Below are 113,464 nucleotides of genomic sequence, written 5' to 3'. Positions count from 1 at the left end.
TCGCCCGCCTGCCAGAGCCCGAAGACCGCGCCGCCCGGGTCGGCGCCGACCGCCACGGTCCCGGCGGTGCCGACCGGCACGGGATACATGATCATCTGACCGCCCTCCTCGCGGATCCGGCGACTGAGGGCAGCGGCGTCGGGGGTCGCGAAGTAGACGTTCCAGACGGTCGGCATACGCCCGTCGCGCTTGGGCGTGAGAGCGGCGACCAGCTTGCCGGCGCTGTAGGCGTCGGCATACCGGCTGCGGATCCCGCCGCCGGGGAGTTCTTCGCCGCCCCGGTCGACGAACGTCCACCCGAAGAGCTCCCCGTAGAAGCGCTTGCCCGCCTCGACATCGGGGAGCGACGCGTCCACCCAGCACGGTGCGCCCTCTGTGAATGCGGCCATGGACCCGATTCCTTCCGTGTGGCGCCCGTCACACTCAAGTTAACGGTGCCTCACGCGTGGCGCAGGGAATCAAATTGAACATTTGATTACTTAAGCGGCACTGGTTTTGTTGAGTTTTCCACGGAAGTTATCCACAGGCTGTTGATAACACTATTGCCCCACCCGGGCTGCACCCCATTTGCAGTCGGTCGAATCGCGCGCCGATCACCCCTCGGTAAGCTGACGGCATGACAGGACAAGTACGCACCGTCGATGGCCGGGTGGCCGGACGACGCGGCCAGGCGACGCGTCAGAAGCTCCTCGACTGTCTCAGCGAGATGCTCAGCACCTCTCCCTACCGGGACGTCAAGGTCATCGACGTGGCCCGGAAGGCGGGCACTTCGCCCGCGACGTTCTACCAATACTTCCCGGACGTCGAGGGTGCCGTCCTCGAAATCGCGGACGAAATGGCCAAGGAAGGCGCGGGGTTGACGGAACTGGTCGCCGGCCGCTCCTGGGTCGGCAAGGCCGGCGCGCAGACCGCCGAGGATCTCGTCGAGGGCTTCCTGGACTTCTGGCGGCGCCACGACGCGATCCTGCGCGTGGTGGACCTCGGCGCGGCGGAGGGCGACAAGCGGTTCTACAAGATCCGCATGAAGATCCTGAACTCGGTCACCAACTCCCTCGCGGACGCGGTGAAGGATCTGCAGTCCAAGGGCAAGGTCGACAAGGATGTCAGCCCCGCTGCGATCGCCGGCGCACTGGTGGCGATGCTGGCGGCGGTCGCCTCGCACCAGAAGGGCTTTACGACGTGGGGTGTGAAGCAGTCTGAACTGAAGCCGAATCTAGCGCTGTTGGTGCATCTGGGCATCACGGGCAAGAAGCCGGCGAAGTAGCGCCCCGAGCGTCGCCCCCCAAATCCTGTCATGCCGACGGCGGTTCACCATCCGGTGACCGCCGTCGACGCTCTTGTGGCCCCTCGCGCGGACAGTGCCGGCCGTCAGCGGCATCCCTCAGCGCCGGACGAGGCGGAACAGGCGGATCTCGCGCTCGACCCGGGACTGGTACGTCTCGTACGGGGGCCAGAACCGCAGTGCCGCCTGCCAGGCCGCCGCCCGTTCCTCGCCCGCGAGCAGCTGTGCGCGGACCGCGACGGTGCTGCCCTTCCAGCTGATCCCGGCATCCGGATGGGCGAGCAGGTTCGTCGTCCAGGCGGGGTGGTCGGTGCGGCCGAAGTTGGAGCCGATCAGCAGCCAGGTGTCCCCCTCCTCGGGTATGCAGGCCAGGGGTGTGGTGCGGGGCAGGCCCGTCCTCGCGCCGCGGGCCATGAGGACCACACCGGGCAGCATCAGGGCGCTGAGCAGCACCTTTCCCCGCGTCAGACGGTGGACCGCACGGTCCATGGAGGGGATCAGATGCGGGGCCACCTTCGCGAATGTGCGGGTCGAGGAGATCCTCCGGACCAGCCGGCGGCCGGGCGCCATCACGCCACCCCCTCCGGCGCGAAGAGCCCGGCACGCTCCGCCGCCCTGTCGCGCAGGCGGTGCACCGGGCCGAACAGGAGCTCGTCGGCCGCGGCCCTTTTGACGTACAGGTGCGCCTCGTGCTCCCACGTGAAGCCGATGCCGCCGTGCAGCTGGACGGCCTCCCCGGCCACCGCGCGCAGCGTCTCCAGCCCGGCCGCCAGGGCGAGCGGCCCCGCGGCCCGGTCCCAGGCCGCGTAGTACGCCGCCGAGCGGGCCGCCTGGAGGTGTACGTACAGGTCCGCGAGCCGATGCTTGACCGCCTGGAAGGAGCCGATCGCGCGGCCGAACTGCTCCCGCGTCCTGGCGTACTCCACCGTCCGCTCCAGCGCACTGTCGGCAGCGCCGACCGACTCGGCCGCCAGCAGGACGGCCACGCCGGTCCCGGCGGCCGCCAGTGCGCCCGGCACCGCGTCGCCTTCGTCCGTGCCGAGCAACTGCGCCGCGGCGTCCCGCAGCTCGATACGGGCCTGGGGCCGCGTCTCGTCCAGGGAGGTCTGCCGTGTCCGGATCAGCCCGCCCGCATCCGGCCGCACCAGGAACAGCAGCGTGCGGCTGCGTGCGAAGCCGCCGGTGTGGGCCGCGACCAGCAGCAGGCCGGCGCTGTGGCCGTCGAGTACCTGGCCGGCCTCTCCGTACAGCAGCCAGCCGCTCCCCTCGGTGGGCCTCGCCTGTACGCCGCCGGCACGGCCACCCCCCGCCCACGCTCCCTCCCCGGGATCACCGGTCAGTCCGAGCGCCTGCGCGATGCTGCCGCCCGCCACGGCGAGCGCGCAGGTCAGCGAGCCCTCCGCGATACGCGGCAGCAGGTCGGCGCGCTGCCGGGGGCTGCCGAGTGCGGTGATCAGCGGCGCCGCGAGCCCGGCGGTGACGAGCAGCGGGGACGGCAGCAGCGCCCGCCCGGTCTCCTCGCAGGCGAGGGCGAGTTCGGTGAGGGTGCAGCCCGCTCCCCCGTACTCCTGGGGCAGGGCCAGGCCGGGCAGGCCCAGCTGTCCGGACAGCCGGGCCCACAGCGAGGTGTCGTACCCGGCCTCGGACCGGACCGCGGTCCTGAGGCCGGCGGATCCCGAGCGTTTGGCCAGCAGTTCGCGCAGGGTGCGGCGGATCTCGACCTGCTCCGCGGTGAAGGCGGCATCCATCGGGCGGGCTCCTCTCCAGAGACCCTGAACTGACGGAGCGTCATATTAGGCCGGTCGGCTGTGGATGCACAGAGGTGCGGGATCGGCGGACCTCGCCCGGAGCCGTCGCCGCGGCCCGGCAGCCGTCGGCCTCCTGGATGCGCCAGCAGCCCTACCGGGGCTCGATCTGATGTACCGTCAGATCCATGCCTTCCACTTCGCGCAAGGTCGCCGTCGTCGGCATATCCCTCTCCGACTGCGGCCGCGTCGACGGCCCCACCCCTTACGCCCTGCAGGCCCAGGCCGCCCGCCGGGCACTCGCCGACTCCGGCCTCGACCGCTCCCTCGTCGACGGCCTCGGCTCGGCCGGGCTCGGCACGCTCGCACCGGTCGAGGCCGCCGAGTATCTCGGCCTGAAGCCGCGCTGGGTGGACTCCACCGCCGTCGGCGGCGCCACCTGGGAGGTGATGGCCGCCCACGCCGCCGACGCGATCGCCGCCGGGCACGCGAACGCCGTCCTCCTCGTCTACGGATCGACGGCCCGCGCCGACATCAGAGCCGGGCGCCGCACCGCCAACCTGTCGTTCGGCGCCCGAGGGCCGCTGCAGTTCGAGGCGCCGTACGGGCACACCCTCGTCGCCAAGTACGCGATGGCAGCACGCCGCCATATGCACCAGTACGGCACCACCCTGGAGCAGCTCGCCGAAGTCGCCGTCCAGGCGCGGGCGAACGCCGCCGCCAACCCGGACGCGATGTTCCGCGACCCGATCACCGTCGACGACGTACTCGACGGACCGGTGATCGCGGACCCGTTCACCAAGCTGCACTGCTGCATCCGCAGCGACGGCGGCTGCGCGGTGCTGCTCGCGGCCGAGGAGTACGTACCGGACACCGCGAAGCCCCCGGCGTGGATCCTCGGCACGGGTGAGTACGTGTCCCACACCACGATGTCGGAGTGGGACGACTTCACGGTGTCCCCGGCCGCGGTCGGCGGGCGGCTGGCGTTCGAGCGGGCGGGGGTGCGCCCGGACGAGATCGACATCGCCGAGATCTACGACGCCTTCACCTACATGACCCTGGTGACCCTCGAGGACCTGGGGTTCTGCGGGAAGGGCGAAGGCGGTGCCTTCGTGGAGAAGGGGCGGATCGGGCGGGGCGGCGATCTTCCGGTGAATACCGACGGCGGGGGTCTGTCCGCCTGCCATCCGGGGATGCGGGGGCTGTTCCTGCTGGTCGAGGCGGTGCGCCAGCTGCGCGGCGAGGCGGGCGGGCATCAGGTGCGGGTCGCGGACGGCGGGCCACCGCGGCTGGCTGTCGCCTCCGGCACGGGCGGCTGGTTCTGCTCGTCGGGGACGGTGGTACTGGGCCGGGACTGACCCCTGCCGCTACGCGGCGTCGTCCGGGAGCAGGCGCTCGACCAGCTCCTCGATCAGGTCACCCGCCTGGCTCCCCGGGAACACATCGGGCAGCGTGAGGCGCTCCACGACCAGCCAGTTCGCCGCCAGGTAGATCATCCTGACCGCGTCGGCGTCACCCGGCAGACCGGCCTCGAGATGGGCGGTCACATTGTTCTCGACGTCCTCTTTGACGCGTTCGGTGAGCAGCGCGCGCAGTTCGGGGCGGCGGGTGGCCTCCAGGCGCAGTTCGAGCAGTGCGAGATAGCCGGTGCCGAACGCCGAGACCCGATCGACCACCTCCCGGACCAATTGCGCGGTCCTGGAGCGGGTGGCCGGGCCGGTGAGCATGGCCTCCATCGTGGCGTCATCCGGGCGCAGGCGTTCGTAGATGCGGGCGCCGGCCTGGTTGAGCAGGTCGTCGCGGCTGGCGAAGTAGTTGGACGCCGTGCCCTTGGGGACCTGCGCCTCGGCGTCGACACCCCGGAACGTCAGACCGCGTGCACCGTCCCGGGCGAGCAGTTCGATCGCGGCGTCCACGAGTGCCGCGCGCCGCGCCAGGTTCTGCCTCATCCGTACTCCTCATCACCGCCCCATGACCACTGCGAGTGTAGTGGTGCCCTGTCCGGGTTGTTGAATGCCCCCATGAACCCCACACATCCCACGGACCACGACGCGAGCGACCCGCAGGGGTCCTTCCGCGCGCTCCTGCGCACCCAGCGGGTCTGGGACATCTCCCTGCCCTCCTTCGACCCGGCCGCCGCACCCGGCGCGCCCCTGCCGCTGTTCCACCGGTGGTTCGCCGAGGCCGTGGCGGCCGGGCAGAGCGAGCCGCACACGATGACGCTGGCCACCGTGGACGAGCACGGGCGACCCGACGTCCGGACGCTGATGCTGCACGACGCGGACGACGAGGGCTGGCACTTCGCCTCGCACTCCACCAGCACCAAGGGCCGCCAGCTGGCCGCCCGGCCCGAGGCCGCGCTCGGCTTCTACTGGGCGGCGCAGGGCCGCCAGATCCGGCTGCGGGGCCCGGTGGTCACCGCCGCGTCCACGCAGAGCCAGGCCGATCTCCATGCCCGCTCGACCGGGGCGCTGGCCGCGGCACTGACCGGGCGGCAGTCCGATGTGCTGGGCTCGCTCGAGGAATTGGCGCGCGTTTCACAGGCCGCCTGGGAGCGGGCCGAGAGCGAGCCGGACGCGCCCGTGCCGACCTGGACGCTGTACGTGCTCCAGCCGCGCGAGGTCGAGTTCTTCCAGGGCGATGCGCGCCGGCAGCACGTACGGCTGCGCTACCGCCGGGACGGGGAAGGCGTCTGGGAGGGCGAACTGCTCTGGCCATGAGGCCGCGCCGGACGGAAGACGGGCACGGTGACCCCGTCGCTCTCGGCGCGGAAGGCGACCTCCAGCTCCATGCCGATGGCCAGTTGCCCGGCCCCGCACCCGACGACCTCGGTCATCATCCGCGTTCCCTCGGCGAGGTCCACGACCGCGGCGGCGTACGGGACGCGGTCGCCGAAGGGCGGCAGGTCGTTGCGGTGCACGACGGACCAGGTGTAGAGCGTGGCGCGGCCGCTCGCCCGCTCCCAGCCGACGTCCTCGCTCCAGCAGTGCGGGCAGAACTCGCGGGGATAGTGATGCGGCCGCAGGCAGGTGGCGCAGCGCCGGATCAGCAGCACGCCCTCGGCCGCGGCGTCCCAGAAGGGGCGGGTGAAGTCGTCGATGTCCGGGGTCGCGGTCACCGGAAGAGTCCGATCGCGCTGTCGAGGGACCAGGTCTGCCAGGACAGGGTGAACAGGGCGACCAGCGATATGAGGGCCATCATGGCGTTCTGACCCTGTTCGGCCCAGTCATGGATCATCAGGACGAGATAGAGCAGATTGAGCAGCAGGCCGCCGACCAGGGCCACGGGTGTCAGGAAGCCGGTGATCAGGCCGACGCCCAGGGCGAGTTCGGCGTAGACGACGACGTACGCCATCAGCTTGGGCCGCGGCGCCACCACCTTCTCGAAGCCGATCCTCACCTGGGGCCACTGGTGCCTGCCGGCGACATCGGCCGCCCAGGCGATACCGGTCCCGCGCTCGAACCAGCCCTTCTTGTCCTTGTGCCGCCAGCTCTCCAGCCACCACAGGCCGAGACCGATGCGCAAGACGGCGGCCCATTCGGCGCCGGTGAGCCAGACGGTCTCCATCGGAGCCCTCCCTCTTCCCCCGCTCGCGAATTTCTGACGGTACGTCAGTTCAGCGGATGAGGACGGACCCGCGCAAGAGGGCTGCGGCGGCGGGCGATGCGCGTCCGTGACCGATTCGCAACCGAACTCCGTCTTGAGTGAGACCCATCAAGTAGCGAGCCGATTACGATCGCGACTCATGGCCGACGAAAAGGACAGTGACAGATACACGGGCATCGACCGGACGAACGTCCGGCCCGTCTATGTCATCGGCGGCGGCCCCGGCGGGCTCGCCGCCGCCGCCGCGCTGCGCGAGCGCGGCGTACGCGCGGTGGTGCTCGAGAAGTCCCCCTCCGTCGCCGCCTCCTGGCGGCGCCACTACGACCGGCTTCATCTGCACACCACCCGCGCCCTGTCCGGACTGCCCGGCCTGCCCATCCCGCGCTCGTTCGGCCGCTGGGTCTCGCGCGACGACGTGGTCCGCTACCTGGAGAAGTACGCCGACTTCCACGAACTGGAGATCATCACCGGCGTCGAGGTCTCCCGGATCGACCCTGCCGGCCCCGACTGGGTACTGCACGCCACCGGCGGACGGCAGCTGACGGGGCGGGCGGTCGTGGTGGCCACCGGCTACAACCACACCCCCCTCCTGCCCGACTGGCCGGGCCGCACGTCGTACGCGGGCGAGCTGGTGCACGCGAGCGAGTACCGCCACCCCGCCCTCTACGCCGGCAAGGACGTGCTCGTCGTCGGCGCCGGCAACACCGGCGCCGAGATAGCCGTCGACCTGGTGGAGGGCGGTGCGGCCCGGGTGCGTCTCGCCGTGCGCACCGTCCCGCACATCGTGCGCCGCTCCACCGCAGGCTGGCCAGCCCAGCGCACCGGCATCCTGGTGCGCAGGCTGCCGGTGTGGGTGGTGGACCGGGCGGGCGCGCTCCTGTCCAAGGTCGCCGTGCCCGACCTCGCCGCACACGGACTGCCGCGCCCCGGCACAGGCCTGTACTCGCGGGTGAAGGACGGCGCGGTCCCGGTCCTGGATGTCGGCCTGATCGACGCCGTACGCAGCGGCAAGGTCGAACCGGTCGCCGCGCTCGCGTCGTTCGACGACAACAAGGTCGTGCTGGCGGACGGCAGCCGGCTGGCCCCGGACGCGGTGATCGCAGCGACCGGCTACCGCCGCGGCCTCGAGGGGCTGGTCGGCCATCTCGGCGTACTCGACGAGCGGGGGCGACCGTTGACGCGCGGCGGGCGGACGCCGGCGAACGCGCCGGGGCTGTACTTCACCGGATTCACCAACCCCATCAGCGGCATGCTCCGCGAGATGGCGATCGACACCCGGAAGATATCCCGTGCGGTCGCCCGCACGACCGCAAGGAAGACGGCCGGCTGAACCCGGTCGCCGCCCGCCCTCGTTCCGCCGCTCGTTTTACCCTTCGTCGCGCACCGACTGTTCCTGACTACTCGTCAGTTATGTAATCTGGCTATGAATCTGACTCTGCGTCAGGTACTGGCAGTCAGGGCCGACGAGCAGGAGCGGGGACCAGCAATGCTTGGATCTACTCACGGCATCCTCACCTCCGACCTTCGCCAGCGCGTGGTCGCCTGCGGGGAACAGCCCCGGGACGCCGTCCACGAGAGAACCACCAACACCGCGTCCGCCGGCGATCTCGACGTCAGCGGCCGTCCCCTGTACGCACCTGTCCCCGACCTCGACCGCTTCTTCCGGCCCGGATCGGTCGCCGTCGTCGGCGCATCCGACACCGAAGGGCGGCAGGGCGCCGGGATCACCCGGCAGCTCGTCGCCTGGGCGGACCGCGTCGGGGCCCGGCTGCACCCCGTGCACCCCACCCGGGCCTCCGTCTTCGGACTCGCCTGCGTCCCCTCGGTCCGCGAGCTGACCGAGCCCGTCGATCTGGCCGTACTGCTGGTCGCCGACCCGCTCCCGGTGATCGAGGAACTCGCCGAGACCAAGGTCAAGTTCGCCGTCGCCTTCGCCTCCGGGTACGCCGAGACCGGTGAAGAGGGCGCCGTCGCCCAGGCCCGGCTGGCGGCCGCCGTGGAACGTTCCGGCATCCGGCTGCTCGGCCCCAACACCAACCTCAACGCCTTCGAACGCTTCCGCGACGACCTCGACGGTCCCGCAGTCGCACTCATCACACAGTCCGGCCACCAGGGCCGTCCCGTCTTCACCATGCAGGAGCTGGGCGTACGTCTCTCCCACTGGGCGCCCACGGGCAACGAGGCCGACCTGGAGAGCGCCGACTTCATCTCGTACTTCGCCGAGCACCCCGACGTCGGCGCCATCGCCTGTTATCTCGAAGGACTCAAGGACGGCCGCTCCTTTCTGCTCGCCGCCGACAGGGCCGCCCGGCGCGGGGTGCCCGTCGTCGCCGTCAAGGTCGGCCGCACCGAGACCGGCGCCCGTTCCGCCGCCTCCCACACCGGCAAACTGACCGGCGCGGACGACGTGGTGGACGCGGCGATGCGACAGTTCGGGGTGATCCGGGTGAACGGGCTCGACGAGCTCCAGGACACCTCCGCGCTGTTGGCACGGGCGCGTACACCGGTTGCCGACGGGGTGGTCGTCTACTCCATATCCGGCGGCACCGGCGCGCACTTCTCCGACCTGGCCACCGCGGCCGGGCTGCGGATACCGCGGCTCTCCGAGGCCAGGCAGGCCGAACTGCACCAGTGGATACCGCCCTACCTGAACGTCTCGAACCCCGTCGACAACGGCGGCCACCCCGTGGGCGACTGGCGAGGCCGCAAGATCATCGACGCGATCCTCGCCGACCCGCAGGTCGGCGTGCTCATCTGCCCGATCACCGGCCCCTTCCCGCCGATGAGCGACAAGCTGGCCCAGGACCTGGTGGACGCGGCGGAGACCACGGACAAACTGGTGTGCGTCGTGTGGGGCTCCCCGCTGGGCACCGAGGCCGCCTACCGCGAGACGCTGCTCGGCTCCTCCCGGGTCGCGACCTTCCGTACGTTCGCCAACTGCATCACGGCCGTACGGGCCCACCTCGCCCACCACCGCTTCACCGCCGGCTACCGCTCGCCCTTCGACGAGGCCCCGCGTACCCCGTCGCCGTCCTTCCGCAAGGCGCAGGCCCTGATGTGCCCGGGCACGCAACTGAGCGAGCACGCGGCGAAGCAGCTGCTGCGCGCGTACGGGATCCGGGTGCCGCGCGAGCAGCTGGTGACCAGCGCGGCCGCCGCGGTCCGGGCGGCGAGCCTGGTCGGCTACCCCGTGGTCATGAAGGCGTCCGCGCCCCAGCTGGCCCACAAGAGCGAACTGGGCCTGGTCAAGGTCGACCTGACCTCGGCCAGCCAGGTGCGCGACGCCTACCGCGAACTCACCGACATCGCCCGCTACGAGGGCGTCGACCTGGACGGGATCCTGGTCTGCCAGATGGTCGAGTGGGGTGTCGAGATGGTCGTAGGGGTCACCCGGGACGCGCTGTTCGGCCCGACGGTGACGGTCGGCCTCGGCGGGGTGCTGGTGGAGGTCCTCCGCGACACCTCCGTACGCGTCCCTCCGTTCGGCGAGGACCAGGCCCGCGCGATGCTCGCCGAGCTACGCGGTCGTGCCCTCCTGGACGGGGTGCGCGGCGGCCCGCCGGTGGATGTGGACGCGCTGGTGGAGGTCGTGCTGCGGGTCCAGCGGATGGCGCTGGAACTGGGCGACCAGCTCCGCGAGCTGGACATCAACCCGCTCATGGTGCTGCCGCGGGGGCAGGGCGCGGTGGCCCTGGACGCGCTGGCGGTGTGCCGATGAGTGCCGTTCTGCATCGCGTGGACAGCGGCGTCGCATGGATCACCCTCAACCGCCCCGAGGCGATGAACGCCGTCACCCGGGACCAGCGGGAGAAGGTCATCGCGCTGCTCGCCGACGCGTCCGCCGACCCTGCCGTACGGGCGGTCGTCCTCACCGCCACCGGCAAGGGCTTCTGCGCGGGCGCGGACCTGCGCGACGGCACACCGTCGACGGACGAGCGGATCGCGGGAGACGTCGCCCGGATGATCCGTCTGGGCGCTCAGCGCATCATCGCCGCCGTACTGGACTGCGAGAAGCCGGTGATCGCCGCGGTCAACGGCACGGCGGCCGGAATCGGCGCGCATCTCGCGTTCGCCTGCGACCTGGTGCTGGCGGCGGAAGGCGCCCGCTTCATCGAGGTCTTCGTCCGCCGCGGCCTGGTCCCGGACGGCGGCGGAGCGTATCTCCTGCCCCGGCTGGTCGGCCCGCAGCGCGCCAAGGAGCTCATGTTCTTCGGCGACGCCCTGCCGGCGGCGGAGGCGGAACGACTCGGCCTGGTCAACCGGGTGGTCCCGCCCGACGCCCTGGAAAAGACGGCCCGCGAGTGGGCCGAACGCCTGGCCACGGGCCCGACGAGGGCGCTGGCGCTGACCAAGCACCTGGTGAACGCATCGTCGGACATGGACCGCGCGACGGCTTTCGCGGCGGAGGCGACGGCCCAGGAACTCAACATGACGACGCACGACGCGAACGAGGGCGTGGCGAGCTTCAGGGAGCGGCGGGCAGCGGAGTTCCGGGGGCGTTAGGCCCTGTCCGGGCCGGCCGCTCGACCGCGCGAGCCGATGCCGGCCCGGCGCTACTGCTTGTCGAGGATGTGCACGTCGCCCGAGTCGGCGTCGCCGAACAGGGCGAAGAGTTCGGGGGCCTCCTCCGTACCGCCGACGGTCCATGCCAGCTCGCCGCAATCGGCAGTGTCGAGTTCGACCGCGATCCGGCCGCTGTTGAACCCGTCCTCACCGCGCTGCCAGGTCCCGCCGCCTGTACAGCGTTCGAGGGCATAGGTGTCGAAGTAGTCGTCCCCCTCGTACGGCACCGCCTCCAGCACCGCTCTGCCACCCGGCTGAAGATGGAGGACGGTGCCGTCGTCACGGCCCTTCCAGACACCCATGAGCTGCTGCTCGGTCAGGTCCGGAGGCTCGTACTCCTCGATGACGCCGGTGAGCAGTGCGGTGACTCCCAGGACGAGAACGGCTCCCACGGCACCGAGGCCCACGAGCGATGTGCGCCGCCAGATCTTCGGCTGCGGCGAGGAACCGCTCCTGCGGTGCCAGTACGCGGCACTCAGCGCGGGCAGCACGCCGCTCGCCACGGTCCACGGCCACGCGACGAGGAACGACCCGACGAGAAATGCGAGCCCGGCCGCGTACACCGCCCCGAGCACGGCGAGGCCGACCGCGGTCCAGGCCCACTCCGGTCCGGGCAGACGCCGCGCCGTCACCCGGGCGGCCGCGGTCACGGGCAGGGTGTACGCCCCGGCATGGGCCCATCCCGCGACCGCCAGCACGAGCGGCCCGACCCCGCACATGCAGAGCAGGCCGACCGCCGCCGGGCCGCCTCCGAATCCGACGCCGTAGGTGTCGTCGCCCACCGAAAGGATCATCGTGGCGAGGCCGACGACCGCCGCCTGCCAGGCGAAGGCGGCCGCCCCGGCCTGGACGGTCGTGTCCCCCGGCTCCGGCTGCGGGCCGGACTCCTGCTGCTGATCCCGCACTCTTCCTGCCCCCATCGCGCCGACGGTACGTACCGGCCGGACGAGCGCCGCGCGCCCGGACCCCCTTCCGTGTTTGAACGCGTTCAAACACGGAGGACCGTACCGCACGCTCTCCTCGCCGTCGCACCAGGGTTCCTATCTGACGACCCATCAGGTCTAATGGTCGACGTGATGGGACACGCAGCCATGGCCGCCACGGCCGTCCGCTACCTCAGGTCGGTCGGCGCCCCGACAGCGGCGCCGGGCGTCGACGCCCTGCCGCGCCCCGATCTGCGGGCCGTCGGCGACGACGAGCGCCTGCCGGTCGACACGGGTGAGTTCCGCCGCGTACTGGGCCACTTCGCGAGCGGGATCACCGTCGTGACCGCCCACGACGAGGAAGGCCCCGCCGGGTTCGCCTGCCAGTCCTTCACGTCCCTGTCCCTCGACCCGCCCCTGGTCGCCTTCATGGTCGCCCGCACCTCGACGACCTGGCCGCGCATCGCGCGCGCCGGGTCGTTCTGCGTCAATGTGCTGGGCGCGGACCAGGGCGAGATGTGCCGCGCCTTCGCGGTCAGCGGCGCGGACAAGTTCGCCGGGGTGGCCTGGACCCGCTCACCCGCGACCGGCTCCCCCCTGCTGGACGGTGTCCCGGCCTGGATCGACTGCACGATCCGGACCGTCCACACCGGCGGCGACCATCTGATCGTGGTGGGCCGGGTGGAGACCCTGGACGCTCAGCAGGAGGGGGCGCCACTGCTCTTCCACCGCGGCCGGTTCGGCCGCTTCAGCGCCTAGACTCCGGCCGGCTTCGGCGTGGGAGCGGCTTGCGGCGGACCCCGAGGGCCATCAGCGCCGCCGCCGCGCACGGCGCGCCCGAGGCGTACCGGATCACGTCGTACGAGCCGAAGGCGTCGCGGGCCACGCCGCCCGCGAAGGCGAAGACCGCCGCGCCGACCTGGGGGGCGAGTACCCAGCCGAAGACGATGGCGCTGTCGTCGCCGTAGTGCTCGCGGCACAGGGCGATCGCCGGCGGGACCGTCGCCACCCGGTCCGGGCCGTAGAAGACGATGAAGAAGAGCATCGGCGGGTGTACGGACGGCGCGAGCAGCATCGGCAGGGAGAGCGGGCCGATGCCGCGCAGCGCACAGGAGGCCGCGAGCAGTCGCCGCGCCTCGAGGCGGCCGGTGAACCAACCCGACGCGATCGTGCCGACGACATCGAAGACGCGGCCGCTGTGATCGGCATGCCGTGGTTGTGGGCAGCGGGTAAGAAGTGGGTTTTGACCAGGCCGTTCCTCGACGCGCCGCAGATCGCGAAGGTGCCGGCGAGCAGCCGGAACGGTCCGGTGCGGGCCGCCCGGAACAGCGCCGTGACCGCGCGCCGGGCCGCGCCCGGCACCGGGTCGGGCTTGGGCGTGAAGCCCCAGGCGCCGTACGCGGCGATCCCCACGTCCGCCGGATGGTCGCGCAGCAGCAGCCAGACGAAACGGGACGACGGCCAGGGCGGAGAGCGCCACGGTGTTCGCGGCGGGTCGCCGGCCGTGGTTCTCCGCCAGCCTGGACAGCAGCGGCAGGAAGACCCAGTTGGCCGGAGCGCCGGCCACCGTGAGGAAGCCGCGGGCAGGGAGTTCCCGCTAGCGGGAACTCCCTGCAGGCAAGGGCCGGACGATGCTCGCACAAGGCGAGGGGGCGGATACTCAAGCGCTAACGGCTTCTCGCTCCGCCGCATGCACCGGTCCTGAGTGCCGGGTTACTCGTTGAACCAATGGGAGTACACGGCCGGGCCACCACCGTCCCACCAGAGCTGCATCTGGTACTCATTGGCGTTGGGGATGTTGTAGCCCTTCTTGTCGCAGCCGGCATCGCCGCCGTCGTCGATGGTCATAATCGTCGCACCACCGCCGCGGACCAGCTGGCCCGTCACGCCATGACCGTCCGCCTTGGTGTCGCAGACCTGGAACATGTCACCGTCATCGATGAAAGTCATCGACCCCCGGCCCTCCGGAAGCTTGATGACCTTGTTCTCATCGAGGGCGGCGGCCTGAGCCGTCGACGCCGTGCCGGCGAGCACCGCAGCGACGGCCGCACCAGCCACCGCTATACGGGTGAACGTCTTACCCATTTGATTCCTCTCTCACTGCAGGACGGGGGACAGCCCAAGAGGGCACCCACCCCGACACGAAATTCGGTTGGGACGCGGGGCTACTACTCGTTGAACTTTCTGGAGTACACGGTGCCGCCGCCGCCGCCCCACGTGAGCGTCATCTGGAAGTAATCAATTCCGTTGGGGACGTTCCAGCCGCCCTTGTCGCAGCCGGCGTCTCCGCCGTCGTCGACGGTGAGCATTCTGCGATTCTCGTCGTCGATCACCGTGCCCTCGACGCCATGGCCGTCTGCCTTGGTGTCGCAGACCTGGAACATGTCACCGTCGTCGATGTAGGTCATCGACCCCCGGCCGTCCGGAAGCTTGATGACGATGTTGGTGTCGAGGGCGGCGGCCTGAGCCGTCGACGCCGTGCCGGCGAGCACCCCAGCGACGGCCGCACCGGCCACAGCGACGCGAGTGAAAGTCTTACCCATTTGATTCCTCTTTTCTCTGCAGGACGGGAGGCAGCCCAAGAGGGCGCCCACCACACAGCGTTCGGGACTACTCCTTGAAGTGATGGGAGTAGACCCAGTCGCCACCGCCGTCCCAAACGAGCGCCATCTTGACCGACCACGTAACGCCGATGTCGTAGCCGCCCTTGTCGCAGCCGGCGTCGCCGCCGTCAGTAACGGTGAGCTTGACGCGCTCTGCCAAACCCATCTCTATGACCTGGCCGGTCATGCCGTAGCCGTCTGCCTTGGTATCGCAGACCTGGAACATGTCACCGTCATCGATGAAGGTCATCTTGCCGTGACTGTTGCTGATGGTCTTGTTCTCGATGGCCTGAGCCGTCGATGCCGTGCCGGCGAACACCGCGACCACGGCCGCACCGGCCACCGCAATGCGAGTGAACGAATTCACCACTGATTCCTCTTTCTGTGCAGGAACGCGGAACAGCCCGAAGGAACGCGGAAGGCCCCAGGGATGGTCCGCCCGAAACGAGACTCGGCTGGAGTAGGACTACTCGTTGAAGTAGCCGGACGTGATGGTGCCGCCGCCTCCGTCCCAGCTGAGCGCCATGCGGACCGAATTCATTTGCCCGACGTCGTAGCCGTCCTTGTCACAGCCGGCATCGCCGCCATCGGTAATGATGAGAATCGTGTGGTTCAGGTCCTCCACCATGCCGGTCATGCCATGGCCGTCTGCCTTGGTGTCGCAGACCTGGAACATGTCACCGTCATCGATGTAGGTCATCTTCCCCCGGCCGCTCGGGTAGTAGATGGTCTTGTTGGTGTCTGCCAGTGCCGGCGACGCCGAAACAGTGAGCACCGTAACGACGGCCGCACCAGCGACAGCTATACGGGTAAAGGTTTTGACCATTGGTTCCTCTTTCTCTGCAGGACTGCGATGCAGCCCGAGGTCCGACTGATCGGCACCGACGTTAAGGGAGTGTGATGGGCCGGTAAACAGATTTGAGGTTGCTCTGAGCTTCACGGTTATTCACGGAAAGTGACCGGAATGAAGAATTCCAAGCGCCGAAGGTGCGATAAAGGGGCACAGAAACAAACCGAATCGGACCTCGCGGGCATACGCTCCGGGTACGAAGATCACCTGAAGGTGAGCCACATCACACCTGGCCAACTCCCTCCGACAGTCCGGTGGTTGGGGACGTGACGGGGATGGCCGACCGATTTACCCATGACTGACGTAGCGTCAGGCTCCGGCCGGGCCACGTCGGCGGTTCGGCCGCGCCCAGTTTGGCCACGCCGGGAGCGCGATGCCGCCGGCCCAGCGGTTACGCAACCGATTGCGTTCACGTAACTCAGCCAGATCAGGCGCCAGTTCGCCGAAGAGGTGACCCGGTGCAGCTTCGGACATGCGGATCAGCTTCGAACTGCACAGTGACGCATCTCCACTGCGATGCCGTTGCCGCGGGCGGCCGGGCTGTGCCGTCCGTGATCCGGGCGCAGCGCTGGTCAGGTGGGGTGTGGTTCCGGTCGCCGCGGAAGCGGTGCCGGGGCATGGTGAAGGCATCGGTGGCCGGCCGACGCGAGAGTCGAACGCTGCGCCCCGGCGGCGGCAGGAGCAGGGGTACGTGACGTCGCGAATGCAATACGACCCGCGTGCGCCATGACCGGCGCCAGGTTGACCTGACGTATGGTCAGCTACAGGTGGATCGGTCGGCCGCCACTCGCCGCTTCCCCAACGATGGGACTGACAGAGGGAGTTGACCAGGTGTGACGTGGCCCACTTTCAGGCGATCTTCGTACCCGGAGAGTGTGCCACGAGGTCCGATTCGGTTTGTTTCTATGCCCCTTATCGCACCATCGGTGCTTGGAATTCTTCATTCCGGTCACTATCCGTGAACAACCGTGAAGCTCAGACCAACCTCAACTCCGTTTACCGGCCCATCACCCTGCCTTAGGGTCAATGCCGATCAGTCGGACCTCGGGCTGCACCGCAGTCCCAGTAGAAAGAGGAATCAATGGTCAAGTCGCTCACCCGCATAGCTATCACCGGTGCTGCCGCCGCCGCGGTGCTCACTCTCACGGCGTCGCCGGCACTGGCAGACAGCAACAAGACCATCTCCTACCCGGACGGCCGGGGGAAGATGACCTACATCGATGACGGAGACATGTTCCAGGTCTGCGACACCAAGGCGGACGGCCATGGCATGACGGGCCAGCTGGTGGATGAAAGACTCTTCCCGATGATCGTCGTCACCGATGGCGGCGACGCGGGCTGTGACAAGAAGGGCTACGACGTCGGCAACTTCGGGTCGTACCAAATGTGGCTCTCGTGGGACGGCGATGGCGGAACCGTGAAGTCTGGATGGTTCAACGAATAGCCCCTGCACGGCGTTTCGCGGACGCAAATCAAGGCTTGCAAACGAAGTGTTGCGGCGCGTTATTTGATGTCGATGCGCTACCTGGGTCTGTCGCGCGAGTGCATCAATACGTCGTGCCATAAGGATTCGCCTGGATCCCGCAGAAACGTACGTCGCGTTCCACCTCGTCGAACGTGAGCCGGCTGCGAGGCTCGGTCAGCAGGATCTGGGCATCCTCGGCCCGGCCCTGGAAGAACGCACGCTTGCGGCAGGAGTCGGTGGCTCCGAAGCGCTCTTCACTCCGGTTGTGTGTGCTCCCTGACCAGTGTGAGGCAGCGCAGGTTCCGGCGAGACAGTTCTGCGAAGAGCCGTCCGTCCGGTTGTCACGGTGGATCCAACTCCAGGATGCAGTCGACCAGATGAGCCCACGGAGCTGGGTCCCGCGGCACCCTGCGGTCAGGCTGCGCGGATTGCCGTTCATCGCAACCACGGCGGCCGGCTTCCGGATCCAGGGCGTGCGCATGCTCGCCCTTCTCGGCCGTACTGGTGGTTCTCGACTTCGCCGCCGAGCGTGGTCCGCTTCTCGTCGTCGATGCTCATGGCCGAGCCGGCGGCTTTCGATCTCGGTCGCGAGATCCTCGACCCAGTCTTCTCTCCCGTGGAGGTACGGCCATGAAACCCGAACAACTGGTCCGCGACGACCTTGAGGGAAAGGCACAGGAGGTGCGGTCACCCGACAGGGAGGCCGAGCAGGTCCATCGGGCGCGGCGCCGCCGCAAGGTCCGAAGCCTCGGGGTGGCCGGCATCGTCGCGGCGGTCGTCGCAGCAGGCGTCGCGGTATCGCTGGGCGTGAACGGTGGTGACACACACGGGCGGCACGCGAGCGCGCATCCCACCCCGGACGTGGTGGCACGTCCCGATCAGTCGCCACCGCGGGAGCTCATCGCCGCGGGGAAGGTTGCCGTCTCGGCGTACTACACGGGGAGGGCCGAGAAGCGGTCGAACGGGGACGGGGTCGTTACTTTCGAGTGGAGTTTGCTCAACGCTGCCACCGGGCGATACGAGAAGACTGACTGGGCCTGGCTCGATGTGGCTCCGGGGATGAAGACCGCAGCGGTGCTGGAGCGCGATCTGCCCGTCAAACGCATCGGGCTGCTGAACCTGGCCACAGGCAAGGTGGAGCGCTGGGTCAAGGTGGACAAGGGCGTCGGCGGTGTGCAGTTCTCGCCCGACGGCAAGCGCCTGGTGGCAACTGCATACGGCCTCAATCCGGATGGCCTGTTCAAGGAAGCGTCGTACCGGCTGAACGACAAGACGGTGCCAGGGCCAAAGCCGAGCCGTACTGGCTTCTATGTCATCGATGTCGCTTCCGGACGGGCGGACTTCACCGAGCGCCCGCCGAAGAAGAATGACCGCGGGTTCATCACCGGCGGCGGGCGTCAGGACCTCAGCTGGAGCCGTGACGGCAAGTTGCTGTGGGAGCCCTGGCGCAACAAGGCGGGCAAGGTCTTTTACAGCGTGGACGGTAAGGAGGTGCCCGTCCCGAAGCTGGAGGCGAACCTGGGCCATCCGGGGGCGGTCCTCTCCCCCGACAGGAAGCTGGTAACGGGCGAGTTCGCAGGCCAGAACGGCCAGATCGTCTCCGAGGTACTGGATGCGAAGACCGGCAAGCGTGCCGCACTCGTACCCGGTCAGCAGCTGCTTGCCTGGGCCGATGACGACTGGCTCATCGCCTGGAGGTGCGACCCCGAACAATGCAGTCCCGGCAAGGGCGAGTTCCGCAACCAGCTGATCCTGGTCAGCCTGGACGGAAAGAGCGTGACTCCGCTCTCCGGCTTCCGGAAAGCTGACCTCCACTACAGCGACCGTTGGACTCCGGTACTTACAGAACGCTGACCGCGCAGACGGGGGGAATTTGTGGCGCTCACAACACTCGGGCTCACCGAGGACTCGGACACCCTGTACCGCACCATGCTCACCAGACCCGACCACGGGGTGACCTCGCTCGCGGCCGACCTCGGCTGGCCCGAGGAGCAGGTGCGCAAGGGCCTCGACGAACTGGCCGACCTGTCGCTGCTGTGCGCACCGATGGGGGGCGTATCCGGCGAACTGGGCGTCGTCAGCCCGCAGATCGCCCTCGAGCTGCTGCTGAGCCGGCAGACCGCCGAGGTGGCCCGCCGGCAGCAGCAGCTCGCCGAGAGCCGGGCGGCGGCCGCCGCGCTCATCGCCGGGTACGGCGCGGGGTCGGCCGAGCGGGACGAGCGGCGGCACGACGACGGGACGGAGAAGCTGCTCGGTGTGGAGGCGGTCCGGCGCAAGATCGCCGAACTGGCGGACCGGGCCGAGCGGGAGACGGCCTCGTTCGCGCCCGGCGGCGCGCAGCCGGCCGACAACCGGGCCGCCAGCCGGCCCATCGCCCAACGGCTCATCGACCGCGGCATCACGGCCAGGACCGTCTACCAGGACAGCATCCGCAACGACCCGGCCAGCGTGGAGCACGCCGAGTGGCACGTGGCGCGCGGCAATCAGATCCGCACCGTGGCCGCGCTGCCGATGCGGATGCACATCGTGGACGGCGCCGTCGCGCTCGTCCCGCTGGACCCGGAGGACAGCTCCCGCGGGGCGGTCGTGATCCGCGAACGGGGTGCGGTGGCCGCGTTCATGGCCCTGTATGAAGCGGTCTGGGCAACCGCGCTTCCGCTGGGCGAGGCGCCGCGCCGCAGCCTGGCCGATCCTGGGTCGATCCACCGCGAGCTGCTGCGGCTGCTCGCTCGAGGGTGCACGGACCAGGCCGCGGCACGCCGTCTCGGGGTGTCGCTGCGCACCGAACGCCGCCTCATCTCGGAGCTGATGACGCAGCTGGGCGCCCGCAGCCGCTTCCAGCTCGGCCACAAGGCGATGGAACGCGGCTACCTGTAGAGGGGTGCGGCGGTACCGGGCGGTGCGGCCGCCCGGTACCCCCCCGCCTCTTTGCGTCGTCCTGAGCCGCGACGCTCGCACAACCGGCGAGCCGGCTCCTGCTCCGCGACGGCCGGCGGCCCCTACCGACGGGCGGCTCCGGGTACGCCGGTCCGACGCGAGCCGCGACGCAGTGCCCTCCGGGGCGGGCAGCAGGTGCCCGCGCCGTGCCCCCCACCACCCGCAGGGCCCCGCAACGGGCGCACCCCGCGCTCTGGGGACACGGGCACGAGGGTGCCAGGGGCGGTATGTGCCACGGACGGGCCGTGACAGGCGCACCGGGCGCAGGCAAGACTTCTTGGTATCCCCTCGCCGGTGACGGCGGGCCGCCGCCGAGAAGAGAGCCCCGATGCTGCCCTTCCCCTCCCGCACATCCCGCAGCGGTGTCCGCCGCTGCGGAAGGGTGCCGGGGAACGGCATCCGGGGTGGCTGCCGCCGCGGTCCCACCCCGGTTCGTCCCGTCTGACCGACCGCGCTCCGCCGTCCTCCGCCCCCTCGCCCGGACCGTCCGTCCCTCGCTTGAACCGCGCGCACCGTCGCGTGGTCCCACGCGACTCGAAGGAGACCGCTTTGCACGCATCTGTACCGGTACACGACGTCCTTGGTATCGGCTTCGGTCCCGCCAACCTCGCTCTCGCCATTGCGCTGGAGGAGAAGCACCCGGGCCTCGATGCCCGCTTCCTGGAATCGCGTCCGGCCCCGGACTGGCAGCCGGGCATGCTGCTCGACGGGTCGGACATTCAGAACCACCCCAGCCGCGACCTCGTCACCCTGCGCAATCCGCGCAGCCGCTACAGCTTCCTCAACTACCTGCACGAGAACGGCCGGCTGCTGCGACACCTGAACCTGCCCGGCGAGTTCCCGCTGCGCAAGGAGTACGCGGGCTACATCCGCTGGGCGGCCGGCCACTTCACCCACGTCGTGGACTGCGGGCAGCGCGCCGCCTCCGTCGGCACCATCGAACAGGACGGCGAGACGCTGTACGAGGTGGTGACGGACGCCGGGCGGCGTTACCTGGGCCGCACCCTCGTGATGGCCCCGGGCCGCACCCCGTACGTCCCCCGGCCCTACGACGCGGTGCACAGCTCCCGGGTCTTCCACCTGACCCGCTACCTGCCGCAGGTGGCCGCCCTGACTGCGGACGGCGAGCCGGAGGCGGTCGCCGTGATCGGCGGCAGCCAGAGCGCGGTGGAACTCGCACTCGACCTGTCCCGGCGCTTCCCGCGGACCCGCGTCGTCACCTACACCCGCTCCCACTCGCTGCGGCTGAAGGACACCAGCCCCTTCAGCGAGGAGGGGTACTTCCCCGAGTTCACCGCGTACTACCACGCGGCTTCCCCGGCCGGCCGGCGCAAGCTCGACGCCTACATGCACCCGACGAACTACTCCTCGGCCGACGGCGACGTGCTCCGGGAGCTGTACCTCGCCATGTACGAGCAGGAACTCGACGGCGAGCAGCGGCTGTTTGTGCGCGGCAACCACGAGGCGACCGCTGTCGCCGCCGGCGACCGCAGCGTGACCATCGACTTCCGCGAGATGCACACCGGCGAACAGGTCCGCGACACGGTGGACTTCGCGGTGCTGGCGACCGGCTTCCGCAACATGGGCCCCGGCCCCCACGAGGAGCTGCACCCGCCCATGCTGGCGCCGCTCGCGCCCCGCCTGGCTACCGAGCCGGACGGCCGTCTGGAGGTCGCCACCGACTACCGGCTGCTGTCCGTCGACCCCGCGGACGCCCTGCCCCCGCTGTTCTTGAACGGCCTGTGCGAGTCCAGCCACGGCATCGGCGACGCCGGCTCCTTCAGCCTCCTGTCGCTACGCGCCGGCACGCTCACCGACTCGCTCGCCGCCGCCCTGGCGCACCGCACCCCGACTGCGGACCCGCCGCGGGCCGCCGCCCCAGAGCCGGCCGCTGCCCCGCACACCGCCGTGGCCGCGTGACCGGCGCCTTCGCGACACCCGCCGGCCCTCGGGCCTACGCCCCCAACGACGGGAGAGGACCTACTGTGCACGTCAACGACCTGGTGGTGGCCGGATTCGGGCCCTCCGGCATCGCGCTGGCCGCGGCCGTCGAGGACCACGACGACGCCCACCCCCAGCAGCCGCCGCTCACCGCCGCCTACCTGGAGCGCGCCGCCGACTCCGCCTGGCAGCCCTACCAGGTGCTGCCGGGCACCGACATCCAGCACCACTTCCTGCGCGACCTGGCCACCCCGCGCGACGCCGCGTCCCGCTTCGGCTTCGTGCCGTTCCTCCAGCAGAGCGGCCGCTTCTACGAGTTCACCCTGCTCGGCGGGTACGTCAGCCGCCTGGAGTGGTCGGCGTACGTGCAGTGGGCGGCCGAACAGGTGCGCCGGCGGCCCGCCTACCACCGCGAGGTCGTCTCGGTGGAGCCCGTCACCGACGCCGACGGGGTGGTGCGCACCGCGCGGGTCGTCAGCCGCGACCCGCGCGACGGGAGCCGCTTCGAGGACCTCGGCCGCAACGTCGTGATCGCCACCGGGCACCGCCCGTACCTGCCCGAGGTGTTCCGCGAGGCGGCCGGCGAGCGGGTCTTCCACGCGAGCGAGTTCCTGCTGCGGGCAACCGCGCTGCCCGCGCCTCCCGAGGACCGCCCGGTCCGCTGGGCGGTGATCGGCGCCGGCCAGACCGCCGGCGAGATCGTGCTCCACCTGCACGGCTCCGACCCGCGCTCCGAGGTGCACTCGCTGGTGCGCCACGCCGGCTTCCGCATGTACGAACTCGGTCACTTCAGCAACGAGGTGTACTTCCCCAAGGAGACCGAGTACGTCTACGGGCTGGAGCGCGAGGCACGCGAACAGGTTCTCGCCCAGGCCCGGGCGACCAACTACTCCGCCGTCGACCCGGACGTCTCCACCGCCCTGTACGCGGCGAGTTATCAGGACAGGCTGACCGGCGCGCACCGCCTGACAATGCACCGCCGCACCGAAGTCACCGGCGTCGACGTGCGCCCCGACGGCGTGGTCCTGGAGACCGCCGAGGTGTTCACGGGTGCGAAGCAGAGACTGGAGGTCGACGCCGTCGTGCTGTGCACGGGCTACACCGAGCCGCGCCTGCCCGAGCCGCTCGCGCCGTTCGCGTCCCTGCTCGCGTGCGAGGACGACGGCCTGCCCGTCGTCACCCGCGGCCACCGCGCCGTGACGACCGACGCCTGCGAGGTGGGGATCTACCTGGACGGCGTCACCGAGTGGCGGCACGGCATCGCCAGCGCCGCCTCCTTCAGCCAGATGGCCGTGAAGGCCGACGCCGTCCACCGCGACCTGCGCGGGCAGCTGGCCCGTCGGCGGGCCGCCGCCGCGGTCCCTGCGGCCGCACCCGCCGCCGTCTGACCGGCCCGGCCGTCCGCGCCCTCCCCCGACCACCCGAAAGGTCCCGCCGTGCACATCTTCACCACCGGCCCCGACGACATGCTCTTCGAGGAGCAGTACAACGTCGCCGGCCGCCGCATCTTCCCGTGGAAGGAGGCCGTCGCCGAGCCGTTCTGGGGCGGCGCCTGGATCGACGTGGAGCCCGGAGCCACCTCCACTGCCCACGCCCACGACGAGAACGAGATGTTCTTCGTCACCGAGGGCAGCGGCGTCATGCGCATCGGCGACGAGAAGCGCCGCGTCTCGGCCGGCGACACGGTCTTCATCACCCCGTTCAAGGACCACGACCTCACCAATGACGGGACCACCCGCCTGCGGTTCATCACCATCTGGTGGGGCAGCGCCGAGGCGATCGCCGCCGAACGCGCCTACTGGGCCGAGCAGTTCGGCATCGAGGACCCGGGTGCCGGCCCCGCCGCCGCGCCCGCCCTCGAGGACGCCGAGGGTGTGACGGGCCGGTGAGCCGGTCCGCGGCCGCGGACGCCGTCGTGGTGGGCGGCGGCGTCGTCGGCGCCGCCCTCGCCCACCGGCTGGCCTGGGCCGGGCTGGAGCGCGTCGTGCTGTGCGAGCAGGCCCGGGTGGCCGCCCACGGCGCCACCTCCCGATCCGGCGGTCTCATCCGCCTCCACCACACAGTGCACAGCGACACCGAGCTCACCGCCCGCAGCCTGCCCGTCTTCGAGCAGTGGGCGGACGTCGTCGGCGGCGACTGCGGCTACCGGCGTACCGGCTTCCTCCAGCTGGTCGGCCCGCGGTACGCCGAGGCCCTGGCCGCCAACACCGCGGCGGCGGCCGCCGCCGCGGGGCCCCGCCGCACCGAGGTGATCGACCCGGCCGAGGCGCGGCGGCTCTACCCGGGCCTGGCCCTGGACGGGGTGGCGGCTGCCGCCTTCGAACCCGATGGCGGCTACGCCGACCCGGTCCGTGCGGCCACCGCCTGGGCGGACGCCGCCCGGCGCCAGGGTGTCGAGATCCACGAGGGCGTCCGCGTCCACGAGGTCCTGACCTCCGGAGACCGCGTCGCGGGCGTGGAGACCACGACCGGGCGGATCTCCGCCCCGCTCGTCGTCCTCGCGAGCGGCGCCTGGGGCGACGCCCCGGCCGCCCGCCTGGGGGTGCGCGTTCCCGTGACGGCCCGCCGTATCGGACTCGCCCAGGCGCACCTGCCGGGCGCCGGCCGGCGCGGCGCCGACGTCTCCGTGCCCACCTGCATCGACGACACCACCGGCAGCTACTTCCGACCTGAGGGTGCCGACCGGCTCTTCTTCGGGGTGCCCTCGCACCCGGACGTCGCGATCGGGCACGACGTGGCGCCCCTCACGCCGGACGAACTCTCCTCGGCGCTCGCCGCCATCGCCCGCCGGGTGCCCGCCGTCGCGTCCGCGCCGCTCACCGGCACCCGTGCCGGGCTCGACGGCTACACCCCCGACAAGCGGCCGGTTATCGGTCCGGCCGGTCCCGACGGGCTCTACCTGGCCCTCGGGTTCAGCGGCGGAGGCTTCAAGATGGCGCCCGCCGTCGCCGAGCTGGCCGCCGCCGAGATCCTCGACGGGCAGGCCGTGACCGGCAAGGCGGAGCAGCCGCTGCTCGCGCCGTACCGGCTGGAGCGGTTCGCCGAAGGCCGCGGGATCGTCCCGGAGGCGCCCTATGCGCAGATGTGACCGTGCCCTGCGGGCCGCCGCCGCCCGGATGCGGGAGGACGTCGCGACCGTACGGGCCAAGGATCCGGCCGCCGGCAGCCGCCGGGAGGTGCTGCTCTACCCGCACATCCACGCGCTGTGGACGTACCGCGTCGCACACCGGCTGTGGCGCCGAGGCCACCGGCTGACCGCCCGCGCGCTGTCTCTGGGCGCACGCGCCGTCACCGGCATCGAGATCCACCCGGCCGCGGTGATCGGCCGCCGCTTCTTCATCGACCACGGCACCGCCGTCGTCATCGGCGCGACGGTCCGCATCGGCGACGACGTGATGCTGTACCACCAGGTCACGCTGGGCTCGACCGGCTGGTGGAAGGACATGCGCCGCCCCGCCGGCGCGCGCCGGCACCCGGTGGTCGAGGACGGCGTCGTCATCGGCACCGGGGCGAGCGTCCTCGGTCCGGTGACGGTCGGGGCGGGCGCGCGGATCGGCGCGCACGCCGTGGTCCTCACCGACGTGGCGCCGGGCGTACGGGTGACCGCGCCCGTTGCCGAGATCCACCCGCCGGCCGCCGGGCCCCCGACGGCCACCGTCCACCCGCCGGGCGTCACCGTGCCCGCACCGGCGCAGCCCGCAGCCGCCCTCGTGGCGCCGCTCCTGCCGGCCGCGGGGCCCGCCCCCGAGCCCGCGGCGGCGCCCGCGCCGGTACGGATCCGGCCCGTACGGATCCGGCCGGTGCGGGTCCGCGCCACGCGGGCCGCCGCGCTGCCGTCCGCCCCGGGGCCCGTGCGCCACGCCGTCCCGCCGACGGCAGGCCCGTAGGCCCGCCCGGCGCCACAGGCCACGCACCCCGCCACCCGCCCGCCTTCTCTCCCACGAGGACCCCGACACCCATGAGCCAGCCGCAGACCACCGCCGCGCCCGCCTACGTCGTCACCAGCGCCCCGCCCAACCCCAACGGCGACCTCCACCTGGGCCACCTCTCCGGGCCGTTCCTCGGCGCCGACGTCCTCTCCCGGCACCTGCGCCAGCGCGGCCGCACCGTCCACTACGTCGGCTACTCCGACGAGCACTCCTGCTACGTGCCGCGCCGGGCCGCCGAGATCGGCTCCACCGCGCACCGCGCCGCGCTGACCTTCGGCGCCCGCATGGAGGAAACCCTCTCCCTGGGCGCCATGCACCACGACTGGTTCACCCGCCCCCTGACCACGCCCCGCCACGACGAGATCGTCCAGCGGTTCTTCACCGGTCTGTGGGAGCAGGGCCGCCTGGAGGTCCGCACGCTCCCCGTCTTCTGGTGCACGCCCTGCGCACGCGAGCTCTACGAGGCCGAGGTGCGCGGTGAGTGCCAGTTCTGCGGCGACCCCTCCGACGGCGTGTACTGCGAGGCGTGCGGGCTGCCCCAGGACCCGGCCGGCCTCGCCGCCCCGCGCTGCACCACCTGCGGGCAGACCCCGGAGATCCGCGAACTGGAGCGGATCTGCTTCCCGCTGGCCGACTACCGCGACCGGCTCCTCGCCTACTACGAGCAGGCGCAGACGGACGCCGAGTGGCGGCCCCGGCTGCGCGCCTACCTCGACACGCTGTTCTCCCGCGAGCTGCCCCTCACCCCCGTTTCCCGCCGCTCCGGCTACGGCATCCCGGTGCCGCTGGAGGGCTGGGAGGGGCACATCCTCGACACCTGGTTCTCCGGCATCTTCGGCTACATCGCCGCGACCGCCTGCCTGACCGCCGCGCAGGGCGAGCCGGAGGCGTGGGAGCGCCTGTGGTCGGACCCGGCGACGCGGATCGTCCACTTCCTCGGCTTCGACTGCTCGTTCTCCCACGCCGTGCTGTGGCCCGCGCTGCTGATGGCGCATGGCGGACTGACGCTGCCGGCCCAGGTCGTCATCAACGAGTTCTACCGCCTGGAGGGCGAGAAGTTCTCCACCAGCCGCGACCACGCCGTCTGGGGCGGGGAGTTCCTGCGGCAGGTCTCCGCGGACGCCCTCCGCTTCCACCTGTGCCTGACCGGACCGGAACGCGAGCAGACCAACTTCGCCGCCAAGGAGTTCACCGCCACCGTCGAGACGGTGCTGGTGCAGGGCGCCGAGGCGTGGACACGGGCCGTCCTGGCCGCCACCGCCGAGGACTTCGCCGGCGCGGTCCCCGGCGCCGTGCCCACCGCCGCCGACGGACCCCTCGTTGCGGTGCCCGCCGAGCTGACGGCCGCGCTCGCCGGATCGCTGGGCGCCCCCGCGTTCTCCCCGCAGCGGGCCGCCGCCGACCTGGCCGCGGCGATCGGCCGGGCCGTCGCCGACCTGCCGGAGCTGGAGCAGCTGCGCGGCGGCGGCGAGGCGTACGCGCGCCGGCTCGTCGCGCACACCGAGGCGCTCGCCGCCGTCGCCGCCGCCTCTGCGGCGATCATGCCGGGCTGGTCGGCGTACCTCGCCGGGCACCTGGGCCTCTCGGTCGACCCGGCGACCCGCATGCCGGCCTGGCCCGAGGACGGCGCCCGCCTGGTGGCGCCCGGCACCATCCTGCCCGCCGCCCTGCCGGCGTTCTTCCACGACGTCGCATGAGCGCGCCGCCTGGACGCCCCGCGGCGCCATCGGACGGCGCGGCAGCCGGGCTGCAGCCGTGCCGCACCCTGCTCGCCGTCGCGGGCGCCGGGACCCTGCTGGTTCCGGCCGCCCTCGCGGGCCGGCCCGGCACGGAGGCCGCCGCGCTGGCGGTGGCGCTCGTCCTGCTCGCCTGGCACGTGCTGATCGCGCGGGCGGGCGGCACTCGCGGCCGGGGCGCGGCCGGTCTCGTCGCCGACGTGTACGGGCCGCGCGCCGGACGGGCCGTGCACGCCTGCTACTTCGCGGGGATCGCCTGCGGCCAGGCGGCGGTGGCGGGGGCGGCCGGCGAGTTCGCCGCCGACGGGCGGGCGGCGGGCGCGGTTGCGGCCGGGGTGCTTGCGGTGGCCGCCGGATCGGCCGCGGCCGGACTGCTGCCCGGGCCGCGCGGCCGCCGCCTGCGGCTCGCTGCCGTACTGCTGCTGACGGCCGGCTGGTGGACGCTGCCCGGCCTGTTGAGCCTCGACGGACGGCTGCCGGACGGCGGCGCGTGGGGCGCCGCCGCCACGCTGGTCGTGCTCTTCGCCTGGGTCGGCGCCGAGGGTGACGTACCGCCGCTGCCCCGCGGCCGGGCGGGTGCGTTGGTACGCCTGCTGCGCGGCCCGGCGGTCGCCGCCTCGCTGCTTGCGCTGCTGCTCGCCGCCCCACGGCCGGGACCGGACGCCGCCCCGGCGGCCGCGGCAGCCGGCACGGCAGCCGCGCTCGTCCTCACCGCCTACTGCGTCACCAACCTGGCGGCCTGCGGCGCCCGCTGGTCGCTCCTGGCGCGGCGCGAGGACGCTCCCGGCGCGGCGCGGTCCTCACGCACCGGTGTCTGGGCCGCGGCGGCGATCGCCGCCGCCGTCCTGTCCCTCGCCCGCGCCTTTCACCTGCCGGCCGCCACGCTGCTGCTCCTCCCCGGCGCGGCCACCGCCGCCATCCTGACCCTCCCGGCAGCGGCGGCACTGCACCGCCGGCGCGTACGCGCCGGGACCGCCCCCGCCCGCCCGGACCCGTCCCGTGCCGGGCCGCGTACGGCGGACGCCCCGGGGCGCGGCACGTCCTGGTAGGACTTTGTTGGCCGGCTGGTCGTGGGCTGGGGTCGGTAGTCGAAAGACATCGAGGTAGCCGAACGCGCCGACCACGTCCTGGTGTACGAACGCGACATTCGACAGCGCGGCGCCCTTCGGGTTCTTGCGGGTGGTCTCGTCGCGGTCACGCTCTCGTGGGATTGCTCTTCGGGTCCGTCGTGTTGGGCGACCTCGTCAGTTTTCCTGCGCCGGCTGAGCTGTGGCCGGCCAGCGGTTCTCGGCGTGCATGCTGCGACTCCGGCCTTCAACTGTGCGGTGCTGCTTGGCCGTTGTGCCGCCGCTGAGGATCACAGGTTGATCTCACCGGCGGTCGGATTGATCTCTTCCGGTAGCAGGTAGGTAGTGTCACGAGGCTGTGTTTGGATGACTTGGGGGATGCCCGGCCTTTCCCCTGCTGCGCCTTGCGCGCGATGACGGGGTGAGCTGTAGTGACGACCGTGCAGCCTGGGCGGCGCACGTTTCCCTGGGGACGCCTGAGTTGGCGGGCCGGTGACGCGGCGACGCACGGGCCGCGGCGGTCCTGGCGTGACGGTCGCCTCGTGCCCTTCCTGCTGCGGCCGGTGCCGGCTTCGGTGCTCATGGCGGCCGTGCTGCATCTGGTGTGGCTGTCGTTCTTCGCCAACAGCGGCGGGGATCTGGCGGCACAGGATGCCTGGGCGGACTTCGCCCGGCGGCACCCCGGTTCGGCGTACAACTTCACGTGGTACGGCGGGATGCACCCCGTCTCCTACAGCGTGATCTCCCCCTATGTGATGGCCGTGCTCGGCGTCCGGTCCACGATGATCATCGTCGGGGTGGTGTCCGCGGGGCTGTTGGCGCACATCGTGAGCCGCTGCGGCGGGGTGCGGCGGCCGCTGCTTCCGTCCCTGTGGGGCGCGTTGGCACTCGCCTGCAACGCCGCATCCGGCCGGGTGACGTTCGGGCTGGGACTGCTGTTTGCGCTGGCTGTTGTGGCGCTTGTCTTCACGCTGGATCTGCTGCCGCGTGGCCGACTGCGGATGCCCGCCGTCGTGCTGTGCTCCACGCTGGCCACCGCGAGCAGTCCGGTCGCCGGGTTGTTCCTCGAGGTGATGGCTGCGGCGCTGTTCCTGCAGCGGCGGCGGACGGCGTATGCCATCGCGCTGCCGTTTCCCGTGGTGATAGCGCTGTCGGCGTGGCTGTTCCCGTTCCAGGGCGTTCAGCCGATGCCATTGCTGTCCGGGCTGATGCCCATCGGCTGCTGCGTAGCCGTGTTTCTGTTCAGCCCGTCGGAGTGGCGGACGGTGCGCGTGGGTTCGGTCATCTACGCGATGGGCACCCTGGCGACCATGATTGTCCCGTCGCAGGTGGGGCTCAACGTCGAGCGACTGGCGCTCATCTTCGGTGGCACGGCTCTACTGGCGACCGTCGACCACAACCGCAGTCGGCCGCGGTGGCGTGCTCGGTATCTGGCCGCCCTGTGGCTGGCGTTCGCTGGGCTGGCGAGCTGGCAGGTGGGCAAGTCGATTTCCGACATCGTGCTGACGACGCCGACAGTCGCCTGGACAAGCAGGGACTTGGCCCCGCTGGTCCGCCAGTTGAAGCAGGTCGACGCCCGCCACGGCAGGGTCGAAGTGGTGCCTGTGCGCAGCCACCGCGAGGCCGCGGCTCTGGTGCCGTACGTCAATCTGGCGCGCGGCTGGAACCGCCAGGCCGACCTCGACCGCAACGGTCTCTTCTACGACGGCACGCTCACCCGAGACAGTTACCGGGCGTGGTTGAAGCGTTGGGCGGTCCGCTATGTGGTGCTGCCCGTGGAGGACAGGCCGGATACCGGAGCCGTGCAGGAAGCGAAGCTCGTCTCGGCGGGCCAGCCCTATCTGAAGGAGATCTGGTCGGACGCCAACTGGCGGCTGTTCCGCGTGCAGGACGCGACATCGTTGGCCGATCCCCCCGCCACCGCCGAGCGAGCCGGCGAGGGCCAGCTGGTGGTCACCGTGACATCCGCGGGGGACGTGCTGATTCGGGTACGGTTCTCGCCCTGGCTGGGGCTGGTCGACGCCACGGGCGAGGCGGTGGAGCGGCCGGAGGTACTGGACGACGAGGCGCACTCCCACGCGGGCCAAGCTCCGTTGCGGCGGGACGGGGGCGTGGTGGAGGAGCGGAGTGAAAGCGGGGTGCCGTATGTGAATCGGCACGGGTGTCTGACGCAGGCCGGCGTCTGGACCCGGCTGCACGCGCCCCGCGCCGGAACGTACCGCATCGCTGCGCCGTTGCAGGTGCCGCGCGGGACGCCATGCCCGAATTAACCGAAGACCGAGGAACTCACTGTGTCACCGGGAGCTCTACCAGGGACCGTGAGCCGGGAGGCAGGGCGCAGGACCTGCCTGTGCCGAGGCGCACGATTCAGCTCGGCTGTGATGCCGGGCGGTGTCCTCTGCAGTCCGGCGTCACGCTCTTCGGCGCAACCCACGACGATCCCCGGCGCTCCGGGCCCGTAGGTGTGCACCGAGAGCCCGCCATCGCGCCGGCCCGCTTCGGCACGCGCATCGTTGCACAGGCAACGCACGCCTGTGCGCCACTCGATATTGAGCTCCTTCCCACCTCAGCCTGCGGATTGCCAGGTGGAGGACCAGTACTGCCGGTGTGAGGTCCCACGAAGATCGCGGGATCGTGACAGCGTCACCTTGCGGCCATGGCACGGATGCGCCACCTCGGCGTATCGGTCAGGGGATATGCGCCCGGGTCGCACCGTGCCAGCATCGGTCCCCCATGCACCTCGTCGCATTCCGCATCGTCGCCCCGAGCCCACCGGTCGCCCCGGACGAGGCCCGGGCGCTGCGTGTCGCCCTGGAGCAAGCGGTCGACGCCCGCCGCGGCGCCGAGCACGTCCGGGTGCACACCTCGCGCGACGGCGCCCTCGGCGTGCTGTTCGTGCTGGCGCCCGGCCCTGTGGAGGCGCGCGCGCACTGCCTGTCGCTGTGCGCCGAGGCGCTGGCCGGCGAACCGCAGCTGTCCGGCTGGCGCATCGTCGAGGCCTGAGCGCCGCCGGACGCCCACGCCGCGGCGCGGGCGTCCGGACCATTCCGTTCCACCCGCCGTCCGGTCGTGTGCCGCCCGCTCGCCGGCCGGCACGGTCCGTCCCGGCCGACTCCCGGGCCGGTACGGGCCCGAACCCGGGCCGGGGGTACGGGCATCGGGGCGAACGGCAGCCCGGGCGTACCGGCATCCGGACCGCCCCGGTCCCGGCGGTCGCGCCACCGGCACCGAGACCACCCCGGGGCCCCTGACACAGTCGTGTCACCGACGTTTTGTGCCAGCCGACAGACGGTGACGACCGCCCCTCACCTGATGAAGGCTGAGTGACGTCGCCGCGAGCGCTCGACGGCCCGGCGACACCGCGGCTCCCGACCGGAGCCCGCACCGTTCGCCATGTCACAGGAGTTCGTCATGCTTCGCTGCGCCGCTGTCCCGGTACTCCTGCTCGCCACGCTGTCGCTCGGGGCGGGCGCCGCCGCCGTGTCGGCGGCGGCGGACCAGGGCTGGTCCGCCATCACCGCCCGCCCCGACGACCAGGGCTGGTCCGCGATCACGGCCGACGGCGCCCGGCGGGTCGCCGTCGATGGCCCCGCCCCCGACCAGGGGTGGTCCTGATGGCCAACGACCAGCTGCTCACCTGGTTCGGCCTCGACGACGACGCCGCCCGTCTCTACCGCACGCTGATGCTGCACGGCGGCCGCACCCTGCCCGACCTGAAGGATCTCTCGGGGCTGCCGGCGCCCCGGGTGACGGACGCCCTCGACCAGCTCGTCGCCGCCTCGCTCGCCTGGTTCGACACGACGGCCGGACCCGGCGGCCGGCTGTGGCCGGTCAGCCCGAAGGTGGGGCTCACCGCGGCCCTCGCCCGGCGCCGCGCCCAGACCCTGCGGGCCCAGGCCGAGGTCGAGCAGCTGGAGGTCGAACTCGCCCAACTCATCGCCACGCACGAGTCGCTGGCCGGCCGCCGCGCCACCGGCACCCTGGAGCACGTCACCGACCCGTCCGCCGTCGCCCTGACCGTCTGCGAACTGGCGGCCGCCGCCACCGACGAGGTGCTGGTGATCGCGCCCGGACCGCGCACCGGCGCCCTCGGCGCCGCCGTCTACCTCCAGGCGGAGCCGATGCTGGAGCGGGGGGTGCGGCTGCGCGGCATCCACCTGGGCAGCCTGCGCAACCGGCCCGCCGAGTACGCGCACGCCGCCCGCCTCGCCCCGCTCGGCGCCGACCTGCGCACCACGCCCACGCTCCCCGCCGAACTGGTGCTGGTGGACGGCAACATCGCCGTGCTGCCGCACGACCCCGCCGACCCCTCGGCCGGTGTCGTCGTCTGCCGCCACACCGCGACGGTCACGGCGCTGCGCGCCCTCTTCGAGCAGTACTGGGCGCGCGCCGAGGAGCTGGGCAGCAGCCCCCGCAGCGACGGACGCGGCCTCTCCCCCTCGGAGCGCGAACTGCTGTGCCAGCTCGCCGACGGCGCGACCGACGAGGCCACCGCCCGGAGGATGGGCGTCTCGCTGCGCACCGTGCGCCGGATGTCGGCCGGACTGATGGAACGGCTCGGCGCCCGCAGCCGCTTCCAGGCCGGCCACCGGGCCTCCGCGCTGGGCTGGCTCGACGAGAAGGTGCCGACCGCCGCGGCCGCCGTCTCCTGACCCCGGCGGCCTCCGGCCGGCCGGAGCGTCCCGCACCGATCTCATCACCCTCATCGCCTCTCAGGAGCACTTCGTGAGCATCACCGTTCATGCCCCCGCCCCGGTCCCCGGCGAGGTCACGTCACCGGCCCCCGGCGCCGCCGCGTCGGCGCCGAGCGTCTTCGAGACACTGGAGTCCGAGGTCCGCGGCTACTGCCGCGGCTGGCCCACCGTCTTCGACCGGGCCCGCGGCAACCGGCTGACGGACGAGGACGGCCGCGACTTCCTCGACTTCTTCTCCGGCGCGGGAGCGCTCAACTACGGCCACAACAACCCCGTCCTCAAGCGAGCCCTCCTGGACCATCTGGAGCGCGACGGCATCACCCACGGCCTGGACATGTCGACGACCGCCAAGCGCCGCTTCCTGGAGACCTTCCGGGACCTGGTCCTCGACCCGCGCGGCCTGCCGTACAAAGTGATGTTCCCGGGGCCCACCGGCACCAACGCCGTCGAGGCCGCGCTCAAACTGGCCCGCAAGGTGAAGAAGCGGCCGCAGATCGTCTCGTTCACCGGCGGCTTCCACGGCATGTCGCTGGGCTCCCTCGCCGTCACCGGCAACGCGCGCAAGCGGGCCGGGGCGGGCGTGCCGCTCGTCCACACCGCGCCCATGCCCTTCGACGGATACCCGGGCGCCGGCGAGTCCATCGTCCTCTTCGAACGGCTGCTGGCCGACCCGGGCTCGGGCGTGGACCACCCGGCGGCGGTCATCGTGGAGACGGTTCAGGGCGAGGGCGGCATCAATGTCGCCCGTCCCGAGTGGCTGCGCGCGCTCGCCGCGCTGTGCCGACGGCGGGACATGCTCCTGATCGTCGACGACATCCAGATGGGCTGCGGCCGCACGGGCGCCTTCTTCTCCTTCGAGGACGCCGGCGTCGTCCCGGACATCGTCACCCTCTCCAAGTCCATCTCCGGCTATGGACTGCCCATGTCGCTGTGCCTCTTCCGCGAGGAACTCGACATCTGGGAGCCCGGCGAGCACAACGGCACCTTCCGCGGCAACAACCCCGCCTTCGTCACCGCCACCGCCGCTCTCCGGACCTACTGGGCCGACGGCGGACTGGAGGAGCAGACCCGCCTGCGGGGCGAGCAGGTGCGGGCGGGGCTGGAGGAGATCGCCGCCGAGCACCCCGGCGCCGTCGTCTCCGTCCGCGGGCGCGGCCTGGCCTGGGGCATGGAGATGCGCGAGAAGGACGCGGCGGGCCGCATCGCCCGCCGCGCCTTCGACCACGGCCTGCTCGTCGAGACGTCCGGCCCGCACAGCGAGGTCGTCAAGCTGCTGCCCGCGCTGACCGTCTCCCCGGCGGAACTCGACGAGGGACTGCGGCTGCTGGCCCGGTCGGTGCGCGAGTGCCGGTGAGCGCGCCTGCCGGGTCCGGGAGGCGGCACATTAATGCCACCGCGCGTTCGTGCCACCCTGTGGTGCTGACATGGCGGGCCCCGAACCGTCACACTCCTTCTGCCGCCCGTCCCGCGGGGAGCACCGCGCTGGTGCCGGGCCCGGACGGCAGGAGGTGAGGTCGGCATGCGCGCCCACGAAGTGCCTCCACCGGAGTTCCGCGGCCTGCTGAGGCCGGACGCCCGCGGTGCGCTCGTGCCCGAGGCGGCGTGGCACTGGGAGTGCGACGCCGGCGCCCGGCGCTGGTCCTTCCACGTGCGGCCCGACCTGTACGCGCCGGACACCGGGGCGCGCGTCACGGCGCACAGTTTCGAGGAGCGGTGGCGGGCGGTGAGCCTGCTGCCGCGGGCCGGCGGACTGCCGCAGGGCCAGTGCCGGTCGCTGGACTCCTGGAAGCTTGTCGTCGTCCTCGCCCGGCCGGACGGGCGGCTGCCCCACCGCCTGGCCCGCTCCCGCCTGACCCTCGCCTCGCGGTGCCTGACCGACCCGCTGGCGGCGCTGCTCGCCACCGGACCTGCGGACGGGCCGGCCCCCGGCTAGAAACGCCCGCACCACGGGGCGCCCCGGGCAACCGGGACGCGCCCGGTCCCGTACGCCTGCCTTCTCCCGCCCCTGTCCCTCCCCTCCCCCGATCCGAGGAACTCGCCGTGGCTCACGTCGCCTTCACCACGTTCGCCGTGCTCAAGCAGCCCTACGCGCACGCGGACAACGACTCCTTCAACGCCCTGGAGCCGCTCGTCTTCGGCGCCTCCGAGACCAGCCCGGGCTTCGTCGCCCGCGCCACCGCCGTGGACACCGTCACCACGCGGTGGACCAACTTCGGCCGTGACTACGGGGACTGGGGCACCTTCCAGGCGCCCTCCTTCTACACCGGCGGCCGCGAGGACGACACCGACACCCGCGCCTCCACCCTCTCCCTGTGGCAGGACCTGGAGTCGGTGTTCGCCTACGCATACTCCGACATCCACCTGCACGCGCTGCGCAACCGCCGCGAGTGGTTCGTGCACCTGCCGAACCGGCTCTACGCGGCCTGGTGGGTGCCCGAGGGGACCGTGCCCACCTGGCAGGACGCCTGCGAGCGCCTGGACTACATAGACTCCCACGGCCCGACGCCGCGTGCCTTCGACTTCCGGGACGCCTTCGACGCCGACGGCTCGCCCTACACCCTGCGCCGCCCCACCGCCCCGGCGGCCTCCGCCTGAGGGCTCCCGCCCTGCCCGCCCCCCTGCGACAGGAACTCAGACATGACCTCCACGGGACTGCGTCCCCTCACCCCGCGCCGGACCGGCGGCCGGCTGCTGCTGCCGCTGCTCGCCGCCTCCGCGTTCCTGCTCACCCTCGCCGGCTCGTCGCTGAAGAACACCCTCCAGGTGTACTTCCTGCCCATCGCCGACACCTTCGACAGCTCCCGCGGCGCCCTCGCCACGGCCACCACCCTCTTCGCCGTCGCGACCGCGGTGGCCTCGCCCCTGGTCGGCGGTCTCGCCGACCGGCTCGGCGGCGCCGCGACCCTGGCGATCGGCACCGCCCTGGCCGGCGTCTCCTTCGTCGGCTGCGCGCTGGCGGGACAGCTGTGGCTGTTCGTCGTCGTCTACGGACTGGTCGCGGCGTTCGCCTTCGCCATGCTGTCGTTCGTGCCGCTCGGCGTGCTCGTCGACGAACTCTTCCGGCACGGCCGCAAGGGCCTGATCTACGCGCTGCTCACCAACGGCGCGGCGGTCGGCTTCATCGTCCTGGTGCCGCTGTGGACCTGGCTGGGCACCGAGGTCAGCTGGCGGTCCGTGCTGCTCGTCACCGGCCTGGTCTTCCTCTTCGGGCTCACCCCGCTCGCCGTGCTGACGGCCCGCCGCGCCGGGCGCATCACCGGCCAGGACATACAGGAGGAGCCGACCGGTCCGGCCGAGGCAGAGGAGAAGGTGCAGCAGGCCGCGCTGCGGCGGCTCACCTTCGGGGAGCGGCTGCGCGCGGCGGTCGAGGTGCGCGAACTGCGCGTGCTGGCCCTGGCGTTCTTCTCCTGCGGCGTCACCATGGCCTTCATCGATGTGCACTTCGTGCCGATGGTGCACGATCACGGCATGGGGGAGGCGACCAGCTCCACGGCGATCATGCTGCTGGGCGTCTTCGAGGTCGCCGGCGGTCTGCTCGCCGGCTGGCTGTGCGACCGGGGCCTGATCAAGGCGGTGCTCGTCTGCGCGTACACCCTGCGCGGGGCGGCCATGCTGCTGGTGAGCGTCGCCGAGCGGCCGGTGCCGGTGATGGTATTCGGCGTCGTCTTCGGCGTCAGCTACCTGGCCACCGTGGTCGCCACCACGATGTGGGCGGCCGGCGCCCTGCCCGAGCGGGTGCGCGGCACCGGCATGGGCCTGGTGTGGGCCGTGCACGCGGCGGGCACCGCCATCGGCAGCCAGGCGGGGGCGACCCTCGCCGACCTGACCGGCAGCTACACCGTGGCCACCTTGGCCAGCGCCGCCCTGGCTGCCTGCGCCTGCCTGCTGGTGAGCGTGACGCCCGCGCCTGGGCCGGACAAGTCCTGAGCCGTCCGGCCGGCCGCGCGAACCAGTGCCTGCATGGCGATGCTCGCGCCTGACCTGCGGTTATTACTGCGGGGCTGAAACGGGGCTGAAGACCTTCGACCGCTTCAGCCCCGTTCTGCTGGTGTGAGTCGGAACGGTGGAGGGGCGTCTTTGGCGGCCAGGAGCCGGTCCTGAGGGTTGTCGGCCTGCGTTTGTGGGGCGGGCTGCTGCCTGAATCGGCTCCGGTGATCGGGTGGAAGAGGAGATCGGTGGCGGCGAGGACGGCGAGGGCGTTTGCCGGGGGTCGATCACGGAGCCCAGACGGTCCTGCAGACGTTGCAGGTGGGTGACGGCTCGGCGGACGACCCGCTGCACGTCGTATTCCATCCCGGCACCGTTGTGCGCCAGGTCCTCCAGGGCGCGCGGCATTGCGTCGAGATCCCAGCTGTCGGGGTTGATCTGCGGCAGCCTCCGCGCCGTCTACCCGGTCGGCGGTTCCTGGAACAGCGTCAGCACTCCGCGGGCCACCCGCCCGTGGTGCGCGTCGTCCGCCGCCTTTGCGAAGTCCTCGATCGGATAGGTCCTGGTGACCAGCTCGTCGAGCATGAGCCGGCCCTGCCGGTACAGCTCGGCGTAGAGCGCGATGTCGTGCTGCGGTCGGGACGAGCCGTAACGGCAGCCCAGGACCGACTTGTCCAGGAACAGCGACGCGGGCACGAACGACGCCTCAGCCTTCGCGGCCGGCATACCGAGCAGGATCGCCTGACCGCGGCGGTCGAGCAGCTCGATCGCCTGCCGGACGAGGGCGGTGTTGCCGACGCACTCGAAGACATGGTCGGCGCCGGTGGGCAGGATCTCTCGTACGTCCTCGACAGAGGTGAGGAAGTCCGTCGCCCCGAACTGCCGCGCCACGGCCTCCTTCGCGGGGTTGGTGTCGACGGCGACGATCGCGGACGCGCCCGCGATCCTGGCGCCCTGAAGGACGTTGAGCCCGATGCCGCCGGTCCCGATGACGACGACGCTCTCCCCACGGTCCACCTTCGCCCGGTTCAGTACGGCCCCGACCCCCGTGAGCACCCCGCAGCCGATCAGCGCCGCCGAGGTGAGCGGGATGTCGGCGGGAATCCTCACCGCCTGGACGGCCTTGACGACGGTCCGCTGGGCAAAGGCGGAGTTGGCGGCGAACTGGAACAACCGCTCGCCGGCACGCGAGAAGGGGCGGCCGGGCCGGCCGATCGCCTTGCGGCACATGGTGGGCCGGCCGCGGTCGCAGTCCGCGCAGGCACCGCAGTTGGCGAGCGTGGACAACGCGACATGGTCGCCGGGCACGACATGGCCGACGCCCGGACCGACCGCCTCGACGACGCCCGCGCCTTCGTGGCCGAGGACCACCGGCACCGGGAAGGGGATCGTGCCGTCGATCACCGACAGATCGCTGTGACACAGCCCGGCGGCGGCCACGGCGACCAGGACCTCGCCGGGACCCGGGTCGCGTATCTCCAGGTCGTCGACGATCTGGACCTGCTTCCCGTCGAACACCACGCCCTTCATCCGGGCTCCTTGGGTAGGCCGAGCACCCGCTCGGCGATGATGGTGCGCTGGATCTCGTCGGAGCCGCCGTAGATGGTGTCGGCCCGGGAGAACAGGAACAGGCGCTGGAGTTCGTCGAGTTCGTACGCGTCCGGCGCCCAGGCAGTGGGGCCGGCGGTGGCGGCCCCGCCCTGGACCTGCAGGGCGAGCTCACCGAGCCGCTGATGCCAGCGGCCCCAGAGGAGCTTGGTGACACTGGGCGCGCCGGGGTCGCTCTCGCCGCCGAGGGTGCGCAGGGCATTCCACCGCATGGTGCGCAGCTCGGCCCACTGCCGTACGAGTCGCTGCCGAAGGACGGGGTCGGTGACCGCGTCGCTGTCCACGGCCAGCCTCACCACCCTCCCGAGCTCCTCCTCGAACCCGATCTGCTGCACGAGCGTCGACACTCCGCGCTCCAGGGCCAGAAGCCCCATGGCGACCTGCCACCCGTTGCCCTCGCCGCCGACGACGTCCGTGGCCTCGGCGCCGTCGAAGAAGACCTCGTTGAACTCCGCGGTCCCCGACATCTGCCGGATGGGCCTGACCTCGATCCGCCCCGGCTGGTCCATGGGCACCAGCAGGAACGAGAGCCCGCGGTGGCGCCGGGCCTCGGGGTCGGAACGTGCCAGCACGAAGCAGAGGTCGGCCTCCTGCGCCTGGGAGGTCCAGATCTTCTGGCCGGTGACGCGGTAGGTGCTCCCGTCGCGGGCCGCGGTGGTCCTGACCCCGGCGAGGTCGGACCCGGCGCCGGGCTCGCTGTACCCCTGGCACCAGATCTCGTCGCCGCGTGCGACGGCGGGCAGATAGCGGTCCTTCTGCGCCTGGCTGCCGAAGGCGATCAGGGTCGGCGCGAGGAGGTTCTCCCCGATGTGCCCGAGGCGGGCGGGGCCGCGTGCCCGGGCGTACTCCTCGCCCCACACGACCTGCTGGGTCAGTGTGCCGGTCCGGTTCCCGTACGCTCCCTCCCCCCACCCGAGCCCGATCCACCCACCGGCTCCGAGCTCGCGCTCCCACCCTCGCGCGGAGTGCCCGTCGGCCGGGTGCGCTCGAAGCCACTCACGCGCCTCACGCCGAAACTCGCGGTCCGCGTCCACGAAGCCGAAGTCCACGGTCGCCCTCCTGTCCGGGGGCGGCTTCTTGCCCACCCGCCCTTCCTTGTGGGGGTGCCCCCACGCCCCCTGCCTCGCGGACGCTGCGCGTCGTCGGCAGTAGCCAACGCGCCCTGCGGACGCACTTCCCGCGGTGGCGCCCCGGGCATGGCACGCGTGCGGTGACCGGTCGGGCCGGGGACCCGGACACCCCATCGGACCGCACCCGAAGAGCGAGCCCCGCCCTGCCAGGCGCGCCATCGACCGGCAGCCCGTGTCGCCCCACCTGCCAAGTCCAGTGACCAGGCGGGCGGGTGCAACAGCCGCGCCCGCGTCCAGCGCAAGGCGACCACCCGCCGGGCCGCACCCGGACGCGCGTCTCATCCGTTCGGCCGGTCACCGCGCGCCGCCGCCGAGGACATTTCCTCCAGGCGCGCCAGGAGCGGCATCGGGTCCGTGCCCACCGTGCCCGGCAGGAAGTCCGCGATCCGCTCCGGTGTCCACGCGCCGCCCTCCGCGTATCCCGCCCGCAGTTCCCTCGGCTGTGCCCACACCGCGATCTTGGGTCCCGCGATCGTGTACACCTGGCCGGTGATCCGTTCGTCCCGGGCACGGTCCGAGAGGAGGTAGACGACCAGGGCCGCGACGTCCTCCGGTTCGCCGATCTCCTTCAGCTCCATGGGAACGTTCGCGGACATCCGGGTGCGGGCGACCGGGGCGACCGCGTTCGCCGTGACGCCGTACTTGTGCAGGCCGAGCGCCGCGCTGCGCACGAGCGAGATGATCCCGCCCTTCGCCGCCGCGTAGTTGGCCTGAGCCACGCTCCCCTGGTGGTTGCCGCTGGTGAATCCGATGAGTGTGCCCGCGCCCTGCTTGCGCATCACCGCCGACGCCGCCCTGAACACCGTGAACGTGCCCTTCAGATGAGTGGCGACCACCGGGTCCCACTCCTGCTCGGACATGTTGAACAGCATCCGTTCACGCAGGATCCCGGCCACGCATACGACCCCGTCGATCCGCCCGTACCGCGCGAGCGCGGTGTCGACCACCCGCTGACCGCCGGCCATGGTGGAGATGTCGTCGGCCACGGCGACGGCCTCCCCGTCCGCCGACTCGATCTCCTTGACGACGGCCGCCGCGATCTCACTCGTCGGCTCGCCGCCCTCGACCGAGACGCCGTAGTCGTTGACGACGACCTTCGCCCCCTGGGCCGCGGCGGCCAGCGCCACCGCCCTCCCGATGCCGCGTCCGGCGCCCGTCACGGCGACGACCTTGCCTGTCAAGAAGTTCCCCACGCCCGGCCCCTTCCCGCAGTTTCTGACGGACCGTTAGATTCTACGGTCAGTCAGATACTCGTGCACAAGCCCCAGGAGGCCCGATGTCCCTGCCGGCCGAGTTCCACGACATCGCCAAGCGCGTCAACAACTGGGGGCGCTGGGGCAGGGACGACGAGATCGGCACGCTCAATCTGATCACCGGGGCCGTGGTCAGGGACGCCGCCGCGGAGATACGCAGCGGCCACCGCGTCCCTCTGGCGCTCCCCCTGCACCAGGACGGCGTCCAGACCGGAATGATCCCGGGGCGGGTGAACCCCCTGCACAGCATGGTCCAGATCAACCAGGAGCTCTTCGGCCCCGGGACGGTCGCCACCAGCGACGACGCCGTGACGATGGGCCTGCAGGCCTCCACGCACTGGGACGCCCTCACCCATGCCTCGCACTCGGGCCGGATCTACAACGGCCGCTCCGCCGGCACGATCACCGCCCACACCCGCGCCCGCTTCAGCGGCATCGACAAGGCCACGCCGGTGATCTCTCGCGGCGTACTGCTCGATGTGGCCCGCGCGAAAGGTGCGCAACGACTGCCGGGCGGCCATGCCGTCACGCCCGAGGACCTGGACGAGGCCGCGGAGTTCGGCGGTGTCACGGTCCGCTGCGGCGACATCGTGCTCGTGCGGACCGGACAGATGCAGCTCTGCCTGGCGGGCGACAAGCACGGCTACGGCTATCCGTCCCCGGGACTGTCCCTCCGTACGCCCGAGTGGTTCCACGCCCGCGATGTCGCCGCCGTCGCCAACGACACCCTGACCTTCGAGATCTTCCCGCCGGAGATCGAGAATCTGTGGCTGCCCGTGCACGCACTCGATCTCGTCGAGATGGGCATGCTCCAGGGCCAGAACTGGAATCTGGAGGCGTTGTCCACAGCCTGTGCGGAAGAAGGACGTTACGCGTTCCTGCTGTCGGCGATGCCCGAGCCGTTCGTGGGCGCCACCGGTACGCCGGTCGCCCCGGTGGCGGTCCTGTGACCGCCCCGGACCTCAAGCACCACGCGTGACCGCGTACGGCTCCGCCCCGTATCCGCCCGGCGTCCCGTACACCGGCGACGCGGGCTGCGGCGCGCATCTGTCCACCTCGCACCAGATGGACTTCCCGGCGCCCTCCCGCTGCCAGCCCCAGCGGTCCGCGAGCCCGTCGACCAGCGCGAGGCCCCGTCCGTTGGTGTCGTCGTTGTCCGCGTGGCGGTGCCGCGGCGGGGTGGCGCTGATGTCCGCGACCTCCACCCGCACGGTGCCCGCCTCGGCCGTGCCCGACCCGAAGAGCATGCGCAGCACGGCGGGACAGCCGGTGTGCACCACGGCGTTGGTGACCAGTTCCGAGATCAGCAGGATCAACGTCTCGGCCACCGGCTCGTCGTCCGGCACCCCGGATCCGACGAGCCGGGAACGCGCCCATCTTCGAGCGCGCCCCACCTCCGCGGGATCGGGCCCGATTTCCAACTGCATCTGAAGCACCTGCACCGCTCACACCATCCGAACCGGCGGACACATCGCCTCGCGCCTCAACACCATCACAGAAAGTGATTCCCTTACGAGACAGCATGGTTGACGTACAGTCACCACAACAAGCGCTTCGGGCATATTCCAGCGGGACGGAGTACCCATGGTGCATACTGTGCGACGCACCGCGCGCGGAGTCGAACACAGGCGCGCAAAAGAGTATGAGAACCGTTGCCGCACAGGCCGGACGGCCCGTAGTGCCGGGCCCGGAACCGCCGCGTCGGCAGCGGCACGGTGAGACCCCGCCCGCATCCCGTACTCGCAGCGACTCGCATCCAACGGAGCGTACCGGAGGCGAACCACGACTCCGGCGCGTGACAAGTCGGGCGAAGGACACAACCCGGTATCAACACACGGTGACGGATCAGAGTGCCCAGGCCAACGCCTCGGCCTGGATCTCCTCCGCCTCTGTCGCGGTCAGCCACATCTCGGCCCGTACCCAGGCACGTTTGAGGTGGAGGTGCACATCCGCCTCCCAGGTGAAGCCCATACCGCCGAAGATCTGGAGGCAGTCGCGGGCGTTGCCGACCGCCGCCTCGTCGGCGAGGAGCTTGGCCCCCGCGGTCTCGACCGGGTCCGCGGTGACAGCGGCGGCGAAGACGGCGGTACGTGCCGTCTCGGCACGCACCAGCATCCCGGCGCACAGATGCTTGACGGCCTGGAAACCGCCGATGGGTCGGCCGAACTGGGTGCGTTCCTTGGCGTACTCCACGGCCAGCCCCGTCGTACGGGCGGCGGAGCCCACCTGCTCGGCGGCGGTGAGCAGCACGGCGACGGGGTCCGGTGCCGCATTCCCCGGCCGCGGGAGCCGGTGCAGCGGGGTGAGCGGGTCCACGGACCGTACGGGCACGGCGCCCGCGCAGTGGCCGAGCACCTCGTCGGCCTCGTTCAGCCAGGTCACCAGCCCTCCGGCTGCCGCGGTGACGACCGATTCTCCGGTCGCGGCGCCGGGAACGACGCCCGCGGCGAGATGAGTGGCCACGAGCGGCCCGGGCAGCAGCATCCGCCCGGCCTCCTCGAAGACGACGACGGCCTCGACCGCCCCGAGTCCGGCTCCGCCGTCCGCCTCCGGCAGCCGCAACGAGAAGAACCCCGCGCCCGCGAGCTCCCGCCACAGCGCCCTGTCCAGCCCAGGCGTGTCCACCGCCGCGCGCAGCGCCGCGCGGTCGAAGCGGGCGGCCAGCAGATCCCGCACCCCCCGCCTCAACGCGTTCTGGTCGTCGGTCGGTTGGAAGTGCACGGTGGTCACCGGCCCTTCGGAAGGCCGAGGATGCGCTCGGCGACGATGTTCCGCTGGATCTGGGACGTGCCGGCAGCGATCGTGTACGACAGCGAGGACAGCCGGTCCAGGGTCCACTCATGTGACAGGTCCAGCGCATCGGGGCCGAGGACCTCGGCCGCCGCGTCGTACAGCTCCTGGCGTGCGTGCGAGTAGCGGAGTTTGAAGACCGAGCCCCCTGTCCCGGGGACGCCGCCGGTCCCCTCCGCCTCGCTGACGTTCCACTGGGTGAGCCGCCACAGCGCCGCGAACTCGGCGTGCAGGCGGCCGAGCCGGCGGCGCAGCACCGCGTCGTCCCAGCGGCCGTTCTCGCGTGCCGTGCGGGCCAGTTCGGCGAGGGTGCGGCGGCAGGCGACGACCTCGCCGACGAAGGCCGTGCCGCGCTCGAAGGAGAGAGTGACCATGGTGACGCGCCAGCCGTCGTTCTCGGCCCCGATCCTGTGGGTGACCGGTACCCGGACCTCGTCCAGGAAGACCTCGGCGAACTCGACGGAGCCGGCCAGGGTGCGCAGCGGCCGCACGGTGACGCCGGGCGCGTCCATGGGCATCGCCAGCCAGGTGATGCCCCGGTGCCTGTGCGCCTGCGGATCCGTGCGCACCAGCAGTTCGCACCAGTCGGCGACCTCCGCGTGCGAGGTCCAGATCTTGGAGCCGGTCACGATGTAGGCGTCTCCGTCGCGTACGGCCCTCGTGCGCAGCGAGGCGAGGTCGGAGCCCGCCTCCGGCTCGCTGAAGCCCTGGCACCAGATCTCGTCGCCCCGCAGGATCGGCGGCAGCCAGCGCGCCCGCTGTTCGGCGGTGCCTTCGGCCGCGATCGTCGGTCCCGCGTGCAGCAGCCCGACGAAGTTGGCACCGACGTAGGGGGCCGCCGCCCGCTCCGTCTCCTCAAGGAAGATCAGCCGCAGGGTCGGGGACGCGTCCCAGTGCAGTTCGCCGTATCCGGCGTCGTGCAGGGCACGCTGCCACGCGGTGTCGTACGCCCGCCGGCCCGGCCAGTCGTCCGGCGACGGCTTCGGCGGCAGCTTCGGCAGCACCACCGCCAGCCACTCCCGCAGCCGGGTCCGGAAGTCCTCCTCCTGCGCCGTGCACGCCAGATCCATCAGTCGAGATCCAGGTCCAGCATCCGGATCGCGTTGCCGCGCATCAGCTTGTGCACGGTCTCGTCGTCGAGTCCCTTCACATGGTCGAGCGCGACGTCCTTCGTGTGCGGGAAGGTCGAGTCGACGTGCGGATAGTCGGTCTCGAACGTGGCGTTGTCACGGCCCACCACATCCAGCGACGCGACCCCGTGCTTGTCGCGGAAGAAGCAGCAGAAGATCTGCCGGTAGTAGTAGGTGGACGGCGGCTCGGGGATCAGATCGCGCACCCCGCCCCAGGCCCGGTGCTCCTCCCACACGTCGTCGGCGCGTTCCAGGGCGTAGGGGATCCAGCCCATCTGGCCTTCGCTGTACGCCAGCTTCAGCCGCGGGAACCTCACCAGAACCCCGCTGAAGAGGAAGTCCGTCATCGAGGCCATCGCGTTGTTGAAGCTGAGCGAGGCCTGGACGGCGGGGGGCGCGTCCGGCGACGCCGCCGGCATCTGCGAGGACGACCCGATGTGCATGTTGACGACCGTGCCGGTCTCCTGGCAGACGGCGAAGAACGGGTCCCAGTAGCCCGAGTGGATGGACGGCAGCCCGAGACAGGTGGGGATCTCGGAGAACGTCACGGCCTTCACTCCACGCGCCGCGTTGCGCCGGATCTCGGCGACGGCGAGGTCGATGTCCCACAGCGGGATGAGGCACAGCGGGATGAGCCGGCCGCCGCTGTCGCCGCACCATTCCTCGACCATCCAGTCGTTGTAGGCGCGTACGCAGGCGAGCGCGACCTCCTTGTCGTGCGCCTCGGCGAAGGTCTGGCCGCAGAAGCGCGGGAAGGTGGGGAAGCACAGGGACGCCTCGACATGGTTGAGGTCCATGTCCGCGAGGCGTGCCACCGGGTCCCAGCAGCCGCGTCGCATCTCGGCCCGGGTGATGCCCTCCAGCGTCATGTCGTCGCGGTCGAAGCCCACGGCGGCGATATTGCGCTTGTACGGGAACTTCAGGTCCTCGTAGATCCACCAGTCGGTCGGCGGCCCGTCGGGGTCCATGGTGATCCGGTACTTGCCGCCGACGTAGGCGAGCTCGCCGATCCCGGCGGTCAGCGGCCGCGGCCCGCGGTCCCGGTACTTCACCGGGAGCCAGGTCTCGAAGAGGTGCGCCGGCTCGATCACATGGTCGTCGACGCTCACGATCCGGGGCAGTTCCTGGTCCATCGAGGCCTCCGCTTCTGACGGGTCGTCAGATATCAGGCTAGCCCCGCGCCCCTGGACCGACAAGGCGGTGAGCCCTACGCTCTCCGCACGATCTGACTATCCGTCAGCTACTCGTCGCGCCATGGAGGGGTACGGGCATGAACGAGACCGCACACGCACTGGGGCAGGCCCGCACTCTCTGGGGACTCGTCGACCGCCGCGCCGCCCTCACCCCCGACCGGCCCGTCCTCCTCCAGGGCGGGCGCACCCTCACCTTCGGCGGCCTGCGGGACGGATCCGAGCGGGTCGCGGCAGGGCTGTACGCCATGGGGGTGCGGCCCGGCACGGTCGTCGCCTGGCAACTGCCCACCCGAATCGAGACGGTCCTGCTCACCGTGGCCCTCGCCCGGCTCGGCGCCGTGCAGTCCCCGGTCATCCCCTTCTACCGGGACCGTGAGGTCGGCTTCGCGCTGCGCGAGTCCAAGGCCGAGTTCTTCGCCGTTCCCGGTGTGTGGCGGGGCTTCGACTACCCGGGGATGGCACAGCGGCTCGGGGCGCGCGGCGTCTTCGAGGCGTACGACGCGCTGCCCGACGGCGAGCCCGCCGCGCTGCCCGCCCCGCCCGCCAGAACCCCCGCCCGTGGCGCGGGCTCCGGACCGGGCGCGGACGTGCGCTGGATCTACTGGACCTCGGGCACCACGTCCGACCCCAAGGGCGTCCTGCACACGGACCGTTCACTGATCGCGGGCGGATCGTGTCTCGCGCACTCCCTGCACCTGTCCGCGGACGACGTCGGCTCCATCGCCTTCCCCTTCGCGCACATCGGCGGCCCGGACTATCTGGTGATGCTGCTGCTGTACGGGTTCCCCGCGGTCCTGTTCGAGCACTTCGCGCTGCCCGGCGCACTGGCCGAGTACCGCCGGCACGGCGTGACGACGGCCGGCGGCTCCACCGCCTTCTACTCGATGTTCCTGGCCGAACAGCGCAAACAGCCCGGCGAGAAGCTGATCCCCACCCTGCGCCTGCTGGCGGGCGGGGGCGCGCCCAAGCCGCCCGAGCTCTACCACGCCGTCGTACGCGAGATGGGCTGCGCGCTCACCCACGGCTACGGCATGACCGAAGTCCCGATGATCACCATGGGCTCGCCCGACGACACCCCCGAGAACCTCGCCACCACCGAAGGAAGGCCACCGGCCGGGATGGAGATACGGATCGTCGACGGCGAGGTCCGGCTGCGCGGCGAAGCCGTCTGCCAGGGCTATCTGGACGCCGAACCGTCGGCCGAGGTCTTCGACTCCGAGGGGTTCCTGCGCACCGGGGACCTCGGCCGGCTCACCGACAGCGGACATCTCGTCCTCACCGGACGTCTCAAGGACGTCATCATCCGCAAGGGCGAGAACATCTCCGCCAAGGAGATCGAGGATCTGCTGCACCGGCACCCGGCGGTGGGCGACGCGGCGGTGATCGGACTGCCCGACCCCGAACGCGGGGAACGGGTCTGCGCGGTGGTCGAACGGACCGCGGAAGCCGAGGAGCTCACGCTCGACGCGGTGACCGCGTTTCTGCGGGGGGAGGGCCTGTCCGTGCACAAACTGCCCGAGCAGCTCGAGGTGGTGGACGCCCTCCCCCGTAACGACACCCTGCGCAAGGTGCTCAAGTACCGGCTCAGGGAACGGTACGCGTGAGTCCCGCCGGGACTCACGACGGCTACTGGGGCTGTTCGGGAGTGACGTAGTACGCGGCGAAACCCTTGAGGACCTCTTCCTCGCTGATCCGGCCGTCGCCGTCCGCGTCCAGGGCCGCACCGGCCCGGTCCGCGACACCGGGATCGACGCCCAGTGCGCGCAGTGCCCGCGCGGCGGCCTGCGGGGTCACACCGTTGCCGTCCTCGTCCGCGATGGCGATCACCGCATGCAGGAAGGGGCGGGCGATCTCACCGAACCGCTCGGGGTTGTCGCGCAGTCTCTTCACCGCGCCCGTCACGAACTCCTGGCGGGTGACCCGCTGATCACCGTCCACATCGGCGATGCCCGCCATGCCCTGCCAGAACGCCTCGGCGCCGCTGTAGAGCGCCTGGCCCCTGTCGGAGCGTGCGGTGACGGAGAACTCCGCGAGCAGGGCGGCGGCGGCCCCACTGAAGTCCTCACGGTCGATGTAGCCGTTGCCGTCCTGATCGAAAGCGGCGAAGCGGGAAGCGATCTTCCGCTCGTACTCTGCGCTGTCCATGCGGGGAGCGTACGGCCCCGGAAGCCGACGCGTGTACGTACCCAGGCAATTGCGTGGTGGTGACATCGCGGCGAAGGGCAGGTGACAGGCCTGCCGGACGCCCGCGGACAACGTCAGGCGGACAGCGGACGAGCCCCTTCGCCGGTGGCGGAACCCGCGTCCGCGTACACCTCGAAGAGCCGGCGTACGCCCAGCGCGGCGAGCACCCGGTTGACGTGCGAGCCCTCCTCTGCGCCGCGGGAGGGCAGTATCAGGCGCAGCCGGCCGCGACAGGAGCGCAGCAGTCTTCGGGAGGCGATGAGTACGCCGACGCCGCTCGAGTCGCAGAATTGCACCCCGGACAGGTCGAGCACCAGATCGCGGTGGCCTGCGGCGACCGCTTCATGGACGTGCTGGCGGACCGTGGGGGAGGAGACGAGATCGAGCTCGCCGCACACGTGGAGCACGGTCCAACCGTCCTGCCGGGTCTCGGCCACGCTGAGCATCACCACTTCTCGACCCTCTCCTTGTGCCGGCCGATGGACCGGAAGCCGTCCTTCCACGCCCCCCTGCCCCACGGCTCAGCACTGAAACGCCCGGCCCGTCACGGACGCCGCGGGCCTCTACCATCCCGGGGCCGGCGAAGTGGGGTACTTGGCGCAAAGGGGGGTGCGTACGTCGTTCGGCGCACTACATTCGGAAGTGGCAGCACAGGAGCGGGCACGGACAGCAGGCACATGCAGCCGGCACAGGCGTCAGGCTTGGGGGCCGAATGGCGAAGGACACACCACCGCGCTGGGACCGCAGGATGCAGCAGCGGCTCGCGCGGGGCGAGGCCGCGGCGCTCGGGGAGCTGTACGACAGGTTCGCTGCGCTCGTGCACAGCCAGGCCCACCGGGTGCTCGAGGACGACGCGGCGGCCGACCGGGTCACCCGCGAGGTCTTCGGCTACATCTGGGAGAACCCGGACGCGTACGACCCCAGGAAGGGCTCGATGCGCTCCTGGGTCGCCAGGCTCACCAACAGCCAGGCCGTGCACCGCCTGCGCGAGAGCGAAGCGGCCGCGCTCGCCCAGGGCGGTGGCGGATCCCCGGAGGAACTGGAGCAGAAGGTGCGCAGGGCCGCCGTCGCGGCCCGCGCCGACTACATCGTGACCTCCATGCCGGCGCCGCTGCGGGCCGCGCTGGAGCTGGCGTACTTCCAGCGCAGGGACTACCGGCAGACCGCGGCGGACCTCGGGGTCACCGAGGACGAGGCCAGGCGCCGACTGCGGCTGGGCCTCCAGCTGCTGTCCACCGCACAGACCCGCCCGCTGGAAGGCTCGTCACCACCCGGATACGGACGGTCGCTGTGAACGGGCCGCTGGACGGCGGCCCGGGCGGCGGACGCGGGGACGAGGGCGGGCGTGAGGGCGGGCGTGACGAGGCACGGGGCGTTCCTCGCATACCGGCACCGCGGTCGGCCGCGGACGACCTGGGGCCGGGCGCGTACCGCCCTTCGCCACCGCCGGAACCGGACCCTGCAGAGGCCACCGGGGACGGGGTGCCGGACGGCGCGAAGTCCGACTGCGACGCCGATGCGGATGTCGATGCCCGTCCCGGTGACTCCGGATCCGGTGCCGGTACCGCCGACGGGACGGACGTCAGGTCCGATACCGAATCCCGCGCCGGGTCCGACGCCAGGAACGCCAGGTTCGACACCGGTCCCGAGGCCCGCACCGGACGGGGTGCAGAGGACACGGCCGGCCCTGGCACCCACACGCCGACCGCGGCCCTCGGAGCCGGTCCGCGGCCCGAGGCCGGACCCCTCTCGCACAGCGTGCTGAAGTCCCTGCTCGGCGCCTGGGCCCTGTCCGCCTGCTCCGCCGAGGAGACCGCCGCCGTCGAGGAGCACCTCGGCGAGTGCGCACCCTGCGCGGACGAGGCGCTGCGGCTGCGCGACGCGGTCGGGCTGCTGCACACCGACCACGACCTCGATCTCGACCCGCTGCTGCGCTTCCGCGTGCTGGAGAACTGCCTGGGCCGCAGGCCCGCCCGTATTCCGGTTCCCTCGTGGGCCGACCCGTACGACGCGGAGACCGCCCGGCTCGACGCGCTGCTGCGCGACATCGGCGACGCCGAATGGCACGCGCCCGTGCGGCTCAAGTGGTTCGAGGGCGACCGCCAGGTGAACCGCCGAACGACCGTCGCCGGGGTCATCGGCCATCTGATGTCCGTCGACGGCCTGGTCGCGGAGGCCCTCGGACTCGACGACCCGCTGGGCCGCGGCGCACCGCGTACGCCGGCCGAGCGCACCGAGGCGTACTGGAAGACCGCGGATCCGCCGCCCACACGCACGGTCCGCGCGCCATGGCGCGACCAGAGCCACACCCTCATCCGCACCGTGTCCTTCGCCGACCGGGGCGCCGCCGAGCTGTCCGTCTCCTACGGGTCGTTCGCGCTGCCGCTGCGGGACTCGCTGCTCGACCGCGCCTTCGAGTGCTGGATCCACGCCGAGGACATCGCAGACGCGGTGGACTATCCGTACGAGCCGCCGAGCGGATCGCATCTGAACCGGATGATCGACCTCGCGGCGCGACTGCTGCCCGCCGCGCTCGCCGAACGCCGACGCGCGGGGCTCGCCGGACCGGCCAGACATCTGGTCGCGGCCGGGGAGGCGGGGCGTTCGCTGCACCTGGAGGTCGAGGGCTCGGGCGGCGGCAACTGGTACATCGCACTGGACTCCCCCGCCGCCGTCGGTTCACCCGACCAGTCCGTGGCACAAGTCGCCCTGGACGGCGTCGAGTTCTGCCGACTGGTGGCCGGGCACATCTCACCCCGGGAGGCCGCGGCCGGACAGGACGGCGACCGGGAGGCGATCCGGGACGTACTGTTCGCGGCCGCAGCCCTGAGCCGCCTGTAGTGCGCGGGGCCGGCGGGAGGCCCTCAGGCGCGGCCGTCGGTCACGGCCCGCCCACCCTGACGTTCGGGTCGCCGTCGCCGCCGTGCGGCTTCAGCTCGATCTTGATGGTGTGGGTCGCGTCGCGCGCCGTCGAACCCCCGCCCCCCGCCGTCAGCACGCCGATCCGCAACTCCGCCCGCCCACTGCCCTCCTTGCGCACCTGCACCACGAACTCCAGATGCACGCTCTCCACACTGAACCGGAGATCGCGCCCCTCCCCCGCCCGCTGCGCCAGCTCGAGCTCGTCCCGGACCTGTCCGATCACCTCGGCCAGTCCCGCTACTGCGGTTTCGTCACGCTCAGCCATCGCGTACCCCGTCTCCCGTAGTTATCGTTGTGCAGTATGAGCGTGCCGCTTCGCACTTCCAACTCCTCATGGCAGGAGGAAAGTTGGCGGGTCTGTCTGCTACGCACCCCCGACCGGGCGGGCCGCCCGCTGGGCGCGGGCGTACTGCTGCCCGGAGGTCTCGTACTGACCTGTGCGCACACGGTGCTCTCCCGGCCGGATCAGTCGGGCACCCGCACGCCGCTGGACCCGGTGTATGTCGACGTACCGCGCACCTCCCTGTCCGACGACGGACGGCAGCCTCTGCCGGCACGGGTGCTGCGGCAGTATCTGGTGCTGCCCACAGCGCAGTTCGGTGGTGACCTGGCGCTGCTCAAACTGGACCACGAGCCACAGGTGCCGCATGCGGTACTGCACCGGCAGATCCCGGCGCGCGGTGCGAGGGTGCACTTCACCGGCTACCCGGAGGACCTTCCGGGCGGCGAGCACGTCGAGGCCCGGCTGATGGGCCGCGGCGGCCCCGGGCCGACGCCGGAGTGGGTGCAGCTCGACGCCGTGGGCTCGCCGTACGTGGTCCGGCACGGCTACAGCGGCTGCGGGGTGGTGCACAGCAGGTCACGGCGCCTGATCGGCATCGTGGCGCACCAGTTCGGCACCCCGCAGGCACCGGTGCGGCAGGGCCATGCGTACATGATCCCGACGGAGACGGTGCTCAGGCATCTGCCGCTGGAGCGGCTGGGGCTGACGGTGACCGGGTCCCCCGCGATTCCGCCCGATGTGGCGGTCGCGCCCGGCAGCACCGCGTCCGGCAGGGTCACGGGTCTGCACCGCCGGCTGACCCGCTGGCTGGACGGCGCCCCGGACACCGACCCGGTGGAGCTGGCGTTCGCCGGGGAGGGCGAGCACGGCCTGCTGCACACGATCAGATCCGTCCTGACTCTGGCCGACCGGGAGCAGAGCCCTCCCGATCCCCCGCCGCCCTCGGGCACGTCGGTGGGCGAGCCGCAGATCGGCAGCATCGACATCGCGGTCGACGCGACCAACCGTACGGTGACGGATTTGGCCCGCCAGGTGGCCGACCGCATAGGCCTGGAGCTGGACACCGCGGACCCGCCCGAACCCGGCGCCGACTCCCGGGGTCACACCCCGCAGGCCCGGTGCGGCGCCGACCCGGCCGCCGGACCCGACCGGTCCCACGGGCCGGGCCGGGCCGACGGGCCGGGCCGGGCCGACGGACCGGACCGGGCCGGGGCCGCCCACACCGCGCTGCTCGACCGCATCGCCCGCGAAAGTCCGCCGCTCATCGCCGCGTTCCTGGCCATCGACCGGTCCGCATCCACCGACACCGAGATCGTGGGCCTGCTGCGCGCCCTCCGCACGCGGGGGGACAGCCGGCTGCTGCTCGTCTTCAGCGATCCGCGCTCCCCGCTTCTCGGCCGGGTCCGCACCCAACTGCTCGGGCCCGACTGGGCCGAGCGCCGCGCCGAGCGGCTCGCGGCGCGCGTGAACAGACTCGCCGCCGCCGAACAGCGGTTACGGCAGCTCCCCGGCCCCAACAGCCCCGTCGCCGAACTGGTGCGCCGCCCCGCCGAACGGGCCCCGCGACTGCGCGGCAAGCTCCAGCAAGTCAGTCCTGGCGGCGCGTTGTACGACAAGCCGGCCCTGCCGCAGGGGCTGTTCCGGCTCACCGTCGACGTCGAGACGGCCCTGCTCGACGCGGAGGTCGCCGAGCAGGCGCTGGCCGGGCCGATGGGCCCGCGCGAGTTCGTCGTCGAACCGCCCGGCGACCAGCTCACCGATCTGCCCGTCGTCGCCGTACGCGACCCCGACGCGCTCGTCACCGCACCCTCCGGCCCCCATCTGACGGGCGGCGATCGGCTGCACCAGCAGTACGAGGTGGTCGGCCCGATCGGCCAGGGCAGCCACGGCCAGGTCTATCTCGCCCGCGATCTGCTGCTGGAGATGCGTCCCGTGGCACTCAAGGGCATCCTCGACCCCGACAACCCGGCCGCCGTGCGCCAGGCCCACCAGGAGCGGCTGCGGCTGGTCAGCCTCAACCACCCGTCCGTCATCCGCGTGGTCAACTACGCGCGTCATCCGTCGACTTCGGCGGAGTTCATCGTGATGGAGTTCGCCGACGGGGCGCCGCTGGCGTGGGTCGCGGCCCGGATCGCCGAGCAGCACCCGCCGTTCGCGGGTCCCCGGGTCCGTGAGTTCATCGTGGCGTACGGGCTGCTGATCCTGGACGCCCTCAGCTATCTGCACGACCACGAGCACTTCGTCTACGGCGACCTCTCCCTCACCAACGTCCTGCACTGCGGCAACGGCATCAAGCTCATCGACGTCGCGGGTGTACGCGAGCCGGGCGCCCCGGGGCCGGTCAGCCACCGGCCGCCGGAGTGCGGACCGGCCGGCGAGATGACGACCGCGGGCGACCTGTACAGCGTCGGCGCGGTCCTTGCCGAGCTCCTGGACAAGGACCCGGCGCCGCCCGCCGACCTCGGCACCCGGTCACTGCACCGGGCGCTGCGGCGGGCCATGGAGAGCGACCCCCGGCTGCGGTACGCCTCCGCGCAGGAGATGGCCGTACAGCTGCGCGGCGTCCTGCGCGAACTGCGGTCGCTGCGGCTGGGCGAGGAGACGTTCCAGCCGTCCCCGCTGTTCGACTCGGCGGCCATCGCCCTGGACGGGCAGCTCGGCAAGGCCCCGCCGCTGGAACGCTGGCGGGCGGGCGGCACGGGCGACCGGCTCGGGGCGCAGGTGCCGGCGCCGTCCGAGGCGGCTGTGGCCCTGCCGGTGCCGAAGGCCGACGAGGCGGACCTCAACTGGAAGGAGCTGCAGCGCACCTCGTACGACGACCCGGCCGGGCTGCTGCAGCTCAGCGACGATTGGCTGCCGTCCCCGGAGTTGCATCTGCTGCGCTGCCGGCTGCATCTGGAACTGTCCCGCGGCCGTCGGCGCAGCCGGGACACAGAGCTGGTGACCGCGGCGATGGAACTCGACAAGGCGCGCCGGCTGCTCGGCGACCGGGCGCCGTACGACTGGCGTCTGGACTGGCACGCCGGGCTCACCGAACTCGCCCACGCCCGGCTGGACCGGGCGCTGAGCTGCTTCGACAAGGTGTACGCCGCGATCCCGGGCGAGTACGCGCCCAAGCTCGCCCTCGGCTACTGCCACGAGAAGCTCGCCGACAAGTGGCGCAGCGGCGAGGCGGCCACGGCGCCCGAGGCGGCAGGGCAGCAGGAGGCTCACGAGCAGCAGGCCATGCGGTTCTACGACGCGGTGTGGCAGCGCAACCACGCCTTGGGGGCAGCGGCGTTCGGCCTGGCCCGGATCCATCTGGCCCGCCACAGCCCGGACCGGGCGCTGGCCTCCCTCGACGGTGTTCCTCCGGACTCCCGGCACCGCACCGCGGCGCGTACGGCGATGGTGCGCATCCACGCCGGTCCGCCGACGGAGGGCGGCCGGCCGACCGTGGCATCGGCGGTCCGCGCCTTCACGGCCCTGCACCGGCTCGCGGGCTACGAGGGGCTGACGGACCGGCATGCGTACGAGCGGCTCACGGCCGAGCTGCTGGAGCTGCTGCTGGACCTGGTCGACGCGGCCCGTGAGCAGGGCGCGGGCGAGACTCCCTCCGCGGGCTCGTGGGGGGATCCCCTGGCGGAACTGAGCGCCGCACTGCCGTCGACGATCCCCGTCCCCGCGACGGAACGGCAGCTGCGCGAGCAACTGTCCGCGAGCTATCGCCAGCTGGCCAAACAGGTCCCGCACACGGGCCACCCGCACGGCGCGGCCCTGGCGGAGTCCCTGCTCGACAACGCCTACCGCACCCGCCCGCTGGGCCTGCGTCACCACCGCCGCCGCCCCCGGGACCGCCGCCCCCGCCCGACCTGGCCCCGCGGGCGGGGTACGGGTGAGGCCGTATGACCCCCGGCAGAAGATCCGCCGGGTGGGCGGACGCCCTGCGCAGACGCACTCGACGGCTGTGGCGTCAGGCGCCCGCGGTCGGGCCCGCGCTGTGGCGGCGGGCCGCCGGGCGGGCGGAGGGCGCGGCCACCGCCGTGTTCCTGCGGCGCCGCATGCTCGTGCTGCCCGCGCTCGCCGTGATCGCGCTCGCGCTCTGTGCCGCCGCCTACAGCGATGTGCATCAGCGCTCGGAGCGGCTGCACGACCGGTGCGTGCCCGCGCTCGTGGGGCTCGCGCAGGCGCGTACGTCGCTCCAGCTCGCCCAGGGGCAGGCCGAGTTGCGGCTGCTGGAAGGCCCTCAGGTCGGGCTGGTCGAGCTCGGGGAGACGTACCGCTCACGGCTGACCGAGGCCTCGCAGAGCCTCAATCGGGTCGCCGGGTCCGGGGCCCTGCGCAAAGGTCAGGAACAGGAGCTGCGGGTGGTGTCGGGGCTGGTGGTCGCGTACGGCGACAAGATCGCCTGGGCGGAGCGCAACCGCAGCAGCGACGTGCTGCGCAGGGCCGGGGTCGAGTACGCGGCCGGCATGCTGCGCGGCCCCAAGGGCAGCCCGGACGGCACACCCCAGGAGCCCACGGCCGTACTCGACCGGATCAAGGTGTTGGAGCGGCAGCTGAGCCAGGAGAACAGCGAGCTCGCGGCCTGGAGCCCGCTGACCCTGACCGCCGCGGCCGCCGCGGCGCTGGTGGCGGGCCTGTTCGCGTTCGTGGCCTTCGGTACGTCGGTGTTCGTGCGGGACCGGCTGCGGCTGGTCAGCGTGCAACTGGCCGCGGGCTGCGTGCCGGTGCTGCTCGCTCCCGTCCTGCTGGCGGCCGGCGGGACCGCGGAGCATTCCGCCCAGCAGCGGGTGCGGAGCGAGGTCGCGGAACTGACCGGGATCTCCGTCGGCCGGCAGGCTCCGCGCGAGATCGAGGCCGTCGAGCGCCGGGCGGCCGACGCGATGCGCGCCGCGCACCCCGAGGGCTGGTCGCTGACCGCGGGCATTGTCGTGCCCGCGGGCTTCGCGGGCGCGCTGGCCTGCGGGGTGACGCTCTATCTCTACGGCAGGCCGTACCCGGCGGTCCGCTTCCCCCGCCGCAAGGATGCGGACGCAGACGTATGAGGTGGGTCAAGCGGATGAGGTGCTTGAGGGCTGTGCTGGCGGGCTGCCTGCTCGCCGTGTCGGCCGTGGCCACGGGCGGCTGCGCCGGCGCCGGGGAGGAGCGGACTCTGGTCGTGCTCGGGCCGTGGACGGACGGCGAGGAGAAGCCGTTCGTGCAGGCGCTGCGCGGCATCGAGAAGCGCACCGGCCGACGCTACGTCTACAAGGGCACGCGCTCGCTGCGCGAGACCCTGGTCGCCCAGTTGCAGGCCGGTGCGCCGCCGGATGTGGCCATACTCAACAGTCCCGGCGAACTCGCCGAGTACGCCCGCGCCGGGGACGTGCAGCCACTGCCCGAGAGCGTGGCCGGGGCCGCCGTCCCCCCGTGGGCCCCGGCCGTCACCGTCGCCGACGAGGACGGCGAGATGCGCACGCGGCCGTTCTGGGTGCCGGTGCGCGTGGATCTGAAGTCGCTCGTGTGGAGCCGTACGGACGTGGCCGGCAAGGCTCCGCGCTGGTGCCTGGGCCTGGGCTCGGGCGCGACGTCGGGCTGGCCGGGCACCGACTGGGTGGAGGATCTGCTGCTGCAGCGCCAGGGCGCCGCCGCATACGAGCGCTGGGCGACCGGCGCCACCGAGTGGGAGAAGACCCGGCCGGTGTGGCAGGAATGGGCGCGGATGCTGACCTCGGACGGCCGCAACCCGCACCCGCAGGGACTTGCCGATTCGTTCGAGCTGCTCGACGACGGCCGGTACGGGCTGCTGAACCGCGGCGACTGCACCCATGAGCACCAGGGCTCGTTCATCCGCCGCCACTACGGCGACGATGTGCGGCCGTTCCCCACGGCCCGCCATCTGCATCCGCCGCGCGGCGGTCCTGCGGCCGACGAGACGGCGTTCGAGGTCTCCGGCGACATGGCGGCGGTCTTCAAGCCGAGCGCGGCCGCCTGGGATCTGCTGGACCGGCTCAGCTCACGGCGGGCCCGCACGGACTGGGCGAACGCCGCCCGGCCCGGCGAGCGGCCGTTCTTCCCGGGCGGCACGGTCGCCTCCGGCCGGCTGTCGCACGGCACTCAGGCCGTCCAGGAGCTGTTCGGTACGGCGGGCCAGATCTGCATGGACGCCTCGGACGCGATGCCGCCCACGCTGCGGGACGCCTTCCACCGGGCTGTGCTGGAATTCTTCGACGACCCGATGAACGAGGCGCTGCTGGACCGGCTGCTCGAGCAACTGGAGGCGGAACGCCGTCTGCAGGAGGGCGAGAAGGCGTTCGTCCTGGACGATCTGTGCGACAGCCCGGTGGCCGACCCTTCCTAGGACGGGCCCGCCCGGGCGAGGCGGATCAGCCGTAGTGGGCAGCCAGCCCGCCGCCCAGCAGGGCAAAGGCTTGGTCGAGGTCTGCCACCGCCTCGGGGTGGACCTCGGCGGCGCTGCGGCCGGCCGAGAGCTTCTGCCAGTTCGTCTCGGCCAGGAGCTGGTGCACGGTGACGATCTGGGCGGCGGCGATTCGAGGGGCCACGCCCGGCCGCGTGTCCGGGGCGGCTTCGTGCAGGGCGTCCGCCAGCGCGTCCTGGTCGTGGGCGGTGTACTGCGTCAGGCGCGCGACCAGACTCGGGGCGGAGTACACAAGCCCGTGGAAGGCCAGGACATCCGGGTCGTCGTCGAGGCCCGTGACCGGGTCGTACCGGTCCAGGGCGGCGCGGGCGTGGCGGTGGAGTGCCGTCAGGGGCGCTTCGCCGACGAGTCGGTCGCGCACGACCCGGGCGAACTCGCCCTGGTGGTCTGCGAAGCGGTGCAGCACCAGGTCTTCCTTGCTGGGGAAGTAGCGGAAGAGCGTCGGTTTGGACACCTCGGCTGCCGCGGCGATCTCGGCGACGGACACCTGGTCGAAGGACCGCTCCAGGAACATCTCGATCGCCGTGGCGGAGATGGCCTGGCGCGTGCGCTCTTTCTTGAGCTCCCGCAGCCCGGTGTGCGGCGCCTCGCTCCGACCGTGGCCCTGGCCGGGCCGACGACCCTGTCGCTCATCCATGTCGCCACTCTAGCAAAGTTGAACCAAGTCTCTAACATTACCGAGTTGCATTTAAAACCGAGTTGCGTTTTTATGTGTTCCCAGAGACGGACGGAGAGGGCAGCGAGATGATCAGCAGCGAAGTGACCACCGGGCCGAGCGCCGCGAGGACCGGCGTGCTGATTGTGGGAGCGGGGCCGACCGGACTGACCCTGGCCTGTGAACTGGCCCGCCGCGGCACGGCCGTACGGATCATCGAGAAGTCCCCGGAATTCCACAGCGGTTCACGCGGCAAGACACTCAACCCCCGGAGCCTGGAGGTGTTCGAGAGCCTCGGTATCCTTCCCGCACTGCTCGCCCACGGGCGTACGGACCTGCTGCTGCGCAAGTACCGAGACGGCAGGGTCGTGACCGACACGGACCCCTTCGCCGTGCTTGGGCCGACGCCTGCGGCTCCCTACGTACGGGGGCTGTTCATCGCCCAGTGGCTGGTCGAGGAGATCCTGCGGACCCGGCTCGCGGAGTGGGGCGTGACCGTCGAGCTCGGCACCGAGCTGACCGGGCTCGATCAGACCGAAGAGAGCGTGATCGCCACCACGGCCGCGGGCGAGCGGATGGCGGCGGAGTATCTGGTGGGCTGTGACGGCGGGCGCAGCACCATCCGTAAATCCCTGCCGGTGGCGTTCGACGGCCGGACGGAGGACGGCCGGCTGATGATCCTCGGCGACGTCGAAGCCGAAGGGCTGAGCCGCGACTACTGGCACCAGTGGCTGGACGAGGACGGTGCGATTCTGCTCTGCCCGCTGGGCGAGCGGTCCTTCCAGCTCCAGGCGCTCGCGGAGCGCGACGAGCTGGGGCAGCCGGTCGCACCGTCGCTGGAGAGTTTCCAGCGGATCTTCGACCGGCACTCGGGGATGCCTGACATACGGCTGGCGAACCCGACCTGGATATCGACGTTCCGGGTCAACGAGCGCATGGCCGACCGCTACCGGGTCGGCCGAGTGCTGCTGGCCGGCGACGCCGCGCACGTTCACTCGATCGCGGGCGGCCTGGGCATGAACACGGGTGTCCAGGACGCGTTCAACCTCGGGTGGAAGCTCGCCATGGTGGTCGCGGGGGCTGCACGTCCCGCACTGCTCGACACCTATGAGGAGGAGCGACTGCCCATCGCCGCCTGGACGCTGGACACCAGCGGTGAGCGGTGGCGCGGCGTCCAGCGCAGCGTCAAGGAGGCCGGACGCGGGACCGAGGACGTGATCAGGCCCGAGACCCTGGCCCTCGGACTCGGCTACCGCTGGAGTTCGCTTGCCCTCGAGCTGGACGGCCGGGGAAGCGAAGGCGGAGCCGTCGGGGGTGAAGGCGCCCGTGGCGAACGTGCGACCGACGACGGCCTGCTGAGGGCCGGTGACCGTGCCCCCGACGCCCCCTGCCTGGGCGCCGGGGGCACGGTCACCCGGCTCTTCGACCTCTTCGCCCGACCGCACTTCACCCTGCTCGGCTTCGGGGAGAGCACCGTCGGCGTCCTGCGGGCCACCGAGGCGCAGTACGGCGACACCGTGCGGCCCTGTCTCATAGCGGACATCGCCGAGGGGCTGAGCGACCACGAGGGGCACGCGCGCAGGGCGTACGGAGTCACGGGCGACGCCGTCGTGCTGGTCCGCCCCGACGGGCACGTCGCGCTGATCGCACCGGCGGACGCCACCCGGGCCGTACTCGACTACCTGGGCACGCTGCGGAGCTAAAGGAGGCTGAAAGTCGGCCCCGCCGCACGACTTCCAGCAGCCGCCTAGGTGAAGACGACCGTGCGGCGGCCGTTGAGCAGGATGCGGTGTTCCGCGTGCCACTTCACCGCGCGGGCCAGCGCCTGGCACTCCACATCGCGGCCCACGGCCACCAGCTGCTCCGGGGTGACCTCGTGGCCGACCCGTTCGACCTCCTGCTCGATGATCGGGCCCTCGTCGAGGTCGGCCGTCACATAGTGCGCGGTCGCGCCGATCAGCTTCACACCCCGGGCGTGCGCCTGGTGGTACGGCTTCGCGCCCTTGAAGCTCGGCAGGAAGGAGTGGTGGATGTTGATGATCCGGCCGCTGAGCTGCTTGCAGAGGCCGTCGGAGAGGACCTGCATATAGCGGGCGAGCACCACCAGCTCGACCTTCTCGGCGTGTACCAGGTCCAGCAGCTGGGCCTCGGCGGCGGCCTTGGTGTCCTTGGTGACCGGAATGTGATGGAACGGGACACCGTAGGAGCCGACGAGCTCGGCGAATTCCGTGTGGTTGGAGACGACGGCCGCGATCTCGACGGGCAGGGCACCGGTCCTGGACCGGAACAGCAGATCGTTCAGGCAGTGCCCGAACTTGCTGACCATGAGCACGATCCGCATCCGCTCCTCGGCGAGGTGGATCTGCCAGTCCATCTGGAAGGCGTCGCCGACGGCGGCGAAGCTGGCCCGCAGCTTCTCCACGGTCACGGGAGTCTCGGCCGAGAAGTGAACCCGCATGAAGAACAGGCCCGTGTCCCGGTCCCCGAACTGCTGGCTGTCCTCGATGTTGCAGCCGGTGATGAAGAGATAGCTCGACACGGCGTGCACAATGCCCTGTTTGTCAGGACAGGAGAGCGTGAGGACGTACTGGTCGGTCATCCTCGTAGCCTGCCATACACAGCGGGACGGACCGGAAGGCGTCCGTCAGGCGGACCGGGTCATGATCCGCAGGACGTCCAGCGAACGCGGCGGCGTGTCCGGGTCCTCGCCGTCGGCCGCCGCGAGGCGCACATGCGCGTCACGGGCGGCCCGTACGGCCTCCGGCCAGCCGTGATGCTCCATGTACGCGGAGACGGGAGCATCCGCACCGACCTGGTGCATGATCCTCAGCACGCGCAGCACGGCGACGTCCACGAGGGCGGCCTCACCGGAGTCGCGGAAGATCGTCCCGACGTACTTCTCGGCGGACCAGTTGTCCAGCCAGGTGTCCTCGACCAGGCGGTACACGGCGTCGGTGACGTCGCCGTATCCCTCCAGTCCGGCCAGCCAGCACTCCTGGTGGAAGACGGGATCGGAAAGCATGTGGAGCGCCGAGCGCACGTTGCTGCGCCAGCGCCACCAGGGCATGTCATTGAGCGGCATGCCGCCCATGGTGGAGGAGCGACGGCCGCGACGGGAAGAGGGGACCGAACCTTGCTGCACGCCCCCGATCGTACGTTCCCTCACCTCGCACACATTTCCACCCCGGCAATTCACCTTCGTGTCACCCGTTGTTACCCATTGCTCACTCCGCCGTTCCCTGGGAAGCGGAAGGGTTCAGAGACATGACCGGTAGGCGTCGTTCCTCCTCCCCCCGCCCCTCAAAGACCCATCGAGTCCGCGCCGTCTGTACGACGGCCGTGGCGGCCGGAGCGACCATGATCGTCGGCTGCGGCGTGCTCCCTGGTGGCCCGGGGGGTTCCAGGGAGCCCGTCACCGTCATGACCTTCGCGCCCGAGGAGACCCAGGCGACGAACATGCCCGGCATGCCGGCGATGGCCAAGGCGTACGCCCGCTGGGCGAAGTCGAACGGCGGCATCGGCGGCCACGAACTGCGCGTGATCACCTGCAACGAGCAGAACACCGCCACCGGCGCGGCCATCTGTGCCCGACGGGCCGTCAAGGAGAACGTCGTCGCGGTCGTCGGCTCGTACAGCCAGCACGGCGACGCCTTCATGGCCCCGCTCGAGGCCGCGGGCATCCCCTTCATCGGCGGATACGGCATATCCGACGAGGAGTTCACCAGTTATCTGTCGTACCCCGTCAACGGCGGCCAGGCCGCACTCCTCGCGGGCAACGGCAAGCAGCTCGCCGGCTCCTGCGCGCACGTCTCACTGGTACGGCCCGACACCGCCGCCGGCGACGAACTGCCCGAGCTCCTCAACGCGGGCCTCACCGAAAGCAGTCAGGACACCTCCGCCGACATCCCGGCCGCGGAAGACGCCACCGACTACACCGAACGGGCCCTGCAGGCACGGAAGAAGGCCGCCGACCCGAACTGGACGGCCACCGCGTCGAAGGACCGGCCCGGCTGCGTCACGGCCGCACTCGGGGAACGCACCGAGACCTTCTTCGACTCCTTCCGACGACTGCCCGAGGACGGCCGCAACGTCCGGATCTCCTCCGTCATGGGCAGTGTCGACCAGCCCCTCATCGACCGCACCGGCGGCCGCAAGGGCCCCTTCGAAGGCGCCTACATCACCGGCTGGTACCCGGACGCCTCGGATCAGCGCTGGGGCGAGATGCGGAAGGTGATCCGCAACCACGCGTTCGGCGACAACAACATCGACCCGGCGGACGCCGGCGTGCAGACCACGTGGATCGCTTACACCGTGCTGGGCGCGGTGATCCGATCGATCGACGACGACCGGATCACCCCCGGCCGGATCTCGCACGCGCTCGACCAGGGCGTGGAGGTGTCGACCGGCGGCCTCACACCCACACTGCGCTGGGGGTACGAGGACATGCTCGGCGCCCCCGGCTATACGCGGCTCGTGAACCGCAGCGTCACCTTCCAAGTGGTGCGCCAGGGACGGCTGGTGGACCAGAAGCAGGACTTCGTGGACGTGGGCCGGACACTGAGGGACGCTTCGTAGGCAGCCCGAGTCCCCCGCGGGACACGCGTCCCGCGGGCACGGACCGGCCCGGCGGCCAAGATCCGGGTCAGAGCTGGTCGCTGCGGCGCTCCGTCAGGTCGTACTTGCGGGCGATGGTGTTCCACAGCCCCGACGCCTCGTTCTTCGCCTTGGTCGCCTCACCGCTTGCCCGGTTGGCCTGGGCGGTCTGCCCGGTCTGGCGGGCCTGGCCCCCCTTGCAGCCCTTCTTGCCCTTCGCCTGCTGCGCCCAGGTCGCGTAGTGGTCGTCGGCCGAAGCCGACGCCTGCCACGCCTTGGTGAGGGCCGCGGTCAGCGCCGGATGGTTCGGCAGCTTGTCCACGGTCAGGCCCTCGAGCCTGGTCACCAGCGAGCGGCGCTGCGCCGCAGCGCCGCGCAGGTCCGTGGCGGCCTGGTCGAGGTTCTCGCACGCCTTGATGTTCTCCACCGAGCGGATGACGGCGGCGCGGCTGCTGTTGCTGTCCGCGAGGAGCTTGTCGAGCGCCTCGGCCTGCGGCTCGGCCGGGTCGGCCGGGGCCTCGGACGGGCCGGAGCTCGCGCTGGGATCCTGTGAGCCTGCCGCGACCTTGGCGCCGGGGTCCGGGTCCTTCTCGTCGTCCCCGCCGAACATCACCGCGCTGAGACCGAGTCCGAGCACGGCGCAGCCGATGACGAGCGCGGCGACCACCGGAGCGGTGGACCGCCGCCGGGGCCCGGGCTCCGGGTCGTACGGCGGCTCCTGGTACGCGGGCTGCCGGGCGGAGGGCTGCTGGTACGCCGCCTGCTGCTGGTATCCGGGCGGCGCGGACCGTCCCGCGTCGATGCGGGGCATCTGCTGCGTGGAGTCCGGGAACTGGTCCGCGGCTCCGTCCGTGCGGAAGAGGCTGTCGAACTCGGCCGGGGGCTGCCGGTCGCCCGGAGTCCCGGGCCTGATCCCGAACGGCGCACCGGGAGGCGTGGGCGGAACGGCCCCGCCCGGCACGGGTGCGATGTACTGCGTGGCATCGGCGTCGCCGCCAGGCGCCGCAGGCTGAGCGGCATGAGCCGAATGGAGCGGGCGGGTGCCCAGGAAATGGGTCGACTCGGCGGGAGTCTCCGGCGGCAGAGCCCCGGGGTGCACGTCCGCGGTGCGCACGGCGGGTGCGGCCGCCGCGACGGGCGGAATGTACTGGGTCGCGTCCGAGTCCGCCGGGGGAACCGGAGCAGGCTGGGTGTGGGCGGGCGCGCCCTGAGCGGGCTGCGCCGGATATCCGTAGCCGTGCGTCTGCTGCGGAGGCTGCGCGTACGACTGGGCCTGCGAGTGCTGCTGCGCATACGACTCGGCCTGCGCCTGCTGCGGAGGCTGCGCGTACGGCGCCTGGTGGTACGGCTGTGGCTGCTGCTGCGGCGGCCCCCACGGGTCGCCCCACGGCTGTCCGCCGGCCGGAGCCGCCTGTGCCCCGGCGGCACCGGGCGCACCCGGCGCACCGGAAGCGCCGGATACCCAGGGCTCACTTCCGTCGGCGGGCAGCACGACGCCTTCGTGCGCGGGCCGTGCGGCAGGAATCTGCTGCTCGTCACCCTGTCCGCTGTGCGTCACCGGGACACTCCTACATGTGGACCTACGGAATCGTCGGTTCACGCTACCGGGTGCCCCGAGCCCCGCGCACACACGTGTGAAAGCAGTAACAAGATGCGGACGAAGACCGCTGTTACTTGCCCCACATCCTCCCGAAGGCGGCTGTCACGCGGCCATCAGGTCCAGCCGGGCGCCGAACTCCCGGACCGTCGGCTCGTCCGCGTACGGCTCGAGCCTCAGCTGCAGGTCCTCCAGATACTCGGCCCCTCTGCTGGAGCGGAGCGTACCGAGCAGCTCCACCGCCTGCGTGCCGGTGGAGCATGCCTGCTCCACCTCGCGCTGCTGCACCTGTGCCGAAGCCAACAGCACCAGCCCGATCCCCCGCCGCCTGGCCCGCGACTGCGGATGCCCCTCCAGCGCCTGCGCGGCATGGTGGGCCGCGGCCTCCGCCCTGCCCAGGTCCCGGTAGCAGTGCGCCAGCTCGTCGGCGAGATACGCGTGATCGAAGTGGGCGATCCATGCGGGGTCGTCACCCGTCGACGGCTCGGCCCGCTCCAGCGCGGCGGCCGCACGGGCCGCCACCTCCTCGCACATGCGGGCGTCCCCGAGCAGTGCGTGCCCACGTGCCTCGGCGGCATGGAACATCGCCTCGACCCGGGGGGTGACCTGCCCGCGCGTCCCTTCCTGCGCAGCCCGCGCCAGCTGGGCGATCTCCCTCGGGTTGCCGAGCTCGGCGGCGAGGTGGCTCATGGAGGCGGCCAGCACATACCCGCCGTACCCGCGGTCGCCGGCCGCCTGGGCCAGCCGCAGCGCCTGGATGTAGTAGCGCTGGGCGAGGCCCGGCTGGCCGGTGTCCACCGCCATGTAACCGGCGAGCTCGGTCAGCCGCGCGACGGCCGCGAACAGCTCCCGCCCCACCGCCTCGCGGTAGGACCCCGAGAGCAGCCCGGAGACCACGCTGTTCAGATAGTGCACGACGACGGGCCGGACATGGCCGCTGCCGAAGCGGTGATCCAGATCGGTCAGGGCCGCGGTCATCGCCCGTACCGCCTCGACGTCCGAGCCTCCGACCCGCGCCCCTGCCGTACGCGCCACCTGGCTGTCCGCGCCGGTGATCAGCCAGTCGCGGCTCGGCTCGACGAGCGCCGACGCGGCGACCGCCGACCCGGACAGGAAGTCGCGGCGCCCCACATCACTGCGCCACAGCTCACAGACCTGCTCGATCGCGCCCAGCACGGTCGGCGAGAACTGCAGCCCGACGCCGGTGGCGAGGTTCTTGCCGTTGGCCATACCGATCTCGTCGATCGTGACCGCACGGCCGAGCTTGCGGCCGAGCGCCTCGGCGATGATCCCGGGTGCACGGCCGCGCGGCTGCTGCCCGCGCAGCCAGCGCGCCACCGACGTCTTGTCGTAGCGCAGGTCCAGCCCCCGTTCCGCGCCGACCAGGTTGACCCGGCGGGCGAGCCCTGCGTTCGAACACCCCGCCTCCTGGATGAGTGACTGCAGCCGCTCGTTCGGCTGACGGGCGACGAGAGGCCTCGCTGCCATGAATTACCCCCTGATGCCACGGTGACCAACGACACGTGATCAACGGCGCGATCAACGACACGATCGGCGTCTCGATCACTGCCCTGCGCAAATACGGAAAATGCATGGTTCGCCGGTTTCATTTCGTTGCTTGCCTTTTGCCGGAAGCAGTGCGCGATGTCCGCCCTGTACGGCTCCCCCGGCACATCCCCCTGCGAGGAGCTACCCGCTCGTCAGGCTGTGACCGCATGCGCGCCCCCGCCGATGCATCCGTGCGCCCCGCGTGCAGGATCGATGCTCCACCGCCCGCCGCGGCAGGCCCGTAACCCCAGGTGATGGTGGGAGTTGAGTGTGTCGTGGAAGAGACCATGGGAGTCACGGAGGCCGCACAGATCCCCAAGCAGCGAGGGGAGCAGCAGCTGGACATCGCCGTGCGGTACGCGGAAGAGCGGCACTGGGATGTGTTCCCGGGCACCTGGCTCGAGGCTGCTGACGGTGCGGAGCACTGCTCGTGCGGTGACCTCCGCTGCCCCGCGCCCGGTGCCCACCCGACCAGGCGGGACTGGGCGAACCAGGCGACCGGCAGCGCGGGCGTCGCCCGCCGGCTGTGGTCCAAGCAGCCCAAGTCCTCGATCCTGATGCCGACCGGGCGCACCTTCGACGCCATCGACGTCCCCGAGTCGGCCGGTTTCCTAGCGCTGGCCCGCCTCGAGCGGATGGATCTCCCACTCGGCCCGGTGACCTGCACCCCCGACCGCAGGATGGTGTTCTTCGTCCTGCCCGGCGCGGCGCACAAGATCCCGGACCTGATCCGCGCCCTCGGCTGGGCCCCCGGCTCCCTCGACCTGATCGCTCGCGGCGAGGGGCACTTCGTCGCCGCCCCGCCGACCCGGATCGGCGGCCGCGGCGCGGTGCAGTGGGCACGTCGCCCCACTCCCGCCAACCGCTGGCTTCCGGACGCCGACGAGCTGATCAGCCCGCTGGCCTACGCGTGCGGCAGGGAGGCCGCCGCCGCACGGGCGCGCCTCGCTTGACGCGTCCGTAGGGTGGACCCCGTACATGCGGGGACACCGAAAGGTACGGGAACACATGCCGGACCAGGCAGTTGACACGGTGGGCGGGGCACGTACAGCGCCGCCGGCCGTGCAGGTTGAGGGACTCTGGAAGCGGTTCGGTGAGCAGATCGCCGTAGCGGGGATCGATCTGACGCTGCCGGCGGGCAAGTTCATCGGCCTGGTCGGTCCGAACGGCGCGGGCAAGACAACCACCCTGTCCATGGTCACCGGACTGCTGCGCCCGGACCAGGGCCGGGTGGAGGTGGCCGGCCACGACGTGTGGCGCGATCCGGTCGAGGTGAAGTCCCGGATCGGCGTACTGCCGGAGGGCCTACGGCTGTTCGAGCGGCTGTCGGGCCGCGAGCTGCTCGCCTACAACGGCCGGCTGCGCGGCCTGCCCGGCGACGAGGTCGACAAGCGCGCCGCCCAGCTGCTGGACGTACTGGACCTGGCGGGCGCGCAGCACAAGCTGGTCGTGGACTACTCGACCGGTATGCGCAAGAAGATCGGGCTGGCCACGGCGCTGCTGCACAACCCGCAAGTGCTGTTCCTGGACGAGCCGTTCGAGGGCGTGGACCCGGTCTCCGCGCAGACGATCCGCGGGGTCCTCGAGCGGTACACGGCATCCGGTGCGACCGTCGTCTTCTCCAGCCATGTGATGGAGCTGGTGGAGTCGCTGTGCGACTGGGTGGCGGTGATGGCGGCGGGCCGGATCCGTGCGCAGGGCCCGCTGGCACAGGTACGCGGGGACGCGCCGTCGCTGCAGAGCGCGTTCCTGGAACTGGTCGGGGCGAACGGCCGGGACAGCGTCGAGTCGCTGGACTGGCTCGGCGGTGGTCAGCGGTGAGCACGGCTTCGAGAGGCGCACAGGGCGCCCCGGTGAGCACGGCCGCCCTCGGACGGATCTTCGTACGGCTCAAGCTGTCGCTGCTGCGCAACGGCCTGCGCCAGTCCTCCGGCCGCACCGCGGCGTTCGTGACCTCGCTCGTGCTGACCCTGTTGCTGGCCGCGGGCCAGCTGCTCGGCCTGATCCTGCTGCGCGGCAACGACCACGCGGAGTCGGTCGTCGTCCTGCTGACGGGCATCCTGGCACTCGGCTGGGCGGTGATGCCGCTGTTCTTCCCCAGCGGTGACGAAACACTCGACCCCACCCGGCTCGTGATGCTGCCGCTGCGCCCGCACCCCCTGGTGGTGGCGCTGCTCGGCGCATCGCTGGTGGGCATCGGACCGCTGTTCACTCTGTGTCTCGTGCTCGGTTCGGCGTTCGCGCTGTCTCACGGGGCGGTCGCGCTCGTCGTGTCCGTCGTCGCCGTCCCGCTCACCCTGCTGCTGTGCGTGGCGCTGGCGCGGGCCGTCGCCGCGGGCAACATCCGCCTCCTGACCTCACGCAAGGGCCGCGACCTGGCCGTACTCAGCGGCCTGGTGATCGCGGTGGGCATCCAGGTCGTGAACTTCGGCGCCCAGCGCATCGGCGAAGCAGGCGGCCTCGCGGCACTCGAGCCGGTGGCGCGGATCGTGCAGTGGGTACCGCCGGCGTCCGCGATCGGCGCGGTGGGCGCGGCGAGCGAGGGCTCCTACGGGATCGCCGCGGCGCAACTCGCCCTGTCCGCCGGAGCGCTGTACGCCCTGCTGTGGGCCTGGCAGCGCAGCCTGACCAAGCTGATGACGGCCCCGGACGGATCGACGCTCGCGGCGGCGTCGGAGCCGACGCGCAAGGAGTCGGCGCACCGCCTGCACCAGCTGCTGCCCGAGGGACGTACGGGCACGGTGATGCAGCGCAGCCTGCGCTATGTGTGGCGGGACCCGAAGACGAAGGCGGCGTGGGTGACGGCGCTGGCGATCGGTCTGATCGTGCCGCTGTTCAACGCGCTGCAGGGCACGGGGTCGATCTACTTCGCCTGCTTCGCGGCCGGAATGCTCGGCATCCAGATGTACAACCAGTTCGGTCAGGACACCTCCGCGTTCTGGATGGTCGCGATGACGATCTCGTCGACGAAGGACGCCTATGCGGAACTGCGGGCCCGCGCCATGGCGTTGCTGGTGATCACGCTGCCGTACACGGTTGTGGTGACGACGGTGACGGCGGCCGTGCTGGGTGAGTGGCACGCGCTGCCCGAGGTGATAGGCCTGTCGTTCGCGCTGCTGGGCGCGATGCTGGCGACGGGCGCGCTGGCCTCGGCCCGCTTCCCGTACTCGATCCCGCAGGACAGCGCGTACAAGAACGTGGCCCCTGGGCAGGGCGGACTCGCCTGGATCTCCATCTTCGGCGGCATGATCTCGGCGGCACTGCTGTGCGCCCCGGTGATCGCGCTGACGATCTGGCTGCACGCGTCGGGCTCCGACTCGGCGCCGTGGCTGCTGCTGCCGGTGGGTGCGGGGTACGGCGCGCTGATCGCCTGGGCGGGGGTACGGGTGGCGGCGCCGCAGACGGCGAGGCGGCTGCCGGAGATCCTGGCGGCGGTCAGCAAGGGCTGAACGGACCTTTTCCCTAGGGCAGTTCGCATTCGTGAAGTAGGGTGACGGCCATGTCCATGCCGCCGCCGAGCACCCGAAGGCGGCTGTCACGCGGCCATCAGGTCCAGCCGTGCGCCGAACTCCCGGACCGTCGGCTCGTCCGCGTTCCGGACGGCAGCACCATGACGTTCCCGATGTGCGCCTGGGCCGACGACAACACGAACGGCTCGGTCGCCGTGATCACCCCGGCGACGGCGACCCAGTCGCCGGAAGACGTCGACGTGGACTCCGTGGCGGAGATGACGGTCACGGTGCGCGAGGAGCTGCGGAAGCCGATCGGCTGACGGGCGAGGCCTACAGGTTCCAGGCGGCGGGCAGCCCGGCTCTGCAGAAGACGCATATGAAGTCGCCCTCGCGCACCACGTTCAGCCCCCGTCCACGGGCCCCGGCCCCATGGGCGGCGATCCACCCGTTCCCGCATGCCGTGCAGGATCCCTCGACGTGCCGGCGGCGCCGTCCATCGACAAGGGCCTCCCCTGCGTGACGGCGCATGCCGGCGCCACACGTGTCGCACGTCTCGCTCGTGCTCGTGCTCGCGCCCTGCGGGACGACGGTGTCGCCCGCGCTCCTGTCACGGCGTCAGGACCCCGTCCAGGAAGGGCTCGATCGCCGTGCGCCAGCCCTCCGGGCGGTCGTAGTGGACCAGGTGGCCCGCGTCCGCCACCTCGCCGTACTCGCCGCGGGGGAGGACCCGGACCATCTCCTGGGCCTCCGCGCGGCCCAGTTCGCCGTCGAGGCCGCGGACCACCAGCGTGGGGCACTGGACCTGGGCCAGCTCCTCCCAGTGGGCGTCGTGGACCCAGGTCTCGCGGGAGGTGAGCATCTGGCGGCGGGAGAACACCGGGCGCCAGCCGTCCGACCCTTCCCCCATGACCTCCGCGAAGAACTCCCCGCGCGCCGGGTTCGGGCGCTCCACCCAGGGGTCGTCCTCGCCGAACCACTTGCGCACATCCGCCAGCGTCGCGAACGGGAGCGGCCACGAGCGGAACCAGTCCTCCCACTCACGCTGTGACGCCGCGCCGAGTGCCGAGGCGCGCATGTCGCAGATGATCAGGGCGTGGACCAGGTCCGGACGCTTCGCCGCCAGCTGCCAGGCGGTCAGGGCGCCCATCGAATGGCCGATCAACGTCACGGGCGCGAGACCCAGTTGCTCGATCGCGGCCTCCGCGTCCGCCACATACGCCTCACGCGTGAACGGCCCCTCCGCCGGCTTGTCGCTGCGGCCGTGGCCCCGCTGGTCGAGGGCGACCGCGCGGTGCCGCTCCGCGAGCCAGCGCGCCGTGGAGGCCCAGTGCGAGGCACGGCCCATCAGACCGTGGAGCAGTAATACCCCCAGGGCATGGTCGGTGTCGCCGCGCCCCTTGGGCGGGTCCGCGAACTCCCAGGCAGCCAGGCGTACGCCGTTGGCTCCGGTTACGTCGATGCGCCGCACCATCTGGCCTGGCACCCCCTTCTCTCCCCCGGGTCGGGCTGACTGTGTCGGTAACCACCAGACTATCGAACCTTTATTCGAAAAAAGGGATCTGGCGCGCAACACCCCTCGTTCGAGTGACCACGCGCAAGGATTGACTCGCGTCGCCGAGGGGAGATCTTCTGCGGGAGGCGGGCCGCTCGGGGAAAACGGTCCGTGGGGATTGACCCTGGGAGCTCGGGGCTCCGGGTCAGCACAGGGGAGGACAGGCCCCGGCGCCCCAGGGCGCCGGGGCCCCTCTGCTCCAAGGGGCAGCGGCCATCTGCGCGCGGGGCGTACGACGGGCGCATCACCCTGATCCCCTCCCCGGCCATGGGTCAGATGCCTCAGCCACAGCGTGGCACGCGATTCGCCCTGCCGCTGCCATTCCGGACGGAATAAGGCTCCAGGGGGCTGCGTCGGCCACACCGCACCAGCCATTCGTCGGCTGCCGGTGCGGGCGGGACGATGGAGGCAGGTACAGGTGAGGCGTGCAGGTGGAGCCGGTGCAGGAGAGACATGCGGCCGGATGCCCGGGCCACACGGGTCGACGGTCGGCCGGCGCCTCGATCCGCGGCCCGGCCCGACCGCCGACGCTCTCCTACTGCTTCGCGACGAACACGTGCGAGGCCACGTCCGACTCAAGCTCCGCCGCCTCGCCGCCGCTGCCCACCAGGACCCCGCCCGCCGACTCCGTCACGCTCACCACCGAACCGGGCTGCACGCCCGCCCGCCGCAGCGTGTACATGAGCTGGGCATCCGTCTGGATCGGCTCGCCGATCCGGCGCACGATCACCGTCTTGCCGTCCGCGCCCGGGTCCAGATCGGCCAGCGAGACCATGCTGGCGTCCAGGAACGGGTCGGCCTCCGCCTTCTCGCCCAGCTCCTCCAGGCCCGGGATCGGGTTCCCGTACGGCGACTCGGTCGGGTGACGCAGCAACTCCAGCACCCGCCGCTCGACCGCCTCGCTCATCACATGCTCCCAGCGACAGGCCTCGGCGTGGACCTGCTCCCACTCCAGCCCGATCACGTCGACGAGCAGACACTCGGCCAGCCGGTGCTTGCGCATCACGCGCGTCGCCAGCCGCCGGCCCTCCTCGGTGAGCTCCAGGTGCCGGTCGCCCGCGACCGTCACCAGGCCGTCACGCTCCATGCGCGCCACGGTCTGGCTCACCGTGGGTCCACTCTGGTCGAGCCGCTCCGCGATACGGGCCCGCATGGGCACCACACTCTCCTCTTCCAGCTCGAGGATGGTGCGGAGATACATCTCCGTCGTGTCGATCAGTCCGGACATACGTGCCCCTCGATGGAATCGTGCGATGCGGCCCCGGGCTCAATTCTTGCGCATCCCGCCGACAACCGTGCCGTGCGAGGGCAAGCCTGTATTGACAGGGCAATGGTCCAGACCGCAACGTATCCGCGACGCGGGTGCTCCCGTGGCGCGTTCCCCACATCCTTCCCCCTCCGGAAAGGGCTCGGCGATGAGCGAGAGCAAGCTGGCCGGTCAGTTCTTCGACGCCGCGATCGGTCTGCTGCAGCGCGTACGGGACGAGGAGTCCGAGAACATCGCTGCCGCAGGCACGGCCATCGCCGACACCGTCGCGGGAGGCGGCCGGCTCTTCGCCTTCGGCGCCGGGCACTCCTCCCTCGCCGCGCAGGACGTCGTCTACCGGGCCGGCGGCCTCGCCCTGATGAACCTGCTCGCCGTACCCGGTGTCGTCGGCGTCGACGTCATGCCGGCCACGCTCGGCTCCGCCCTGGAGCGCGTGAACGGACTGGCGGGCGCGGTGCTCGACTCCAGCCCGGCCGGGGCGGGCGACGTACTGGTGATCATCTCCCTGTCCGGGCGTAACGCCCTGCCCGTCGAAATGGCCATGAACGCCCGCGCGCTCGGGATCAGGGTGATCGGCGTGACGTCGGTGGCGTACACCGTGGAGACCAGCTCACGGCATGTGTCCGGCACGTTCCTCAAGGACCACTGCGACATCGTCCTGGACTCCAAGATCGCCATCGGCGACGCGGAACTCACCCACGAGGGCATCGAGGCGCCGTTCGCGCCCGCGTCCACGGTCGTCACCAGCGCACTGATGCAGGCGACGATGGCGGCGGCCGCCGAGCAACTGGTGGAGCGGGGCATCGAGCCGCCGCTGCTGCGCTCGGGGAACGTGGACGGCGGACATGAGTGGAACGGCCGGGTGATGACCGAGTACCGGGACCGGATCTTCTTCCGCCACTGACCGGCGACTACCGGCTGCGACCGCACCGACCGGCAGACGGATGGCCGGCCAGGGGCGAGCTCGTCCCGGGGACAGGTGGCGGCACACGTCCGGTCGGCGGCGGCCGCAACCGCCTCAGTCCCGGACGCCCGGCCCCGCGACGGACACCACGACCCTCAGTCCCCGACGCCCTGCACCGTCACCTGCGCCAGATCCAGCGCCGCCGCAACCAGGACCGCGATGCTCTCCGCGTACACCGCGTCCGGGCGCTCGAAGGCCGGGCGGTTCGGGCTGCGCAGGAACGTCAGCACGCCCAGCGTCCGCCCCCGGCTGCGGAGCACCGTGCACAGCGCATGCGCCGCGTCCACCGGCCACTGCCGCTGCGCCGCCCAGTCACCGGCCGCGGCCCCCGACCCTGCGCTGGCCCGCACCGAGCCGTTGCGCTCCGAAGCCTGGAACGCCGGGTGCCCCGGCGCGTACCGCACCGGCAGTCCACCGCCGCTCACCTGTGCGCACGGGCCCGGCGCTCCCGCCGGTGTCGCCGCCGCGCGTACCAGCCGCTCCCCGTCCGCCTCCGCCAGGTCGACCAGCGCATGGTCGGCGAATCCCGCCAGCGCGAAGTCCAGATAAGCGGTCGCCGCCTCCACCGGGTCCTCGCACTCCGCGGCCGCCCGCCCCGCCCGGTGCAGCTGACTCGACCGGAAACGCAGCCGGTCCGCCTCCTGCTCGGCAAGCTTCGCCTCGGTCACATCGTGGAACAGCCACCCCACGCCGAGCGGAACGGGCTCCTCGGTGAGCGGCGAGGCCAGCCGGACGAACCCGCTGCGCCAGCAGCGCCGCTGCCTGCCCTCAGCGGTGGCGACGGTCACCCACAACTCCACGAGCCCACGCGGCGCGCCTTCCGCGAGCACATGGTGCAGCGCGCCCTCCAGCTCCTCCAACCCCTGGACGACGAGCTCCCCGAGCGGCCGCCCGAGGGCGGTCGTACGCCCCGTGCCGAGCGCCCGCGCCGCATGCGTGTTGACGACGGCGGGCCGCAGATCCACATCGACCAGGACGACACCCCACGAGGCGTCGTCGAACAGTGCCTCGCTCAGCGCGATGGACCGCTCCAGATCGATCTGCGCGTGCACCTCGCTGAACGCGCAGTACACCCCGGCTGCCTTCCCGCCGGCGTCGAGCACCCGCGCCGACTGCGTCCGTACGAGGACCCGGCCGCCGTCCTTGCGCAGCAGCGCGAACTCGTGCACCTGCCGCCCCGGCCCGTCCATCGCGGCCATCAGCCGCCGCTGCACCTCCCCGGCATCGGCCCGGCGTACGGCCCATCCGGAGAACCCCCGCCGCCCGACGGCCTCCTCGGCCGACCACCCGAGAATCCGCTCGGCCTCACGGTTCCAGTGGGTGATGGTCCCGTCCGCATCCACGGCACAGAGCGCGGCATCCATCCCGTCCAGCAGGGCGGCCAGCAGATCGGACCCGGGCGGCCCGTCACGCCCCGGATCGCCGGGCCCGAGCGCGGCGTTGGTGGTCGTGTGTCTGGAAACAGTCATCCTGGACCCCCTGCAGGACGCGTCCGCGGGTGCTGATGCACGTCGGATCATTCAACTGGAACGTGACACAGGACACACGCGGTTCCGGGAAATCCCTGCCCGTCGAAATTTCGGTCGCCCTTAGCATGCCCGGCATGCTGATCGACAAGGCGCTGGCAGGCCTCGCCCGCAATCCCACCCTCCCCGAGAACCTGCTGCGGCGACTGCTGCACCACCGGGAGGCGTGCGGCGAGGCCGCGCACCGGCGCACCGATCTGACGGAGGAACTCGCTGACGAGATCCTCGCGTTCGACGACGACTGGCGCGCCCTGTCGCTGGCCTGCAACCGGGATCTGCCGCCGGGAACCCGCCTGAAGCTCGCCGCCCACAGCGACGACATGGTCCGCGGCGCACTCGCCTCCCGGGCCCAGGGGCCGCACGAGGAGGTGTTCACCCGGCTCGCGGACGACCCGTCGGCCACGGTGCGCACGGAACTGGTGAAGAACGACGGCACCCCGCCCGCCGTCCGCGGCCGCCTGGCCGACGACCCGGACCCGGCGGTACGCGCCGAGCTCGCCCAGTGGTGGGTGGAGGCGCCGGAGGACGTACGGCGCAAGCTGCTGACGGACGAGGACCCGAGCGTCCGGGCGGCGGCCTGCTCGACGTACTTCCGCCGGAGCCCCCACCCGGTCCCGCCCGCCGATCTGCATGCGGCCCTGCTCGCCGATCCGGTGACCAGGGCGGGGGTGGCCCGTCATGTGACCCTGGACCCGGCCACGGCGAAGGAGCTGGCGGCGGACCCGGACGAGGCGGTTCGCAAGGCCTTCGCCGCCCATCCCCAGCTCCCGCCGGACCTTCGGGATGTCCTGGCCCAGGACACCTCGGCTCCGGTCCGCGTGGAGATATTCCTTCGCGAGGACGCATCCGACGAGCAACGAGCGGCCATTCATGAGGAGTTGCGAGCCGGAGAAGACCGTATCGACACCTCGTTCGCGGTGGCCGAGGAGGACATTGGGTGCCAACTCGCCCTGATCGAGCTCACATCCCGGGACATTCCCTGGGTGACGGCCCGTCCCCTCCCCCATGTCACCTCCCCGTACGCCTGCTTCCGACGCGCGGCCGCAGGGAGCGACACCCTCCCGGCCGAGGCCGTCGAGAGGCTCCTCGACGACGAGGACAGGGACGTACGCGCCACGATGGCCGCCCACACCCCGGCCCTCTCCCCGGAGGCCGCCGAACGCGTCGAGCGCCGCCACAGGCGTAACCCCGAGCTCCGCGGCCGCCCCACCGACCACTTCACGTTCCCCGCCGAAGCGCTGCGCCGCTTCGCCACCGACCCGGACCCCCGGATGCGTGCCCTCGCGCCCCGCGACCCGGATCTGCCGCCCGCGCTCGCAGCACGCCTGTCGGCCGACGAGGACGTCCAGGTCCGCCTCGCGGTGGCCGCGCACCCCAAACTGCCGGTCACCGCCCTGCTCGCTCTGGTGGCGGACACGGACGAGGAAGAGTCCGTGATCAGGGCGGCGGCAGGCTCCCCGGCACTGCCCGTCACGGCGATGGAGGAGCTGCTCGCGGAAAGGGAGCTCTAAATCGGTTGAACCCGGCTCCACAGGTTTCTAGTGTGGGCCGTACGTCGAAAGGAGGTGATTCGGAAGATGATTTCTTTCCGGACCAGCGAGGTGACTGCGGGCTAACGGCCTGCCGTCGCACTCTGTGCACCTCGGCAGGCCGTCTGCCGAAATCCCAAGCAGTCACCCGACCCGTGGGCCGCCGGTAAGTCCGGCCGGCTTCCTCCGTCCCGCACGGCAGGAACCAAGGCCCACGGGTCGTCTGCGTTCCCCGACCGGGCGCCCGTCACGCCAGGCTCAGCTTCCCCGTCCGCTGCGACCGCGCCTCGCCCAGCCGCAGGATCACCGCCGCCGCTGCCAGCAGCACCGCACTCAGCACGCCGAGCCCCGCCAGTGTCAGGCCCAGCTCACCGAGCGTGCGGCCCTCCAGCAGGGCGCCGCGGACCGCGAGGAGGCTGCCCGTGAGGGGGAAGACCGCGCCCACGATCTGGATCAGGGCCGGCAGGGCGAAATTCGGGAGCCGGACGCCGGCGACGAACCAGAGGGGCTCGTCGAGGACCGTGTAGAGGAACGCCGAGTCGCGGGAGAACACCAGCAGGCTGTTGAGAAACGCTCCCCAGGCGACCGCCGGGATCAACAGGGCCAGGAAGACCACCGCGTACATCCACCAGGCCGAGACGGCGAGGGTCCCGAAGCCGGTGAGGGCCGCGAGGGTGAAGCAGGTCAGCAGCCAGGCGTTCTGGAGCAGCGCACCGGCGCCGTTGGCGATCATCAGGGTGAGGCGGCCGGCCGGGGAGAGGAAGAGCAGCTCCAGGGTGCCGGTGGTGCGCTCGAAGGAGAAGTGCCAGGCGGACTGGACGAGCGAGAAGAAGAACGCGTACGCGAGCGTGCCGGTGGCCAGGAAGGCGAGGAGGCGGTCGGGGTCGGCGGCCAGAGGCCAGTTCGCGGCCGCGGGGGACGCGGTGGCGACGGGGCGCAGCGTGTAGTAGGTGGTGGCGAGCTGGAGGAGCGGCCACACGAGCATGGAGAAGACGACGAGGGGCTGGCCGAAGAGTCTGCGGTGCTGCTTGAGCGATTCGGCGGCGAGGATGCGCAGGGCATGGCTCATGCCGGAGCCACCTCGGGGGTACGGCCGCCGGAACTCCCGCCGCCGGGCCTCCGGTTCTCGGAGTCCGTGTTCTCGGAGCCCCTGTCCTCGGGAGTGCGGTCCGCGAGCGTGAGGATCGCGTCCTCCAGGCTCGCCTCGGCGATCTCGAGGCCGCCGATGGTGCCTCCCGCCTCGACGAGCGCGGCGGCCAGCGGGCCCGCGATGTCGTCGGGGTGGCGCAGGGTGATCACCTCGCCGCCGTCGGCGCGGGGTTCTCGGGCAGCTCCGAAGGCTTCGGCCACGGCGGTCACCCGCTCGCCGGGGTTGGTGACGGTGATGCGTACGGTGCGGTGGCTGCCGGTCGCGGCCTTCAGCTCGGCGGGGCTGCCTTCGGCCAGGTGGCGGCCGCCGGAGATCACGTACACATGGCCGCAGAGTTCCTCCACCTCGGCGAGGTAGTGCGATGTCAGCAGCACACCGGTGCCGTCGACGGCGAGGCGGGCGACGACGCGGCGCAGATCGCGGGCGATGGGGGCGTCGAGGCCGAGGGTCGGTTCGTCGAGGAGCAGATAGTCCGGTTCGTTGATCAGACCGCGGGCGATGGCAAGACGCTGGGTCATGCCGCGCGAGTAGCGCTCGACCATGGTGTCGGCGGCGTCGGACAGGCCGACGAGGGCGAGGAGTTCATGGATGCGGCGGCGCAGCTGCGGCTTCGGTACGTCGTAGAGCTGGCCGAAGTACCAGAGGTTCTCGCGGCCGGTCATCCGCGTGTAGACCATGCGTTCGCCGCCGGCGATGAGATTGATGCGGCGCCGTACGGCGCGCGCGTCGGCGACGGTGTCGAGTCCGTCGACGGTCACCGTGCCCGAGGTGGGGCGCAGCAGGGTGGCGATGGTCTTGATGGTGGTGGTCTTGCCGGCGCCGTTGAGGCCGAGGAGTCCGGTGATCCGGCCCGGGGGGATGTCGAGGTCGAGCCCGTCGACGGCGGTCTTGCGGGTGCGGGGGCCGAGGATGCCCCTGTCGCGTACGGGGAACTCCTTGCGCAGCGCGCGGACCGCTATGCCCTGCATGTCCGTTGGTCCTTTCAGATCGGAAGGAGGCATCTCAGTGGGCCTTTTCGACGGCTCGGGCCTCGGCACGCGGCAGGTACTTCAGACCGAGGAACAGATGGACGGCGGTGAGCGCGGCGCAGACCCCGAGCCGGGGGGCCAGCTCGGCGAAGGTGTGTCCGCCGGTGAGCGATCCGTGCAGTACGTCCATGGCGGCCGTGGTGGGGAATGCCTCGGCGAGCCACTGGGCGGGGACGGGCAGGTAGTCGCGGGGGAAGGTGAAGCCGCACAGCAGCCCGAGCACGATGAAGACGGTGTTCTGGGAGATGTGCGCCTCGCCCGCGGCGATCATCACTCCGCCCAGCCCCACGGACAGCGCGAAGACCGCGCAGATGAGGGCGAGTGCTCCGGCGAGTGCGCCCAGTGGTGAGGCGATGGGGACCGAGATGCCCAGCAGTAGGAACACGATGCCGAGGGCGAGGAATTCGACGAGGCTGCTGAGGACGGCGAAGGCGGTGAATCCCAGCAGATAGGGAAACCGTCCGGCGGGCGCGATGAGCAGGGCGGCGAGCGTGCCCTGGCGTTGTTCGGTGATGAGCGCCTTGGCCGACCAGAGGATGAGACGGACGGTGAACTGGAAGGCGGTCGCGCCGACGGCGACGTAGGCGAGGTAGGCGGCGGCGCCGGTGCCGAAGTCGTCGCCGATGCGGCCGCCGCCGATGGCGTGGAAACCTAGGTACGCGAGCGAGATGGTGAGCGCGGCGGGCAGCACGGTGCCGACGGCGTAGGTCCATGGATAGGCGCGTCTGGTCATCTGCCAGGTGCGCCATGCGGTTGCCCAGGCTATGGGCACGATCCCTCCCCCTGAGAGCGAGTGAGTTTCCTTTGGGAACTTACCCTGGGTTTCTATCGGGAACTCACCGCATGACGCAAGATGGTTCCCTCCAGGAAGGAGCCGGACGATGGCCAGAGCAGTACCCGAGCGCGACGCCGCCTGCGCCGTCGCACAGGCCGCGGCCGTGGTCGGCGACTGGTGGAGCCTGCTGCTCGTACGGGAGACGGCCCGCGGCCGGCACCGTTTCGACGAGCTCCAGCATGAGCTCGACATCTCCCGCAAGGTGCTCACCGAACGCCTCACGCACCTGGTCGACAGCGGGATCCTGGAGAAGGTCCCGTATCAGCGGGGCCCGGTGCGCTACGAGTACCGGCTGACCGCCACCGGCCGCGCGCTGCTTCCCGTCCTGGTGTCACTGCAGGACTGGGCCGACCGCTGGCTGCTCGGCGACGGCACGCTCACCGCCTCCGCGGACGAGCACAGCGCCGAGGCCGTGCGGATGGCCGGCCTGCCCGGCACCCGGCTGCCGGGCATCACGCTGCCCGCGCACACCGGCGGCGATCTGGACCCCCTCGACGCGGACAGTGTCGCCACCGTGCTGTTCTGCTACCCGGCCACCGGGCGGCCGAGCCCGCTGCCGGACGGCTGGTCCGACATCCCCGGCACGGTCGGCTGCACCCTGGAGAACCGCCTCTTCAGGGACGCGTACGGCCAGTTCTTGGCGGCCGGCGTCGCCGTACGCGGTGTGAGCACCCAACGGCCGGACGAACAGCGGGAGTTCGCGAAGGCCGAGGACATCCCCTTCCCGCTGCTGTCCGACATGGACGCGCGGCTGTCGGCCGCACTGCGGCTGCCGACCTTCCGGGCGGGGCAGTCGCTGCGGCTCAAGCGCGCGGTGCTGGTGGTGGACCGGGAGCGCATCGTCCGCCATGTGCAGTTCCCGGTGACGGACATCCCGGCGGCGGTGACCACCGCTCTCGGGACGGCCCGGGATTTCTAGGGCCCGGCAGGATCCGGAAGAGAGGTCCTCAAGGCGCCAGGCGCTCGACGCTCCAGCCGCCCGGGCCCTGCTGGGTACGGACGTACCGCAGCCGGTCGTGCAGCCGGTTCTCGTGCCCCTGCCAGAACTCCACCGCGTCCGGTACGACCCGGATGCCGCCCCACTCCGGCGGCGCCGGCACCTGCTCGCCCTCCGGGTAGCGGGCGGCCAGCTCCTCGTACCCGCGCAGCAGCTCCTCGCGCGAGCCGATCACCGCGGACTGCTCGCTGGCCCAGGCACCTAGCTGGGAGCCGTGCGGGCGGGTACGGAAGTACGCGGCCGTCTCGTCGCGGCCGATGCGGGAGGCGATGCCGGTGACGATGATCTGGCGTGCCAGCGGGTGCCAGGGGAAGAGCAGGGAGACATACGGGTTGGCGTCGATCTCCCGGACCTTGCGCGAGCGGTAGTTGGTGAAGAACACGAAGCCGCGCTCGTCGTACTGCTTGAGCAGCACGGTCCTCGTCGACGGCCGCCCGTCGGGGGCAGCCGTGGCCACGACCATGGCGTTCGGCTCGAGCAGGGCGGCTGCCGCGGCCTCGGCGAACCAGCGGGCGAACTGGTCCATGGGCCCCGCGGCCAGCGTGGTCTCGTCGAGCGGCGTGGAGCGGTACTGCTCGCGCATGACGGCGGGGTCCGGTACGACGAGGTCGGTCTCGGCCGGGTCGGGCACGGCGAGGCCGGACACCGTCACATCGGCGGGGCCCGTCTTCGAAGGGGGGCCGGCGGCCGGATCCGGCTCGGACGGGTGCGGGGCGGCGTGATCGGTCACGGGGACATCCTGCCGCAGGGGCCGAGTTTGCCCGGCACGGAGTGCAGCCAATCCTCCTGGACCGAAATGGGGCACTGTGCCGGATGTCACGCTTCCCCGCATCAGCGGTACCCGCCAAAATCTTGGGTCGGGCCACTGTGGCCTCCATACAGCAGGGGATATCGTTCCTGCCTTCCCGGCGGTTGGGTGACCACCGGCCGTACGGGGCATCACCGGGGTGACCGACCCGTGTCTGTCGTACACATCTTGAGGAGCCGCCTGATGTCCGATTTCGTACCTGGACTCGAGGGAGTCGTCGCGTTCGAGACGGAGATCGCCGAACCGGACAAGGAGGGCGGCTCGCTGCGCTACCGGGGCGTCGACATCGAAGAGCTGGTGGGGCACGTCTCCTTCGGCAACGTATGGGGCCTGCTGGTCGACGGCGCGTTCAATCCCGGACTGCCACCCGCCGAGCCCTTCCCGATCCCCGTGCACTCCGGTGACATCCGGGTCGACGTGCAGTCGGCGCTGGCGATGCTCGCCCCCGTGTGGGGTCTGAAGCCCCTCCTCGACATCGACGAGGCCCAGGCCCGTGACGATCTCGCCCGCGCGGCCGTGATGGCGCTGTCCTACGTGGCCCAGAGTGCGCGCGGACAGGGTCTGCCGATGGTCCCGCAGAAGGAGATCGACAAGGCCCAGTCGGTCGTCGAGCGCTTCATGATCCGCTGGCGCGGCGAGCCGGACCCCAAGCACGTCAAGGCCGTCGACGCGTACTGGACCTCGGCAGCCGAGCACGGCATGAACGCCTCCACCTTCACCGCCCGCGTCATCGCCTCCACCGGCGCGGACGTGGCAGCCGCCCTCTCCGGAGCGGTGGGCGCCATGTCGGGGCCGCTGCACGGTGGCGCGCCGTCCCGGGTGCTCGGCATGATCGAGGCGATCGAGCGCACGGGTGACGCGACGGCGTACGTGAAGCAGGCACTCGACAAGGGCGAGCGGCTGATGGGCTTCGGCCACCGCGTCTACCGCGCCGAGGACCCGCGCGCCCGCGTACTGCGCCGCACCGCGAAGGAGCTGGGCGCGCCCCGCTTCGAGATCGCGGAGGCGCTGGAGAAGGCCGCCCTGGAGGAGCTGCACAACCGTCGCCCGGACCGGGTACTGGCGACCAATGTGGAGTTCTGGGCCGCGATCATGCTGGACTTCGCCGAGGTCCCGGCGCACATGTTCACGTCGATGTTCACCTGCGCCCGCACGGCGGGCTGGTCGGCACACATCCTGGAGCAGAAGCGCACCGGCCGCCTGGTGCGGCCCTCCGCGCGCTACATCGGGCCCGGCACGCGCAGCCCGCGCGAGATCCCGGGCTACGAGGACATCGCGGACTGACCGGCTGACACCCCGGTGACGGTGGGCGCGGCGGTGCTCCGCCCCCACCGTCATGTCCGCTCCGGGGTCACAGCTTGCCCCACACCACGACAGTGCGGTGGCCGCCCAGCTGCCGGCCGAGCTCCGCGACGAATTCCGGCCGGAACTCCGGCCAGTTCCAGAACTCCAGGCCCAGGTGCCCCAGGGCGAAGCAGCCGGGCTGCCAGATCCAGTCGGTGACCGGGACGTCGACAGCGCAGTGCCGGCACTCGACGTATCCCTCCCCCGTGGCGTGCCAGGCGCCGACGGCCGCCGAGAAGAGCTGCCACTCCTCGTCCCCGGCATCCGCGGCGTCCCCGTCACCGTGGGACAGCGCGTCGTCGGCCCACGGGTCGTCCTGTTCCTCGCCCCCGGGGCCGAACAGGGTGCGGCCCCCGCAGCCCGGGCAGTCGGCCCACTCGGCCTGGTCCTGCCCGCCGTGGAAGACGGTCCGCCCGGTCGTGACAGCCAACCCGTCCGACGGGTTCCCGTCGGAGTCCTCGGGAGCCGCCGTCCTGGCCCAGTGAGGGCCGGGCGGACGGACCGGCTGCCCGAACACGCAGTGGGTCTGCTCGGCGAGCACGATGCCCTCCGCCACCAGCCACGCGAGGGCTCGCTCCGCGAGTGCCTCGGCGTCCTCGGCCGTGGCATCGAGATCCACGATCGTCCGGAAGCGGTCGCCCATCAGAACTTGCCCATGTGCTGGGCGGTCCGGTGTCCCAGCTGCCGGCCGAACTCCGCGGCGAAGTCGTCCGTGAGCGGCGGCCAGCCCCAGAAGTCGAAGGCGAGGGCACCGAGGGCGAAGTTCATCTCCCACTCCCACTCGGTGACCGGAACCGAGGCGCCGCAGGCGGAGCAGTCGGCGCTGCCCTCGCCTGTCTCCTTCCAGGTGTCGATGGCGTCCCGGAAGGGCCGCCAGACCTCCTCGTCCGGCTCGCACGCCTCGGGGTAGTGGATGAACACGGTCCTGGTTTCGCAGCGCGGACAGTTCGCGTACTCCGCGTCGTCCTCGCCCTGACCTCCGACATGGTGGTCCCGCCCGACGATCACGGCCACCGGGGCCGGTATGTGGTCGTCGCCCCAGTCCTCCGCGGCGCGCGCCCAGTTCGGCCCGGGCACATGGCCCTCGTCCACCTGAAAGCTGTACATCGCGACATCGGACATCTCGCGGGTGAGCAGTCCCTCGGCGACCATCCAGCCGACCATCCGCTCCGCGAGTGCCGGGGCCTCCTCCTGGGACACCTCGACGTCGATGATGCGCTCGTAGTGGTCACCCATCGTCAGCCAATCCCTCCTCGATCAGTGCCGCCCACTGTGCCACCACCCTCCGACGGCGGGCGGCGTCATCGGTGAGGAGGTTGGCGAGCCCGAGGCCACGCGCCATGTCGAGCAGGCCCTGGACACTCTCGCGCACACCCGGGCGGGATTCGTCGGCGTTCAGCAGCCGTACCGCGATCCTATGGGTCTCGCGGCCGACCTTTGCCTCCAACTCCGTTACCCGCGGGCGTAGTTGATCCTCGTTGGAGGCGGCGACCCACAGGTGCAGCGCGGCCCGGAACAGCGGTCCCGTATAAAGGTCGACGAGGGCCCCGACGACAGCCGTACGGTCCTGGGTCGGCAGCGCCCGCAGCGCCTGCGAGCGCTCTTCGGCGACGTACTCGACCGCCGCCGTGAACAGGTCCTCGCGGGTGGGGAAGTGGTGCTGGGCCGCGCCCCGCGAGACTCCGGCCCGTTCGGCCACCACCGAAACGGTCGAGCCTGCCCAGCCGACCTCGGCCAGGCAGGCCACCGCAGCCTCCAGCAGCCGCTGCCGGGTCGCCCGGCTGCGGTCCTGCTTCGGCTCCTTTGCGGTGGAGGTCACCACACCCATGCGGGGTCCCGTCGTTCGAGGAAGGCCGTCATCCCTTCGCGCGCCTCGGCCGATGCGAACAGTGAGGCCGAACGCTGCACCAGGTCTTCGGCGTCCCGGTCGAAGGTCTCCAGCACCCTAGCCGCGACCAGTTGCTTCGATGCGGCCAGGCCTTGCGGTGAGCCCTTGCGCAGACCCGTGAGCAGCGGTGCGAGGGCGGCGTCCACATCGTCGCCGTCCGCGGCCAGCGTCAACAGCCCCGCGCGGACCGCCTCCGCCGCGCCGAAGCGCTCCCCGGTGAGGTAGTAGCGCTCGGCGGCCCGCGGGTCCATGCGCGGCAGCAGCGGCAGCGAGATCACGGCCGGGGCCACCCCGATCCGGACCTCGGTGAACGCGAAGTCCGAGCCCGCGGTGGCCGCCGCGATGTCACAGGCGCCGACCAGACCGAGGCCGCCGGCCCGCACATGACCCGCGATCCGGGCCACGACGGGCTTGGGCAGCGTGACGATCTGCCGCAGCAGCGCGACGAACGTGTACGGATTGGGCGGGTTCTTCAGATCCGCCCCGGCACTGAACGTCGTGCCGGTGTGCGTGAGCACCACTGCACGTACGGAGTCGTCCTTGGCGCAGCCGGCGAGCGCCTCGGCCAGCTCGCCGACGAGCCGCGCCGACAGGGCGTTGCGGCTGGCCGGCGAGTCCAGTGTCAAGGTGGTGATACCGCGTTCGTGCGCGGTCGCGACGAGCGTCACGTGCTCTCCTTCTCCCTGTCCCTCAGCTCCCGCCGCAGGATCTTTCCCGAGGCGGCGCGGGGGATGCCGCCGATGAACTCCACCCGGCGGACCCTCTTGTACGGTGCGACGCGTTCGGCGACGAACGCGAGCACATCGTCCTCGGTCAGATCGACGGCGTACGGCTGCTTCACGACATACGCCTTCGGGATCTCGTTGCCGTCCTCGTCGCACACCCCGACCACCGCGGCGTCCGCGATGGACTCGTGGGTGAGCAGCAGCGCCTCCAGATCGGCCGGGGCGACCTGGTAGCCCTTGTACTTGATGAGTTCCTTGACCCGGTCGACGACGAACAGCCAGCCGTCCGCGTCGACGCGCCCTATGTCGCCGGTGTGCACCCAGCCGTCGGCGTCGATCATCTCGGCGGTGGCCTCGGGCCGGCCGAGATAGCCCTTCATCACCTGCGGGCCACGGATCGCGACCTCGCCCTCCGCACCCCCGGCGACGTCCTTGCCGGAGCCGTCGAGGTCGAGTATCCGCATCTCGGTACCCGGGAGCAGCAGCCCCACCGCCCCCGCGGGCGGGTTCTCGGCCGACAGCGGCACCACATGGGTGCCGGGCGACAGCTCGGTCATGCCGTACGCCTGGCGCACCGGCGGCAGTCCGAGCCGCTCGGAGCAGGCCTCGGCGAGGCGGGCATCGAGCGGGGCCGCGGCGCTGACGATGTACTGCAGCGAGGAGAGGTCGTACTGCGCAACGGCCGGATGCTTGGCCAGTGCGAGAACGATCGGCGGGGCGACGTACAGGCCGTTGATCGCGTGTTCCTGGATCGCCGACAGGAAGGTGTCGAGCTCGAAGCGGGGCAGCACGACGACGGTGGCGCCATGGCGCAGCGGGGCGTTCATCAGGGCCGTGAGGCCGTAGATGTGGAAGAACGGCAGGACGGCGAGGATGCGGTCGCCAGGGTCCATCGGGATCACCGGGTAGAGCTGCGCCAGGTTGGTGGCGATGGAGCGGTGGGTGAGCATGACGCCTTTGGGCACGCCGGTGGTGCCCGAGGAGTACGGCAGGGCCGCGATGTCCTCGGACGGGTCGATGGTGATCCGTGGCTCCGGCTCGGTGGAAACGAACATGTCGAGGACGCTGACATGCCCGTCGGCCCGGTCGCAGACGAAGATCTCCTCGATGCCCGCGGCGAGTTCGGCGGCCCGGCGGGCGACTTCGAGCAGCGGTGAGACAGTGACGATCCAGCGGGCGGAGGAGTCGCGCAACTGCTTGGCGAACTCCTCCGCCGTGGCGAGCGGATGGACGGTGGTGACGGATGCGCCGGCGCGCGTGGCCCCGTAGAAGACGGCCGGGTAGGCGACCGTGTTGGGGCTGTGCAGCGCCAGCACATCGCCCTTGCGCAGGCCGGCCGAGGCGAGCGCGGCGGCGAACCGGCGGTGGAACAGGTCGAGTTGGCGGTAGGTGACGGTGGTGCCGTTCACCCCGTCGACGAGGGCGACCGTGTCACCGAACTCCGGCGCCCGGCCCAGTACGGCCTCATGGATGGGTTCTACGAGATCCGGGACATCCGCGTAGTTGCTGCGGAACACGCTGCTGTGCATCACCATGACAGCCCCCTCGGCGGTGTGTGGACGGCCAGAATGTCGTGTGTCAGTACGACTTGGGGAGACCCAGGGACTGGTGGGACACGAAGTTGAGGATCATCTCCCGGCTGACCGGGGCGATCCGGGAGACGCGGGCGGCGGTGATCAGGGAGGCCAGGCCGTACTCCCGGGTCAGCCCGTTGCCGCCGAGAGTGTGCACGGCCTGGTCGACGGCCTTCACGCAGGCTTCCCCGGCCGCGTACTTGGCCATGTTCGCGGCCTCGCCCGCACCGAGATCGTCGCCGGCGTCGTACAGGGCGGCGGCCTTCTGCATCATCAGCCGGGCCAGCTCCAGCTCGATGTGGGCCTGGGCGAGGGGGTGGGCGATGGCCTGGTGGGCGCCGATGGGCGCCTTCCAGACCTGCCGGGTCCTCGCGTAGTCGATGGCCCGGCCGAGTGCGTAACGGCCCATCCCGATGGCGAAGGCGGCGGTCATGATGCGCTCGGGGTTGAGCCCGGCGAACAGTTGGAGCAGTCCGGCGTCCTCTCCCGCCGGGGGCACCTCCCGGGCCGCCAGGCCCAGGGGGACTTCGGCGTGGGAGGTGCCCCCACCGACGAGCGCGTCGGCGGGCAACGACACGTCGTCGAGGACGAGCTCGAACTGCTTCTCCTGCGCCCGGAGTTCCATGTCGATCTGCGAACGATGGAAGCCGTCGGCGTCCCGGGGCACGATGAACAGGCAGGGCTTGAGCTTTCCGGTGCGGGCGTCCTCGGTGCGGCCCACGATGAGCGTCGCGTCGGCGATGTCGACGCCGGAGACGAAGACCTTGCGTCCGCTCAGGATCCAGCCGCCGTCCTCGGTCCTGCGGGCGGTGGTGGTGATCCGGTGGGAGTTCGATCCGGCGTCGGGCTCGGTGATGCCGAAGGCCATGGTGAGGGTGCCGTCGGCGAGGCCGGGCAGCCATGCGTGCTTCTGCTCCTCGGTCCCGAACCGGGCGATGACCGTGCCGCAGATGGCGGGTGAGACGACCATCATGAGGAGGGGACACCCGGCCGCACCCAGCTCCTCGAGAACGACGGACAGTTCGGCCATGCCGCCGCCTCCGCCGCCGTAGGCCTCGGGCAGGTTCACCCCGAGGTATCCGAGCTTGGCGGCCTCGCCCCACAACGTCTCGCGGTCGTGGTCCCGCCCGTGCCGGCGCCCGAGGGCGGCGACGGCCTCTCGCAGGGCCTTGATCTCCTGGCTCTCGATGGTGCTCATGATTCCTCGGCCTCCTGTACTTCCTGTGTGGCTACGCCGTTTCGTTGACGACGGCGAGCAGGGCACCGACCTCGACCTGACGGCCGGGGACGGCGTGGAGCGCGATGAGCGTGCCGGAGACGGGAGCGATGATCCTGTGCTCCATCTTCATGGCCTCCAGCCAGACGAGCGGCTGCCCTTGTTCGACACGGGCGCCTTCGACGAGCCCTTCCCCGACCCGCACGACGGTCCCGGGCATGGGCGCGAGCAGCGATCCGGGCTCGGCCCGGTCCGTCGGATCGGTGAAGCGGGGACGTACGGTGAGGCTGTGGGCGCCGGTGGGGCTGTCGACATGCACGGTGTCGCCGTACGCGGCGACGTCGAAGTTCCGTACGACACCGTCGATTTCGAGCGCTACGCGAGTGGCCGTCGCTGCCAGGACCCGCATCCCGGGTGCACCGAGCACCTCGAAACCGCCGTCGCGGGCGGGGCGGTAGCGGACCTCGTGCTCGCCGTAGGCCTTGACCTGGGGGGCGGAGGCAAGGTTCCGCCACGCGCCGATGCGCTGCGGCACGCCCGTGGCCTCACCCGTGGGCGACGGGTTGCCCCGCACCCCCTGGCCGCGACAGCTTCCACCGGTACGGGCCGCGGCGTCGGCCAGCGCGGCCGCGACGGCGGCGTGCTCCTGCCCCGGCGTCGGCCCGGTCAGCTCTTCGAGGTTGCGCTCGTAGAACCCGGTGTCGAGCCGGGCGGCCACGAAGTCCGGATGCTCCAGCGACCGTACGAGCAGGTCCCGGTTGGTGACGGGCCCGTGCACGCGGGCCCGTCGCAGGGTGTGCGCCAGCCTGCGCACGGCCGCCTCACGGGTGGGCCCCCAGGCGATGACCTTGGCGATCATTGGGTCGTAGTGGACGCCGATGACGTCGCCGCCGGCGTACCCGGTGTCCACGCGCACCCAGGGAGTGCCCCCGAAGGCATACCCGTCCGCGGCCCCCACGGGGCCGGCCTGCCTGGCTCCCTCGGAACCGCCCCGTCCGGGGGCCGCCCCGCCCGCGCGAGCCTCCGTGGCACCGGGGGCGCCGTCCACCTGCCCGTCAGTCGCGGTGCTCGGCGCCGGACCGCCGAAGACGTACGCTCCCGCACCACCCGGGCCAAAGGAGCCGTACCCGGCGGCCGAGGGGCGCAACGCCGGGGCGCCGGGGGTGGGGGCGACGTTGCCCGACACGCTCCCGGGCGTACGGGTGGGGAAGGACAGCGCGTGCAGCCGGCCCGCCTGCGGGGTCCAGCCCGTCGCGGGGTCCTCCGCGTAGAGGCGGGCCTCCACCGCGTGGCCGCGGGGCGCCGGCGGGGCCGGAGGCAGTGGCTCGCCCTCCGCGACCGCCAGCTGGAGCGCCACCAGGTCGAGGCCGAACACCGCTTCCGTCACCGGGTGTTCCACCTGGAGGCGTGTGTTCATCTCCAGGAAGTGCGCCCGGCCGTCCTCGTCGACCAGGAACTCGACCGTGCCCGCGCCCCGGTAGCCCACGGCTCGCGCCACGGAGACGGCCGACTCGTGCAGCGAGGCCACCAGGCCGGGTGCGAGGCCGGGTGCCGGGGACTCCTCGATGACCTTCTGGTGGCGGCGCTGCAGCGAGCAGTCCCGCGTCCCCAGCGCCCAGACCGCCCCGTACGCGTCCGCCAGGATCTGGACCTCCACATGCCGGCCCCGTTCGATGTACGGCTCGACGAACACCTCGCCGTCCCCGAAGGCGGACGTCGCTTCGGAGCGGGCGGCCTCCATCTCGCCGGGCAGTGCCTCGAGGGTGCGGACGACCCGCATACCGCGACCGCCGCCCCCCGCCGCCGCCTTCACCAGGACCGGGAGGTCGGACTCGGTCACGTCCGTCAGCGGCGCCAGCCCCATCAGCTCCTTGGCCCGCGTCTTGGACGCCATCGCCTCGATCGCGGCGGGCGGCGGCCCGATCCACACCAGACCCGCGTCCGCCACTTCGCGCGCGAACTCCGCGTTCTCGGACAGGAATCCGTACCCCGGGTGCACTGCGTCCGCGCCCGCCGCCTGTGCCGCCTTCACGATCAGGTCACCGCGCAGATAGGTCTCCGCGGGCGTCGCGCCCGGCAGCCGTACCGCCGCGTCCGCCTCCCGCACGTGCAGCGCGTCCGCATCCGCGTCCGAGTACACCGCGACCGTCGCGATCCCCAGTTCACGACAGGTACGGAAGACCCGGCAGGCGATCTCACCCCGGTTGGCGACAAGGACCGCAGAGATCATCGAAGTCATCGCAAAAGCCCTCACATCCGGAAGACGCCGAAGCCGCCGCGCGCGCCCTCGACCGGTGCCGTGTGGATCGCGGACAGGCACAGCCCCAGCACCGTCCGGGTGTCGCGCGGGTCGATGACCCCGTCGTCGTACAGCCGCCCGGACAGGAACATCGGCAGCGACTCCGCCTCGATCTGCTGCTCGACCATGGCCCGCAGTCCCGCGTCTGCCTCGTCGTCGTACGGCTGCCCCTTCGCCGCCGCCGACGCCCGCGCGACGATCGAGAGCACCCCGGCCAGCTGCTGCGGGCCCATCACCGCCGACTTGGCGCTGGGCCAGGCGAACAGGAACCGCGGGTCATAGGCGCGCCCGCACATGCCGTAGTGCCCGGCGCCGTACGACGCGCCCATCAGCACCGACAGATGCGGCACTCGGGAGTTCGACACCGCGTTGATCATCATCGCGCCGTGCTTGATGATGCCGCCCTGCTCGTACTCCTTGCCGACCATGTAGCCGGTGGTGTTGTGCAGGAACACCAGGGGCACATCACGCTGGTTGGCGAGCTGGATGAACTGTGCGGCCTTCTGCGACTCGGCGCTGAACAGCACGCCCTGCGCATTGGCCAGCACACCCACCGGGTAGCCGTGCAGCGACGCCCAGCCGGTCACCAGGCTCGGCCCGTACAGCGGCTTGAACTCGTCGAAGTCCGAGCCGTCGACGATCCGGGCGATCACCTCGCGTGGGTCGAACGGGGTCTTCAGATCAGGGGGAACGATCCCCAGCAGCTCTTCGGCCGCGTATTTCGGCGGCTCGGCCGGGCCGGGATCGGCATGCGCCTTGCGCCAGTTGAGACGGGCGACCACCCGGCGCGCCTGGCGCAGGGCATCCGCCTCGTCGAGCGCGAAGTAGTCCGCAAGACCCGACGCCCGCGCATGCATCTCCGCGCCGCCGAGCGACTCGTCGTCGCTCTCCTCACCGGTCGCCATCTTCACCAGCGGCGGTCCGCCGAGGAACACCTTCGACCGTTCCCTGATCATGATGGTGTGGTCGGACATTCCGGGCACGTACGCTCCGCCCGCCGTCGAGTTCCCGAACACCACCGCGATCGTCGGGATACCGGCCGCCGACAGCCGCGTCAGGTCCCGGAACAGTGCACCGCCGGGGATGAAGATCTCCTTCTGCGACGGCAGGTCCGCACCACCGGACTCGACGAGCGAGATCACCGGCAGCCGGTTGGCGTACGCGATCTCGTTGGCGCGCAGGGCCTTCTTCAGCGTCCACGGGTTGGACGCACCGCCGCGCACGGTCGGGTCGTTGGCCGTGATCAGGCACTCGACGCCCGCCACCACCCCGATGCCGGTCACCATGGAGGCGCCGACCGGGTAGTCGCTGCCCCAGGCCGCGAGCGGCGACAGCTCCAGGAACGGCGTGTCCGGGTCCAGCAGCAGCTCGACGCGCTCCCGGGCGAGCAGCTTGCCGCGCCCCCGGTGCCGGGCGACGTACTTCTCGCCGCCGCCCGCGAGCGCCTTGGCGTGCTCGGCGCCCAGCTCCTCGAGCCTGGCGAGCATCGCGTCGCGGTGGACGGCGTATTCGGGGCTCGTCGGATCGACGGCCGAGGCGAGCACGGTCACAGCACAACCTCCGGGATCACAGCACGACTTCCGGGATCACAGGACTGCCTCCGGGTTCAGGACCGCCTCCGGGACGTCGACATACCTCGAGCGCAGCCACTCGCCGAGCGCCTTCGCCTGCGGGTCGAAGCGGGCCTGCGAGGCGACGCCTTCGCCGAGAATCCCCTCGACCACGAAGTTCAGGGCCCGCAGATTCGGCAGCACGTGCCGTACGACGGGCAGTTCGGCGGTCTCGGGGAGCAGCGCGCGGAAGCGGTCCACGGTCAGTTCGTGGGCCAGCCAGCGCCACGCGTCGTCGGAACGTGCCCAGACGCCGACATTGGCGGACCCGCCCTTGTCGCCGCTGCGGGCGCCGGCGATCAGGCCGAGGGGCGCCGCGCGGCGCGGCCCGGGCGGGAGTGGCTCGGGCAGCACGCCCGGCTCCTGCCCTTCGGCCTCCGTGATCGGTACGGACGGTGGCTGGGCATCCCTCCCCGCGCCTCCGGCCGGGTGGACCCCCACCTCCCTCCTCTCCCCGTCCGGGAGCACGGCCGTGTGCGGCACCTCGTCCGCGGGGACGTACGCGGCCTCGAAGACTCCGTACGGCGCGCCCTTGCCGGGCGGGGCCGTCACATGGAAGCCGGGGTAGCTGCCGAGCGCGAGCTCGATCGCGGCGCCGCTCAGCGCGCGACCCACCCGCTCCGCGTCCGGGTCGCGCACGACGAGGCGCAGATATGCGCTGGCGCGTTCCTCGGTGTCGGCGTCGGTCGCCTCGGTACGGGCCAGTTCCCAGCGCACCTCGGCCGGCCGGTGCTTGCCGAGGGCTTCCTCCAGCTGGCCCTGCACCAGACGGGCCTTGGCCTCGATGTCGAGGCCGGTCAGCACGAACACGACCTCGTTGCGCCAGCCGCCGAGCCTGCCCAGGCCGACCTTGAAGGTGGACGGCGGGGCCTCGCCTCGCACGCCGTGGATGCGTACCCGGTCCGGGCCGTCCTGCTCCAGCCGTACGGTGTCGAGGCGGGCGGTCACCTCCGGGCCCGCGTACCGGGCGCCCCCGGTCTCGTACAGCAGCTGGGCGGTGACGGTGCCGACGTCGACGAGTCCGCCGGTGCCGGGGTGCTTGGTGATGACGGACGAGCCGTCGGCGTGGATCTCGGCCAGGGGGAAGCCGGGGCGGCGTACGTCGTGACCGCTGAAGAACGCGTAGTTGCCGCCGGTGGCCTGGGTGCCGCATTCGAGCACGTGCCCGGCGACGACCGCGCCGGCGAGGGCGTCGAGGTCGCCCGGCCCCCAGCCGAAGTGCGCGGCGGCGGGCCCGGTGACGAGGGCCGCGTCGGTGACCCGCCCGGTGACGACGACATCCGCCCCGGCCCGCAGACAGGCGGTGATCCCGGCTCCGCCGAGATAGGCGTTGGCGGTCAGCGCCTCGGGGAAGCGCCGGGCGAGGTCGTCGCCCTCGACATGGGCGACCCTCACCGGCACCCCGAGCCGGTCCGCCAGCTCACGGACGGCGTCGGCCAGTCCGGCGGGGTTGAGGCCGCCCGCGTTGGCGACGATCTTCACGCCGCGCTCGTGAGCAAGACCGAGAGTGTCCTCGAGCTGCTTGAGGAACGTCTTGGCGTACCCGAGCCGGGGGTCCTTGAGCCGGTCGCGCCCGAGGATGAGCATGGTCAGCTCGGCGAGGTAGTCCCCGGTGAGGATGTCGAGCGGTCCGCCGGTCAGCATCTCGCGCACGGCGTCGAACCGGTCCCCGTAGAAACCGGAGGCGTTCCCGATGCGCAGCGCCTTCGGGTGCGCGGCCACCGGGCGGGGCACGCCGACGACGTCGGGTGCACCGGTGGGAGCGGACGTGGCACCGTCCCCCGTGCCGGTCACGCGTCGCCTCCCCTGGCCGCACGGCCCTTCCCCGGCGGCCCCGCGAAGGCCTGGGCGATGTCCAGCCAGCGGTCCGCGTCCGCACCGTCCGCCCGCAGGGACAGGTCGGCGCGGTGGGCCCGCTGGGTGACCAGCAGGCAGAGGTCCAGCGCGGGACCGGTCACGGACTGCACCGCGTCCTCGGGGCCGTACGTCCACAACTGCCCGTCCGGACCCGTCAGTTCCACCCGGAAGGGCTCCGCGGGTGGCGTCAGGCCGTGCACACCGAACGCGAAGTCCCGGGTCCGCACCCCGAGCCAGGCCACATGTGCGAGCCGCGCCGTCGGCGGGCGTACGACCCCGAGTGCGTCCGAGACGTCCTGGCCGTGCGCCCAGGTCTCCATCAGTCGGGCGGTCGCCATCGACGCGGCGCTCATCGGCGGCCCGTACCAGGGGAAACGGCTCCCCGCCGGGGCCTCGCGCAGAGCCTGCTGGAGCCGTTCGCGGCCCTGACGCCAGCGGGCCAGCAGCGCGGCCGGCGGCAGCGCGGCGCCCGCTTCCGCGCCCTCGTCGACGAAGGAGTCCGGCGCGACGAGCGCCTTCTCGACCTCGGCGGCGAAGCCCTCCGGGTCGGTGACCGCGATCAACGCGGCCCGGTCCGTCCAGGCGAGATGGGCGATCTGGTGGGCGACGCTCCAGCCCGCCGCGGGCGTCGGGGACGCCCACTGCCCGGGACTCAGCTCGCCGACCAGCTGGTCGAGTTCGTCGCTTTCGCTGCGCAAGTCGTCGAGTACGACGGCCGGATCGGACACGATGCGCTCCCTCGGGGGCACTGCGTTGGGCACGGGGCCTCCTGCCGAAGACCAGGGGACGTGTGCCCCGGAGCATGGCAGCGCATCGAGAAACAAGCAAGCATGCTTGCTTTGGTTTTTACGGCTTTCCGGCCACCTGTGTCCGCACGGCACCCATGCTCGCCGCGATGACCAGCACGATCGCCAAACCCTCGGCCGGCGAAAGGGCTTGATGCAGCACGAGGAATCCGGCCGTCGCCGCGACCGCCGGCTCCAGGCTCATCAGCACCGCGAACGTCGCCGCGGGCAGCCTGCGCAGCGCCAGCAGCTCCAGCGTGTACGGCAGCACCGACGACATCAGCGCGACGGCGAGCCCGAGCCCGAGCGTGCTCGGCACCAGCAGCGCGGCCCCGGCCTCCCAGATGCCCAGCGGCAGGGACAGCAACGCGCCGGCGCCCATCGCCAGCGCCAGCCCGTCGGCCTGCGGGAACCGCCGCCCGGTGCGGGCGCTGAACACGATGTACGCCGCCCACATCCCGCCCGCGGCCAGCGCGAACAGCGCGCCCACCGGGTCGAGCCGGTCGAAGCCGCCGCCGCTGAGCAGGACCACTCCGGCGAGCGCGAGCGCGGCCCACAGCAGGTTCACCAGCCGCCGCGAGACGATCACCGACAGGGCGAGCGGGCCGAGGACCTCCAGGGTGACGGCCGCGCCCAGGGGGATGCGGTCGACGGCCTGGTAGAAGAGCACGTTCATGGCGGCCATGGCGACGCCGAAGGTGACGACCGTGCCCCAGTCGTCGCGCGAGTGCCCGCGCAGCCGGGGGCGGCAGACGGCGAGCAGGACGAGCGCGGCGAGTACGAGCCGCAGCGTGACGACACCGAGGGCGCCGGCCCGGGGCATCAGCAGGACGGCGATGGCCGCACCGAACTGCACGGACAGCGCCCCGGCAACCACAAGCGCCACGGGCCCGAGCGAACGCCGGGCAGGGCCGGCGCCCTCCTGGCCGCCCAGCGCACCGGCGGCCTCGGGCAAGGCGACGGACGCCCCAGCGACCTCGGACACCTGCCCGTTGCTCACCGCAAACTCCTCGCTGCACGTCTCCCTGCTCACGCTCCTACGCTACGGACCAGCACGCCACCCGTGAAATGCCGTTCTCTCTGCGGTTATGCTCTACGCGTATGAGCATCGAGCTGCGTCACCTGCGTTGCTTTCTCGCCATCGCCGAGGAGTCCAGCGTCACCAGGGCCGCGGCCCGGCTGAACCTCACCCAGCCCAGCGTCTCCCGCGCACTCGCCGCCCTGGAGAAGCAGCTGGGCACCCGCCTCGTGGACCGCTCCACACACCATCTGGAACTGACCGCCGACGGCCGGGCGTTCCGTGACAAGGCGTCCGCGGCCGTCGCCGCCTTCGACGAGGCACTCGACACGGGGCGGCTGCGCCGCCGGCCGCTGCGGCTCGGTCACGCGTGGTCCGCCCTCGGGCCGTACACCACGCCGCTGCTTCGCCGGTGGGAACGCGAGCACCCGGACACCCCGCTGGAACTCCTGCGCATCGACGACCGCACGGCCGGGCTCACCCGTGGCGAGGTCGACGCGGCCGTGCTGCGCGGCGCGGTCGACACGCCCGGCCTGGTCACCGAGCTGCTGTTCACCGAGCCCCGTGTCGCGGCGGTGACCGCCGACGGAACCCTCGCGGCCCGCGCTTCGCTCACCCTCGCCGACCTGGCGGCCGAGCCCGTCGTGCTGAACACCGTCTCCGGGATGACGACCCCGGATCTCTGGCCGGCCGGCGCCCGTCCCACCACCACGCTCACCGTCAGCAACACCGACGACTGGCTCACCGCGATCGCCGCGGGCCGGGGCGTGGGCGTCTCCGCGGCCTCCACCGCCGAGATGCACGCCAATCCGGGCGTCGCCTACCGCCCGCTGACGGACACCCCACCGGTCCCGGTCCTCCTCGTTCGGCGAACGAAGGCCCCGCACCCGGCGATCCCCGCCCTGGTGGCCCTCGCCCGTGAGGTCGCCGCCTGACGCCGCCCGGCCGCGGCGCCCGGCGAGGTCGCCGGTCGTACGCCCCTCGGTGACCATGGAGTCCAGAGAGCTCATCGGCAGGAGATGCCCATGGTGCACACCGACGTACTGGTCGTGGGGGCGGGCCCGGTCGGGCTGACGGCAGCCGTGGAGCTGCGGCGGCGCGGTGTCGACTGCCGCATCGTCGACCGGCTCCCGTCCCGGCTGCCGTTCGCGAAGGCGGTGGGCATCCAGCCCCGGACCCTGGAGATCTGGGATCGGATGGGCCTGGCACGTGCGGCCCTGGACGCCGCGGTGCCGATGCGGGGGCAGCTGCTCTACGTCAACGGCACCGAGCGGATGCGCATCGACCTCGAACTCCCGCCCGAGGTCCCGTACGGCTTCGCCGTGCTCCCGCAGTACGAGACCGAGCGGCTCCTCGATGACCACCTCGCCCGTTGGGACACCCGGATCGAGCGAGGCACCGAGCTGGTGTCGTTCGAGCAGGACGCCGACGGGGTCACGAGCCGGCTCACGACGTCCACGGGCGACGAGCAGGAGCTCCGGTCCCGCTACCTGATCGGCTGCGACGGGGCGCACAGCGTCGTCCGCAGGACCCTTGGCCTCGCTTTCGAGGGCAGCGCGTTCCCGGAGGAGTACATGCTGGGGGACGTCGAGGTGGACTGGAGCCTGCCGCCTGGCTACAGCGTGCGCTCCCTGCACCGGAGCGACGGAAAGACCGACGACATCCTGGTCTGCATCCCTCTCCCCGGACGTTCCCGCTACCGCATGTCCATGCCAGTTCCGCCCGAGCTCTCCACCCAGGGGCAGCGGGGCGGCGGCGAGATCGCCCACGGACTGGAGGGCGGCCGCGCACCGGGGCTCGCGCACATCCAGGCGGTCCTCGACCGGCTCTCGCCTCAGCCGACCACCGCCTCGGCCATGCGCTGGTCCTCCGTCTTCCGCATCAGCCACCGGCTGGTGGACCGCTATGCGGACGACCGGGTCTTCGTCGCCGGGGACGCCGCACACATCCACCCGCCGACGGGTGCGCAGGGCATGAACACCGGTATCCAGGACGCGTACAACCTGGCCTGGAAGCTCACGCTCGCACTCGCGGGCACGGCGAACCCGGGGCTGCTGGACAGCTACGACGCCGAGCGCCGGCCCGTGGGCGAAGAGGTGGTGGGCCGCACGGTCCGGCACGCGGTCGAAGGCATCCAGACCGACCCCGAGGATCCGGCGACCCTCATGATGCGGGAGGCCCAACTGCTCGTCGCCTACCCCGACAGCCCGATCGTGGGGCCGGACAGCCCGGTGGCGGACGGTGTCCGGTCCGGCGACCGGGCTCCGGACTGCGGCGGCCTGGTCGGCGACATCGCCACGTTCCCGATGCGCCTGTACGACCTGCTCCGCGACCGCGACCATGTGCTGCTGCTGTACGCGGACGACGAGGAGGCGGCGGCGGGGTTCGGCGAACTGGCCGCCTCCGCACGGCAGCTGGCGCACGGACGTATGGACGCCTGTGCCGTGCTCGCCGCCGATGTGCCGGCCGGCGGCGATCCGGGGCTGCCCGTCGTCCACGACAGCCGCGGCGAGTTCCGCCGCGGGTACCACGCCCAGGGGTCGACGGCGTTCCTGATCCGGCCCGACGGCTACGTGGGCGTGCGGCAGTCCCCGGCGGCGCGCCCGGAGTTGGCCGCACACCTCGCGGGCGTGTTCCGTACCTGACCGCCGCAGCGGTCAGGCATACGGCACGACCGCGCCGTCCCCACCGACCGCACCGACCGCACCGACCGCACCGACCGCACCGACCGCACCGAGAGCCCGGTCGGTCCCCCGCGTGCGACAGACGCGCACCGGGCGAGCCCCGCCCTCATGGCCCTGGTCCGCGCGCTCCCGGCGGGGCCGACGTCGCCCGGCCCCGCCGGGAGCGTCGGTAGCCTTGGCCGATGAGGCAGCCCCGGCTCATCGCCACCGATCTGGACGGCACGCTCCTGCGCAGGGACGGCACTTTTTCCCGGCGCACACTGCGCGCCCTGCGCACCGCCACCGACGCCGGCGCGGACGTCGTTTTCGTGACCGCCCGGCCGCCCCGGTTCGTCGACCTTCTGACCGCCGCCACGACCGGGCTCGTCGGGACGGCGGTGTGCAGCAATGGCGCGCTGGTGTACGACCTCGCGACCCGCACCGTCACCGCGTCCCGTGCTCTGCCCCTCACCGTTGCCCGCGAGGTGGCCGTCGCGATCTCGGCCGCCGCCCCCGGGCTGGGTTTCGCCGTGGAGACGGGTCACCGGGTCCTGTACGAGCCGGCCTACGGGCTGCGTTTTCCCGGGGTCCCCGAGGCCGAGGTCGCCGTCTCGTCGCTCGCGGACCTGTGGCTGGTGGATGTACCCATCGTGCAACTGCTCGCCTGGTCGACACAGTTCGACGCGGACGGGCTGCTGGCGATCGCGGAGGATTCCGCGGGCGGCGCGGCACAGTTCACCCACTCCGGCGGTCGCGGCCTGCTGGAGATCAGTGCACCGGGCGTCACCAAGGCGGACACGCTCTCGGCGCTGTGCGGCGAGAGCGGCATCAGCGCCGACGAAGTCGTCGCCTTCGGCGACATGCCCAACGACCTGGCGATCCTGCGCTGGGCGGGCACCGGATACGCGATGGGCAACGCCCATCCGGCCGTGCTCTCGTCCGTACCCCTGCACACGGGGACCAACGAGGAGGACGGTGTGGCCGAGGTCCTCGAACGCCTCTACGGCCGGGGGTGAGCGGGCCCGGGGTTCAGCGCGCAGGGGCGAACGCACGGTCGCGGTGCCCGGCCGAAGCCAGGCACGGCAAACGCCCTACGTCCCCGAGGGAGATCAAGACCGTTTCGCTGTAGGGCCGTCCATGAGCCACGGTGTCAACTGTCGCCGGGTGTCGGCGTGTCGCGCTGGACCCAGGTGCCGCAGGCGGTGATCACGGAGCCCGTGCGGTCGCACGTGATGGTGTGCACGGTCCCGGCCGTGGTGATCACGTCGACGACGATGTCACTGCCCGGACCGGTAGGGCCGACGTCGATGGAGACCCCGCAGGCGCCCACAGGTACAGCTCCTCCCTCATCGGAGAGGTCGTCCCAGTTGATGGTCCCGAGGGGACTGGTCTCGTCTCCGACGTAGGCGATTCCACCGCTGGTCGCTGCGTAGAAAGCCCCGCCGCCGGCGGCTTCCTGGCGAACGGTGTCGATTTCGAAGCACCCGTCTCCTGCGGGCGGCCGAGGCTTGTCCTTGTCCCTGTCCTCGGTGTCCCACGGAAAGTCGAGGTCGAGGTCCGCCGAGCGCGGGGAATCCTGGCCGGTGGACACGACAGTCGACGCGGGCTCCGTATTCAGGCCCTGCGCCGCCGCCGGTACGGCACCCAGCGCGCCTACCAGCGCGACGGCGGCCAGCGAAGTGGCGCCACCGGCTGCCGGCCACCTGGCCCGCCACGAACGCCGCGACAGCGATACGGCCCTGGTTCGAGAACGCATTTGACACTCCTCGTCGATTCGGCCCCCGGAAATTCCTCGGGGAAACCCATCCAGTCTTTGTGACAGATCGACAATTTCCACTCGACCCACCACAGTCCCCAAAAGTGATCATTCGGTCAGCTCAATAATCACCAACGGCTTCAGCCGACGCCGCTCCTCAGGGGTGGTCCTGCTGCGGGATCAAGCGCCGGATACCGGCAGGCCGTCCAGCCCTTCCGCGAGCACCTCGGCCAGATGCCGCGCCCTGCGGCCCGCCAGCTGGTCCAGCTGGGTGCGGCACGAGAAACCGTCCGCCAGCAGCTCGGCATCGGCGGGAGCCGCCCGTACCGCGGGCAGCAGCTCGTCCTCCGCGCACGCCACCGACACCTCCCAGTGGCCCGCCTCGAAGCCGAAGTTGCCGGCCAGACCACAGCAGCCGCCGCTCAACCCGCCTACGAGTCCCGCCCGTTCCCGTAGCCGACGCTCCGCCGCATCACCCAGGACAGCGTGCTGGTGGCAGTGGGTCTGGCCGGCCACCTCCCGGCCGATGTGCGGCGGGGCCCAGTCGGGGGCACACTCCTCCAGCGCCTGCGCGAAGGTCCGCACGGTGGAGGCCAGCCGGGCAGCCCGCGGATCGTCGAACAGCAGCTCCGGCAGGTCCGTTTTCAGGGCGGCCGCGCAGCTCGGCTCCAGAACCACCACCGGCACGCGCATCTCCAGCAGCGGCTCCATCGCGTCGAGCGTGCGGCGCATGACCCTGCGGGCCCGGTCCAGCTGACCCGTCGAGACATACGTCAGCCCGCAGCAGACCCGGCCCGACGGCAGCGCGACATCGATGCCCGCCGCCTCCATGACCCGGACCGCGGCCCGCCCCACGTACGGTGAGAAGTGGTCGGTGAACGTGTCCGGCCACAGCACCGCCGTACGGCCCCGGACGAACACCTGCGTCCGGTCGCTCATGTGCCCGCGCAGCCAGCGCCGGAACGTCGTCGGCGCCAGCCGCGGCAGTTCACGCTCGGGTGCGATGCCGCCGAGCCGCTTGGCGAGCGAGGCCGCCGGCCGGACGGCGGCCAGCGCGTTGACGGCCCGGGCGAAGGGCGCCGCCATCCGCAGCCACTGCGGCAGACCGCCCATCGCGTAGTGCGCGGCGGGGCGGCGGCGGCCCGCGTAGTGGTGGTGCAGGAACTCCGCCTTGTACGTGGCCATGTCGACGCCCACCGGGCAGTCGCTGCGGCACCCCTTGCACGACAGGCACAGGTCGAGCGCGTCCCGCACCTCCGTCGAGCGCCACCCGTCCGTGACGATCTCGCCCGCGAGCATCTCGTGCAGCAGCCGCGCCCGGCCACGGGTGGAGTGCTGCTCCTCGCCGGTGGCCCGGTACGAGGGGCACATCACCCCGCCACCCGAAGCCGCCGTGTCGGTACGGCATTTGGCGACTCCGACACAGCGCCGCACCGCGCCCGCGAAGTCCCCGCCGTCGTGCGGGTAGCCGAAGGCGACGTCCACCGGCAGCTTGGGCAGCACCTCGAAGCGGAGGTTGGCGTCGAGCGGATCGGGGCGGACCAGTATGCCCGGGTTCATGATGCCCGCCGGATCCCACAGGTCCTTGAACCGGCCGAACAGCGCCACCAGTTCGTCGCCGTACATCCTCGGCAGCAGCTCGGCGCGGGCCTGTCCGTCGCCGTGCTCGCCCGACAGCGAGCCGCCATGGGCGACGACGAGTCCGGCGGCCTGCTCGGAGAACGCACGGAACCGCGCGATGCCCTCACGGCTCAACAGGTCGAAGTCGATACGGACATGGATGCAGCCGTCGCCGAAGTGCCCGTACGGCGTGCCGCGCAGACCGTGCTCGGCCAGCAGCGCCCGGAAATCGCGCAGATAGGGACCCAGCCGTGCGGGCGGTACGGCGCAGTCCTCCCAGCCCGGCAAAGCCTGGCCGTCGCCGGGCGAGCGCGGCGAGGTGGGGGTCCCCCCGGCCGAAGGCCGGGGGAGGGTCGCGGTGCCGGCCGCGTCCTCCCGTACACGCCACAGCGCGCGCATCCCGGCCGGCTCGTCGACGACCGTTCCTTCGAGCGCGTCGGCCGCCCGCACGATCGCGGCCGCGCGCGCCCGCGCCTCGGCGGCCGTTTCGCCGCCCGTCTCGACGAACAGCCAGGCCCGGCCGCGCGGCAGCCCGTGCGGGGCGGGGACCAGATCGTCGGCCATGCCCTCGACGGTCAGCGGGCGGTGGGCGAGCAGGCCGGGGGCGGCTTCGGCGGCGGCGCTCTCGTCCGGGTAGCCGAGCACCGCGAGCGCCCGCGCGGCCGGGGCGTCCACCAGGGCCACGGTCGCCTCGGTGATCACGCCCAGCGTGCCTTCGCTGCCGCAGAAGGCGCGGGCGAGGTCCACGCCGTTCTCGGGGAGCAGCGCGTCGATCGCGTAGCCGGAGATACGGCGCGGCAGGCCGGCCGGGTAGCCGGTGCGCAGCAGGGCAAGGTGGGCACCGACGAGCTCGCGCAGCCCGGGCGGGGCGCTGCCGGGCTGCCAGCCCTGTCCGAGACGCAGGACACCGCCCGAGGAACCGACGACCGACAGACGGCGAATGTTGTCCGCTGTCGTCCCCCAGGCGACCGAGTGCGCCCCGCACGCGTTGTTGCCGATCATGCCGCCCAGCGTGCAGCGACTGTGCGTCGACGGGTCGGGGCCGAAGACCAGCCCGCTCGGCGCGGCGGCGGCCTGCAGCCTGTCCAGGACGACGCCCGGCTGCACGACCGCCGTGCGCGTGGCCGGGTCGATTCCCGTGATCGCGTTCATATGGCGGGTGAAATCCAGTACGACCCCGATACCGGTGGCCTGCCCGGCGATCGACGTGCCGCCACCGCGCGGCACGACGGGCACTCCGTGCTCCCGGCACACCTCCAGGGCGGCGGCGACGTCCTCGGCGTCGCGCGGCGCCACGACACCGACCGGGACGCGGCGGTAGTTGGACGCGTCCATGGTGGCCAGGGCCCTGGCGGTCGCGCCGAAGTCGACATCGCCGCGTACGGCGCGCGCGAGGGCACGGCCGAGTTCGCCGGTATCCCCGTGACGACCGGTGCTTCCGCGGTGACCGGCCTTCCCGTGGTGACCGGTGCTCGTGGGGCGACCGGGGCTCCTGTGGTGATCAGCCATGTACCTCAGCATGAACCCTGTGCCTGATGTCACACAGGAAGGAACCGGGCCACTTGCACACGTTGTCCCCGGACCGGTCGCAAGAATGCCCCAAGGCTGCCCAAGGTGACTGCCAACTCTCCTATAGTGACCACAACTTGATCAGGAAGCAGCGGCTCCAGTTGCGCCCACCGCATCCCGGAAGGCACCACTCGATGACCGGCACCCACGAGAAGCGATGACCTCCGCCACCCGGGCGACCCCCTCGGCGCACCCCCGCGCCGGCTGTGGCGGCCGCGGTCCCGCACTCGCCCCCGCGCCCGACCCCGCACTCGCCGGGGCACCCGCCGACGCCTTGAAGATCGCCGTCGTCGGCGGCTTCGGCGCCGGCAAGACCACGATGGTCCGCTCCCTCAGCGAGATACGCACCCTGCACACGGAAGAGACGATCAGCGGGGAGTGCCTGGCACTCGACGGCACGCCCCGTGCCCGCGACAAGGCGACGACCACCGTCGGGCTCGACTTCGGCCGGATCACGATCGACGACCACAACGTCCTGTATCTGTTCGGCACACCCGGACAGGAGCGCTTCCGGTTCCTGTGGGACCGCCTCCTCGACGGCACACCCGGCGCGGTCGTCCTCGTCGACACCCGCGCGCTCGCCGACTCCTGGTACGCCGTCGACCGCCTCAAGCGCCACGGCACGCCCTTCATCGTCGCCGTCAACGACTTCGGCGGCCCGTTCCACTCCGAGGAGTACATCCGTGAGGCGCTCGCGCTGCCGCCCGATGTGCCCCTCGTGGAGTTCGACGCGCGGGACCACTCCTCGAGCAAGTTCGTGCTGATCGCGCTGGTGGAGCATCTGCACGCGCGGACCGGCCCCCCGTCGTGACCCACGCCACCTGACCAGCGGGTAAAGGCAGTGGATCCCGTCTCATCCGCCGGACCGCACATGTGCGGGGCCGCCGGACCCGTTACGCTCCCGAACGTGGCTGAGATCCAGATTCCCGCTGACATCAAGCCCGCCGACGGCCGTTTCGGCGCGGGCCCCTCCAAGGTGCGTACGGAGGCGCTGGACGCCCTGGCCGCCACCGGCACCTCATTCCTCGGTACCTCCCACCGCCAGGCTCCGGTCAAGAACCTGGTCGGCGAGGTACGCGACGGCGTGCGCAGCCTCTTCTCCCTCCCCGAGGGCTACGAGGTGATCCTGGGCAACGGCGGGTCCACCGCCTTCTGGGACATCGCGACGCACGGTCTGATCGAGAACAAGTCGCAGCACCTGTCGTTCGGTGAGTTCTCCTCCAAGTTCGCCAAGGCCGCCAAGCTGGCACCGTGGCTGGCCGAGCCGACCGTGATCTCCTCCGAGCCCGGCACGCACCCGGAGCCCGAGGCCGAGGAGGGTGTCGACGTCTACGGCTTCACCCACAACGAGACCTCGACCGGTGTCGCGGCCCCGATCAAGCGCGTCCCCGGCGCGGACGAGGGCGCCCTCGTCCTGGTGGACGCCACCTCCGGGGCGGGCGGCCTGCCGGTCGACATCGCCGAGACGGACGTCTACTACTTCGCCCCGCAGAAGTCCTTCGCCTCCGACGGCGGCCTGTGGATCGGCGTCTTCTCCCCCGCCGCCCTGGAGCGCGCGGCCCGCGTCCACGCGTCCGGGCGCCATGTCCCGGAGTTCTTCAGCCTTCCGACGGCGATCGACAACTCGCTGAAGAACCAGACGTACAACACCCCCGCGCTGGCGACCCTCTTCCTGCTCAACGAGCAGCTGAAGTGGATCAACGGCCAGGGCGGCCTGGACTGGTCGGTCCGCCGCACGGCCACTTCCTCCCGCACCCTGTACGGCTGGGCGGAGGAGTCCAAGTACGCGACCCCGTTCGTGTCCGACCCGGCCAAGCGCTCGCAGGTCATCGGCACGATCGACTTCGCCGACGAGATCGACGCGGCGGCCGTCGCCAAGACCCTGCGCGCCAACGGCATCGTCGACACCGAGCCGTACCGGAAGCTGGGCCGCAACCAGCTGCGCGTGGCGATGTTCCCGGCGATCGAGCCGGCGGACGTCGAGGCGCTGACGGCGTGCATCGACTACGTGATCGAGAAGCTCTGACACCAGGCTCCACAAGCCTTCACAAGGGCCCGGGACGCGACCGCCGGTCAGCGTCCCGGGCCCTTGATCGCTCAGTGGTGTGACGATCCGCCTACCGGACGTCGGACGGTCCCGCGCCCTAAGATGATGAGGAGGCCCGCATGTCTGCCGCAGCAGCCGAGCACCCCTGTGACGGCGAGCCACGGACGTTGCTCAAAGAGGCTGACCGCCTCATGGAGCAGCTTCCCGGTCACCGCGTCGAGATCATCGGAAGCGTCATCACCGTGGCCCCACCCCGGACGGCAGTCACGCCGTCGTGCTGACGAAGCGGAACAAGGTCACCGCATACGCTCAGGCTCAGATCCCGGCCTATGTGATCGTCGACCGCAAACACACCCGCGTCCGCGTCCTGACCGACCCCCTCACCGACGAGTACGACAGCCACGAGGTGTACGCCCCCGGCCGGCAGGCCGCTCTCCCCGACTCGATCGGCGCCGAGGTCAAGCTCGATGTCGCCGATCTGCTGAAGGCCGCGGAACACCAGGCCTGACCACCCGGCTCACGGGGTCAGCGGCTCAGCCGCTGGAACCTCCGCACCGCCAGCGGCAGGAACACCGCCGTGATCGCCAGCGGCCACACCACCGCCATCAGCAGTGCGTGCTCCTGGATCCAGCTGCCGTCGCTCGCCACCGGGTTGCCGAACAGTTCGCGGGCCGCCGCGGCCGTCGAGGAGATCGGGTTCCAGGCGGCGACCGTACCCAGCCAGTCCGGCATCGTCGACGGCGGTACGAAGACGCTGGAGATCATCGTGAGCGGGAACGCCACCGCGTACAGGCCGCCGGCCGCCTCCGTCGTCGGCACCAGGAGGCCGAGCAGGATGCCCACCCAGATCAGGCAGAACCGCAGGAGCAGCAGCAGCGCGAAGGCGCCCAGCGCCGCGAGCGGGCCGGAGTCGGAGCGCCAGCCCATGGCAAAGGCCGTCGCCGCCAGGATGGTCAGCTCGGCGCAGGCCACGATCAGATCGTTGACGCCGCGTCCGGTGACCACCGCGGAGGGGGCCATCGGCATGGAGCGGAAGCGGTCGATGACGCCCTTGGAGGTGTCGGTCACCACCGCGATCGCCGTGTTCATGAAGCCGAACGCCATGGTCATCGCGAACATGCCGGGCATCAGGAAGTCCCGGACGCTGCCGCCGTCGGGCGCCTTCATCGCGCCGCCGAAGACGTATCCGTACAGCAGCACCGAGATGATCGGGAAGCCGAGCTGCCAGGCGATCAGGATGGGCTGGCGCTGGTAGTACGTCAGCCCGCGCCGCACCACGTTCCAGCAGTCGGCCACCGCCCAGTACGCCCGCCCCCGCGAGTCGCTCACGGTCAGGTCCACCAGGTCCACGCCGCTCATGCCGCCTCCTCCGTGCCGTCCGCACCGTGTCCGGTCAGGCGCAGGAACACATCGTCCAGACTCGGCCTGCGCAACCCGATGTCCTCGACCGCGATCCTCTCCTCCTGCAGCGTGCGCGCCACCTCGGTCAGCGCCGCGACCCGGTCCGTGACCGGGGCGTGCACCCGGCGGGCGGCCTCGTCCGTCGCCGGTTCGGTGTCGGCGACGCGGGCGAGCGTCTTGGCGACCGCCGGAAGGTCCGCCGCCTCGCGCGCGACCACCTCGATCCGGTCGCCGCCCACCCGGTTCTTCAGCCCGTCCGGGGTGTCGTCGGCGATCGCCCGTCCCCGGTCGATGACGGTGATGCGCGAGGCGAGCCGGTCCGCCTCCTCCAGGTACTGCGTGGTGAGCAGCACGGTCGTGCCGCCAGCCACCAGGGCCCGTACGGCTTCCCACACCTCACCGCGCGAGCGCGGGTCGAGCCCGGTCGTCGGCTCGTCGAGGAACAGCACGTCCGGCGCGAGGATCATCGACGCGGCGAGGTCCAGCCGGCGGCGCATTCCGCCGCTGTACTTGCCGACGCCCTTGTCCGCGGCCTCCACCAGGTCGAACTGCTCCAGCAGCTCCTCCGCCCGGCGCGCGGCCCGCTTTCCGCCCAGGTGGAAGAGGCGGCCGAACATCTCCAGGTTCTGACGCCCCGTCAAGATCTCGTCCACCGCGGCGTACTGCCCGGTGAGCCCGATCCGCGCACGCACCCGGCGCGGGTCGCGGGCCACGTCGAGGCCGGCCACCCGTGCCCGGCCGCTGTCGAACCGCAGCAGCGTCGCGAGGACACGGACCGCGGTGGTCTTGCCGGCACCGTTCGGCCCGAGCAGTCCGTGCACCGTACCCGCGCGTACAACGAGGTCGAAGCCCTTGAGCGCGGCCTTGTCCCCGTATCGCTTCTCGATTCCCTCCGCCATGACGGCGTGTTCGTCCACAGCCCCTCCAAGACACATTCATGGCACCAAAGCCAGCACCAACTGAGTACAGCGTACCCATATAAGAGTACAGCGTACTCAGTTTCTTTCCACGGGATTAGGGTGAACCCATGACGACGACCGAAACGAGCGGCAGCGGCGACGTCTCGCGCAGCCTCGAACTCCTCTGGGGCTCCGGCGAGCGCCCTTCCCGCGGCCCCAAGCCGGGCCTCACGCTCGACCGGATCGTGACGGCCGCCGTCGAACTCGCCGACACCGAAGGGCTGGACGCCGTCTCGATGCGCCGCCTGTCCACCGAGCTGGGCACCGGCACGATGTCGCTCTACCGGTACGTCCCCGGCAAGGCCGAACTCCTCGACCTGATGCTCGACCGCGTCGCCGGCATCCCGCTGGACAACGAGGAGTACGCACCCGAGAGCGACGACTGGCGAGACGCCGTACGGGCCATGGCACGCGCCCACCTCGGTCTCTACCGGGCGCACCCCTGGCTGCTGAAGGTGAACCAGTCCCGCACCGTCCTCGGCCCCAGCGCCCTACGCGGCCTGGAGTCGGCGCTGGAGGGCCTGCGGGGCATGGGGCTGCGCGACCCCGAGCTCATCTCCGTGATCATCTCCGTGCAGAGCTTCGTGTCGGGGATCGCGCGGATGGAACACGAGACCAACGAGGCCGCGCAGCAGACCGGCCAGAGCAACGAGGACTTCTGGAAGAGCCAGGAGCCGTTCCTGGAGCGGGCGATGAAGACCGGCAGATACCCGCGGCTCGCGGCGCTGTCCGAGGACGCGTTCGCACCGGACTTCGACCACTTCGGCTTCGGCCTCGCCCGGCTGGTCGACGGCTTCGAGGTGCTGGTACGCGAGCGCGGACCGGCCGGCACCTAGCGGCCGGGGGCGGTCCGGGCGCAGACCAGCCCGCCGCCGCCGGTGTCCATGCCGCCGCGCGGCTTGGCGGCGGCGAACGGGGGCGTGTCCTGCCGGCAGGTGGCTCCGGGCTCGGGCAGCACACCGTCGACGAGGTAGCGGCTCTCGTGATCGCCCGCACAGCGGCTCGGGTTGAGCAGCACGGCGTGCCCGTAACCCTGGACGGTGAGCAACCGGGCGTCTGCCAGCAGGAGGGTCATGGCCTGGGCCCCCTGGTAGGGGGTGGCCGGGTCGTAGGTGGTGTTGACCACGAGAACGGGGTGGGCGGTGGGGCGGTTCCACGGCCCGGTGTAGGAGTCGGCAGCTCTCGCCGGCCAGGTGGCACACGGCTCGGGCGCCCAGGCCGCCAGCCGGCCGACGTCCCCTGCCCGGGCACGGCTGAACTTCTCCAGGACGGTGTAACGCCGCGGGTCACGGGGGTTGGGGCTCTCGGCGCAGCGGGGCTCGGAGACTAGCCCGGGGTGGGGGCCAGCGGCCGCAGGGCGTCGATCAGCAGCTCGACGCCGAACGCGAAGTCCGCCTCGTAGTCGTTCACCGCGAGCATCGGCGCCACCTTCGCCACCGCGGGGAAGCCCGAGCCCGCGAAGTAGGCGATACGGTCCCGCTCCACCGCCGCCTTGGCACGGTCGCCCTTGTCGGGGCCGTCCTTGTCAGGACCCTCCTGGTCATGCCCGTCCTTGTCACGGCCGTCCTTGTCACGGCCGTCCTTGTCACGGCCGGTCGCGGACGGCTGCGCATGGAACTCCCGCAGCAGCGCACCGACCTGGAAGGCGACGAACAGCCGCAGCACATGCACCGCCGTCGCCTCGTCGAAGCCGTGGTCGAGCATCATCGCGAGCATCGTGTCCACCGGCGCGAGTGCCGTCGGGGTGGACAGCTGACGCATCAGGACGAGTTCACCGGCGCGTGGGTGGCGCAGCGCCGCCTGCCGGAAGGCGTACGCGATGGAGCGGATGCCGTCCTCCCAGCCGCCGGTCATCCGACGCGGCATCCGCATGTCCGTGGTGATGAACTCGGTGACGCCGTCGAGGATGTCCGCCTTGCTCTGCACATGGTTGTAGAGCGACATCGCCTGCACCCCGAGGCGGGCCGCGATCCGCCGCATGGACAGTCCGTCGACGCCTTCCTCGTCGATGATCACCAGTGCCGCTCCGACGATCCGCTCGCGACTCAACGGCTCACGGCTTCCGGGAGCTTGGCGTCTGGATCCGTCGGCCATGGGTGGCGACTCCTCTTTGGGGTGACTACGTGCGGTAACGCTTGACGACGTACAGCGTAAGTGCTTCGCTCCGACATGTACTTACGGTGTAAGTGGCGCAACTGCAGTGGACGCAGGGCCAGATGCCCGCATCCATGTCAGCACGGCCGCCATCCTCTCCCAGCCCGGCCCGGTGCCGGGTTTCCCCCTGTGAGCAGGAGGCACAGATGTCTGTGCGTACCATCCCCCATGCCCAGCGACGTTCGTCCGTCGTCATTCACCACCTCGACTGCGCACCCATGCGCCCCCTCGGCGGTGTCCCCCTCGTCTCTCACTGCCTGCTGGTGGCGACCGGCAGCGGGCTCGTCCTCGTCGACACCGGTCTGGGCGCCGCGGACGTCTCGGACCCACGGCGGCTCGGGGCGCGGTTCCGCCACACGATGCGGCCCGTGCTCGATCTGTCCCGTACGGCGGTCCATCAGATAAGGGCCCTTGGGTACGACCCCTACGACGTGACCGACATCGTCGTCACCCATCTCGACCTGGATCACGCCGGCGGCCTCGCCGACTTCCCCCAGGCCAGGGTGCATGTCACCGCCGACGAATACCGCTCGGCCATGCGCCGTGACACCCGGCTCGAAGCGAACCGCTACCGCCCCGCCCTATGGGCGCACGGCGTGGACTGGGTCGTCCACAGCACCGCCGACTCCCACTGGATGGGGTTCCCGGCTTCGCGGGTGCTGCGCGGCCCCGACATCCTGCTGGTGCCGCTGCCCGGCCACACCCGGGGCCACAGCGCCGTCGCCGTCCAGGAGCCCGACCGCTGGCTGCTGCACGCCGGCGACGCGTATTTCTTCCACGGCGAGATGGATCTGCGGCGACCCCGCTGTCCCCGCCCGATGGCCCTCCACCAGCGTCTCGTCGCCGAGGACCACGAGCTGCGGCTGACCCAGCTGGAGCGCCTGCGCGAGCTGCGGCGCGCGCATCCGCGCCTGATCCGTTTCTTCTCGTCGCACGACGCACAGGAGTTCGCGCTGCTGACATCGAGGGACCACTACTAGCCACCCCTCGCTGCTGGATCGAGGGACTGCTCACCCCCTGCGCAGAAGCCGCTTCACTCCCAGGACGAGCGCAGTGCCGCCCACCACGACGAGCAGCCCGTAGGTGACGGCGCCCCGGTCCCCGCCGTCCCCGGCGGCCTCGGCACCGCCCCCGGGCGTCGAACGGTCCCCGCTCCCACCCGTTCCGGAACCCTTGCCGTCCGTCTCCACCTCGACCCGTTGGACGTCGCTCTGCTCCCCCTCCGAGCCGAACATCAGCGCCGTGCCGTCGAGCGCGTAGGTGACCGACTCCGCCTGCTGCTGGATCGGGGCGCGCACCCGACTGTCGGCCCCCGGCCGGCCGTCCTTCCACTCGTACGCGCGGGCACTGAAGTACGAGCGCAGCACCAGCTCCTTGCCGTCCGGCGAGAAGGCGCCGTCGGTCACCCACGGCACCTCCGCGATCCGCCGGAACACATTGGCCCCGGACGCGCTGAGCTTGGCGGGCCCTTCGTACAGCCCGCCCCCGTCCTCGTTCTTCGATGCGATGTAGACCCGCCCGGTGACCGGATGCACCATCAGCGCCTCGGCGTTGCGCGCCCCGTCGGCGTACCGCACGGTGAACTGGGTGGCCCTGACGGTCTGGTCCCGCAACTGCTTCGGCTCAGGGAAGCGGTAGATCCACACGTGGTCCCAGCTGCCGTCGAGGTTGTCGCCGATGTCCCCGACATAGATGCTGCCGTCCCGCCCCACCGAGATCGCCTCCATGTCGCGGGGTTCGCCCACCCCTTGCAGGGTGATGGTCGCGACGGTCTCCCCGGTCCGGGAGTCGATGCCGTAGATCAGCGGCTGGTCCTGGTCGTTGTGCGTCCAGTACACCCCGGGGTGCGCGCGGCTGGCCGCGAGCCCGCTGGATTCGGTGATCCGCGGGTCCTTGATCGTGAAGCCGGGGTCGTCGGCGGCAGCAGCGGGGACGGCGGCGGCGAGCACCAGGGCGGCGGCACCGGCGACGTACGAAAGCGAACGCATGCCCCCAGCCTGCCACCTCGGCCCCCACCGCGGTCGATCGACGGTGATCAGCTCGAGGGGGCCGCGTCCTGGCGCAACGTCCCCAGGTTCCGTGCTCGGAGCCGGCCGGCCGCTCCCCCCACGCCCGGCACGGCGGAACCCGGCCGGTTCTCGTGATCGCCGTGTCCAGCCTCACATCGCAGCGGGGGCAAGGAATCGGCCATGATTGCGCCCATGCGTTTCCTGTTCGTCGGCGACTCCATGACCATCGGCAGCGCCGGCGACTACAGCTGGCGCTACCGGATGTGGCAACACCTGAGCAGCACCTGCCCCCACGAGATCGTCGGCCCGCGCACCGAGCTGTACGACATCGAGGCAGGAGCCGCCGTCTCCACCGCCTACGCCGACCCGGCCTTCCCCGCGCCCGCCCGCCGGCACCTCGCGGGCTGGGGCGAGGGCTGGCTGCACATGGCTCCGCTGATCCGCGAGACGGTCGCGGCCGAACGGGCCGACGTCCTCCTCGTCTCGCTCGGGCTGATAGACCTCGGCTTCTACACGGACAGCGACCAAACGGCAGCGAACGTAAGGGAGTTCATCGGTGAGGCGCGCGCCGCCAACCCACACGTCCGGATGGTGCTGCTCCCGGTCATCCCGAACGTCCGCGCCGAGTCCGACGCCCCCTTCGCCGCCGAGTGCGACCGCTTCAACGTCCTGCTCGCGAAGGCGGTGGCGGACCTGGACACGGCGAGGTCACCGATCCTGCTGGCATCGCGCCCGGCCTCGTACGACATCCACGTCGACACCTACGACGGCACGCACCCGGGCCCGTCGGGCGAGCGGAAACTGGCGGGGGCATTCGCGGACGCGATGCACCAGGCGTGGGGCCTGGGCGGGCCGTACCGGTGGGGTGCCTGAGGGTGGTTACGCCGACGGGGCGGCCGGGGGCGGGAGCAGCCGGGGGCGGGGCCAGCGGGTCCCGCAGCTCTGAGGCCCTGAGGCCCCGGCTCCGGCGGCCCGTGCTCACACTCCCCGTTCCTCAGCCAGGGCCCACTTCACCACCGCCCTCGCCTGAGCCGGGTCCGGGGGTGTGGCGTGGGCCGGTCTCGGGAGTGGCCAGGTCGGTGGGTGTGGCGTGGGGCCGGTCTCGGGAGTGGCCGGGTCCGTGGGTGTGGCGTGGGGCCGGTCTCGGGAGTGGCCGGGTCCGTGGGTGTGGCGTGGGGCCGGTCTCGGGAGTGGCCGGGTCCGTGGGTGTGGTGTGGGGCCGCCCTCCTGGTCTTGATGGTGGCGGCTTCGGGTCGGGTGTCAAGGGCGCTCGGTCGTTCCTCCCTCGCGTCGCCGTTGGCGATTTCG

102 protein-coding genes and 2 pseudogenes (1 of these 104 cut by a window edge) are annotated in these 113,464 nt (G+C 71.7%); 51 read left to right on the top strand and 53 right to left on the bottom strand.

Annotation, left to right across the window (positions count from 1 at the left end; genetic code table 11):
• Positions 1-389, bottom strand: partial view of a VOC family protein gene (locus tag ACFYWI_RS12520; protein ID WP_389229549.1) — the 5' portion only. 595 nt of this gene lie to the left of the window's left edge; the window shows 389 of its 984 coding nt (coding positions 1-389); its start codon is at positions 387-389; the stop codon falls past the left edge of the window.
• 227 nt (positions 390-616) lie between these two features.
• Between ACFYWI_RS12520 and ACFYWI_RS12515 the strand changes: the two genes are divergently transcribed.
• Positions 617-1,264 (top strand): TetR family transcriptional regulator, encoded by a 648-nt coding sequence (locus tag ACFYWI_RS12515; RefSeq protein WP_389229546.1) that lies wholly within the window; start codon positions 617-619, stop codon positions 1,262-1,264.
• A 117-nt stretch (positions 1,265-1,381) separates the two neighbouring features.
• Here the strand turns inward: ACFYWI_RS12515 and ACFYWI_RS12510 are convergent, their stop codons facing one another.
• Positions 1,382-1,852: a nitroreductase family deazaflavin-dependent oxidoreductase gene (locus ACFYWI_RS12510; protein ID WP_389229543.1), complete on the bottom strand. Its 471-nt coding sequence runs from the start codon at positions 1,850-1,852 to the stop codon at positions 1,382-1,384.
• Positions 1,852-3,030: an acyl-CoA dehydrogenase family protein gene (locus ACFYWI_RS12505; protein WP_389229540.1), complete on the bottom strand. Its 1,179-nt coding sequence runs from the start codon at positions 3,028-3,030 to the stop codon at positions 1,852-1,854. The genes ACFYWI_RS12510 and ACFYWI_RS12505 overlap by 1 nt, the downstream gene beginning before the upstream one ends.
• 185 nt (positions 3,031-3,215) lie before the next feature.
• On the opposite strand from ACFYWI_RS12505, the gene ACFYWI_RS12500 reads away from it, so the two are divergent.
• Positions 3,216-4,385 carry an acetyl-CoA acetyltransferase gene (locus tag ACFYWI_RS12500; RefSeq protein WP_389229537.1) on the top strand — a complete coding sequence of 390 codons (1,170 nt, stop codon included), beginning with the start codon at positions 3,216-3,218 and terminating at the stop codon, positions 4,383-4,385.
• A 9-nt stretch (positions 4,386-4,394) separates the two neighbouring features.
• Here the strand turns inward: ACFYWI_RS12500 and ACFYWI_RS12495 are convergent, their stop codons facing one another.
• The gene (locus ACFYWI_RS12495) at positions 4,395-4,976 is read right to left on the bottom strand and encodes a TetR/AcrR family transcriptional regulator (RefSeq protein ID WP_389229534.1); all 582 of its coding nucleotides are present in this window, start codon (positions 4,974-4,976) and stop codon (positions 4,395-4,397) included.
• A 72-nt stretch (positions 4,977-5,048) separates the two neighbouring features.
• Between ACFYWI_RS12495 and ACFYWI_RS12490 the strand changes: the two genes are divergently transcribed.
• Positions 5,049-5,747, top strand: a complete 699-nt coding sequence (locus tag ACFYWI_RS12490) for a pyridoxal 5'-phosphate synthase (protein WP_389229531.1) — start codon at positions 5,049-5,051, stop codon at positions 5,745-5,747.
• Here ACFYWI_RS12490 and ACFYWI_RS12485 read toward each other — a convergent pair.
• Both ACFYWI_RS12485 and ACFYWI_RS12480 read right to left on the bottom strand, forming a co-directional pair.
• Positions 5,696-6,145, bottom strand: a complete 450-nt coding sequence (locus tag ACFYWI_RS12485; RefSeq protein ID WP_389229528.1) for a Zn-ribbon domain-containing OB-fold protein — start codon at positions 6,143-6,145, stop codon at positions 5,696-5,698. The genes ACFYWI_RS12490 and ACFYWI_RS12485 overlap by 52 nt on opposite strands.
• Positions 6,142-6,594 (bottom strand): DoxX family membrane protein, encoded by a 453-nt coding sequence (locus tag ACFYWI_RS12480; RefSeq protein WP_389229525.1) that lies wholly within the window; start codon positions 6,592-6,594, stop codon positions 6,142-6,144. Before ACFYWI_RS12480 ends, ACFYWI_RS12485 begins: the two co-directional genes overlap by 4 nt.
• 178 nt (positions 6,595-6,772) lie before the next feature.
• On the opposite strand from ACFYWI_RS12480, the gene ACFYWI_RS12475 reads away from it, so the two are divergent.
• The 3 genes from ACFYWI_RS12475 (at position 6,773) to ACFYWI_RS12465 (ending at position 11,136) form a co-directional block, all read left to right on the top strand.
• Complete coding sequence (locus ACFYWI_RS12475) at positions 6,773-7,963, top strand: flavin-containing monooxygenase (protein WP_389229522.1); 1,191 nt, start codon at positions 6,773-6,775, stop codon at positions 7,961-7,963.
• 156 nt (positions 7,964-8,119) lie between these two features.
• On the top strand, positions 8,120-10,351 hold the full coding sequence (locus ACFYWI_RS12470) for an acetate--CoA ligase family protein (protein WP_389229519.1): 2,232 nt from the start codon (positions 8,120-8,122) through the stop codon (positions 10,349-10,351).
• Positions 10,348-11,136, top strand: a complete 789-nt coding sequence (locus tag ACFYWI_RS12465; protein ID WP_389229511.1) for an enoyl-CoA hydratase/isomerase family protein — start codon at positions 10,348-10,350, stop codon at positions 11,134-11,136. Before ACFYWI_RS12470 ends, ACFYWI_RS12465 begins: the two co-directional genes overlap by 4 nt.
• Before the next feature lie 50 nt (positions 11,137-11,186).
• Here ACFYWI_RS12465 and ACFYWI_RS12460 read toward each other — a convergent pair whose 3' ends face one another.
• Positions 11,187-12,116 (bottom strand): hypothetical protein, encoded by a 930-nt coding sequence (locus ACFYWI_RS12460; protein WP_389229508.1) that lies wholly within the window; start codon positions 12,114-12,116, stop codon positions 11,187-11,189.
• A 171-nt stretch (positions 12,117-12,287) separates the two neighbouring features.
• Between ACFYWI_RS12460 and ACFYWI_RS12455 the strand changes: the two genes are divergently transcribed.
• Positions 12,288-12,878: a flavin reductase family protein gene (locus ACFYWI_RS12455; protein WP_389230066.1), complete on the top strand. Its 591-nt coding sequence runs from the start codon at positions 12,288-12,290 to the stop codon at positions 12,876-12,878.
• Here the strand turns inward: ACFYWI_RS12455 and ACFYWI_RS12450 are convergent.
• The 5 genes and pseudogenes from ACFYWI_RS12450 to ACFYWI_RS12430 form a co-directional block, all read right to left on the bottom strand.
• Positions 12,868-13,698, bottom strand: a pseudogene (locus tag ACFYWI_RS12450) (MFS transporter); the annotation flags it as partial. The gene ACFYWI_RS12455 and the pseudogene ACFYWI_RS12450 overlap by 11 nt on opposite strands.
• Positions 13,699-13,832: 134 nt before the next feature.
• The gene (locus tag ACFYWI_RS12445) at positions 13,833-14,204 is read right to left on the bottom strand and encodes a hypothetical protein (protein WP_389229505.1); all 372 of its coding nucleotides are present in this window, start codon (positions 14,202-14,204) and stop codon (positions 13,833-13,835) included.
• 83 nt (positions 14,205-14,287) lie between these two features.
• A complete protein-coding gene (locus ACFYWI_RS12440; RefSeq protein ID WP_389229502.1) occupies positions 14,288-14,662 on the bottom strand; it encodes a hypothetical protein in 375 nt (124 codons plus the stop codon).
• 67 nt (positions 14,663-14,729) lie between these two features.
• The gene (locus ACFYWI_RS12435) at positions 14,730-15,089 is read right to left on the bottom strand and encodes a hypothetical protein (protein WP_389229498.1); all 360 of its coding nucleotides are present in this window, start codon (positions 15,087-15,089) and stop codon (positions 14,730-14,732) included.
• 99 nt (positions 15,090-15,188) lie between these two features.
• Positions 15,189-15,662, bottom strand: coding sequence for a hypothetical protein (locus ACFYWI_RS12430; RefSeq protein ID WP_389229495.1), 474 nt, complete (start codon positions 15,660-15,662; stop codon positions 15,189-15,191).
• Between the two features lie 991 nt (positions 15,663-16,653).
• On the opposite strand from ACFYWI_RS12430, the gene ACFYWI_RS12425 reads away from it, so the two are divergent.
• Positions 16,654-17,016: a hypothetical protein gene (locus tag ACFYWI_RS12425; protein ID WP_389229492.1), complete on the top strand. Its 363-nt coding sequence runs from the start codon at positions 16,654-16,656 to the stop codon at positions 17,014-17,016.
• A gap of 103 nt (positions 17,017-17,119) precedes the next feature.
• Here ACFYWI_RS12425 and ACFYWI_RS12420 read toward each other — a convergent pair whose 3' ends face one another.
• Complete coding sequence (locus tag ACFYWI_RS12420; RefSeq protein ID WP_389229489.1) at positions 17,120-17,518, bottom strand: hypothetical protein; 399 nt, start codon at positions 17,516-17,518, stop codon at positions 17,120-17,122.
• A 149-nt stretch (positions 17,519-17,667) separates the two neighbouring features.
• Here ACFYWI_RS12420 and ACFYWI_RS12415 point away from each other — a divergent pair, with 149 nt between their 5' ends.
• The 17 genes from ACFYWI_RS12415 to ACFYWI_RS12335 all read left to right on the top strand — a co-directional run bounded on the left by ACFYWI_RS12415 (position 17,668) and on the right by ACFYWI_RS12335 (position 37,268).
• Positions 17,668-18,891 (top strand): hypothetical protein, encoded by a 1,224-nt coding sequence (locus tag ACFYWI_RS12415; protein WP_389229486.1) that lies wholly within the window; start codon positions 17,668-17,670, stop codon positions 18,889-18,891.
• Between the two features lie 21 nt (positions 18,892-18,912).
• Complete coding sequence (locus tag ACFYWI_RS12410) at positions 18,913-19,914, top strand: hypothetical protein (RefSeq protein ID WP_389229483.1); 1,002 nt, start codon at positions 18,913-18,915, stop codon at positions 19,912-19,914.
• A 609-nt stretch (positions 19,915-20,523) separates the two neighbouring features.
• Positions 20,524-21,894, top strand: a complete 1,371-nt coding sequence (locus ACFYWI_RS12405; protein WP_389229480.1) for a SidA/IucD/PvdA family monooxygenase — start codon at positions 20,524-20,526, stop codon at positions 21,892-21,894.
• A 65-nt stretch (positions 21,895-21,959) separates the two neighbouring features.
• Complete coding sequence (locus tag ACFYWI_RS12400; RefSeq protein ID WP_389229477.1) at positions 21,960-23,303, top strand: SidA/IucD/PvdA family monooxygenase; 1,344 nt, start codon at positions 21,960-21,962, stop codon at positions 23,301-23,303.
• Between the two features lie 48 nt (positions 23,304-23,351).
• On the top strand, positions 23,352-23,804 hold the full coding sequence (locus ACFYWI_RS12395; RefSeq protein ID WP_389229474.1) for a cupin domain-containing protein: 453 nt from the start codon (positions 23,352-23,354) through the stop codon (positions 23,802-23,804).
• On the top strand, positions 23,801-25,003 hold the full coding sequence (locus ACFYWI_RS12390; protein ID WP_389229470.1) for an NAD(P)/FAD-dependent oxidoreductase: 1,203 nt from the start codon (positions 23,801-23,803) through the stop codon (positions 25,001-25,003). The genes ACFYWI_RS12395 and ACFYWI_RS12390 overlap by 4 nt, the downstream gene beginning before the upstream one ends.
• Positions 24,990-25,802, top strand: coding sequence for a serine O-acetyltransferase EpsC (epsC, locus tag ACFYWI_RS12385; RefSeq protein WP_389229467.1), 813 nt, complete (start codon positions 24,990-24,992; stop codon positions 25,800-25,802). The genes ACFYWI_RS12390 and epsC overlap by 14 nt, the downstream gene beginning before the upstream one ends.
• Positions 25,803-25,873: 71 nt before the next feature.
• Positions 25,874-27,541 carry a class I tRNA ligase family protein gene (locus tag ACFYWI_RS12380; RefSeq protein WP_389229464.1) on the top strand — a complete coding sequence of 556 codons (1,668 nt, stop codon included), beginning with the start codon at positions 25,874-25,876 and terminating at the stop codon, positions 27,539-27,541.
• Positions 27,538-28,629 (top strand): hypothetical protein, encoded by a 1,092-nt coding sequence (locus tag ACFYWI_RS12375; RefSeq protein ID WP_389229461.1) that lies wholly within the window; start codon positions 27,538-27,540, stop codon positions 28,627-28,629. The genes ACFYWI_RS12380 and ACFYWI_RS12375 overlap by 4 nt, the downstream gene beginning before the upstream one ends.
• A 560-nt stretch (positions 28,630-29,189) precedes the next feature.
• Positions 29,190-30,917 (top strand): MFS transporter, encoded by a 1,728-nt coding sequence (locus ACFYWI_RS12370; protein WP_389229458.1) that lies wholly within the window; start codon positions 29,190-29,192, stop codon positions 30,915-30,917.
• Positions 30,918-31,380: 463 nt separating this feature from the next.
• Complete coding sequence (locus ACFYWI_RS12365; RefSeq protein ID WP_389229455.1) at positions 31,381-31,650, top strand: hypothetical protein; 270 nt, start codon at positions 31,381-31,383, stop codon at positions 31,648-31,650.
• Between the two features lie 408 nt (positions 31,651-32,058).
• Positions 32,059-32,262, top strand: a complete 204-nt coding sequence (locus tag ACFYWI_RS12360) for a hypothetical protein (protein WP_389229453.1) — start codon at positions 32,059-32,061, stop codon at positions 32,260-32,262.
• Positions 32,262-33,299, top strand: coding sequence for a LuxR C-terminal-related transcriptional regulator (locus ACFYWI_RS12355; RefSeq protein ID WP_389229450.1), 1,038 nt, complete (start codon positions 32,262-32,264; stop codon positions 33,297-33,299). The genes ACFYWI_RS12360 and ACFYWI_RS12355 overlap by 1 nt, the downstream gene beginning before the upstream one ends.
• A gap of 79 nt (positions 33,300-33,378) precedes the next feature.
• Complete coding sequence (ectB, locus tag ACFYWI_RS12350; RefSeq protein WP_389230063.1) at positions 33,379-34,695, top strand: diaminobutyrate--2-oxoglutarate transaminase; 1,317 nt, start codon at positions 33,379-33,381, stop codon at positions 34,693-34,695.
• Positions 34,696-34,860: 165 nt separating this feature from the next.
• Positions 34,861-35,274 carry a hypothetical protein gene (locus ACFYWI_RS12345; protein WP_389229447.1) on the top strand — a complete coding sequence of 138 codons (414 nt, stop codon included), beginning with the start codon at positions 34,861-34,863 and terminating at the stop codon, positions 35,272-35,274.
• Positions 35,275-35,381: 107 nt separating this feature from the next.
• Positions 35,382-35,936, top strand: coding sequence for a DUF3291 domain-containing protein (locus ACFYWI_RS12340; protein ID WP_389229444.1), 555 nt, complete (start codon positions 35,382-35,384; stop codon positions 35,934-35,936).
• Positions 35,937-35,978: 42 nt separating this feature from the next.
• Complete coding sequence (locus ACFYWI_RS12335) at positions 35,979-37,268, top strand: MFS transporter (protein ID WP_389229442.1); 1,290 nt, start codon at positions 35,979-35,981, stop codon at positions 37,266-37,268.
• A gap of 459 nt (positions 37,269-37,727) precedes the next feature.
• Here the strand turns inward: ACFYWI_RS12335 and ACFYWI_RS12330 are convergent, their stop codons facing one another.
• The 3 genes from ACFYWI_RS12330 to ACFYWI_RS12320 form a co-directional block, all read right to left on the bottom strand.
• Complete coding sequence (locus tag ACFYWI_RS12330) at positions 37,728-38,798, bottom strand: Zn-dependent alcohol dehydrogenase (RefSeq protein WP_389229439.1); 1,071 nt, start codon at positions 38,796-38,798, stop codon at positions 37,728-37,730.
• Positions 38,795-39,925, bottom strand: coding sequence for an acyl-CoA dehydrogenase family protein (locus ACFYWI_RS12325; protein ID WP_389230060.1), 1,131 nt, complete (start codon positions 39,923-39,925; stop codon positions 38,795-38,797). The genes ACFYWI_RS12330 and ACFYWI_RS12325 overlap by 4 nt, the downstream gene beginning before the upstream one ends.
• 359 nt (positions 39,926-40,284) lie before the next feature.
• A complete protein-coding gene (locus ACFYWI_RS12320; RefSeq protein ID WP_389229436.1) occupies positions 40,285-41,199 on the bottom strand; it encodes an SDR family oxidoreductase in 915 nt (304 codons plus the stop codon).
• 83 nt (positions 41,200-41,282) lie between these two features.
• Here ACFYWI_RS12320 and ACFYWI_RS12315 point away from each other — a divergent pair, with 83 nt between their 5' ends.
• Complete coding sequence (locus ACFYWI_RS12315) at positions 41,283-42,209, top strand: cyclase family protein (RefSeq protein ID WP_389229433.1); 927 nt, start codon at positions 41,283-41,285, stop codon at positions 42,207-42,209.
• A gap of 12 nt (positions 42,210-42,221) precedes the next feature.
• On the opposite strand, the gene ACFYWI_RS12310 is transcribed toward ACFYWI_RS12315, so the two are convergent.
• The 4 genes from ACFYWI_RS12310 to ACFYWI_RS12295 form a co-directional block, all read right to left on the bottom strand.
• The gene (locus ACFYWI_RS12310) at positions 42,222-42,701 is read right to left on the bottom strand and encodes an ATP-binding protein (RefSeq protein WP_389229430.1); all 480 of its coding nucleotides are present in this window, start codon (positions 42,699-42,701) and stop codon (positions 42,222-42,224) included.
• Between the two features lie 403 nt (positions 42,702-43,104).
• Positions 43,105-43,980, bottom strand: coding sequence for an acyl-CoA dehydrogenase family protein (locus tag ACFYWI_RS12305; protein WP_389230057.1), 876 nt, complete (start codon positions 43,978-43,980; stop codon positions 43,105-43,107).
• Positions 43,981-43,985: 5 nt separating this feature from the next.
• A complete protein-coding gene (locus ACFYWI_RS12300) occupies positions 43,986-45,119 on the bottom strand; it encodes an acyl-CoA dehydrogenase family protein (RefSeq protein WP_389229427.1) in 1,134 nt (377 codons plus the stop codon).
• On the bottom strand, positions 45,119-46,312 hold the full coding sequence (locus ACFYWI_RS12295) for an amidohydrolase family protein (protein ID WP_389229424.1): 1,194 nt from the start codon (positions 46,310-46,312) through the stop codon (positions 45,119-45,121). The genes ACFYWI_RS12300 and ACFYWI_RS12295 overlap by 1 nt, the downstream gene beginning before the upstream one ends.
• 137 nt (positions 46,313-46,449) lie before the next feature.
• Here ACFYWI_RS12295 and ACFYWI_RS12290 point away from each other — a divergent pair, with 137 nt between their 5' ends.
• Positions 46,450-47,976, top strand: a complete 1,527-nt coding sequence (locus ACFYWI_RS12290) for a class I adenylate-forming enzyme family protein (protein ID WP_389229421.1) — start codon at positions 46,450-46,452, stop codon at positions 47,974-47,976.
• Between the two features lie 22 nt (positions 47,977-47,998).
• Here the strand turns inward: ACFYWI_RS12290 and ACFYWI_RS12285 are convergent, their stop codons facing one another.
• On the bottom strand, positions 47,999-48,517 hold the full coding sequence (locus tag ACFYWI_RS12285; RefSeq protein ID WP_389229418.1) for an EF-hand domain-containing protein: 519 nt from the start codon (positions 48,515-48,517) through the stop codon (positions 47,999-48,001).
• A 113-nt stretch (positions 48,518-48,630) separates the two neighbouring features.
• A complete protein-coding gene (locus ACFYWI_RS12280) occupies positions 48,631-49,005 on the bottom strand; it encodes an STAS domain-containing protein (protein WP_389230054.1) in 375 nt (124 codons plus the stop codon).
• A 263-nt stretch (positions 49,006-49,268) separates the two neighbouring features.
• On the opposite strand from ACFYWI_RS12280, the gene ACFYWI_RS12275 reads away from it, so the two are divergent.
• Positions 49,269-49,850, top strand: coding sequence for a sigma-70 family RNA polymerase sigma factor (locus tag ACFYWI_RS12275; RefSeq protein ID WP_389229415.1), 582 nt, complete (start codon positions 49,269-49,271; stop codon positions 49,848-49,850).
• Positions 49,847-51,397: a maleylpyruvate isomerase N-terminal domain-containing protein gene (locus ACFYWI_RS12270; RefSeq protein WP_389229412.1), complete on the top strand. Its 1,551-nt coding sequence runs from the start codon at positions 49,847-49,849 to the stop codon at positions 51,395-51,397. The genes ACFYWI_RS12275 and ACFYWI_RS12270 overlap by 4 nt, the downstream gene beginning before the upstream one ends.
• 40 nt (positions 51,398-51,437) lie before the next feature.
• Here the strand turns inward: ACFYWI_RS12270 and ACFYWI_RS12265 are convergent, their stop codons facing one another.
• Positions 51,438-51,743 (bottom strand): trypco2 family protein, encoded by a 306-nt coding sequence (locus ACFYWI_RS12265; protein ID WP_389229409.1) that lies wholly within the window; start codon positions 51,741-51,743, stop codon positions 51,438-51,440.
• Positions 51,744-51,779: 36 nt separating this feature from the next.
• Here ACFYWI_RS12265 and ACFYWI_RS12260 point away from each other — a divergent pair, with 36 nt between their 5' ends.
• Genes ACFYWI_RS12260 through ACFYWI_RS12250 form a run of 3 tightly spaced genes read left to right on the top strand, consistent with a single transcriptional unit; the run spans position 51,780 to position 58,083 of the window.
• Complete coding sequence (locus ACFYWI_RS12260; protein ID WP_389229406.1) at positions 51,780-55,649, top strand: tetratricopeptide repeat protein; 3,870 nt, start codon at positions 51,780-51,782, stop codon at positions 55,647-55,649.
• Entirely contained in the window at positions 55,646-56,788 is a 1,143-nt protein-coding gene (locus tag ACFYWI_RS12255) for a hypothetical protein (protein WP_389229403.1), read from the top strand. The genes ACFYWI_RS12260 and ACFYWI_RS12255 overlap by 4 nt, the downstream gene beginning before the upstream one ends.
• A gap of 14 nt (positions 56,789-56,802) precedes the next feature.
• Positions 56,803-58,083 (top strand): extracellular solute-binding protein, encoded by a 1,281-nt coding sequence (locus tag ACFYWI_RS12250; protein ID WP_389229400.1) that lies wholly within the window; start codon positions 56,803-56,805, stop codon positions 58,081-58,083.
• 25 nt (positions 58,084-58,108) lie between these two features.
• Here ACFYWI_RS12250 and ACFYWI_RS12245 read toward each other — a convergent pair whose 3' ends face one another.
• On the bottom strand, positions 58,109-58,798 hold the full coding sequence (locus ACFYWI_RS12245; protein WP_389229397.1) for a TetR/AcrR family transcriptional regulator: 690 nt from the start codon (positions 58,796-58,798) through the stop codon (positions 58,109-58,111).
• A gap of 107 nt (positions 58,799-58,905) precedes the next feature.
• On the opposite strand from ACFYWI_RS12245, the gene ACFYWI_RS12240 reads away from it, so the two are divergent.
• Positions 58,906-60,519: an FAD-dependent oxidoreductase gene (locus ACFYWI_RS12240; protein ID WP_389229394.1), complete on the top strand. Its 1,614-nt coding sequence runs from the start codon at positions 58,906-58,908 to the stop codon at positions 60,517-60,519.
• 44 nt (positions 60,520-60,563) lie between these two features.
• Here the strand turns inward: ACFYWI_RS12240 and purU are convergent, their stop codons facing one another.
• Complete coding sequence (gene purU / locus ACFYWI_RS12235) at positions 60,564-61,415, bottom strand: formyltetrahydrofolate deformylase (protein WP_389229391.1); 852 nt, start codon at positions 61,413-61,415, stop codon at positions 60,564-60,566.
• 45 nt (positions 61,416-61,460) lie between these two features.
• On the bottom strand, positions 61,461-61,907 hold the full coding sequence (locus tag ACFYWI_RS12230) for a hypothetical protein (protein WP_389230051.1): 447 nt from the start codon (positions 61,905-61,907) through the stop codon (positions 61,461-61,463).
• Positions 61,908-62,080: 173 nt separating this feature from the next.
• Here ACFYWI_RS12230 and ACFYWI_RS12225 point away from each other — a divergent pair, with 173 nt between their 5' ends.
• The gene (locus ACFYWI_RS12225) at positions 62,081-63,391 is read left to right on the top strand and encodes an ABC transporter substrate-binding protein (RefSeq protein ID WP_389229388.1); all 1,311 of its coding nucleotides are present in this window, start codon (positions 62,081-62,083) and stop codon (positions 63,389-63,391) included.
• Between the two features lie 67 nt (positions 63,392-63,458).
• Here the strand turns inward: ACFYWI_RS12225 and ACFYWI_RS12220 are convergent, their stop codons facing one another.
• Positions 63,459-64,967 (bottom strand): hypothetical protein, encoded by a 1,509-nt coding sequence (locus ACFYWI_RS12220; protein ID WP_389229385.1) that lies wholly within the window; start codon positions 64,965-64,967, stop codon positions 63,459-63,461.
• A 144-nt stretch (positions 64,968-65,111) separates the two neighbouring features.
• On the bottom strand, positions 65,112-66,494 hold the full coding sequence (locus ACFYWI_RS12215) for a transcriptional regulator (RefSeq protein ID WP_389229382.1): 1,383 nt from the start codon (positions 66,492-66,494) through the stop codon (positions 65,112-65,114).
• Between the two features lie 347 nt (positions 66,495-66,841).
• On the opposite strand from ACFYWI_RS12215, the gene ACFYWI_RS12210 reads away from it, so the two are divergent.
• Genes ACFYWI_RS12210 through ACFYWI_RS12195 form a run of 4 tightly spaced genes read left to right on the top strand, consistent with a single transcriptional unit; the run spans position 66,842 to position 70,326 of the window.
• Entirely contained in the window at positions 66,842-67,507 is a 666-nt protein-coding gene (locus ACFYWI_RS12210) for a bifunctional DNA primase/polymerase (RefSeq protein WP_389229379.1), read from the top strand.
• A 55-nt stretch (positions 67,508-67,562) separates the two neighbouring features.
• Positions 67,563-68,375, top strand: a complete 813-nt coding sequence (locus ACFYWI_RS12205) for an ABC transporter ATP-binding protein (protein ID WP_389229376.1) — start codon at positions 67,563-67,565, stop codon at positions 68,373-68,375.
• A 32-nt stretch (positions 68,376-68,407) separates the two neighbouring features.
• Positions 68,408-70,003 (top strand): transporter, encoded by a 1,596-nt coding sequence (locus ACFYWI_RS12200; RefSeq protein WP_389229373.1) that lies wholly within the window; start codon positions 68,408-68,410, stop codon positions 70,001-70,003.
• Between the two features lie 50 nt (positions 70,004-70,053).
• The gene (locus tag ACFYWI_RS12195; protein WP_389229370.1) at positions 70,054-70,326 is read left to right on the top strand and encodes a hypothetical protein; all 273 of its coding nucleotides are present in this window, start codon (positions 70,054-70,056) and stop codon (positions 70,324-70,326) included.
• A gap of 287 nt (positions 70,327-70,613) precedes the next feature.
• On the opposite strand, the gene ACFYWI_RS12190 is transcribed toward ACFYWI_RS12195, so the two are convergent.
• Complete coding sequence (locus tag ACFYWI_RS12190) at positions 70,614-71,477, bottom strand: alpha/beta fold hydrolase (protein ID WP_389230048.1); 864 nt, start codon at positions 71,475-71,477, stop codon at positions 70,614-70,616.
• A 616-nt stretch (positions 71,478-72,093) separates the two neighbouring features.
• Positions 72,094-72,786: a metal-dependent transcriptional regulator gene (locus ACFYWI_RS12185; protein WP_389229367.1), complete on the bottom strand. Its 693-nt coding sequence runs from the start codon at positions 72,784-72,786 to the stop codon at positions 72,094-72,096.
• A gap of 187 nt (positions 72,787-72,973) precedes the next feature.
• Between ACFYWI_RS12185 and ACFYWI_RS12180 the strand changes: the two genes are divergently transcribed.
• Positions 72,974-73,729: an SIS domain-containing protein gene (locus ACFYWI_RS12180; protein WP_389229364.1), complete on the top strand. Its 756-nt coding sequence runs from the start codon at positions 72,974-72,976 to the stop codon at positions 73,727-73,729.
• A 155-nt stretch (positions 73,730-73,884) separates the two neighbouring features.
• On the opposite strand, the gene ACFYWI_RS12175 is transcribed toward ACFYWI_RS12180, so the two are convergent.
• Positions 73,885-75,258 (bottom strand): PAS domain-containing protein, encoded by a 1,374-nt coding sequence (locus ACFYWI_RS12175; protein ID WP_389229361.1) that lies wholly within the window; start codon positions 75,256-75,258, stop codon positions 73,885-73,887.
• Positions 75,259-75,392: 134 nt separating this feature from the next.
• Here ACFYWI_RS12175 and ACFYWI_RS12170 point away from each other — a divergent pair, with 134 nt between their 5' ends.
• Positions 75,393-76,826 carry a hypothetical protein gene (locus ACFYWI_RS12170; RefSeq protein WP_389229358.1) on the top strand — a complete coding sequence of 478 codons (1,434 nt, stop codon included), beginning with the start codon at positions 75,393-75,395 and terminating at the stop codon, positions 76,824-76,826.
• 265 nt (positions 76,827-77,091) lie between these two features.
• Here ACFYWI_RS12170 and ACFYWI_RS12165 read toward each other — a convergent pair whose 3' ends face one another.
• From ACFYWI_RS12165 to ACFYWI_RS12155, 3 genes are read right to left on the bottom strand one after another with little or no spacing between them, the layout of a single operon-like run.
• Positions 77,092-77,913: an ABC transporter permease gene (locus tag ACFYWI_RS12165; RefSeq protein WP_389229355.1), complete on the bottom strand. Its 822-nt coding sequence runs from the start codon at positions 77,911-77,913 to the stop codon at positions 77,092-77,094.
• Positions 77,910-78,962: an ABC transporter ATP-binding protein gene (locus ACFYWI_RS12160; RefSeq protein ID WP_389229352.1), complete on the bottom strand. Its 1,053-nt coding sequence runs from the start codon at positions 78,960-78,962 to the stop codon at positions 77,910-77,912. Before ACFYWI_RS12160 ends, ACFYWI_RS12165 begins: the two co-directional genes overlap by 4 nt.
• Before the next feature lie 34 nt (positions 78,963-78,996).
• Complete coding sequence (locus tag ACFYWI_RS12155) at positions 78,997-79,794, bottom strand: ABC transporter permease (RefSeq protein WP_389229349.1); 798 nt, start codon at positions 79,792-79,794, stop codon at positions 78,997-78,999.
• Positions 79,795-79,903: 109 nt separating this feature from the next.
• Between ACFYWI_RS12155 and ACFYWI_RS12150 the strand changes: the two genes are divergently transcribed.
• A complete protein-coding gene (locus tag ACFYWI_RS12150; protein ID WP_389229346.1) occupies positions 79,904-80,776 on the top strand; it encodes a winged helix-turn-helix transcriptional regulator in 873 nt (290 codons plus the stop codon).
• Between the two features lie 28 nt (positions 80,777-80,804).
• Here the strand turns inward: ACFYWI_RS12150 and pdxH are convergent, their stop codons facing one another.
• Positions 80,805-81,437 carry a pyridoxamine 5'-phosphate oxidase gene (gene pdxH, locus ACFYWI_RS12145; RefSeq protein WP_389230045.1) on the bottom strand — a complete coding sequence of 211 codons (633 nt, stop codon included), beginning with the start codon at positions 81,435-81,437 and terminating at the stop codon, positions 80,805-80,807.
• A gap of 408 nt (positions 81,438-81,845) precedes the next feature.
• On the opposite strand from pdxH, the gene ACFYWI_RS12140 reads away from it, so the two are divergent.
• On the top strand, positions 81,846-82,946 hold the full coding sequence (locus tag ACFYWI_RS12140) for a citrate synthase 2 (RefSeq protein ID WP_389229343.1): 1,101 nt from the start codon (positions 81,846-81,848) through the stop codon (positions 82,944-82,946).
• A gap of 67 nt (positions 82,947-83,013) precedes the next feature.
• Here the strand turns inward: ACFYWI_RS12140 and ACFYWI_RS12135 are convergent, their stop codons facing one another.
• The 11 genes from ACFYWI_RS12135 to ACFYWI_RS12085 all read right to left on the bottom strand — a co-directional run bounded on the left by ACFYWI_RS12135 (position 83,014) and on the right by ACFYWI_RS12085 (position 95,945).
• Complete coding sequence (locus tag ACFYWI_RS12135; RefSeq protein WP_389229340.1) at positions 83,014-83,649, bottom strand: hypothetical protein; 636 nt, start codon at positions 83,647-83,649, stop codon at positions 83,014-83,016.
• On the bottom strand, positions 83,649-84,242 hold the full coding sequence (locus tag ACFYWI_RS12130) for a hypothetical protein (protein WP_389229337.1): 594 nt from the start codon (positions 84,240-84,242) through the stop codon (positions 83,649-83,651). The genes ACFYWI_RS12135 and ACFYWI_RS12130 overlap by 1 nt, the downstream gene beginning before the upstream one ends.
• Positions 84,235-84,834, bottom strand: coding sequence for a TetR/AcrR family transcriptional regulator (locus ACFYWI_RS12125; RefSeq protein WP_389229334.1), 600 nt, complete (start codon positions 84,832-84,834; stop codon positions 84,235-84,237). Before ACFYWI_RS12125 ends, ACFYWI_RS12130 begins: the two co-directional genes overlap by 8 nt.
• Complete coding sequence (locus tag ACFYWI_RS12120) at positions 84,822-85,562, bottom strand: enoyl-CoA hydratase family protein (RefSeq protein WP_389229331.1); 741 nt, start codon at positions 85,560-85,562, stop codon at positions 84,822-84,824. The genes ACFYWI_RS12125 and ACFYWI_RS12120 overlap by 13 nt, the downstream gene beginning before the upstream one ends.
• A complete protein-coding gene (locus ACFYWI_RS12115) occupies positions 85,559-87,154 on the bottom strand; it encodes a 4-coumarate--CoA ligase family protein (RefSeq protein WP_389229328.1) in 1,596 nt (531 codons plus the stop codon). Before ACFYWI_RS12115 ends, ACFYWI_RS12120 begins: the two co-directional genes overlap by 4 nt.
• Before the next feature lie 43 nt (positions 87,155-87,197).
• Positions 87,198-88,391, bottom strand: a complete 1,194-nt coding sequence (locus ACFYWI_RS12110) for an acyl-CoA dehydrogenase family protein (protein WP_389229325.1) — start codon at positions 88,389-88,391, stop codon at positions 87,198-87,200.
• Positions 88,392-88,422: 31 nt separating this feature from the next.
• Complete coding sequence (locus ACFYWI_RS12105; RefSeq protein WP_389229322.1) at positions 88,423-90,639, bottom strand: acetyl/propionyl/methylcrotonyl-CoA carboxylase subunit alpha; 2,217 nt, start codon at positions 90,637-90,639, stop codon at positions 88,423-88,425.
• A 20-nt stretch (positions 90,640-90,659) separates the two neighbouring features.
• On the bottom strand, positions 90,660-92,258 hold the full coding sequence (locus ACFYWI_RS12100; protein WP_389229319.1) for an acyl-CoA carboxylase subunit beta: 1,599 nt from the start codon (positions 92,256-92,258) through the stop codon (positions 90,660-90,662).
• 36 nt (positions 92,259-92,294) lie between these two features.
• Positions 92,295-94,052: an acyclic terpene utilization AtuA family protein gene (locus ACFYWI_RS12095; RefSeq protein WP_389230042.1), complete on the bottom strand. Its 1,758-nt coding sequence runs from the start codon at positions 94,050-94,052 to the stop codon at positions 92,295-92,297.
• 56 nt (positions 94,053-94,108) lie between these two features.
• Positions 94,109-94,903, bottom strand: coding sequence for a TIGR03084 family metal-binding protein (locus tag ACFYWI_RS12090; protein ID WP_389230039.1), 795 nt, complete (start codon positions 94,901-94,903; stop codon positions 94,109-94,111).
• A gap of 118 nt (positions 94,904-95,021) precedes the next feature.
• Entirely contained in the window at positions 95,022-95,945 is a 924-nt protein-coding gene (locus ACFYWI_RS12085; RefSeq protein WP_389230036.1) for a DMT family transporter, read from the bottom strand.
• Positions 95,946-96,061: 116 nt separating this feature from the next.
• Here ACFYWI_RS12085 and ACFYWI_RS12080 point away from each other — a divergent pair, with 116 nt between their 5' ends.
• From ACFYWI_RS12080 to ACFYWI_RS12070, 3 genes are all read left to right on the top strand, one after another.
• Positions 96,062-96,913: a LysR family transcriptional regulator gene (locus tag ACFYWI_RS12080; RefSeq protein ID WP_389229316.1), complete on the top strand. Its 852-nt coding sequence runs from the start codon at positions 96,062-96,064 to the stop codon at positions 96,911-96,913.
• A 90-nt stretch (positions 96,914-97,003) separates the two neighbouring features.
• The gene (locus tag ACFYWI_RS12075) at positions 97,004-98,623 is read left to right on the top strand and encodes an FAD-dependent monooxygenase (protein ID WP_389229313.1); all 1,620 of its coding nucleotides are present in this window, start codon (positions 97,004-97,006) and stop codon (positions 98,621-98,623) included.
• A gap of 221 nt (positions 98,624-98,844) precedes the next feature.
• Positions 98,845-99,657: an HAD family hydrolase gene (locus ACFYWI_RS12070; protein ID WP_389229310.1), complete on the top strand. Its 813-nt coding sequence runs from the start codon at positions 98,845-98,847 to the stop codon at positions 99,655-99,657.
• A gap of 134 nt (positions 99,658-99,791) precedes the next feature.
• On the opposite strand, the gene ACFYWI_RS12065 is transcribed toward ACFYWI_RS12070, so the two are convergent.
• Entirely contained in the window at positions 99,792-100,397 is a 606-nt protein-coding gene (locus ACFYWI_RS12065) for a hypothetical protein (protein ID WP_389229308.1), read from the bottom strand.
• A gap of 180 nt (positions 100,398-100,577) precedes the next feature.
• Positions 100,578-103,526 carry an FAD-binding and (Fe-S)-binding domain-containing protein gene (locus ACFYWI_RS12060; RefSeq protein WP_389229305.1) on the bottom strand — a complete coding sequence of 983 codons (2,949 nt, stop codon included), beginning with the start codon at positions 103,524-103,526 and terminating at the stop codon, positions 100,578-100,580.
• A gap of 217 nt (positions 103,527-103,743) precedes the next feature.
• On the opposite strand from ACFYWI_RS12060, the gene ACFYWI_RS12055 reads away from it, so the two are divergent.
• From ACFYWI_RS12055 to ACFYWI_RS12045, 3 genes and pseudogenes are all read left to right on the top strand, one after another.
• Positions 103,744-104,397, top strand: coding sequence for an ATP/GTP-binding protein (locus ACFYWI_RS12055; RefSeq protein ID WP_389229302.1), 654 nt, complete (start codon positions 103,744-103,746; stop codon positions 104,395-104,397).
• A gap of 96 nt (positions 104,398-104,493) precedes the next feature.
• The gene (gene serC / locus ACFYWI_RS12050) at positions 104,494-105,612 is read left to right on the top strand and encodes a phosphoserine transaminase (RefSeq protein WP_389229299.1); all 1,119 of its coding nucleotides are present in this window, start codon (positions 104,494-104,496) and stop codon (positions 105,610-105,612) included.
• Positions 105,613-105,752: 140 nt separating this feature from the next.
• Positions 105,753-106,141 (top strand): annotated as a pseudogene (locus ACFYWI_RS12045) (Uma2 family endonuclease).
• Positions 106,142-106,158: 17 nt separating this feature from the next.
• Here the strand turns inward: ACFYWI_RS12045 and ACFYWI_RS12040 are convergent.
• Together ACFYWI_RS12040 and ACFYWI_RS12035 are read right to left on the bottom strand one after the other, a co-directional pair.
• Positions 106,159-106,992, bottom strand: a complete 834-nt coding sequence (locus ACFYWI_RS12040; protein WP_389229296.1) for an ABC transporter permease — start codon at positions 106,990-106,992, stop codon at positions 106,159-106,161.
• Positions 106,989-107,969: an ATP-binding cassette domain-containing protein gene (locus ACFYWI_RS12035; protein WP_389229293.1), complete on the bottom strand. Its 981-nt coding sequence runs from the start codon at positions 107,967-107,969 to the stop codon at positions 106,989-106,991. Before ACFYWI_RS12035 ends, ACFYWI_RS12040 begins: the two co-directional genes overlap by 4 nt.
• Before the next feature lie 92 nt (positions 107,970-108,061).
• On the opposite strand from ACFYWI_RS12035, the gene ACFYWI_RS12030 reads away from it, so the two are divergent.
• Positions 108,062-108,829, top strand: coding sequence for a TetR/AcrR family transcriptional regulator (locus tag ACFYWI_RS12030; protein WP_389229290.1), 768 nt, complete (start codon positions 108,062-108,064; stop codon positions 108,827-108,829).
• On the opposite strand, the gene ACFYWI_RS12025 is transcribed toward ACFYWI_RS12030, so the two are convergent.
• Both ACFYWI_RS12025 and ACFYWI_RS12020 read right to left on the bottom strand, forming a co-directional pair.
• Complete coding sequence (locus tag ACFYWI_RS12025) at positions 108,826-109,218, bottom strand: alpha/beta hydrolase (RefSeq protein WP_389230033.1); 393 nt, start codon at positions 109,216-109,218, stop codon at positions 108,826-108,828. The two genes, ACFYWI_RS12030 and ACFYWI_RS12025, sit on opposite strands and share 4 nt — an antisense overlap.
• Before the next feature lie 101 nt (positions 109,219-109,319).
• Positions 109,320-110,087 carry a TetR/AcrR family transcriptional regulator C-terminal domain-containing protein gene (locus ACFYWI_RS12020; RefSeq protein ID WP_389229287.1) on the bottom strand — a complete coding sequence of 256 codons (768 nt, stop codon included), beginning with the start codon at positions 110,085-110,087 and terminating at the stop codon, positions 109,320-109,322.
• 206 nt (positions 110,088-110,293) lie between these two features.
• On the opposite strand from ACFYWI_RS12020, the gene ACFYWI_RS12015 reads away from it, so the two are divergent.
• Positions 110,294-111,127, top strand: coding sequence for an MBL fold metallo-hydrolase (locus tag ACFYWI_RS12015; RefSeq protein ID WP_389229284.1), 834 nt, complete (start codon positions 110,294-110,296; stop codon positions 111,125-111,127).
• 30 nt (positions 111,128-111,157) lie between these two features.
• Here the strand turns inward: ACFYWI_RS12015 and ACFYWI_RS12010 are convergent, their stop codons facing one another.
• Positions 111,158-112,135, bottom strand: coding sequence for a WD40 repeat domain-containing protein (locus tag ACFYWI_RS12010; protein ID WP_389229281.1), 978 nt, complete (start codon positions 112,133-112,135; stop codon positions 111,158-111,160).
• A 213-nt stretch (positions 112,136-112,348) separates the two neighbouring features.
• Here ACFYWI_RS12010 and ACFYWI_RS12005 point away from each other — a divergent pair, with 213 nt between their 5' ends.
• Entirely contained in the window at positions 112,349-113,029 is a 681-nt protein-coding gene (locus tag ACFYWI_RS12005) for a GDSL-type esterase/lipase family protein (protein ID WP_389230030.1), read from the top strand.
• Positions 113,030-113,464 lie beyond the last annotated feature (435 nt).

Source organism: Streptomyces sp. NPDC002889 (genome assembly GCF_042888425.1).
Lineage (GTDB): Bacteria > Actinomycetota > Actinomycetes > Streptomycetales > Streptomycetaceae > Streptomyces.
Note: the sequence above shows the minus strand (reverse complement) of the source record. Positions and strands in the feature narration are given on the sequence as shown.

Bases quoted from the DNA above. Each gene is read 5' to 3' on its own strand.
- ACFYWI_RS12420 (WP_389229489.1), bottom strand. From the start codon at position 17,518: ATGCGCACGCCCTGGATCCGGAAGCCGGCCGCCGTGGTTGCGATGAAC.
- ACFYWI_RS12240 (WP_389229394.1), top strand. From the start codon at position 58,906: ATGATCAGCAGCGAAGTGACCACCGGGCCGAGCGCCGCGAGGACCGGC.
- ACFYWI_RS12365 (WP_389229455.1), top strand. From the start codon at position 31,381: ATGCACCTCGTCGCATTCCGCATCGTCGCCCCGAGCCCACCGGTCGCC.
- ACFYWI_RS12445 (WP_389229505.1), bottom strand. From the start codon at position 14,204: ATGGGTAAGACGTTCACCCGTATAGCGGTGGCTGGTGCGGCCGTCGCT.
- ACFYWI_RS12300 (WP_389229427.1), bottom strand. From the start codon at position 45,119: ATGGATCTGGCGTGCACGGCGCAGGAGGAGGACTTCCGGACCCGGCTG.
- ACFYWI_RS12140 (WP_389229343.1), top strand. From the start codon at position 81,846: ATGTCCGATTTCGTACCTGGACTCGAGGGAGTCGTCGCGTTCGAGACG.
- ACFYWI_RS12130 (WP_389229337.1), bottom strand. From the start codon at position 84,242: ATGGGTGACCACTACGAGCGCATCATCGACGTCGAGGTGTCCCAGGAG.
- ACFYWI_RS12245 (WP_389229397.1), bottom strand. From the start codon at position 58,798: ATGGATGAGCGACAGGGTCGTCGGCCCGGCCAGGGCCACGGTCGGAGC.
- ACFYWI_RS12110 (WP_389229325.1), bottom strand. From the start codon at position 88,391: ATGAGCACCATCGAGAGCCAGGAGATCAAGGCCCTGCGAGAGGCCGTC.
- ACFYWI_RS12470 (WP_389229519.1), top strand. From the start codon at position 8,120: ATGCTTGGATCTACTCACGGCATCCTCACCTCCGACCTTCGCCAGCGC.
- ACFYWI_RS12330 (WP_389229439.1), bottom strand. From the start codon at position 38,798: ATGAAGGGCGTGGTGTTCGACGGGAAGCAGGTCCAGATCGTCGACGAC.
- ACFYWI_RS12035 (WP_389229293.1), bottom strand. From the start codon at position 107,969: ATGTGTCTTGGAGGGGCTGTGGACGAACACGCCGTCATGGCGGAGGGA.
- ACFYWI_RS12475 (WP_389229522.1), top strand. From the start codon at position 6,773: ATGGCCGACGAAAAGGACAGTGACAGATACACGGGCATCGACCGGACG.
- ACFYWI_RS12185 (WP_389229367.1), bottom strand. From the start codon at position 72,786: ATGTCCGGACTGATCGACACGACGGAGATGTATCTCCGCACCATCCTC.
- ACFYWI_RS12490 (WP_389229531.1), top strand. From the start codon at position 5,049: ATGAACCCCACACATCCCACGGACCACGACGCGAGCGACCCGCAGGGG.
- ACFYWI_RS12265 (WP_389229409.1), bottom strand. From the start codon at position 51,743: ATGGCTGAGCGTGACGAAACCGCAGTAGCGGGACTGGCCGAGGTGATC.
- ACFYWI_RS12015 (WP_389229284.1), top strand. From the start codon at position 110,294: ATGTCTGTGCGTACCATCCCCCATGCCCAGCGACGTTCGTCCGTCGTC.
- ACFYWI_RS12080 (WP_389229316.1), top strand. From the start codon at position 96,062: ATGAGCATCGAGCTGCGTCACCTGCGTTGCTTTCTCGCCATCGCCGAG.
- purU (WP_389229391.1), bottom strand. From the start codon at position 61,415: ATGACCGACCAGTACGTCCTCACGCTCTCCTGTCCTGACAAACAGGGC.
- ACFYWI_RS12290 (WP_389229421.1), top strand. From the start codon at position 46,450: ATGAACGAGACCGCACACGCACTGGGGCAGGCCCGCACTCTCTGGGGA.
- ACFYWI_RS12195 (WP_389229370.1), top strand. From the start codon at position 70,054: ATGTCCATGCCGCCGCCGAGCACCCGAAGGCGGCTGTCACGCGGCCAT.
- ACFYWI_RS12500 (WP_389229537.1), top strand. From the start codon at position 3,216: ATGCCTTCCACTTCGCGCAAGGTCGCCGTCGTCGGCATATCCCTCTCC.
- ACFYWI_RS12210 (WP_389229379.1), top strand. From the start codon at position 66,842: ATGGGAGTCACGGAGGCCGCACAGATCCCCAAGCAGCGAGGGGAGCAG.
- ACFYWI_RS12415 (WP_389229486.1), top strand. From the start codon at position 17,668: ATGAAACCCGAACAACTGGTCCGCGACGACCTTGAGGGAAAGGCACAG.
- ACFYWI_RS12075 (WP_389229313.1), top strand. From the start codon at position 97,004: ATGGTGCACACCGACGTACTGGTCGTGGGGGCGGGCCCGGTCGGGCTG.
- ACFYWI_RS12345 (WP_389229447.1), top strand. From the start codon at position 34,861: ATGCGCGCCCACGAAGTGCCTCCACCGGAGTTCCGCGGCCTGCTGAGG.
- ACFYWI_RS12275 (WP_389229415.1), top strand. From the start codon at position 49,269: ATGGCGAAGGACACACCACCGCGCTGGGACCGCAGGATGCAGCAGCGG.
- ACFYWI_RS12295 (WP_389229424.1), bottom strand. From the start codon at position 46,312: ATGGACCAGGAACTGCCCCGGATCGTGAGCGTCGACGACCATGTGATC.
- ACFYWI_RS12105 (WP_389229322.1), bottom strand. From the start codon at position 90,639: ATGATCTCTGCGGTCCTTGTCGCCAACCGGGGTGAGATCGCCTGCCGG.
- ACFYWI_RS12005 (WP_389230030.1), top strand. From the start codon at position 112,349: ATGCGTTTCCTGTTCGTCGGCGACTCCATGACCATCGGCAGCGCCGGC.
- ACFYWI_RS12360 (WP_389229453.1), top strand. From the start codon at position 32,059: ATGCTTCGCTGCGCCGCTGTCCCGGTACTCCTGCTCGCCACGCTGTCG.
- ACFYWI_RS12180 (WP_389229364.1), top strand. From the start codon at position 72,974: ATGAGCGAGAGCAAGCTGGCCGGTCAGTTCTTCGACGCCGCGATCGGT.
- ACFYWI_RS12510 (WP_389229543.1), bottom strand. From the start codon at position 1,852: ATGGCGCCCGGCCGCCGGCTGGTCCGGAGGATCTCCTCGACCCGCACA.
- ACFYWI_RS12165 (WP_389229355.1), bottom strand. From the start codon at position 77,913: ATGAGCCATGCCCTGCGCATCCTCGCCGCCGAATCGCTCAAGCAGCAC.
- ACFYWI_RS12010 (WP_389229281.1), bottom strand. From the start codon at position 112,135: ATGCGTTCGCTTTCGTACGTCGCCGGTGCCGCCGCCCTGGTGCTCGCC.
- ACFYWI_RS12055 (WP_389229302.1), top strand. From the start codon at position 103,744: ATGACCTCCGCCACCCGGGCGACCCCCTCGGCGCACCCCCGCGCCGGC.
- ACFYWI_RS12060 (WP_389229305.1), bottom strand. From the start codon at position 103,526: ATGGCTGATCACCACAGGAGCCCCGGTCGCCCCACGAGCACCGGTCAC.
- ACFYWI_RS12355 (WP_389229450.1), top strand. From the start codon at position 32,262: ATGGCCAACGACCAGCTGCTCACCTGGTTCGGCCTCGACGACGACGCC.
- epsC (WP_389229467.1), top strand. From the start codon at position 24,990: ATGCGCAGATGTGACCGTGCCCTGCGGGCCGCCGCCGCCCGGATGCGG.
- ACFYWI_RS12335 (WP_389229442.1), top strand. From the start codon at position 35,979: ATGACCTCCACGGGACTGCGTCCCCTCACCCCGCGCCGGACCGGCGGC.
- ACFYWI_RS12380 (WP_389229464.1), top strand. From the start codon at position 25,874: ATGAGCCAGCCGCAGACCACCGCCGCGCCCGCCTACGTCGTCACCAGC.
- ACFYWI_RS12150 (WP_389229346.1), top strand. From the start codon at position 79,904: ATGGCCAGAGCAGTACCCGAGCGCGACGCCGCCTGCGCCGTCGCACAG.
- ACFYWI_RS12225 (WP_389229388.1), top strand. From the start codon at position 62,081: ATGACCGGTAGGCGTCGTTCCTCCTCCCCCCGCCCCTCAAAGACCCAT.
- ACFYWI_RS12465 (WP_389229511.1), top strand. From the start codon at position 10,348: ATGAGTGCCGTTCTGCATCGCGTGGACAGCGGCGTCGCATGGATCACC.
- pdxH (WP_389230045.1), bottom strand. From the start codon at position 81,437: ATGCGCGAGCAGTACCGCTCCACGCCGCTCGACGAGACCACGCTGGCC.
- ACFYWI_RS12260 (WP_389229406.1), top strand. From the start codon at position 51,780: ATGAGCGTGCCGCTTCGCACTTCCAACTCCTCATGGCAGGAGGAAAGT.
- ACFYWI_RS12460 (WP_389229508.1), bottom strand. From the start codon at position 12,116: ATGGGGGCAGGAAGAGTGCGGGATCAGCAGCAGGAGTCCGGCCCGCAG.
- ACFYWI_RS12250 (WP_389229400.1), top strand. From the start codon at position 56,803: ATGAGGTGCTTGAGGGCTGTGCTGGCGGGCTGCCTGCTCGCCGTGTCG.
- ACFYWI_RS12255 (WP_389229403.1), top strand. From the start codon at position 55,646: ATGACCCCCGGCAGAAGATCCGCCGGGTGGGCGGACGCCCTGCGCAGA.
- ACFYWI_RS12455 (WP_389230066.1), top strand. From the start codon at position 12,288: ATGGCCGCCACGGCCGTCCGCTACCTCAGGTCGGTCGGCGCCCCGACA.
- ACFYWI_RS12125 (WP_389229334.1), bottom strand. From the start codon at position 84,834: ATGGGTGTGGTGACCTCCACCGCAAAGGAGCCGAAGCAGGACCGCAGC.
- ACFYWI_RS12030 (WP_389229290.1), top strand. From the start codon at position 108,062: ATGACGACGACCGAAACGAGCGGCAGCGGCGACGTCTCGCGCAGCCTC.
- ACFYWI_RS12495 (WP_389229534.1), bottom strand. From the start codon at position 4,976: ATGAGGCAGAACCTGGCGCGGCGCGCGGCACTCGTGGACGCCGCGATC.
- ACFYWI_RS12115 (WP_389229328.1), bottom strand. From the start codon at position 87,154: ATGGTGATGCACAGCAGCGTGTTCCGCAGCAACTACGCGGATGTCCCG.
- ACFYWI_RS12480 (WP_389229525.1), bottom strand. From the start codon at position 6,594: ATGGAGACCGTCTGGCTCACCGGCGCCGAATGGGCCGCCGTCTTGCGC.
- ACFYWI_RS12505 (WP_389229540.1), bottom strand. From the start codon at position 3,030: ATGGATGCCGCCTTCACCGCGGAGCAGGTCGAGATCCGCCGCACCCTG.
- ACFYWI_RS12285 (WP_389229418.1), bottom strand. From the start codon at position 48,517: ATGGACAGCGCAGAGTACGAGCGGAAGATCGCTTCCCGCTTCGCCGCT.
- ACFYWI_RS12135 (WP_389229340.1), bottom strand. From the start codon at position 83,649: ATGGGCGACCGCTTCCGGACGATCGTGGATCTCGATGCCACGGCCGAG.
- ACFYWI_RS12175 (WP_389229361.1), bottom strand. From the start codon at position 75,258: ATGACTGTTTCCAGACACACGACCACCAACGCCGCGCTCGGGCCCGGC.
- ACFYWI_RS12375 (WP_389229461.1), top strand. From the start codon at position 27,538: ATGAGCGCGCCGCCTGGACGCCCCGCGGCGCCATCGGACGGCGCGGCA.
- ACFYWI_RS12170 (WP_389229358.1), top strand. From the start codon at position 75,393: ATGCTGATCGACAAGGCGCTGGCAGGCCTCGCCCGCAATCCCACCCTC.
- ACFYWI_RS12230 (WP_389230051.1), bottom strand. From the start codon at position 61,907: ATGGGCGGCATGCCGCTCAATGACATGCCCTGGTGGCGCTGGCGCAGC.
- ACFYWI_RS12215 (WP_389229382.1), bottom strand. From the start codon at position 66,494: ATGGCAGCGAGGCCTCTCGTCGCCCGTCAGCCGAACGAGCGGCTGCAG.
- ACFYWI_RS12315 (WP_389229433.1), top strand. From the start codon at position 41,283: ATGTCCCTGCCGGCCGAGTTCCACGACATCGCCAAGCGCGTCAACAAC.
- ACFYWI_RS12070 (WP_389229310.1), top strand. From the start codon at position 98,845: ATGAGGCAGCCCCGGCTCATCGCCACCGATCTGGACGGCACGCTCCTG.
- ACFYWI_RS12040 (WP_389229296.1), bottom strand. From the start codon at position 106,992: ATGAGCGGCGTGGACCTGGTGGACCTGACCGTGAGCGACTCGCGGGGG.
- ACFYWI_RS12160 (WP_389229352.1), bottom strand. From the start codon at position 78,962: ATGCAGGGCATAGCGGTCCGCGCGCTGCGCAAGGAGTTCCCCGTACGC.
- ACFYWI_RS12205 (WP_389229376.1), top strand. From the start codon at position 67,563: ATGCCGGACCAGGCAGTTGACACGGTGGGCGGGGCACGTACAGCGCCG.
- ACFYWI_RS12440 (WP_389229502.1), bottom strand. From the start codon at position 14,662: ATGGGTAAGACTTTCACTCGCGTCGCTGTGGCCGGTGCGGCCGTCGCT.
- ACFYWI_RS12065 (WP_389229308.1), bottom strand. From the start codon at position 100,397: ATGCGTTCTCGAACCAGGGCCGTATCGCTGTCGCGGCGTTCGTGGCGG.
- ACFYWI_RS12425 (WP_389229492.1), top strand. From the start codon at position 16,654: ATGGTCAAGTCGCTCACCCGCATAGCTATCACCGGTGCTGCCGCCGCC.
- ACFYWI_RS12515 (WP_389229546.1), top strand. From the start codon at position 617: ATGACAGGACAAGTACGCACCGTCGATGGCCGGGTGGCCGGACGACGC.
- ACFYWI_RS12190 (WP_389230048.1), bottom strand. From the start codon at position 71,477: ATGGTGCGGCGCATCGACGTAACCGGAGCCAACGGCGTACGCCTGGCT.
- ACFYWI_RS12020 (WP_389229287.1), bottom strand. From the start codon at position 110,087: ATGGCCGACGGATCCAGACGCCAAGCTCCCGGAAGCCGTGAGCCGTTG.